This window comes from Streptomyces sp. Mut1, from assembly GCF_030719295.1.
GTDB lineage: Bacteria > Actinomycetota > Actinomycetes > Streptomycetales > Streptomycetaceae > Streptomyces > Streptomyces castrisilvae.
This window is the reverse complement of sequence record NZ_CP120997.1, coordinates 6,303,030-6,416,019: the sequence shown is the minus strand read 5'-3', so window position 1 is coordinate 6,416,019 and position 112,990 is coordinate 6,303,030. Positions and strand designations below refer to the sequence as shown.

Here is a 112,990-nt window from a genome sequence, read left to right as displayed (position 1 = left end):
CTGGTCCAGGGGATATGGCCACCGCTGCCCGCCGACGAGCGCAGACGGCAGGAGGCTCCCGAGACCATCGGCGCCCTCGCGGCAGCGGTCGCGGAGTGCTCCATCGGACCGGCGGGCGTCACGCTCGACTGGCCGCACTACGGGAACGAGGTACCGGTAGCCATGACCTTCGACGCCCTGCACGCACTACGTGAGGCCGGCCACCCGGTGGACCTGCTGGCGGTCGAGCAGCGCTCGGTCCTCTCGGGGCTCAGCGAGCACGAGGTCCGGGTGCTGAACTCCGTCAGGGAGCGGCTGGAAGCGGTGTCCGGTGAGGTGGAGGGACAGGACATCAAGCTCCTGTGAACGGTGGCGCGCGGTGCGGCGGTTGCCGTGCCACGGTGCCGGACGGAGCACGGTTCTGCCCCGAGTGCGGCACACCGGTGGTCGCGGGGGCGCCGTCGTCGGACAGCCGCAGAATCGTCACGGCTCTCTTCATCGACCTCGTCGGCTCGACCGTGCTGGCCGAGACCCTGGACCCCGAGGCGCTGCGGCGCACGATGGACCGGTACTACCGGGCCTGCACCACGGCGGTCACCGAACACGGCGGCGTGGTCGAGAAGTTCATCGGCGACGCCGTGATGGCCGTCTTCGGGGCGTTCGTCACCCATGAGGACGACGCGCTGCACGCGGTCCGGGCGGCGTGCGCCGTACGCGAGTCCGTGGCGGCCATCGCGACCGGTCCCGGGGTGCGGCTGGACATCCACTGCGGGATCGCCTCGGGAGAGGCCGTGGTGGCGGGGGTGCTCGGCGGCGCGGCCAGGGTGGTCGGGGATGTCGTGCACACGGCCGCCCGCCTCCAGTCGCACGCCGATCCGCACGAGATCCTGATCGGTGAGGAGACGGCCGGGCTGGTGGGCGGCCGGGTCCGTATGGAGGCCGTCGCCCCGCTGCGGGTGAAGGGCAAGCGCGAACCGGTCGCCGCCCGGCGGGTGTTGTCCGTCCTCGACGCGGCGAGCCGCGAGGACCTGGTGCCGCTCGTCGGGCGCGAAGGCGAACTGCGCGTCCTGTGGGCCGAGTTCGCGGAGGCCCGGGACGAGCGCCGTAGCCGCCCGGTGACGGTCGCCGGTCCCCCGGGCATCGGGAAGTCGCGCCTGGTGCGGGAGTTCCTGGACCGCGTCGGGGAGGACGCCGTCGTCCTGCGGGCCGGCTGCCAGGCGTTCGGTGCCGGGCTCGCCCACCGCCCGCTGGCCGAGGCGGTCTGGTCGCTGCCCGGCGGCTGGGAACAGGCGCAACGGGCACTGGAGACGCTGCGCCCGGGCGCGGACCGCGCTGTCACCGCCCTCGCCGTCGCCCTGGGCGTCCGCACCGGGAGCGGGCTGCCGGTGAGTGTCGACGAGATCGGGTGGGCGTTCCGGCGGCTCCTGGAGGCCCTGGGCCGCGACGCCCCGGTGGTCCTGGTCCTGGAGGACTTCCAGTGGGCGCAGCCGACCCTCTCCGACATGGTCGCCGATCTCGCCGAGGGCGCCCGGGACACCCCCCTGCTGATCATCTGTGTGACGCGCGCCGAGACGGGTGCCGCGGTGCCGGCCGGGGACCTCGCACTGCGCCTCGACGCGCTGCCGCCCGCACAGACCGAGCGGCTGGTGGAACTGCTCGCGGACCGGGCGGAAGTGGCCGCGCAGGAGGCGGTCGCCACCGACGACCTGGCCCGGGTGGTGCGGGAGTGCGACGGCAATCCGCTGTTCGCCGAACTGCTCCTGGAGAACCTGGCCGGCCACCGGGCCGTGGACCAGGGCGTTCCCACGTCGATCCGGGTCCTGCTGACGGCCTGGCTGGACCGGCTGCCGGCCACCGACCGGGCCGTGCTGGAGCGCTCCGCGGGGGTGGGCGGGTCGTTCACCGCCGAGGAGGTGCGCGCGCTCGCCGAGGACGAGCCGGCGCTGGCGGACGGGGTCCTCGATGACGCCCTGGGCCGGCTGCTGCGCTCCCGGGTGATCCATCCGTACGGCCCGCCCGGCACCTACCGGTTCACCCGGGCGCTGGCCCGGGACACCTTGTACGAGATGACCTCCAAGGCCCGGCGCGCCACCTGGCACACCGTGCTCGCGGACCGGCTCGAAGGCGGGGCGCCGGGCCCGGCCGCGGAGGGGGACGCCGCCCACCACCTGGAGTCCGCGTGCCGGCTGCGGTCCGAGGCCGATCCGGGCGACCCCGGGCTGCCCGCGCTGACCGGGCGTGCGGCCCGCGCCCTGGTGACCACGGGGTACGGGGCGCTGCACCGCCGCGACCTGCCCGCCGCCGTCTCGCTGATGGAACGCGGGCGCGCCCTCACCCCGGACGGCGACCCCCAGCACCGGGTGCTCGCCGCCCGCATCACCGACGCGTATGCCGCGCTGGGCCGTTGGGACAGCGCGCGGCGGGCCGTGGCGGAAGCGGAGCGCAGGAACGGGGGCGACGCCCCGACCCGGGACACCTGCGCCATCCTGCGCCGGCTGATCGCCCTGCGCTCGGGCGGACCGGAGCCCGCCGGCGCCCCGTACGCCCCCGGCGGCGGGCCGGCCGTGCCCGGGCCGGCGGACGACCTGAGCTGGTGCAGGCTGCACCAGCTGTCCTCGCTGCGGAGCTTCGCGGAGGGCCGGGTCGGCGCGGCGGAGGGCTCCATGCGCGACGCGCTCTCCCGGGCGCGCGGGCTCGGCGACACCTACGAGGGCAACCGCATCCTCGCGTCGATCTGTGAGCTGACGCAGTGGTCGCCGACCCCGCTCACCCAGGCGATCGTGCTCTGCGAGGAGTTGGTCCGGCGGTTCGACGGCGACCGGAGCCTGCTCGTGCCGGTGCTCCTGACCCGGGCCCGGCATCTGGCCCTGTCGGACCGGGTGGACGCGGCCCGTGAGGACATCGCGCTGGTCCGTGTCCACTGCGACGACCTGGCGCTGGCCCTCGGCACGCTCGCGGCCGACCAGACGGCGGGGTTCGTCGAGTCCCTGGCCGGGGCGCACCTGACGGCCGCCGGCCATTACGGGGCGGCGGCGGACGGGCTCGCCGCCCTGGGGCAGACGCGGACCGCGGCCACCTTGCGCCTGTACGCGGCCCGGGAGCGGTTCTGCACCGGGCACGGCCCCGGTCCGGACGCGGCCGAGCTGGCCGACCCGCCCGCGGACCAGCCGGAGGAGACCCGTACCCGGGCCGTCCGGCTGGCGCTGCGGGCACGGGCGCGGGCGCGGGCCGGGGCGTACGGGGACGCGGTCGGGGACGCCGGGCGGGCCGTCGCCGCCCTGGACGGCACCGACGACCCGTGCCTCATCGGTGACGTCTGGTTCGAGGCGGCGCGGGTGCTGGACGCCGCCGGTGAACCGGAGCGGGCCCGGCACGCCGCCGGGCGGGCGCTGGACGCCCTGACGGCGAAGGAGGCGGTGCTCCCCGCCCGGACGGTACGGGCCTGGAGCACGGCGGGACCGGAGGAGGACCGATGAGCGATCCACCCTGGAGACGGCCCTCGCGGCCCTACACGCCGGGCGTGCCGGCCTGGGGCGCGACGAGGGCGCAGGCTCGTGAGGGGTTCGCTTCCATCCCCATGGACTCGGTCTCGCCTCAGTGGGCGTGGGGCGGGGCCGACGGCTCCGGGGTCCGGGTGTGCGTCGTGGACAGCGGGGTCGAGGGCGGCCATCCGATGGCCGGCCCGGTCGACCTCGCCGTGACGGCCGTCCCGGACGAGGACGGCGAGGTGGAGATGGTGCCGTGCGAACCCACCGACCGCGCCGGACACGGCACCGCCTGCGCCGGGGTGATCCGGTCCGTCGCACCGGGGGTCTCGGTCTCGTCCGCCCAGGTGCTGACCGACGGCAAGACGGGCAGCGGCCCGGCCCTGATCGCCGGGCTCTCCTGGGCCATCGAGCAGAACTTCGACGTCATCAACCTGAGCCTGGCGACGACCCGGCCCGCGCTGACCGCCCAGCTCCACGAGCTCGCCGACCGGGCCTACTTCCGCCGGTGCGCGCTCGTCGTCTCCGCGCACAACCGGCCGGTGCCCAGCTATCCCTGGTCGTTCTCCTCGGTGATCTCCGTCGCGAGCCACGACGAGGACGACCCGATGACGTACTACTACAACCCCGCGCCGCCCGTGGAGTTCCACGCGCGCGGTGTACGCGTGCCCGTGGCGTGGCCGGGGGGCGGGACCATCCGCTCGACCGGCAACAGTTTCGCCGCGCCGCACATCTCGGGCCTGTGCGCGCTGATCCTCGGCAAGCACCCCTGGCTCACGCCGTTCCAGCTGAAGACGGTGCTGTTCCTCTGCGCCGGGAACACCACCGGTCGACTTGGAGGTGCGCATGACGAAACCTGTTGACGCCGCGACGCCCGTGGGGCGCCGCCTGCTGCAGTCCATCGTGGAAGTCGCGCGCCATGTCTTCGGCGCGGCGGCCTCCTCGATCTTCCTGATCGACCCGGCGACCGGCGACCTCGTCTTCGAGGCCGTGGCCGGTGAGGGTGACGGGCAGCTCGTCGGTACGCGGTTCCCGGCGGGGACCGGCATCGCGGGCTGGGTCGCCGCGTCCGGTCAGTCGATGCTCGTCGACGACCTGCGCGAGTCGCGGCACTTCTCGGGCGAGGCCGCCGCCTCCACCGGGTACGTGCCCGACAGCATCATGGCCGCGCCGCTGTTCGGCGACGACGAGTGCGTCGGCGTCCTGGAGGTGCTGGACCGGGGCGCCGACGGCGTACGGGAGATGGCGGACGTCGAACTCCTCGGGCTGCTGGCCGACCAGGCCGCCATCGGCCTCGAACTGCTCACCCGGCTGCGCGCCGCCGAGCCCAGCAACCGTTCCGACAAGGCCCTGCGGCTCCTGGAGATGGCGGAGTCGCTGCTGGCCCCGACCCATGGCTGAGCGGTGCGTCCTGCTGCTCACCAGGCAGGGCGACGGGGAGGCGACCGAGGCGTCGGAGCTGCTGCGCCGGATCGGGGTGCCCGTGCACCGGCTCGACGCGGACCACCTGGCGGAGGTCCGGGCGGTGCGCGGGCCGGACGGTGTACTGGCCCTGGACGGGCACCGGTTCGCCCCGACGGTGACCTGGCTGCGGCACTTCTCGCTGCGCGCCGCGCTCCCGGCCGGCCCGGCCGGCGGGCGGATGGTGTACCGGGACGCGTGGACCGCGCTGGTCCGGCAGCTGGCCGCCGCCTCCCCGGCCGCCATCGGCGCCGCCGATCCGGGGCAGCTGGTGCAGCTGGACCTGGCCCGGGCGCTCGGGGTGCGCGTACCGCGCGGACTGGTCACCACCGACCCGGCGGACGCGGCCGGGCTCCTCCCGGCCGAGCGGTACGTGCTCAAGGTCCTCGACCGGCATTACGTGGAGCCGGAGCCGGGCCGGCTCGACTGGCACCTGCCGCGGGTCGTCGACCGGGTCCGGCTCGCCGGACTGCCCGGCCTGCCGCGCGGCACACCGGTGGTGCTCCAGGAGTACGTGGAGCACGACACCGAGTACCGGGTCTACCTCGCCGGGGACGAGCTGCACGCCTTCGAGGTGGCCAAGGAGCGCCCCGAGGACATCTGGACGCGCCCGGACGAGGTGGGGGTCCGTCAGGTCCGGCCCCCGGCCGCCGTGGCCTCGGCCGCACGCGCCATCGCCCGGAAGACCGGTGCCGTCTACGGGGCGTTCGACTTCCTGCGGGGGCGGGACCGGGGCGAGCCGGTCTTCCTGGAGATGAACGCCCACGGCGACTGGCGCTGGTTCGAACGGAAGGCCGGCGTCGACGTGGTGACCCGGGCCGTGGTGCGGACCGTGCGGGACCTGCACCGGTCCGCGGTCGGTGACACGCGCCCGGCGGCGGTCAGTCTGCTCGCCTTCCTCGGCGCCGGCCGGGACGGGTGACGGGGCCGGCCGGCGTGGGCAGCGCCCGCTCCGCGACGGCGAGCACGGCGTGCAGGGCGGCCGAGGGGTTGTCCGTCCGCCAGGCGAGCGCCGCCTGCCGTCTGATCGGCGGTCCGGCGAGCGGGCGGTGGACGAGGCCGCCGAGCTGGATGTGCTGGACGGAGGTGACGGTCAGCGTGACCCCGACGCCCGCCGCGACCAGCGCCAGGATGGTGTACGAGTCCGGCGCCTCCTGCACCACGCGCGGGTTGAATCCGGCCGCCTCGCACGCCTCGACCATCGCGTCGCGCACGGTGGAGCCGGTGTTGGCCGGGAACGCGACGAACGGCTCCCCGGCCAGCGCGTCGAGCGGGATCTCCGGACGGGCGGCGAGCGGATGGTCGACGGGCAGCGCGCAGACCAGCACCTCCTCGTCGATCACCCGGCAGCTCACGCCCGGCTGCGTCACCGGCAGCCGGACGAACCCGAGGTCGAGCGAGCCGTCCGCGACCCGGGCGAGCGCCACGTTGGCGTAGGTCTGGCCGGTCATGACCAGCTCGATTCCCGGGTGGGCGGCCCGCACCGCCCGGGTGAGCAGCGGCAGGGTCTCGTGGCTTGAGGCGCCCGCGAAGCCGATGCGGACCCGCCCGTACGCGCCCTGTCCGGCCGCGCGCGCGGCCCGTACCGCCGTGTCCAGGTCGTCCAGCACGGTCCGCACCGGCTGGAGGAAGGACTCACCCGCGCTGGTGAGCCGCACCGAGCGGGTGTTGCGTTCGAAGAGCTGGACGCCGAGTTCCTTCTCCAGGCGGCGGATCTGCTGGCTCAGCGGCGGCTGCGCCATCTGGAGCCGCTTGGCGGCGCGGCCGAAGTGCAGTTCCTCCGCCACGGCGAGGAACGCGGAGAGGTGGCGCAGCTCCATGCCGTCCCCTCCCCCGGGTCCGCCCGCATCATTGATTCGTCCGGCGTCCGGGTCTGAGCCTAATTCGGTATTGGACGGGGATCAAAGGCCGCTGGAAGCGTCGGCGGTGCGGGCACCCTGCCCGCGCCCCATCGAGAGGACCGTGACCCGCATGCGTATCAGGATCGTCGGCGCCGGAGCCATGGGCCGCGGCATCGCCCAGTGGGCGGCCGCGGCCGGACACACCGTGGAGCTGTGCGACGTACGCACCGAGGCGGTGACGGACGCGGTCGCCTTCGTGGGGTCCATGCTGGAGCGGGCCGTGGCCAAGGGCCGGATGGCCGCCGGGGACGCGGCGGCCGCGCTGGAGCGGCTGGTCCCGCTGGATGACCCGTGGGCGGCGGGCCCGGACGTCGGCCTGGTGATCGAGGCCGTGCGCGAGGACCTGGACACCAAGGCCGAGGTCTTCGGCCGCCTGGAGCGGGCGCTGCCCGCCTCCGCCGTCTTCGCGACCAACACCTCCTCGCTGTCCGTGACCCGGATCGCCGCCACGCTGAAGGACCCGGCGCGCCTGGCCGGGCTGCACTTCTTCAACCCGGTGCCGCTGATGCGCATCGTGGAGGTGGTGCCCGGCGCCGCCACCCGGCCGGACATCCCGCCGCTGCTGACCTCGCTCGTGGAGAGCTGCGGCCACCGCGCGGTGACCGTCGCCGACACCCCCGGCTTCCTCGTCAACCACGCCGGGCGCGGGCTGGTGACGGAGGCGCTGGCGTTGCTGGAGGAGACCGTCGGCGAGCCGGCGGACATCGACCGGATCGCCCGGGACGTGCTGGGGCTGCGGATGGGCCCGTTCGAGCTGATGGACCTCACCGGGCTCGATGTGACCGCCGCCGTCATCGACTCGATCTGGACGGGCTTCCGCCACGAGGACCGGCTGCGTCCCTCCTACCTGACCCCGAACCGGGTGGCGGCCGGCCTGCACGGCCGCAAGACCGGGCGCGGCTGGTACGCGTACGGCCCCGAGGCCGCCGGCCCCGCGCCCGAGCCGCCGGTCACCGGGGACGCGGACCGCCCGGTGCACGTCTTCGCCCCGGACCCCGCGCAGGAGGCCGACGCCGCCGCGCTCCGCGAGGCGCTGGCCGCGGCGGGCGCGAGGGTCGGGAGCGGGGCGCGGCCCGCGGGCGACGCGCTGGTCCTGGTCCCGGTCTGGGGCACCACGGTCGCTTCGGCGGTGGCCGCGCACGGGCTGCCCGCCGCCCGCACCTTCGGCGTGGACCCGCTGCCGGCGGCCGGGCGGCGCCGGGTGCTCGCGGTGACCCCGGCGGCGGACCCGGCGGCGGCCGGGGACGCCCGCGCGGTGCTGGCCCGGCCGGCGGACGGCGGCGAGCCGTTCGCGGTGTCGGTGGTCCGGGACACGGCGGGGTCGGTCGCGCAGCGGCTGCTCGCCTCGATCGTGTCGGTCGCGGCGTCCATCGCGGAGCGCGCCCTCGCCGCCCCGGCCGACATCGACGTGGCGGTGACAACCGGGCTCGGCTATCCGGTGGGCCCGCTGGCCTGGGGCGAGCGGATCGGGGCGGCCCGCGTGCTCCGGCTGCACCGGGCGCTGCACGCCACGACCGGCGACCCGCGCCACCGCCCCACCCGCTGGGTCACCGAGCGCGCCGCGCTGGGCCTGGCGCTGACGGACCCGGGCACCTCGCCCGCGGACGTGGACCGCGTTCCTCGCGACGGGGCATGACCGATTCGTTCAAGACCGTGGGCCGGGGCCCGGCCTACGGTCGGGGCATGACTCCACGACTCGACGCGATCGGCATCACCACCGCCGATCTGCCCGCATCGCTCGCCTTCTACCGCCGGCTCGGCCTCGGCATCCCGGCCGGCGCGGAATCCGCGCCCCATGTCGAGGTGACCCTGCCGGGCGGCGGGCGCCTGCTGTGGGACACCGAGGACACCGTCCGCTCGTTCGACCCCGGCTGGTCCCCGCCGTCCGGCGGGGACCGGCTCGGGCTCGCCTTCCTGTGCGACAGCCCGGCGGAGGTGGACGCGGTCTACGCGGAGCTGACCGGCGCCGGATACCGGGGGCACCTGAAGCCGTGGGACGCCGTGTGGGGGCAGCGGTACGCCGTCGTCCTCGACCCGGACGGCTGCGCGGTCTCGCTGTTCGCCGCCGCCGGCTGAGCCCCCGGCTCCTCAGGCGCGGCCGAAGTAGGCGGTCAGGGTGGTGCCGGCCAGGTCGCGCATGTCCCGGGCGAGGTGTGCCTGGTCGGCGCAGCCCGCCGCGAGCGCCGCGTCCGCGTACGGCAGCCCGGAGCGCACGAGGGCCAGTGCCCGCTGGAGCCGCAGCACCCGGGCGAGCGTCTTGGGCCCGTAGCCGAAGGCGGCCAGGGAGCGGCGGTGCAGCTGGCGGGCGCCGAGGCCGGCGGTCCCGGCCGCATCGGCGACGGTGGCTCCGGCCTCCAGCCGTGCGGCGACGGAGCGCATCACCGGGTCGGGCGGCCCGGTGCCGGCCGCCCGGTCCAGGGCGATGTCCTCCAGGGCCGTGGCCGGGTCGTCCGCCTCGGCGACCCGCTCGGTGAGTTCGCGGACCGGGGCGCCGGGCCACAGGGCGGCCAGCGGAACCCGGCGGTCGCGCAGTTCGTGGGCGGGCACGCCCAGCAGGGCGGGCGCGGTGCCGGGGGCGAAGCGGACGCCCGCCCAGGCGCCCCCGGTCCCCGCGGGCGGCTCGGCGTGGGTGTCCGGTCCCGCGACGAGCAGCCGGTCGCCGCTCCAGAGCAGGTCCATGCAGCCGTCGGGCAGCACCGGATGGGCCGTGCCCGGCGGGACGGTCACGGTCCACACCTTCGCGCCGTCCAGTCGCGACGCGCGCTCTTCGTAGCTGACGCCCATGGCACTAGTCTCGTGCACGGACACGACCACGTGCGTAATCGGCTACCCGGGGGCGGTCATGGCGTCACTGATGGAGTTCACCACGGACAGCGGGGCGACGGTGACGGTGGAGGTCGACCGTCACGCGCCCGGTGCGCAGTTGGTGGCGCGCGACGGGCACCACGCCCTGGCGCGGGCCGGGCGCACCTTCGACAGCGCGCTTGAGGGCATCAGGTCGGCCGCCGAGTCGGCGCTCAACGTGTTCCGGGACGGGGCGCTGAAGCCGGACGGGGTGGAGCTGGAGTTCGGCGTGAAGATCACCTCGGAGGCCGGAGCGGTGATCGCGAAGAGCGCCCTGGAGGGGCATCTGACGGTGAAGCTGTCCTGGTCGCCGGGGGCGCCGGACCGGGCGGCCGGCTGAGCCTCACTCGTCGTGCGGGTGCGGCTTGTCCGCGTCCTTGTCGCGGCCGGGCTGGAGCCGGGACTTCACGTCGTCCGGCGGCAGGAACCGCGACCAGCGCTCGGGGAACTCGGACGGCATGTACGGGCTGTCGCCCACATCGCCCTCCTCGTCGTCCTCCTCCTCGTCGTCCTCGTCGTAGTCCTGCGGTCCGCCGTGCCAGCTCTCCGCCTGGGTGCGGGCCACGAACTCGGCGGCCTGGGCGGCGCGCACCCGGTCGTTCGCGGCGCGGGCGGCGGCCGTCGCGACCGAGGGCCAGACCCGGTCGATGGCCGCGTTCACCGCGGCGCCCACCAGGACCGCGAACGCGGAGACGCCGATCCACAGCAGCACGGCGATGGGGGCGGCGAGCGATCCGTAGATCGTGGGGCCCTCGACCGTACTGGTGAGGTAGATCCGCAGCAGGAAGCTGCCGACCACCCACATCGCGAGCGCCACCAGGGCGCCCGGCATGTCCTCGATCCACGGCGAACGCACCGGCACGGACACGTGGTAGAGGGTGGTGAGGAAGGCGACCGACAGCAGTATCACCAGGGGCCAGTACAGGACGGCGATGACCTCGGTGCCCCACGGTATGAGCTCGACGACCCGGTCGGGACCGACCACGAGCAGCGGCAGGACCACCGCGCCGAGCAGCAGCGCCACCACGTACAGCAGGAAGGCGAGCATCCGGGTCTTGACGATGCCGCGCTGCCCGTCGAGGCCGTACATCACGGTGATCGTGTCGATGAAGACGTTGACCGCGCGGGAGCCGGACCACAGGGCGATGGCGAAGCCGATGGAGATGACGTCCGGCCGGGCGCCGGTGGTGACGTCCGACAGGAGCGGTTTGGCGAAGTCGTTGACGCCGCGCTCGGAGAGCACGGTGTGCGCGGCGCTGAGGATGTTGCGCTCGATGGAGGCGACGGTGGTGGTGCTGGTCCACTCGTCGACGTAGCCCAACAGGCCGATCAGGCCGAGGAGCAGCGGAGGCAGGGACAGCAGGGTGAAGAACGCCGCCTCGGCGGCGAGTCCCAGGATGCGGTACTCCATGCACGAGTTGACCGTGTCCTTGAGCAACTGCCAGGCGAGCTGCCGCTTGGATACGTTGCGGTAGAGCACTCGGGCCCGGTGGAGCCGGCCCGGTGGCCGCTCGGGTGTTTCGTTTGCTGCCTGCACGTCCTTACCGTATCGGCATGGCAGCCACCACCCACACCGTGTCCAACCAGCCCCCTCCCCTCCTCGGCTACGACGTCTTCGGCGCGGACCGGGTGCTCGGCGAGGCCGTGGAACGCCACCTTCCGGCCGAGGTGCTGGACGAGGCCAGACAGGGGCTGGCCCGGCTCGGGCGCTCCGCGGGCTCGGCCCAGGCGGCGTCCTGGGGGGCGCAGGCGAACGAGAACCCGCCGGTCCTGCGCACGCACGACCGGTACGGACACCGCGTCGACGAGGTGGAGTTCCACCCCGCCTGGCACCGGCTGCTGGGCCATGGCGTCGGCGCGGGTCTGACCGCTGCCTGGGACCGGCCGGGCGGGCATGTGCGCCGGGCGGCGGGCTTCCTGGTGTGGACGCAGGCCGAGGCGGGGCACGGCTGCCCGCTGTCGATGACGCACGCCGCGGTGCCGGCCCTGCGCGCCGAGCCCGAGGTGGCCGCCGAGTGGGAGCCGCTGCTGACCTCGCGGGCCTACGAGCAGGGGCTGCGGCCGGCCGGGCGGAAGGCAGGGGCGCTGCTGGGCATGGCGATGACGGAGAAGCAGGGCGGCTCCGACGTACGGGCGGGTACGACGCGCGCCGAGCCGCTGGCCGGCGAGGGCGAGTATCTGCTGACCGGGCACAAGTGGTTCTGCTCGGCTCCGATGTCCGACGGTTTCCTGGTGCTGGCGCGGGCCCCGGACGGGCCGACCTGCTTCCTGCTGCCCCGGGTGCTGCCGGACGGCACGCGCAATCCGTTCGCGATCCAGCGGCTCAAGGACAAGCTGGGCAACCGGTCGAACGCCTCGGCCGAGGTCGAGTTCGACGGGACGTGGGCGCGCCGGATCGGTGCGGAGGGGCGCGGGGTACGCACCATCATCGGCATGGTGGCGGCGACCCGGCTGGACTGTGTGACGGGTTCGGCGGCGCTGATGCGGCAGGCGGTGGCGCAGGCGGTGCACCACACGACGTACCGCTCCGCGTTCGGCGGGCCGCTCGTGGAGAAGCCGCTGATGCGCAATGTGCTGGCCGATCTGGCGCTGGAGTCGGAGGCGGCGACCGTGCTGGCGATGCGGCTCGCGGCGGCGTACGACGACGGGGGCGAGAGCGAGTCGGCGTTCCTGCGGATCGCGGTGCCGGCGGCGAAGTTCTGGGTGACCAAGCGGTGCGCGTCCGTGGTGGGTGAGGCGCTGGAGTGCCTGGGCGGCAACGGCTACGTGGAGGAGTCGGGCATGCCCCGGCTGCTGCGCGAGGCGCCGCTCAACTCGATCTGGGAGGGTTCGGGGAACGTCCAGGCGCTGGACGTGCTGCGGGCGTTGCGGCGTGAGCCGCTCGCGCTGAACGCGTTCCTCCAAGAGGTGGGGCGGGCCCGGGGCGCCGATCACCGGCTCGACGCGGCGATCAGGGACCTGCTGACGGAGCTGGCCGATCTGGCGGGGATCGAGGCGCGGGCCCGCCGGGTGGTGGAGCGCGTCGCGCTGGTGCTCCAGGGCTCGCTGCTGGTGCGCTGGGCGCCGCCGGAGGTGGCGGACGCGTTCTGCGCTTCGCGCCTGGGCGGGGACGGGGGCGCCGCGTTCGGGACGCTGCCGCACACCCTGGATCTGGCGTCGGTGGTGGAGCGGGCCCGGCCGGTGGAGCACTGACCCGGGACAGCGACGGGGGGTGATGCTGCGCCGACACGGCACCACCCCCCATGCTGTACACACCGGACTTGGGGGCCGGAGCCCCGCCGTGCGGTGTACCGCCACTCTTGTACGGGCCCGGGGCCCTCGCCAGAGTTGCAGAGGGTTGCAACCATTGTGTGGAGTTGCGGTATCGGGGGTCCTGTGACGGCAGGATGAGGGCGCGGCCCCGCGAACGGGCCGGGCACGGGTGTGAGGGGGAACCGGCGTGGAGACGACTCCGGTCGATGTGGTGCGGCTGACCGCTCAGGAGACCGCGCAGACCAGGCGCCTGGCGCACCGGGCCCGGGAGGCGCGGATGGCGGGCGACCGGATGCCCGCGACGCCCCGGGCCGAGATCGGGGCGTCCTGGGACCGGGTGCTGCGCAGCGGCATCGATCCCGAGCAGACGACGCAGAGCCGGCTGCTGGAGGCGGACGAGATCGAGCACCGGCGCCGCAGTTCGGCGCTGGGCGAGGTGATGCCGCTGCTCAGCGACGGGCTGGCGAGCATCGCGGACGCCTCGCAGCAGATCATGGTGGTCACCGATGTGGAGGGCCGGGTGCTGTGGCGCCAGGGCAACACGGGGGTGCTGCGCCGGGCCGACGGCATCTGTCTCGCGGAGGGCGCCGCGTGGTCGGAGGAGAGCACCGGGACCAACGCGATCGGTACGGCGCTGGCCTCGCGCGCCCCGGTGCGGGTGCACTCGGCGGAGCACTTCGTGCGCAGTCTGCACGGCTGGACGTGCGCCGCCGCACCGGTCCGTGATCCGCGGGACGGGCGGCTGATGGGGATCGTCGACATCAGCGGCCCCGCCTCCACGTTCCACCCGGCGACGCTGGCCCTGGTGGGTTCGGTGGCCCGGCTGGCCGAGAGCGAGATCCGGGTGCGGCATCTGGAGGCGATCGACCGGCTGCGTTCGGTGGCCGCGCCGGTCCTGTGCCGGCTGGGCGGGCGGGCGCTGGCGGTGGACGCCCACGGCTGGACGGCGGCGGTGACGGGGATGCCTCCGGTGGACCGGCTGCCGTTGCCGAAGTCGCTGGAGCCGGGGCGGGTGTGGCTGCCGTCGCTCGGGATGTGCCGGGTGGAGCCGCTGGCGGGCGGCTGGCTGGTGCAGGTGGCGGACGGGGCGATGGACAGCCCGCCGCGCCGGGTGGTGCTCGATCTGAGCCGGCCGCGCACGCTGGCGGTGAATGTGGTGAGCCCGGTGGGGACGTGGACGCAGCGGCTCTCCCCGCGCCACGCCGAGCTGCTGTACGCGCTGGCGGTGCGGCGCGAGGGCCGTACGGCGTCGGAGCTGGCGCAGGACCTCTTCGGTGACGCGACCAGGACGGTGACGGTGCGGGCGGAGATCTCGCGGCTGCGGCGCCATCTCGCCGAGGTGCTGGCGCACCGCCCGTACCGGTTCGGCGAGGGCGTCGAGGTGGAGGTGATCCATCCGGAGGACCCGGCGGATCTGCTGCCGCGTTCGAAGGCCCCGGTGGTCGTGGCGGGGCGCGGCAACCCCTGAGCGGGGGTGGTGTCCGCGCAGGTCCCGGGCGCCGGCGGCGGTGCGGGACCCGGCTTGGGCGCGGGCGGCGGGGCATGGTTGTCTGGCAGCCATGAGCAATCCCGTACGCCCCGCAGGCCCCGCCGTCGACGAGGTGACCATCTGGTCGCTGGAGCAGACCTCGCCCGGGGATCTGCGGCCGTCAGCCGTGCCGGACGCGGACGTCCGGATCGTACGGTCCGGGGTGCCGCTGCCCGAGTTCAGCCGTTTCCTGTACACGGCGGTCGGCGGTGACGTCCGGTGGACGGACCGGCTGTCGATGTCGTACGCGCAGTGGCAGGAGGTCCTGGACCGGCCGGGTGCGGAGACCTGGGTGGCGTACGCGGACGGGACCCCGGCCGGCTACATCGAGCTGGACCCGCAGGACGACGGCGTGGTCGAGATCATGTACTTCGGGCTGATCCCGGCCTTCCGGGGCCGGCGGATCGGCGGTCATCTGCTGTCGTACGGCACGGCCCGCGCCTGGGACCTGGCCGAGCGGTGGCCGGGGCGGCCCGCGACGAAGCGGGTGTGGCTGCACACCTGCTCGAAGGACGGTCCACACGCGATGGACAACTATCTGCGGCGCGGCTTCCGGCTCTTCGACACCCGCACGGAACTGGAGGAACCGGTGACGACGCCCGGCCCCTGGCCCGGCTCGGGCCGCGAGCCGCTTCCGTAGCAATTCCCCGTGCTTGTCCGGTTTTACGCTCCGCCCCGGCGCCCGTCACTCGCGTGACGGGCGCCACATCGTCTCACCCACCGGGACAGTCTCGTCCACATCATGGATAGTGGTGGACTGCCCAGAGATCCCCATGACACGCTTCCGTCATGTCCGGAACTGGAATTGCCTTGGTGAGTCGACGCCACGTCGACCTCGGCCGCATGTCCAGCGCCATCTGTCCGGTGAGCTGAGAGTCCCAGCACCGCCGAGATCCCCCTTTGCTTCAGTTCAGCCCTGCGCACCGCCGCGCCAGACGCGAGTGTGCAGTTCAGAGCCGCCCTCCTGCAGTCCCGAAGGACGTATTTGCCATGGCCTCCAGCCCGGAGAAAACCGCTACCGCGACGCCCCGCCGCAAGGTCGGGCGCCATCGTGGTGAGGGCCAGTGGGCCATGGGACACCACACGCCTCTCAACGGGAACGAGCAGCTCAAGAAGGACGACGACAGTCTCAATGTGCGGACACGCATTGAGACGATCTACTCCAAGCGCGGGTTCGACTCGATCGACCCCAACGACCTGCGCGGACGCATGCGCTGGTGGGGGCTGTACACCCAGCGCAAGCCCGGGATCGACGGCGGCAAGACCGGGGCCCTGGAGCCGGAGGAGCTCGAGGACAAGTTCTTCATGATGCGCACCCGCATCGACGGCGGCCGTCTGACCACCGCTCAGCTGCGCGCCATCGGTGAGGTGTCACAGCAGTACGCCCGTGGCTCCGCCGACATCACCGACCGGCAGAACGTGCAGATGCACTGGGTGCGGATCGAGGACGTGCCCGCGATCTGGGAGAAGCTGGAGGCCGTCGGGCTCTCCACCACCGAGGCGTGCGGCGACTGCCCGCGCACGATGATCGGTTCGCCGGTGGCAGGGATCGCCGCCGACGAGATCATCGACGGCACCCCGGCCCTGGAGGAGATCCACGCCCGCCACATCGGCAGCAAGGAATTCTCCAACCTGCCCCGCAAGTTCAAGACCGCCATCTCCGGCTCCCCCGTGCAGGACGTCGTCCACGAGATCAACGACATCTCGTTCGTCGGTGTCGTGCACCCCGAGCACGGCCCCGGCTTCGACCTCTGGGTCGGCGGCGGGCTCTCCACCAATCCCCGGCTGGCCGAACGCCTGGGCGCCTGGGTGCCGTTGGACGAGGTCCCCGACGTCTGGGCGGCGGTCACCAGCCTCTTCCGCGACTACGGCTACCGGCGGCTGCGCAACCGCGCCCGGCTGAAGTTCCTGGTCGCCGACTGGGGTGTCGCCAAGTTCCGCCAGGTGCTGGAGGACGAGTTCCTGCGGCGCCCGCTGCTCGACGGCCCCGCCCCCGAGGAGCCGGTCTCGCGCTGGCGCGACCACGTGGGGGTGCACCCGCAGCGGGACGGCCGGTTCTACGTGGGCTTCGCCCCCCGTGTCGGCCGGCTGGACGGCACCGCCCTCACCAAGATCGCCGAGCTGGCCGAGGAGCACGGCTCCCACCGGGTGCGGACCACGGTGGAGCAGAAGATGATCATCCTCGACGTGGAGCAGGACCGCGTCGACTCGCTCTCCGCCGGCCTGGAGGCGCTGGGTCTCCAGGTGAAGCCCTCGACGTTCCGGCGGGGCACGATGGCCTGCACCGGCATCGAGTTCTGCAAGCTGGCGATCGTCGACACCAAGGGCCGCGGCGCCTCCCTCATCGAGGAACTGGAGCGCAGGCTCCCGGACTTCGACGAGCCGCTCACCATCAACATCAACGGCTGCCCCAACGCCTGCGCCCGCATCCAGACGGCGGACATCGGCCTCAAGGGCCAGCTCATGCTCGACGCCGACGGAAACTCGGTCGAGGGCTTCCAGGTGCACCTCGGCGGGGCGCTCGGGCTGGACGCCGGGTTCGGCCGCAAGGTGCGCGGACTGAAGGTCACGTCCGAGGAGCTGCCCGACTACGTCGAGCGGGTCATCGGCCACTACCTGGAGGAGCGCGAGGAGAACGAGCGCTTCGCCACCTGGGCGGCCCGCGCCAGTGCGGAGTCCCTGTCATGAGCGAGCGCGCCGCGCCCTTCCACTGCCCCTACTGCGGTGACGAGGACCTGCGCCCGCACGAGGCGGGGCACGGGGCATGGGAATGCGCCTCCTGCAACCGGGCGTTCCAGCTGAAGTTCCTGGGGCTGCTGAGCCGGGGACTGAAGTCCAACGACGCGGGAGGGGACGGAATATGACGGTCGATCAGGAGATCGGCGCGCTCACCGACGAGAGCCTGAGGGAGCTCGCCGAGCAGGCCGGACGCGAGCTGGAGGACGCCTCCGCGTCCGACATCCTCCGGTGGGCGACCGAGACGTTCGGGACCCGGTTCTGCGTCACCTCCTCCATGGAGGACGCGGTCGTCGCCCACCTCGCCTCCCGGGTGCGGCCCGGGGTCGACGTGGTGTTCCTCGACACCGGCTACCACTTCGAGGAGACCATCGGGACCCGGGACGCGGTGGACGCCGTGATGGACGTCAACGTCATCACGCTGACCCCGCGCCGGACCGTGGCCGAGCAGGACGCCGAGTACGGGCCGAAGCTGCACGACCGCGACCCCGACCTCTGCTGCAAGCTGCGCAAGGTCCAGCCGCTGGAGGAGGGCCTGACCTCGTACACGGCCTGGGCGACCGGGCTGCGCCGCGACGAGTCCCCCACCCGGGCGAACACCCCCGTCGTCGGCTGGGACGAGAAGCGGCGCAAGGTGAAGGTCTCGCCGATCGCCCGCTGGACCCAGGACGACGTCGACGCGTACGTCGCCGAGCACGGTGTGCTCACCAACCCGCTGCTGATGGACGGTTACGCCTCCGTGGGCTGCGCGCCCTGCACCCGGCGGGTGCTGGAGGGCGAGGACGCGCGGGCCGGACGCTGGGCCGGGCGCGGCAAGACCGAGTGCGGGCTGCACGGCTGATGACGACTGATCAGGAGACTTCGATGAGCGTGACGGAGACGGGAGCCACCGTCTGGCTGACCGGTCTGCCGAGCGCCGGCAAGACCACCATCGCCTACGAACTCGCCGGGCGGCTGCGCGGCGAGGGCCACCGGGTGGAGGTGCTCGACGGCGACGAGATCCGCGAGTTCCTCTCGGCGGGCCTCGGCTTCTCGCGCGAGGACCGGCACACCAACGTCCAGCGGATCGGCTTCGTCGCCGAACTGCTGGCGGCCAACGGCGTGAAGGTGCTGGTCCCGGTCATCGCCCCGTACGCGGACAGCCGCGACGCGGTCCGCGGACGCCACCGGGCCGAGGGCACCGCGTATCTGGAGGTGCACGTCGCCACTCCGGTCGAGGTGTGCTCGGAGCGCGATGTGAAGGGGCTGTACGCCAAGCAGGCGGCGGGCGAGATCAGCGGGCTCACCGGGGTGGACGACCCCTACGAGGCGCCCGAGTCGCCCGATCTGCGGATCGAGTCGCACCGGCAGACCGTGCAGGAGTCCGCAGCGGAGCTTTACGCGCTGCTGAGCGAGAGGGGTGCAGCGTGACGACCGTCGCGACTGTGTCGGAAGACACCGGCTATCCGTACGCACTCAGCCACCTGGACTCGCTGGAGTCCGAGGCGGTGCACATCTTCCGCGAGGTGGCGGGCGAGTTCGAGCGGCCGGTGATCCTCTTCTCCGGCGGCAAGGACTCGATCCTGATGCTGCACCTGGCGCTCAAGGCGTTCGCGCCCGCGCCGGTGCCGTTCGCCCTGCTGCACGTGGACACCGGGCACAACTTCCCCGAGGTCCTGGAGTACCGCGACCGCACGGTCGCCGAGCACGGGCTGCGGCTGCACGTCGCCTCCGTCCAGGAGTACATCGACGCCGGAAAGCTCCGCGAGCGCCCCGACGGCACCCGCAACCCCTTGCAGACCGTGCCGCTGACCGAGGCGATCCAGCAGCACCGCTTCGACGCGGTGTTCGGCGGCGGGCGGCGCGACGAGGAGAAGGCGCGCGCCAAGGAGCGGGTCTTCTCGCTGCGCGACGAGTTCTCCCAGTGGGACCCGCGCCGCCAGCGCCCCGAGCTGTGGCAGCTGTACAACGGCCGGCACGCCCCCGGTGAGCACGTCCGGGTCTTCCCGATCTCCAACTGGACCGAGCTGGACGTCTGGCAGTACATCCAGCGCGAGCGGATCGAGCTCCCGGCGATCTACTTCGCCCACGAGCGCGAGGTCTTCAACCGCTCCGGCATGTGGCTGACCGCCGGCGACTGGGGCGGCCCCAAGGAGCACGAGAGCACCGAGACCCGTCAGGTGCGCTACCGCACGGTCGGCGACATGTCCTGCACGGGCGCCGTCGACTCCGACGCCACCACGCTGGACGCCGTGATCACCGAGATCGCCGCTTCCCGGCTCACCGAACGGGGTGCCACCCGCGCCGACGACAAGATGTCCGAGGCCGCGATGGAAGACCGCAAGCGCGAGGGGTACTTCTAAGATGACCACGTCCACCCAGTCGGCCGAGCTGCTCGCGGCCACCACCCTGCTGCGGTTCGCCACCGCGGGGTCGGTCGACGACGGCAAGTCCACCCTCGTGGGACGCCTGCTGCACGACTCCAAGTCGGTCCTCACCGACCAGCTGGAGGCCGTCGAGCACGCCTCGCGCAACCGCGGCCAGGAGGCGCCGGACCTGGCGCTGCTGACCGACGGGCTGCGCGCCGAGCGCGAGCAGGGCATCACCATCGACGTCGCCTACCGCTACTTCGCGACGCCCCGGCGCCGGTTCATCCTCGCCGACACCCCCGGCCATGTGCAGTACACCCGCAACATGGTCACCGGCGCCTCCACGGCCGAGCTGGCCGTCGTCCTGGTCGACGCCCGCAACGGGGTGGTCGAGCAGACCCGCCGGCACGCCGCGGTCGCCGCCCTGCTGCGCGTCCCGCACGTGGTGCTGGCCGTCAACAAGATGGACCTGGTGGACTACGCGGAGCCGGTGTTCGCCGCGATAGCCGAGGAGTTCACCGCGTACGCGGCCTCCCTCGGCGTCCCCGAGATCACCACGATCCCGATCTCCGCGCTGGCCGGCGACAACGTCGTGGAACCCTCCGCGCACATGGACTGGTACGGCGGTCCGACCGTCCTCGAACACCTGGAGACGGTCCCGGTCAGCCACGACCTCACCGGCTGCCACGCCCGCTTCCCCGTCCAGTACGTGATCCGGCCGCAGACCGCCGAGCACCCGGACTACCGGGGCTACGCGGGCCAGATCGCCGCCGGCGTCTTCCGGGTCGGCGAGCCCGTCACCGTACTGCCCTCGGGCCGCACCTCCACGATCGCGGGCATCGACCTGCTCGGGGACAGTGTGGACATCGCCTGGGCGCCCCAGTCGGTGACCCTGCGGCTGGCCGACGACATCGACGTCTCGCGCGGCGACCTCATCGCCCCGGTGGGCGACGCCCCGGCCGTCACGCAGGACGTCGAGGCGACCGTCTGCCACGTCGCGGACCAGCCGCTCACCGTGGGCCGGCGGGTACTGCTCAAGCACACCACCCGCACGGTCAAGGCGATCGTCAAGGACATCCCCTCGCGGCTGACCCTGGACGACCTCTCGCAGCACCCGGCCCCGGGACAGCTCGTCGCCAACGACATCGGCCGGGTCGTGGTCCGTACCGCCGAGCCGCTCGCGCTCGACGCCTACGCCGACTCGCGCCGCACCGGCTCGTTCCTCCTGATCGACCCGGCGGACGGCACCACGCTGTCGGCGGGCATGGCGGGCGCCTCGTTCGCCGCGGCCGAGGAACCGCCCGCGGCGGACGACGACGCCGAATGGGACTTCTGATGGGTATCGACATCTTCTCGACCTTCGCGAAGGAGGGCGGCCGCGTCGGCAGCGGCGCCCTCGGCAGCGGGCAGGGCGGGGTGGCGCGATGTGCGCGATGACGTACGCGCACTGCCTGCGCGCCCGGCAGCACCACCAGCACCGCCAGCACCGCCCGTTCAGACGAAGACCTGCCGACTGCCCGGCCGTGCCCCCGTTCCGGGGGACGTGAGCACCGGGCCAACGAGGGGAAAGCCTCCCGTGCCTGCCACCCGTACCACCCTGCGCCGCAGCATCGCCGCCGTCGCCGCCCTGCCCCTGCTGGCCGTGGCCCTGACGGCCTGCGGCTACGGATCCGAGTCCACGGACGACGACGCCAAGAAGGCGAACACCGCCACCGACGGGAAGAAGCTCTCCGTCGACACCGTGCGCGTCGGGTACTTCCCGAACCTCACGCACGCCACCGCGCTCGTGGGCGACCAGGAGGGTCTGTTCCAGAAGGAACTGGGCGGCACCCAGCTCAAGACCGCCACCTTCAACGCCGGTCCGTCCGAGATCGAGGCGCTGAACGCCAACTCGATCGACATCGGCTTCATCGGCCCCTCGCCGTCCATCAACGGCTACACGAAGTCCAAGGGCAAGAACCTGCGGATCATCGGCGGTTCGGCCTCCGGTGGCGTCAAGCTCGTCGTGAACCCGAAGAAGATCAAGACCCTGGACGACCTCAAGGGCAAGAAGATCGCCACCCCCCAGCTCGGCAACACCCAGGACGTGGCCTTCCTCAACTGGATCTCCGAGAAGGGCTGGAAGGTCGACGCCCAGAGCGGCAAGGGTGACGTCTCCGTCGTCCGTACGGACAACAAGGTGACCCCGGACGCCTACAAGTCCGGTTCCATCGACGGCGCCTGGGTCCCCGAGCCGACCGCGTCCAAGCTGGTCGCCGACGGTGCGAAGGAACTGCTCGACGAGTCGACGCTGTGGCCGGACGACAAGTTCGTGATCACCAACATCATCGTGTCGCAGAAGTTCCTCAAGGAGCACCCGGACGTCGTCGAGGCCGTGCTGCGCGGCTCGGTCACCACCAACGCGTGGATCAACGCCAACCCGGACAAGGCGAAGGAGTCCGCCAACGCCGCGCTGAAGAAGCTCACCGGCAAGGAGCTTCCGGCCGAGGTGATCGACCCGGCGTGGAAGTCGATCCTGATCACCGACGACCCGCTGGCCGCCACGCTCGACGCGCAGGCCCAGCACGCGGTGAAGGCCGGTCTGCTGGAGGAGCCCGACCTCAAGGGCATCTACGACCTGAAGCCCCTGAACAAGATCCTCAAGGCCGCGGGCAAGCCCGAGGCCGACGACGCCGGTCTCGGCGTCAAGTAACCAGCCGCCCGAAGACTCCCAGGAGGTGACGACCATGGCGAACACCCTCACCAAGGCCGAGGACCGTGTCGCGGTCGGGCACGCCGCTCGTCTCGCACATGTCTCGAAGTCCTTCACCGGGCCCGCGGGAGCGCAGCTGGTCCTGGACGACATCACTCTCGATGTCGCCCCGGGCGAGTTCGTCACCCTTCTGGGGGCCTCCGGATGCGGCAAGTCGACGCTGCTCAACCTGGTGGCCGGACTCGACCGGCCGACCGGGGGGACCATCGAGACCCCCGGCGGCCGGCCGGCCCTGATGTTCCAGGAGCACGCCCTCTTCCCGTGGCTGACCGCGGGCAAGAACATCGAACTCGCGCTGCGCCTGCGCGGCGTGCCGAAGCCGCAGCGCCGCCCGGAGGCGGAGCGGCTGCTGGAGCTGGTGCGCCTGGGCGGGGCGTACGGCAAGCGGGTGCACGAGCTCTCCGGCGGTATGCGGCAGCGCGTGGCGATGGCCCGCGCGCTCGCCCAGGACAGCCAACTGCTGCTGATGGACGAGCCGTTCGCCGCGCTCGACGCCATCACCCGCGATGTGCTGCACGACGAGCTGACCCGGATCTGGCGCGAGACCGATGTGTCGGTCCTCTTCGTCACGCACAACGTGCGCGAGGCCGTCCGGCTCGCCGAGCGCGTGGTGCTGCTCTCGTCCCGCCCCGGCCGGATCGCCCGTGAGTGGACGGTCGACATCGAGCAGCCCCGCCGCATCGAGGACACCTCGGTGGCGGAACTGTCCGTCGAGATCACCGAACAACTGCGTGGGGAGATCCGCCGTCATGGCCAGCACTGACATCGAGTCGGACAAGGCGGGGTCCGGCGGGAGCGGGCCCGGTACGGGAAAGCCGGACGACCTGGCCGGTCTTGAGGCCGGTCTCGACGCCCTGGACGCGGTGCAGGTGCAGCGCACCCCGGTGCGCGAGGTCCTGCTGCGCAAGGTCCTGCCGCCGCTGCTGGCGGTGGTCCTGGTCCTGCTCGTGTGGCAGGTGCTGGTCTGGGCCGAGGTGACCGAGGACTACAAGCTGCCCTCGCCGCTGGCGGTCTGGGACAGCGTGGGCGACATGTGGCGGCAGGGGACACTGCTGGAGGTGGTGTGGACCAGCGTCTCGCGCGGTCTGCTGGGCTTCCTGCTCTCCGTCGCCATCGGCACCCCGCTCGGCCTGCTGGTGGCCCGGGTGAAGTTCGTCCGGGCGGCGATCGGCCCGATCCTGTCCGGGCTCCAGTCCCTGCCCTCCGTGGCGTGGGTGGCGCCCGCCGTGATCTGGCTCGGCCTGAACGACTCGATGATGTTCGCGGTCATCCTGCTGGGCGCGGTGCCCTCGATCGCCAACGGGCTGGTCTCCGGCGTCGACCAGGTGCCGCCGCTCTTCCTGCGGGCGGGCCGGACCCTGGGTGCGACCGGGCTGCGCGGCACCTGGCTGATCGTCATGCCGGCCGCCCTGCCTGGCTACCTGGCCGGTCTCAAGCAGGGCTGGGCGTTCTCCTGGCGTTCGCTGATGGCCGCCGAGATCATCGCCTCGTCGCCGGACCTGGGCCTCGGGCTCGGCCAGTTGCTGGAGAACGGCCGCAACAACGCGGACATGCCGGGGATCTTCCTCGCCATCATCCTGATCCTGTTCGTCGGCATCGCGATCGACCTGCTGATCTTCAGTCCGCTGGAGCGGTGGGTGCTGCGCAGCCGCGGTCTCCTCGTCAAGAACTGAGCGCTCATGTCCTCTCCGGTCCTCCTCGTCATCGCCCACGGCAGCCGTGACCCGCGGCACGCCGCGACCGTGCACGCGCTGACCTCGCGGGTACGGGCGCTGCGGCCGGGGCTGCGCGTGGAGACCGGGTTCCTGGACTTCAACGCGCCCTCGGTGCCGCGGGTCCTGGAGCGGCTGACCGCCGAGGGGGCGGACGAGGTGGTCGCGCTGCCGCTGCTGCTCACCCGGGCCTTCCACGCCAAGTCGGACATCCCGGCGGTGCTGCGGGAGGCCCGCGCGGCGCTGCCCCGGCTGCGGGTGCGGCAGGCCGAGGTGCTCGGCCCGTCGCCGCTGCTGAACGCCGCTCTGGAACGGCGGCTGTACGAGGCCGGGGTCCGCCCCGGCGACCGTGGCTCGACCGGGCTCGTCCTGGCCTCGGCGGGCTCATCCGACCCGGAGGCGATCGCAGTGATCGCTGAAATCGCGCGGGAGCTGCGGCACACCGGTTGGTGTTCCGTGCGGCCTGCGTTCGCCTCCGCATCACAGCCCCGTACCGAGGACGCGGTACGGGCCCTGCGGGCCGACGGCGTGCGCCGGGTGGCGGTCGCCCCGTACGTGATCGCGCCCGGCCGTCTCCCGGACCGCATCGCAGCGGGGGCGGCCGAGGCCGGCGCCGATGTGCTGGCCGGGGTGCTGGGGCCGGCGCCCGAGCTGGCCCGGCTGCTGCTGGACCGGTACGACGCGGCCCGTGCGCGGTCCGCGCGCCCGGTCCCGCTCAGCGCCTGAGCTGCCGGGGGGCTCAGCCCACGTCGATGCCGCCCGTGCGGGTGCGCTTGAGCTCGAAGAAGTCCCCGTGTCCGGCGAGCACCCGGAAGCTGTCGAACAGCCGGGCCGCCTCCTCGCCGCGCGGGATCGCCCGCAGCACCGGGCCGAACCAGACCGTCCCGTCCACGTGGATGGTGGGCGTGCCGACGTATCCGCCCGCCTCCGGGTCCTGGCCCGCCTCGTGGCTGCGCCGCACGGCCTCGTCGTACGCCTCGCTGTGCGCGGCCTCCGCGAGCCGTGCGGGCAGGCCCAGTTCGGCGAGGGACTGGGCGACGACCTCGTCGAAGTCCTCGTTCTTCCGCTGGTGGATACGGCTGCCGAGGGCCGTGTACAGGTCGCGCAGGACCTCCTCGCCGTGCTCGTCGGCCGCGGCGGCGGCGACCCGTACGGGGCCGGTCGACCGGTCGACCAGGTCGCGGTACCAGTCGGGGAGTTCGTTGCCGGTGTTGTGCAGGTAGAGGCTCATGACGTGGAAGCGGAGCTCGATGTCGCGGTGCTGCTCGACCTCCAGCATCCAGCGGGAGGTGATCCAGGCGAACGGGCAGGCCGGGTCGAAGTAGAAGTCGACGACGGGCCTGCCCTGTTCCGGGGTGCGGTGGGTGCTCATGGTGGTGAGCCTAGCCAGCCGGTGGCGCACTCCCCCGGGCCATTCGGCACCCCGTGGACTGGGCCACTTTCAGCCCGCGGTCCACTGCGGGTCGCGTCCGCTCAGGGCCAGGGCGCGGGTGAACCCGGTGGCTCCCGGGACCTCCACCTCGTCGGTGAATCCCTCGTAGCGGCGGTAGAGCGCGGCGGTCTTCTCGACGGTCCCCAGCACGTGGGCGGCTGCCTCGTCGGAGAGCCGGAACTCCTGGCCGGTGGCGCGGGCCACGTCCCAGCCGTGCAGGGCAATCTCCTCGATGAGCATGGCCGCGGTGTCGGCGGCCGGGGACGCGGACTCGCCGGTGCCGATGGTGCCCTCCCAGACGGCCGGGTCGGACCAGGCGGCGACGGCCCGCTCCAGCTGGTCGGCGTACCGCTCGGCCCAGTCGGCGTCGGCGGTGAAGTCGCGGGCCACGAGCTCCTCGGGAAGCTCCGTGCGCCGGGCCCGGTGCTCCATGCCGTGCGAGGTGTAGAGGACCCAGTGATTGATGAGCGTGCGGAGATCCCAGTCCGCGCAGGGGGTGGCGGTCGCCTCCAGCTGTCGGGCGCTGACGCCCCGGGCCACACGGGCGGCCTCGGCGGCGCATTCGGTCATGTGGGTGTGCTCGTTCTTCATGCACACCAACGTAGGCGGGCAGGGCCTGGGCGGTATTGAAGAAAGGCGACAGGAGGCGGGCGAGGAGGGTGTACGGGACACGGATAGGCTTTCCGTGCGCAGGAAGGCGCTCGCGCCCGTACGAAGGAGCAGCCGCACGTGACCACCACCGCACCCCTGTCCCCCTCCGTCGCCACGGCCCCGGTGCCGGTCATCCGGGCCGACGGGGTCTCGCTCGTACGCGACGGGAACGTCCTGCTCGACTCGGTCTCGCTCACGGTGCGCGGCGGGGAGCACTGGGCGCTGCTCGGGGCCAACGGAGCCGGCAAGAGCACGCTGCTCGGGCTGCTCGGCGCGGTCACGCATCCGACCCGGGGTTCGGTCGAGGTGCTGGGCCGGACGCTGGGGCGGGTCGATCTGCGGGAGCTGCGGACGCTGCTGGGCCATGTCAATCCGCGTCATCCGCTGCGGTCGCCGCTGACGGTGGCCGAGGTGGTGCTGACGGGCCTGACGAACTCGGTCGAGCCGGTGCCGCGCTGGTCGCCCGGCCCGGGGCAGCGGGAGCGGGCGGAGCGGCTGCTGACGATGCTGGGCATGGGCGGAAAGACAGGGTCGCGCTGGCCGGCACTCTCGCAGGGCGAGCGGGGCCGGACGCTGATCGCGCGTGCGCTGATGCCGCAGCCGCGGCTGCTGCTGCTCGACGAGCCGGCGACCGGGCTCGACCTGGCCGCCAGGGAGCAACTGCTGGACAGTCTGGACGCGTTGCGCGAGGAGCATCCGGAGCTGGCGACGGTGCTGGTCACCCATCATCTGGAGGAGCTGCCCGCGTCGACCACCCATGCGATGCTGCTGCGCGGCGGGCGGTGCCTGGCCTCGGGGGAGGCGGACGAGGTGCTGACCACGGACCGGGTCAGCGAGTGCTTCGGGCACCCGGTGCACATCACCCGGACGGACGGCCGCTGGACGGCCCGTGCCCGGCGCTCGCCCCGTCGCTGACGTCGGGGGCGGCGTCGAAGAGGGTGGCCTGGTGGTAGAAGAGCAGCCAGCCCGCTTCGGTGAGCCGCCACAGCGAACTGCGGTGGGCGCGCCTGCCCCTGGCCTCGGTGTCGAAGGTGAGGTGGACCAGCTCGTCGGCGAGGTGGACGCCGTGCATCCGTGAGGCGGTGAGCTGGCCCGGCCGGGGGGCCCGGCCCGAGGTGAGCGTGTTGATGACCGTGGACCGGTCCCAGAGGCGGCCGGTGGTGTCGACCTCGTGGTAGTCGGGGTGCAGCACCTGGTCGAGGAGGTCGGCGGAGGCCCGGACCGCGGGGTCCAGGAGCCGCAGCTCGCCCTCGATGGCCGCGGCCACGCCCACCGCCGGCTCGGTCATGCCCCGCCCCCGCCCGGTTTCGTCGTCATGCGGCCCAGCGTAGGCGGGCCCGGTCCGGGCATGCGGCCGCCGCGCCCCGTGGGGGAGGGCGCGGTGGCCGCCGGCCGGTGGGGCCGTGTTACTCGACGATCTTCAGGAGCTTGTTCGCGGTGCCCGATGTGGCGTCGCTGATGGCGTCCGGGGTGGCGCCGTCGGTCAGGGCCGTGGCGACCTCGTCCGGGGTGGCGTCCGGGTGCTCGGACAGGTAGACGGCGGCGGCACCGACGACGTGCGGGGTCGCCATGGATGTACCGGAGATGGTGTCCGTGCCGGTGTCGCTGTCGTTCCACGCCGAGGTGATGTCCGAGCCCGGGGCGTAGAGGTCCACGAGCGAGCCGTAGTTGGAGAAGTACGACTGCTCGTCGTCCACGGTCGACGAGGCGACCGTGATGGCCTCCGGGACGCGCGCAGGGGAACTCGTGCTCGCGTCGGCCGACTCGTTGCCGGCGGCGACCCCGTAGGTGACGCCGGAGGCGATGGATTCCTGGACCGCCGCGTCGAGCGCCTCGTCCACGCCGCCGCCGAGGCTCATGTTGGCGACGGACGGGCCCTCGTGGTTCGCGGTGACCCAGTCGATGCCGGCGATGACCTGCTCGGTGGTGCCCGAGCCCGAGTCGTCCAGGACCCGGACGGCCACGATCTTGGCGTTCTTGGCGACGCCGTAGGTCGCACCGGCTATGGTGCCGGCGACGTGGGTGCCGTGGCCGTAGCCGTCGTCGGCGACGTCGTCGTCGTCCACGGCGTCGTAGCCGTAGCTGGCGCGGCCCTCGAACTCCTCGTGCGTGATGCGGACCCCGGTGTCGATGACGTACGCGGTGACACCCTCGCCGGCGCTGTCCGGGTAGGTGTAGGCGTTGTCGCCGGCGGTCTCGGTCTGGTCGATGCGGTCCAGGCCCCAGGACGGCGGGTTGGACTGCGTGGCGTCCACGTGGAACTTCTTGTTCTGGACGACCTTGGAGACGGCCGGGTCGGCGGCGAGCCGCTTGGCCTCGGTCTCGGTGAGGCCGCTGGCGGAGAAGCCGTTGATGGCGGAGCTGTAGTTGCGGTTCAGCTTGCCGCCGTACTCCTTGGCCAGCTCCGCCTTGTCCGCCTTGTGGTCCAGCATCACGATGTAGCTGCCGGAGACCGCGGTCGCCGCGTCGGCGCCGTAGATCTTGCCCATGGCGGGAGCGGGTGCCGCTCCGGCGATGGGGCTGCCCAGCAGGGTGACGCCGGCCGCGGCCGCGACAGCGGTGATGGCGGCGGTCAGCTTGAACCGGCGTGCGCGCTTGTGAATTGCCATGAAGAGGGATCTCCTCGTCATTCTTTGTGGGGGGATTGGCCCTCGGCCGGAAATTCTCCGGGGGTTGGTTCGAAACCTTTACCGATTGACGCGCGCAGATCAAGACCTTCATACGGCTCTGACGCAGTCGTCAAGCTTTCGTCACAAGAAGCCCTCACCTGCGTGCCGATACGCCAACCACCTTTACGTGTAAGGGGCTTCGATCCTCCTTCTCGGGGGCACAACCGGTCCGCAAGACGGAGAAGGGCCGCACCCGGCTCCGCAGAGAGCATGACGAGAAGCCTTTATTCCGCGCCTACCTTCGAAATCGGGAGGCGACGGCGGTGGGCCGGTGCCGGTCACAAGGGGGCAAGCCCGTCATGGGGACAGTGGATTCGGCGCGCACACGGGCGCCACGGGTGCGGGGCGTCGCGGCCCGCGCGGGCGGCTGGAGCGCACGGCACCGCTGGGCGGCGGTGACCATCTGGGTGCTGTTCGTCGTCCTGGCCATGGGGCTCGGCTCCGCGGCGGGCCGGGTCGATGTGAAGGAGAGCGACCAGATGTCCGGCGAGGTGGGCCGGGCCGTGCAGATCATCGAGGACGCGGGGCTCAAGGACCCGGCCGGCGAGACCGTGCTCATCCAGTCCGACGGCAAGGGCGCGGTCGACGCCGACTCGCGGGAGTTCCGGTCGGCCGTGGACGACGTGATCGAGGCCGTGCAGGCCACCGGTGAGGTCACCGCCGTCACCTCTCCGTACACCACCAGGACCATCTCGTCGGACAAGCACAGCGCGCTGGTGCAGTTCGAGATGCGCGGCGACCCGGAGACGGCGAGCGAGCGTGTCGAGCCGGTGCTGAAGGCCGTCGCGAAGGTGGACGGTGCCCACGAGGGGCTGCGGATCGAGGAGATCGGCGGCGCCAGCATGGGCAAGACGTTCGACGACGCCTTCGGCAGCGATTTCCAGCGGGCCGAGTTCTCCGCCGTGCCGGTCGCGCTCGGCATCCTGCTCATCGCCTTCGGCGCGCTGGTCGCCGCCCTGCTCCCGGTCGCCCTGGCCCTCACCGCGATCATGGCGACCATGGGTCTGATGGGCGTGGTGAGCCACTTCCAGCCGATGAGCGACACCGCCAACTCCGTGATGCTGCTGGTCGGTCTGGCCGTCGGCGTCGACTACTGCCTGTTCTATCTGCGCCGGGAGCGCGAGGAGCGGGCCAAGGGGCGGGACGCCAGGACCGCGCTGATGATCGCCGCCGCGACCAGCGGACGCGCCATCGTCGTCTCCGGTGTGACGGTCTGTGTCGCGATGGCGGGCATGCTCTTCACCGGCATCGCCGAGTTCGAGGCGATGGGGCTGGCCTCGCTGATGGTCGTCGCGGTCGCCATGGCCGGCTCCGTCACCGTGCTGCCCGCACTGCTCTCGCTGCTCGGCGAGCGCGTCGAGAAGGGCCGGGTTCCCTTCCTGGCCCGCCTGAAGCGCTCCCGGCGGGACGGCACCGACAACGAGAGCCGGGTCTGGCGCGCGGTGCTCACCGTGGTGCTCCGCCGGCCCTGGACCGCTCTCGTGGTCGCCGCCGGCGCGCTCGCCGCGATCTCGCTGCCCGCGCTCGGCATGCACACCCAGAACCTCACCCTGGACCAGGAGTTCGGCGACTCGCTGCCGATCGTGCGGACCTACGACCGGCTGAACGAGGCGTTCCCCGGTGGCGCCGACCCGGCGCGGGTCGTGGTCAGGGCCGACGACATCGGCGCGGCTCCGGTGCGCCAGGCGCTCGCGGAGTTCCGCCGGCAGGCCGTCGCCTCGGGCGCCTCGAAGGGCCCGGTCGACATCGTGACGCACGACGCGGAGAACATCGCGGTCATCGACGTACCGCTGGTCGGCGGCTCGGACCAGGACCGGGCCGTCAAGAGCCTGGACCTGCTGCGCGACACCGTGCGCCCGGCGACACTCGGCAAGGTCGCGGGGGTCGAGGCGCCGATCACCGGTCAGGTGGCCGGTTCGAAGGACTTCAACGACCAGATCGTCGGCTCGGTCGTGCCGGTCTTCGCCTTCGTGGTCGTCTTCGCCTTCCTCCTGATGCTGCTCTGCTTCCGTTCCCTGACGGTCGCGATCACCTCGATCGTCCTCAACCTGCTCTCGGTGGGCGCCGCCTACGGCATCCTCACCGCGATCTTCCAGCACGGCTGGGGCGCCTCGCTGGTGGGCGCGGAGGGGGTCGGCGCGATCATCTCCTGGCTGCCGCTCTTCCTCTTCGTGATCCTCTTCGGGCTCTCGATGGACTACCACGTGTTCGTGGTCTCCCGGATCCGTGAGGCGCGCCTCCAGGGCCGTACCACCCGGGACGCCATCGCTCACGGCGTGGTCACCACGGCCGGTGTGGTGACCAGCGCGGCCGTCATCATGGTCGCCGTGTTCGCGATCTTCGGCACGCTGTCGATGCAGTCCATGAAGCAGATGGGCGTGGGCCTGGCAGCGGCCGTGCTGATCGACGCGACGATCATCCGCGGGGTTCTGCTGCCGGCCGCGATGGCCCTGCTGGGCGAGCGCAACTGGTACTTCCCGAAGTGGCTGCGGTGGCTGCCGGACATGACCCACGACGAGTCGTACGACGAGGTGCCGAACGCCTCCGAGCCGGTCCGCGGTGGCGGGGAGCCGGAGCGGGTCGGCGTCTGACCCGCCCGGAGCGGGTCGCCCTCCGACCCCGGCCGCGCGCACGCGCCTGCCCTCCTCCCGAGCTCCGGGAGGAGGGCAGGCGCGTTCAGCGCTGGTAGCGGGCCAGGACCCGGTTGCCATCGGCCACCAGACGCTTCTTCAGCTCGGCGGCGTCGATCGCCCCGCTGTAGTACTCCTGGAGCGCGGGGGTGGCGACCTTGTCCTTCCACTCGGGGTAGCCGCGCACGGACTGGGCCGGTGCGGAGCGCAGCGTTCCGGCGAGGGCGGCTCCGGTCGCCCAGCCCCGGTCCGCGGTGTGCAGCGCGGGGTCGGCCAGCGCCTCGGTGCCGGTCGGCAGCATCCAGTCGCCCTTGGCCAGGCGCACCATGTTGGCGGGCCGCAGCAGGAAGTCGATGAACCGGACGGCCTCCTTCTTGTGCGGGCTGTCCTCGGCGACGGACAGGGTCTGCGGGCTCACCCCCTGGGCGAGGCCGTCCCGGCCGGCGGGGGCGGGCAGCACCGTCCACTCGAAGCCCTTCGGGGCCTGCTCGACGACCTGCTGGCGGTAGGAGAAGCCGAGCGGCACCATCGCGTACTTGCCGCCGAAGAAGCCGGGCAGGGTGTCGCCGCCGCCCATGCCGAGCGCGGTACGGGCCGCGCTGCGGTCGGTGTTGACCTGGTCGTGGATGGTGCCGGGAACCACCTGGTCGCCCTCCCCCATCGCGATCGTCACCTTCCCGTCGGCGTCCCGGTGGAAGAGTTCGCCGCCCGCCGAGAGGCCCAGGTTGAGGGTGACGGAGACCGGCTCCTTGAGCGGCCAGGCGACCCCGTAGCGGCCCTCACCGGTCAGCTCCTCGGTCACCTCCCGGAACTCCGGCCAGCTCCAGGGCTTCTCGGGGGTCGGGATTCGGACCCCCGACTCCTTGAGGATTCTGGTGTTGGCGATCAGGACCCGGGGCTCCTGGAGGAAGGGCACCCCGTAGACCCCGCCGTCGAAGGTGGCGGTCCGCCAGCTCTGCCGGGGGATGTCCCGGGTCAGCCGGTCCGGCAGGAGCGCGCGCAGGTCGGCGAGGTAGCCGCCGTACGCGAAGTCGGCGAGGTCGTCGGACGCGTCGTGGATGACGTCGGGCGCCTCGCCGCCCTCGAAGGAGGTCAGGAGCTGGTCGTGGACGCTGTCCCAGCTGCCCTGGACGTACTGCACCTGGATGTCGGGGTGGGCCGCGTTCCACTCCCCGACCAGCTGCTTGTTGATGTCGACGGACTCCTTCTGCCAGGCCAGCGACTGGAAGCGGAGCCGGATCTTCCCGTCCGTGCCGCCGTCGCCGCCCGTGCCGCAGCCGGTGAGCAGCAGGGCCAGCGCGGTGGCCGCCGCCGCTGCCGTGCGTACCAGTGCGCGCATCAGCTCTTCACCGCCCCGGCCAGCATGCCTCCGGTGATCCGGCGCTGGATGACGGCGAACAGGACGAGCGAGGGGAGGGTCGCGAGGAACGCGGCGGCGGCGAGCGGGCCGAGGTCGCTGGCGCCCTCCGCGCCGAGGAAGTGTGTCAGTACGACCGGCAAGGTCTGCTTCTCCGGTGTCTTGAGGAGGACCAGGGCGAAGAAGAACTCGTTCCACGCGGTGATGAACGCGAAGAGGGCCGTGGCGACGATGCCGGGGGCCAGCAGCGGGGCGGTGACCGAGACCAGCGTGCGCAGCCGGCCCGCCCCGTCGACCGCCGCCGCCTCCTCCAGTTCGGGCGGCACGGCCCGTACGTAGCCGACGAGCATCCACAGCGCGAAGGGCAGCGCCCACACCACGTACACCATGATCAGCCCCCACAGCGTGTTGATCAGGTGCAGGTGCTTGAGGACCAGGAAGAGCGGAATGATCAGCAGGACGAAGGGGAACGCCTGGCTGACCACGACCCAGCCGGTGGCCGCCGTGGCGAGCCGGGTGCGGTGGCGGGCCATCACATAGGCCATCGGGGTGGCGATGACGACGGCGATGGCCCCGGCCGAGAGCGCGGCTATCAGCGAGTTGGCGGCGGCCCGCAGCAGCGGCTGCTCGTCGAATGCCTGCCGGAAGTTGTCCAGCGTCGGGTGCTGGGGAATCCAGGTCGGGTGCAGCGACCCCAGCTCCGGCGCGGGTTTGAAGGCGGTCGAGATCAGCCACAGGAACGGGAACGCCAGGAAGACCAGGTAGCACAGCAGCGCCAGGTACTGCCCGGCGCGCACGGACCGCTTGGTGCGCATGCTCATCGGTCCTCCCCTCCCCTGAGCCGGCCAGCGAGGTACACGGCGAGGATCACGGAGATCACCGCGACCATCACACAGCCCATCGCGGCGGCGTAGCCGAACTGCCCGTAGCGGAACGCCTCCTCGTACGCGAAGAGCATGGGCAGCCGGGTGCGGCCGCCGGGACCGCCGTTGGTCAGGACGTAGACCAGGGCGAAGGAGTTGAAGTTCCAGATGAAGTTGAGCGCGGTGATGGAGAGCGCGACCGGTCTGAGGGCGGGCCAGGTGACGGTCCTGAACCGGCGCCAGGCACCCGCCCCGTCCAGGGCCGCGGCCTCGTGGAGTTCCTGCGGGGTGTTCTGGAGGCCGGCCAGCAGGGCGACCGTGGTCTGCGGCATGCCGGCCCAGACGCCGACGAGGATCACCGCGGGCAGGGCGGTGGCGAGCCCGGTCAGCCAGTCCCGGCCGTCACCGAGGCCCAGGTCGCGGATGGTCTCGTTGAGGATTCCGGCGTCCGGGTTGTAGACGAGCCGCCACATGATGCCGACGACGACCTCGGGCATCGCCCACGGGATGATCGCCAGGGCGCGGGCGAGCCAGCGCATCCGCAGGTTCTCGTTGAGCAGCAGGGCGAGGCCGAGCGCGAGTACGAACTGCGGGACGCTCACTCCGACCGCCCACACCAGGCCGATCCGGAACGACTCCCAGAACAGCCCGTCGTGCAGCAGGTCCTGGAAGTTCAGCGCGCCGACCCACTGGGTGGACCGGGTGCGGCCCGACTGGGAGTCGGTGAAGGCCAGCGCGATGCCGTAGAGCAGCGGGCCGACGCTCAGGACCAGGATGGGGATGAGGGCGGGCAGCACCAGGAACCAGGTGCCGGGGCCCCGGCCGGGGCGCGCGGACCGCCCGGTGCCACGCCCGCGCGGCGGACCGTCCCGGCCGGACCGCACGGTTGCACTCGCCAACGCCATGAATGCGCCCCCTTTGCGTCATTCGACCGGCTTCACACCGTTCTGGCCGCTCAGGTGGCCTCCGTCATCGTGCTGACGGGCCGCCGGTTCGTCAAGACAACCTGCACGGATGCGAAAATCGGATCCATGAACGAGATGGAAGCGCGCGAGGTGCTCACCGCCGCCGGGTTCTCCGGTGACGCCGAACTGCTCGCGCTCGGCGAGAACGCCGTGTTCGGGGCCGGCGACCTCGTCGTCAAGGTCGGCCGGGACGCGGAGCGCAGCCCCGAGCTGCGGGAGCGGGCCGAGCGCGAGGTGGCCGTCGCCCGGTGGCTCGCCGACCGCGGCGTCCCCGCCGTGCGGGCCGCCGAACCCGGGGCGCGGCTGGTCGGGGGCCACCCGGTGACCCTGTGGCACCGGCTGCCCGAGGCGGTGCGCCCCGCCGAGCCGCGCGATCTGGCCCCGCTGCTCACCGCCGTGCACGCGCTGCCCGCCCCGGCGGACTTCGCCCTGCCCCGCCGGGAGCTGCTGGGGGGCGTCGAGCGCTGGCTGACCCTGGCGGGCGACGCGATCGATCCGGCCGACGCCGACTATCTGCGTGAGCGGCGCGACGGCTTCGCCGCGGCGGCGGCGCGGCTCGTCCCGCATCTGCCCCCGGGCCCGATCCACGGCGACGCGCTGGCGCGCAACGTCCATGTCGGTCCGGAAGGCCCGGTCCTGGTGGACCTGGAGACCTTCGCCTCGGATCTGCGCGAGCACGACCTGGTGGTCCTCGCCCTGTCCCGCGACCGGTACGGCCTGGCGGCCGACGCCTATGACGCGTTCACCCGGGCGTACGGCTGGGACGTGCGCGAGTGGGACGGCTGCGGGGTGCTGCGCGGGGCGCGGGAGACGGCGAGCTGTGCGTGGGTCGCGCAGCATGCCCCGGCCAACGCGGCGGCTCTCACCGAATTCCGCCGGCGTGTGGCGTCCCTGCGGGACGGGGACACGGCGGTGCGGTGGTATCCCTTCTGAGCGTTTCGCCCCTCGCCGGGCGGGGTCGGTCGGGCGGCCGGGCGGGTGTCCTCGAACGCCGGACGGGCTGGATGCGGCCGGGCTCGGCTTCGCCTCAGCCGACGGACGGCATCGTCTCCGCGGCCGGCACCGGCTCGCGGACCGGCCAGCGGCCGTCGATCACCGCGTCGGCGGTGCCCTTGCGGCGCAGGAACCGCTGGAAGTCGGCGGCCCACTCCGCGTACCAGGCGATCTGGCGCTCGTGGAGCCGGCCGGCGTCCAGCTCGGCCACCGAGGGGTGCCGGCCGGCTATCGCGTACGCCACCCGCACCGCGGCCAGCGCGTCCGCCGTCGCGTCGTGCGCCCCGCCGTGGACCACGCCGTACTCGACGCAGACGGCCTCCAGATTCCGCTTGCCCTTGCGGTAGCGGTCGACGGCGCGGTCGATGGTGTACGGGTCGATGACGGGGCCGATGGGGGCGCCGCCGAGCCGGTCGCTGAGCGAGGGCAGCCGGTGGCGGCGCAACTCGGCGGTGAGCAGGGTCAGATCGAAGGCCGCGTTGTACGCGACGACCGGGACGCCCCGGCGCCAGTAGCCGGCCAGGGTGTCGGCGATCTCGTCGGCGACCTCACGGGCCGGCCGGCCCTCCGCCGCGGCCCGCTCGCTGCTGATGCCGTGGATCGCGGACGCCTGGGCGGGGATGCGGATGCCCGGGTCGGCCAGCCAGCTGTGCCGGTCGGCCGGCTCGCCGTCCCGCCCGTCCACGGCGATCACCGCGGCCGTCACGATGCGGGCCTCCAGCGGGTCCGTCCCCGTCGTCTCCAGATCGAAGCCGACCAGCGCATGCCGGTGCCAGCTCATCCCGTACCTCCTTCGTGGTGCTCCCCCGGATGACGACCACCCTCGCACGGGCCACTGACAACGCTCGTTCAGGAGACCGGCCGGGAGTCCGTCCACACGGACTCGAACTCCTCGCGGTAGGTCTCGAACAGCCCGTGCTCGTACCCCTGCCCCGCCCGGACCACCGCACGCCCGCCGCCGCGCAGCACCAGCACCGGCGCCTCCATACCGCGCGCCCGGCGCAGATAGGTCTGCACGACGCCCACGGCGTCGGCCCCGTCGCCGTCCACCAGGTAGGCGGTGAAGCGCGGGGTCTCGTCGAAGACGTGGATCTCGAAGGCGCCCGGGTCGCGGAGCTTGGAGCGGACCCGCCGCATGTGCAGGATGTTCATCTCCACCGACCGGCTGAGTTCGCCCTTCTTGAGGCCCAGCTCCCGCTCGCGGCGCTTGACGGCGCTGCTGGCGGGGTTGATGAACAGCAGCCGTATCCGGCAGCCCGACTCGGCGAGCCGGATCAGCCGGCGGCCGGAGAAGTTCTGTACCAGCAGGTTGAGTCCGATGCCGATCGCGTCGAGCCGGCGGGCGTCGCCGAAGAGGTCCTCGGCGGGCAGCTGGCGCTGGAGGCGGACCCGGTCGGAGTGGACGGAGACGACGTCCGCGTACCGGTCGCCGACCAGGTCCTCGACGGCGTCGACCGGGAGCCGGTCGGACGAGGGCACGGCCGCGCCGCTGCCCAGCATCTCCAGGAGCCGGGCGGAGGCCCGCTCGGCCTGGGCGAGCACCGCTTCGTTGAGCGCGCGGTTGCGGGAGACCACATTGCGCGCGACCTCCAGCTCGTCGAGCGCCAGTTCGACATCGCGGCGGTCGTCGAAGTAGGGCTCGAAGCACGGCCAGTGCTGGACCATCAGCTCGCGCAGCTGCGGCAGCGTGAGGAAGCTCAGGACGTTGTCGTCGGCCGGGTCGAGCAGATAGCCCTTGCGGCGGGAGACCTCGCGCACGGCGACGGCGCGCTGCACCCACTCCTGCCCGGCGGGGCCCGCCGCGGCCACCACCCAGTCCTCGCCGTGGACGGGCTCGTAGATCGGCCGGAGCACCGCCGCGACCACGGCACGCAGTCGCTGTTCGACCAGATTCAGCCAGATATAGGCCCGCCCGGCGCGCTGGGCGCGCGTACGCACCTCGCTCCAGGCGTCGGCGCCCCAGTCCAGTTCCGCGCCGATCTCCAGCGGCTGCGCCAGCGAGACCGCCCCGGGCGGGACATCGGCCACATCCCCCTCGTGACCCGCGTCACCCGGGGGCAGCTCGAACCCTCCCGAGCTCACCCACGCACCGCCTTCCACTCCCCCACCAACGATCAAGGAAGGGTACTCCGGGAGCGGGAGCCGGTGCAGCCGGATGCGCAGGCTCCTTTACCAACTCCCCATGGAATCAAACCTGTTCCCGCTGCCGTGTTCGGCTGGAGTGAGCGGATTCATAGTGATTAAACACCCCAGCAGGGGGCTCAAACCGGACAGAGGCGACCAAGGGAGGGCCGAAGGCCGTTCCCGGGCGACACGGAGAGGCACGAGGTTGACCGGGCCGGGCCCTCGCGCGGCGACTCCGCCCCCGCTTGGCGGCCGGGTCCTAGGTACAAGCCGGACTTTCGGGGAAGATCTGGCCCAGGTGGCCCGCATTCCCCAGGCGACCGCAGCAGAACTGGAAGAGTCGAATCCATGCATGTCTGGCCGGGACAGGCGTACCCCCTCGGTGCCACGTACGACGGCGCCGGGACCAACTTCGCGGTCTTCTCGGAGGCCGCCCACCGAATCGAGTTGTGCCTGCTGCACGACGACGGTTCCGAGACGGCGGTGGAACTGAGAGAGACCGATGCCTTCGTCCGTCACGCGTACCTGCCCGGGGTGATGCCGGGTCAGCGCTACGGATTCAGGGTGCACGGCCCGTACGAACCGCAGCGGGGCACCCGGTGCAACTCCGCCAAGCTGCTCCTGGACCCCTACGCGCGGGCGGTGTCCGGGCAGATCAAATGGGGCGAGGCGGTGTACGGCTACCCCTTCGGCAGGCCCGACGCGCGCAACGACCTGGACTCGGCGCCGCACACCATGAGCTCGGTCGTGGTCAACCCGTACTTCGACTGGGGCGACGACCGGCGGCCCCGTACGGACTACCACCGCACGGTGATCTACGAGGCCCATGTGAAGGGTCTGACGATGCTCCACCCGGGGCTGCCGAAGGAGCTGCGCGGCACGTACGCGGGGCTGGCGCATCCGGAGATCATCGCCCATCTGACGGAGCTGGGCGTCACGGCCATCGAACTGATGCCGGTGCACCAGTTCGTCCAGGACCACCGGCTGGCCGACGCGGGGCTCGCCAACTACTGGGGCTACAACACGATCGGCTTCTTCGCCCCGCACAACGCCTACGCCTCCTGGGGCGACCGGGGCGAACAGGTGCTGGAGTTCAAGCAGGCCGTGCGCGCCCTGCACCAGGCGGGCATCGAGGTCATCCTCGACGTGGTCTACAACCACACGGCCGAGGGCAACCATCTGGGCCCCACGCTCTCCTTCCGGGGCCTGGACAACGCCTCGTACTACCGGCTGACCGACGACCAGCGCTACTACATGGACACCACGGGGACCGGGAACTCCCTGCTCATGCGCTCGCCGCACGTGCTCCAGATGATCATGGACTCGTTGCGGTACTGGGTGACCGAGATGCATGTGGACGGCTTCCGCTTCGACCTGGCGGCCACGCTGGCCCGTCAGTTCCACGAGGTGGACCGGCTGTCGTCGTTCTTCGACCTGGTGCAGCAGGACCCGGTGGTCAGCCAGGTGAAGCTGATCGCCGAGCCGTGGGACGTGGGTGAGGGCGGCTACCAGGTGGGGAACTTCCCGCCGCTGTGGACCGAGTGGAACGGCAAGTACCGGGACACGGTCCGCGATCTGTGGCGCGGTGAGCCCAGGACCCTGGCGGAGTTCGCCGGGCGGCTGACCGGGTCCTCCGACCTGTACCAGGACGACGGGCGGCGCCCGCTGGCCTCGATCAACTTCACCACCTGCCACGACGGTTTCACCCTCCACGACCTGGTCTCGTACAACGACAAGCGCAACGAGGCCAACGGCGAGGGCAACCGGGACGGCGAGAGCCACAACCGGTCCTGGAACTGCGGCGCCGAGGGCGAGACGGACCGGGCCGATGTGCTGGAACTGCGCGAGCGCCAGATGCGCAACTTCATCGCCACGCTGATGCTGTCGCAGGGCGTGCCCATGCTCAGCCACGGCGACGAGTTCGGCCGTACCCAGCGCGGCAACAACAACGCCTACTGCCAGGACAACGAGCTGTCGTGGGTGCACTGGCCGGTGCCGGCCGGGGCCCGGGACGGCGACGACGAGGCGGCGGACGGGGAACAGGACGGCGACACGCCGGGCAGCAGTCTGCTGGAGTTCACCCGGGCCATGGTGTGGCTGCGCCGCGACCACCCGGTCTTCCGGCGCCGCAGGTTCTTCCACGGCCGCCCGGTGGAGGGCACCCACGACGAACTGTCCGACATCGCCTGGTTCACCCCCGAGGGCCAGGAGATGACGCAGCGGGACTGGCAGGCGGCGCACGCCAAGGCACTGACGGTCTTCCTGAACGGGCACGCCATCTCGGAGCCCGGCCCGCGCGGGGAGCGGATCTCCGACGACTCCTTCCTGCTGATGTTCAACGCGAGCGCCGAGACCCTGGAATTCGCCGTGCCGGTCAACCACGGGCGGCAGTGGCACGCCGTCGTGGACACCGCCCGCCCGGCCGGGGTACTGACCGGGGCGGGCCCGAAGGTGGCGGCGGGCGATCGGGTGACGCTGGTGGGGCGGAGCATGGTGGTGCTGCAACGGCCCGCGTGAGCGGCCGCCGGGACCTCCGGTGTCACCCCGTCGTGCCCTTGTGCCCGACGGGGTGACACAGGCGGCCCGGATGTGGGTACGAAGGTTCCCATGACGCCTACCGCCACCTACCGGCTCCAGCTCCAGCCGGAGTTCCCGTTCTCGGCCGCCGAGGACGCCGTGCCGTATCTCGCCGCGCTCGGCGTCTCCCATCTGCACCTGTCACCGGTCCTCGAAGCCGTGCCCGGCTCCCGGCACGGCTACGACGTCACCGACCACGGCCGGGTCCGCGCCGAGCTGGGCGGCGAGGACGGGCTGCGGAGGCTGGCGCGCACCGCGCGGGAGCACGGGCTCGGCCTGGTCCTGGACATCGTGCCGAACCACATGGCGGCCGACGCCCGGCACAACCACGCCCTGCGTGAGGTGCTGCGCGAGGGCCCGGAATCCCGGTACGCCCGCTGGTTCGACATCGACTGGGCGGCGGGCGGGGGCCGGGTGCTGCTGCCGGTGCTGGCCGGGCGGGTCGGCGACGAGATGGCGCGGATGCGGGTCGAGGGGGAGGTGCTGCGCTACGGCGAACAGGATTTCCCCCTCCGGGCCGGGACCGCCCACCTCGATCTGCCCGAGCTGCTGGACGCCCAGCACTACCGGCTCGGCTGGTGGCGGCTGGCCCGCACCGAGCTGAACTACCGGCGGTTCTTCACCATCTCGGACCTGATCGGGGTGCGGGTGGAGGACCCGGAGGTCTTCGACGCCACCCACGCCAAAATCCTCGAACTGGTGCGGGAAGGGGTCGTGGACGGTCTGCGGATCGACCACCCGGACGGCCTCGCCGACCCGGCCGGCTATCTGGAGCGGCTCTCCGGGGCGAGCGGCGGGGTGTGGACGGCGGTGGAGAAGATCCTCACCGGGTCCGAGCCGCTGCCGGCCGGCTGGGCCGTGGCCGGGACGACGGGGTACGACGCGCTGTACCGGATCGACGGCCTCTTCACCGACCCGGAGGGCGCGGCGGAGCTGCTGGGCCACTACCGCGAGTCCGCCTCACCGGAAGGCGACCGGGGCGGCTACTGGACGGCGACCGTGCGCCGGGCCGCGTACCGCGTGGTCACCCATGAACTGGCGGCCGAGACCGAGGCGCTGACCCGGCTGGCGTCCCGCGTCTGCGCCGAGGACCCCGCGCTGCGCGACCACGCCCCCTGGGCGCTGCACACCGCGGTGCGCGAGCTGCTGGTCCGCGTCCCGGTCTACCGCCCGTACGTGACAGCGGGCGGCCCGTGCTCCGAGACGGCGGGAGCGACATTCGACGCGACGGCGGTGAGCGACGCGAAGGCGGTGTTCGCGGTACGTGAGGAGGCGTCGGCCGTCGACGTGGTGCGGGACCTGGCGCTCGGGCGGCTCGGCGGGGGCGGGGACCGGGCGGCGTTCTGCGCGCGGTTCGCCCAGACGGCGTCCGCGCTGCGCGCCAAGGCGGTCGAGGACACGGCGTACTACCGGTACACGCCACTGATCTCGGCGAACGAGGTGGGCGGCGATCCGGGGCACCCGGCGGTGGAGCCGGCGGACTTCCACGCCTTCTGCACCCGGCTCGCCCGCGACTGGCCCGCCACCGGGACGGCGCTGACCACGCACGACACCAAGCGCAGCGCCGACGTACGGGCGGGCATCGCGGTGCTGTCGCAGTGTCCGGGCCGGTTCGCGGGGCTGGTGGCCGGGGCCGCGCGCTCGGCTCCGGCCGCGCCCGATCCGCAGCTGGCCTGGCAGGCCTGGCAGACCGCGATCGGCTGCGCCGGGATTCCGGCCGGCGAGCGCGCGGCACGGCTGGAGCCCGCCCTCCTGAAGGCGGTGCGCGAGTCGGGCCTGTTCACCAGCTGGACGGAGCCCGATCCGGTGTACGAGCGGCTGGCCTCGGACTACGTCGCCGCCGGGCCGGCCGCGGACACCGGCCCCGGTCTGGCTCTCGTGGAGGAGTTCGCCGCCCCGCTCGCCCCGCATGTGCGGGCCCAGGTGCTGGGGGCCGCGCTGGTGCACCTGACGATGCCGGGGGTGCCGGACCTCTACCAGGGCACCGAGCGCGTGTATCCGGCGCTGGTCGACCCGGACAACCGGCGGCCGTTCCGGCAGCCGCCACCGGACGCGCCCGCCGACGAGAAGGCGGAGCTGACGGCGGCGGCGCTGCGGCTGCGTCGCGAGCGGCCGGGGGTGTTCGGCGAGTCGGGTACGTACGCCCCGCTGGGCGCGTCGGGTCCGGCGGCGGCGCACTGTCTGGCGTTCTGCCGTTCGGGCCGGACCGTGACGGCGGTGACCCGGCTGTCGCTGCGGCTCGCGGAGTCGGGCGGCTGGCGCGGGACGCGGCTGGCGCTGCCGGACGACGGGGTGTGGCGGGACCTGCTGGCCCCGGGGCGGGAGTTCTCGGGCGGCACGGTCGCGGTGGCCGAGCTGTTCGCGGAGCGTCCGGTGGCGCTGCTCGTACGCGCCTGACGGGCCCGGTCCGCGAACCGCCCTGCCGCGCCGCTCAGCCGGGCCTGACGAGCAGCGAGCGGGGCCCCCGGGTGAGGAGTCCGGTGGCGGCGGGCCGGAAGCCCTCCGCCCAGCGGAGCCGGGGCATCGCGTCGAGCAGGGCGCGCACCCCCTGCTCGGCCTCCAGCCGGCCGAGCGCCACGGCGGGGCAGCCCGGGGGCCCGGTCAGCGCACGGTCCTGGTCGGGGCGGAAGGGATCGAACACGTCCGGGGCGGCGAACCGTTGCGGATCGCGGGCCGCAGCGCCGATGAGGCAGGCGACGGGCGCCCGCGCGGGGAGGGTGCCGCCGCTGAGGGTGACCTCGGCGACGGTGCGGCGCAGCACGACCTGGACGGGCGGGTCGCGGCGCAGGGTCTCGGTCCAGGCCCGGCCGGCGAGCGCGGGTTCGATGCGCAGGGCGGCCAGCAGGTCGGGGTCGTCCAGCAGGTTGGCGAGGAAGGAGGCGAGCGCGGTCTCGCGCAGGGCGGTGTCCCGGACGCAGAGCGCGTCGCCTGTGGGCGCGGCGGTCTTCCCCTGCGGGGCCCCGTTCATGTCACGGCCCAGCCCGGCGGGCAGCCAGCGGCAGAACTCCTCCACGAGGTCGGCGCGGGGGCGGCGGGCGATGCGCCGGGCCAGCACGTAGGCGGTGCGCTCCACGCGTTCGGCGTGGCCGGCGGGGACGGTGCCGGTCACCACGGTGTAGCGGTCGGTGGGCAGGCAGCGCGCGCTGCCGTGGCACAGGCCGAGGGGCGCGGGGCCGCCCCGGGGCGCCCCGTCGTGCGGGAAGCCGGTGAACCGGGGGTCGGTGAGGGCGGCGGTCACGTCGTCGTACCGGCTGATCAGCCAGGCGCCGAGCGGGGCGTCGTAGCTGAGCGGGTACTGCTCGCGCAGCATCCGGTAGAAGCGGTACGGGTCGTGGGCCGCGCCGCGCGCCAGGAGGCTGGGGCCTGTGCGGGTCCGCCCGGAGCGGCCGGCGGGGGTGCGGGGTTCGGGCGAGGTGGTCGGGGCCGGTATGTCTCGGGGCGCGTCGGCCTGCATGGCGTTCCCCCGGGGCGAGTCGGTGCGCCGGTGCGCGGCGCGGGTCCTCTCAGGGCATCACCTGAACGGGCCCGTCGCAGTCGGCGCGCGGCCGTTCGGGTGACGTGGCGGGTGGGGTGACGTGGCCGGTGGGGTGATGTGGCGGGTGCGGTGACGTGGCCGGTGGGGTGACGTAGCCGGTGTCGGCCGGATGGGGCAGGTCGCCGGGGGCGCTGGTGTCAACGGGTGCGGGCGGGCCACGGGGCGGGGGGCCACGGGCCGGGGTGGATGTGACATGTCACCGGGCGGCTCGCACGGTGACATGTCACATCCACCGACCGCGCGCGTCCGCGGCGGCAAGGCCGGTGTGTGACATGTCATCGTTCAGTTCTGCACGGTGACATGTCACCGCAGGGGGCTGCGCGGTGACATGTCACCGCGGGGCGCCGGGCGGTGACATGTCACACGCCGCCCCAAGGCGGCCGCTCAGCCGATGTCGTCGAGCACCGGCCGCCGGCCCGCGCGGCGGCGTACGAATCCGCGCAGGCCCGCCAGGAGGGTGACGCACGTCCAGCCGGCGGCGCCCATCACCAGCATGCCGAGGCGGTCGCCCGGGTCGACGTCGGACGCGGCCTCCAGCGGGACGACGCCCTTCGGGTCGCTGATGACCTCGATCCGGTCGCCCACCTTCCAGTCCGGGTCGTCCCCGTCGTAGTTCAGGGTCTCGTCCAGTTCACCCCTCGGGCCCTCCAGGGTGAAGCGGTGGTTGGACCGGCCGGTCCCGGCGGCGCTGTCGGCCGTGACGCGGACGGTCTCCCGCACGCCCCGGCTGTCGAGCGCGGCCTCCGGCGCGTACTGGACCGAGCCGACGAGCACCAGCAGCGCGGGCAGCACGGAGAGGGCGGCGAGCCACCAGGCGTGGTGGAGGAAACGCAGGACGATCACGAGGGCGAGGCAGCCGATGAGGCCGGTGACGATGGGGACGGCGTCCATGCCCAGGGCGAGGTAGGAGATGCCCGTGTTGACCGCGGCGACGACCCAGCCGAGCACCACCACGGCGAGGGTGATCAGGAAGTACCGCCCCCGGTCCACGGTCGGACGCGGCGCCTTCTGCATGTCCACGGCAGTCATCGGGGCAGCATAGACAACCGCCCCGCCACCGCCCCCGGCCGGTCCCGGTCAGTGTCCCGGCGGCGGTCCGGGCGGCCAGGAGGCGTCCAGCAGTTCGGTGAACGCGGCGGCCGCTCCGGTCAGTTCCACGCGGGAGAAGACCGCGAGCACGCGGGTCCACGGCGGGTCGACGGTGAGCACCGCGCAGTCCTCGCCGACGGCTCCCCGCACGACGTGCGCGGGTGCGGTCGCGATCCCGACCCCGGCCGCCGCCATCCGTACCGCGGTCGACGTGTGCTCCGTGCGGACCGCCGTACGGGGGACGAAGCCGGCCTCGGCGCAGGCCCAGTCCAGGAACGGCCGTCCGTGCACGACGGCCTCCATCGCGCACCGCACCCAGGGGCGGTCGGCGAGTTCCTGGAGGCGGACGGAGGCGCGTCCGGCGAGCCGGTCGTCGAAGGGGACGACCAGGACGATCTCCTCCTCGCCGATCGGGACGACCGGCCCCGGCCAGCCGGGGGGCGGCGGGCCGACGGCGAGGTCGGCGGTGCCCCGTTCGATCTGCTCCTCCAGGGCCTGCGTGGTGGCGTACTCGTGGAGCACGAGGCCGACCCCGGGGTGCGCGGAGCGCCAGCGGGCGAAGACCTCGGGGAGGATACCGACCGCGATGGCGTGCACGGTGGCGATGTGCAGTTCACCGCCCTCGGCGCCCGCCGCCGCCCGCGCGGCGCGCCGCGCCTGGGCGGCGCTGCGCACGGACCGTTCGGCGTGCGGCAGGAAGGCGCGGCCCATCGGGGTCAGCCGCACACCGCGCGGCAGCCGTTCGAGCAGCGGGCCGCCGACGGTCCGCTCCAGGGCCTTGATCTGGTGGGACAGCGCCGGCTGGGTGACGTGGAGGAGTTCGGCGGCCCGGGTGAAGGAGGACTCCTCGACCACCGTGAGGAAGTACTCCATCTGCCGAAGGCTCATCGCGCCGCCCCTCCCCCATCACCCGGTCCCGGCCGGCACGCGACATAAACGCTGTGCATCGGGTCCACACAAACATTGCCTTGGACTCATGGCAAGGGCCCGGCGGAGGGTGGGGACATGACACAGACGCAGGATGTGAACGAGGCCGATGTCGTGGTCATCGGCGGCGGTACCGGCGGCTACTCGACCGCGCTGCGGGCGGCGGCGCTCGGGTTGCGGGTGGTCCTCGCCGAACGCGACAAGGTGGGTGGCACCTGCCTGCACCGCGGCTGTATCCCGAGCAAGGCGATGCTGCACGCGGCCGAACTGGTCGACGGTATCGCGGAGGCCCGTGAACGCTGGGGGGTGAAGGCGGTGCTGGAGTCGGTCGACTGGCCGGCCCTGGTCGCCACCCGCGACGACATCGTGACCCGCAACCACCGGGGCGTCCAGGCCCATCTGGCCCACGCCGGCGTCGAGGTGGTGTCGGGGAGCGCGGAGTTGACGGGCCCGCGCGGTGTCCGGATCGAGGGGTACGGGGAGGTCGTCGCCCGGCGCGGCATCGTGCTGGCGACGGGGTCGCGGCCCCGGACGCTGCCGGGTCCGGTGACGGACGGGCGGCGGGTGGTGACCAGCGACGACGCGCTGTTCGCGCCCGGTCTGCCGGATTCGGTGCTGGTGCTGGGCGGCGGGGCGATCGGGGTGGAGTACGCCTCGCTGCACCGGTCGATGGGGGCGCGGGTGACGCTGGTGGAGGCCGCCGACCGGCTGGTGCCGCTGGAGGACGCCGAGGTGTCGCGCCATCTGACGCGAGGTCTGAAGAGGCGTGGCATCGACGTGTTGACGGGCACGCGCCTGCTGGACGCCGCCGTCCTCGATGACGGGGTCCGGGCCACGCTGCGCACCCCGCGCGGCGAGACCCGGACGGTGCGAGCGCGGCGGCTGCTGGTCGCGGTGGGCCGGGTCCCGGTGACGGACGGCCTGGGGCTCGTGGCGGCGGGCCTGGCCGCCGATGACCGGGGGTATGTGGCTCCGGCGGACTGGTCACGGCTGGAGACCGCGGTGCCCGGCATCCATGTGGTGGGCGATCTGCTGCCGCCGCCGTCCCCGGGCCTGGCCCACGCCTCGTTCGCCGAGGGGCTGCTGGTGGCGGAGACCCTGGCGGGGCTGCGGCCGGCCCCGGTGGACTACGACGCGGTGCCCCGGGTCACCTACTCGGCGCCCCAGACCGCGGCGGTGGGCCTGACCGAGGCGGGTGCGCGCGACGCGGGGCACGACGTCGTGGTCAACACGATGCCGCTGACCGCCGTGGCCAAGGGCATGGTGCACGGGCAGGGCGGCATGGTGAAGGTGGTCGCGGAGCGCGGGGGCCGGGTCCTCGGGGTGCACCTGGTCGGGCCGCACGTCTCGGAGATGGTCGCCGAGAGCCAGCTGATCGTCGGCTGGGACGCGGAACCCTTCGACGTGGCCCAGCACATCCACCCGCATCCGACGCTCTCGGAGGCCGTCGGCGAGTCCTTCCTCACCCTCGCAGGACGGGGGCTTCACCAGCAGGCGTGAGGCGGTGGCGTCAGGCGGGCGGCCGGAGCGCGGGGGCGGAGAGCCGGAACATCATCCGGCCGAAGCTGACCTGGTCCCCTTCGCGCACCGGGACCGTGCCGGTGACGCGCTGGCCGTTGACGCAGGTGCCGTTGGTCGAGCCGAGGTCGCGCAGCAGCCAGCGGTCGCCCTGCGCGGTCAGTTCGGCGTGCGTCCGGGAGACCGTCTCGTGGCTGAGGCGCAGTCCGTTGCCCGGGTCGCGGCCGATGCGCAGGGGGTGCGGGCTGGGGGCCGGCAGCAGCAGCTTCGGCAGCCGCTCCGCCCGCCACGCCCGGCGGATGCGCTCCGGGAAGCCGGAGACCCCGCCCACGACCCGCAGCAGTCCGCGCGACCAACGGCCCCCGTGCTCCAGGTCCCTGGTGAGGGCTTCCAGCTCCTCGGGGCGGCTCGTCGTCAGGGCCACCTCCATGCGCCGCATAAAGGTGTCCTGGGAAAGCCTGCCCTGGGCCGCGCCCTCTCTGAGCACACCCAGAACACGGTCGCGCTGGGCGTCCGACAGCCGCGCGGGATACGTGTGGGACTCGAAGGAGGACGTCACGTCTCCAATTGTCGGTCCGACGGCCCCGGGGTGTCCAGAACAACCCCGCTTTCCGCCCTCCTGACCTGCGCGGGCCGCACCCGGATTATCCGGGGGCGGCCGGCCGGGAGCGTTGCTAGGGTCGGCGGCCGTGCCTCCGGCGACCGCCGTGACGCACCCGCTCACCCGTGGGGGATTTGTGCCCGACGCACCACTCGGCCTGACCGTCCGACCGCTCAGCGGACCGGAGGAGCTGGACCTCTTCCGTCAACTGCCCTACGTCCTGGACCACGAGCTGGCGGACGATCTCGCCACGGGCCGCCGCCGCCCGGAGTGGATGTGGGTGGCGCTGCGCGGCGGGCGGGTCGTGGCGCGGATCGCGTGGTGGAGCAGGGACGGCGGTACGCCGCTGCTGCTCGACTTCTTCGACCTGGACGACGCCCTGCCGGTCCCCAAGCGCGAGGAGGCCGGGCTGCGGCTGGTCGAGGAGGCGACGGCCGCCGTCGTACCGGCCGGGACGCCCCGCCCCGAGTACGGGCGCTACGTGCCGGCCGACTGGCGCGAGGACCCGGCGGTCCGCGAAGCCGTCGAGGCCCGTATCCGGGTCATGGAGCGCACCGGGGCCCGGATGCTCGTGGAGCGGCTGCGCCTGGAGTGGCGGCGGGGCACGCCCGTCCCGGCCGGCAGCGGCCGGCTGCGGTTCCGCCCGGTCGACGGGCGCGAGGACCTGCTCGCCCTGATGACGCCGGTCATGGAGGGCACGCTCGACGCCCACGGCCGGGCGGACCTGGCGTCCGGACTCTCTTGGCGGCAGGCCGCGGAGAAGCATTACGACGAGGAGCTGGCCGGCTACGCGACGCCCCGGGAGTGGTGGCGGGTGGCCGAGCTGCCGGACGGTGAGCCGGTCGGTTTCGTGATCCCGGCCCGCAACAACTACAACCCGGTCATCGCGTACATCGGGGTGGTGCCCGCCCATCGCGGGCGCGGCTACATCGACGACATCCTGGCCGAGGGGACCCGGGTGCTCGCCGCGCAGCAGGACGTGGAGCGCGTCCGGGCGGCGACGGACCTCGGCAACCTGCCGATGGCGAAGGCGTTCGAGCGTCTGGGTTACGTCAACTTCGAGCGCGCCTTCGACATGGTGTGGGACGGCTGACCGCCCGTCACCGCCCGTCGGCGCGCTGAGCCTTGATGAGGTCGCGGTACCAGGCGTAGGAGTCCTTCGGGGTGCGGCGCAGCGTGTCGTAGTCGATGTGGACGAGGCCGAAGCGCTTGCAGGCCCCCTCGGTCCACTCGATGTTGTCGGTGAGGGACCAGGTGAAGTAGCCGCGTACGTCGACGCCCGCGTCGATCGCCTCGTGCAGGGCCCTGAGGTGGCCGTCGAGGAAGGCGATCCTGCGGGTGTCCTCGGCCGGTTCGTCCACGGCGCAGCCGTTCTCCGTGATGTAGAGCGGCGGGAGCCGGTCGCCGTAGCGCTCCCGCAGCTGTACGAGGGTGTCGCGCAGGCCCTCGGGGACGACGGGCCAGCCGAAGTCGGTCTTCTCGTAGCCCTCTATCTCACGGATGCCGAAGGGCAGGCCCTCGGGCATGCCGAAGCCGGCGAAGCTGTCGAGCGCGTCGGGTGTGGGGGCGCCGACGAGGGTCGGGTTGTAGTAGTTGACGCCGTACCAGTCCAGCCGGGTGGAGATCGTGCGCAGGTCGTCCTCGACGGGGCCGGGCATCAGGGCCGCGAAGTTCTCGTCGGGGTAGCGGCCGGTGAGGAGCGGGTCGGAGAACAGCCGGTTGGTGAGGGTGTCGTACAGCTCGGCGGCGAATCGGTCCTCGTCCGAATCGCCGGCCGTCCAGACCGGCGAGTGCGATACGGCGATGCCGATGTTCCCGGCGCCCGCCGCGCGCAGCGCGCGTACGGCCAGGCCGTGGGCGAGGAGCTGGTGGTGGGCGGCGGGCAGCGCGTCGAAGAGGAGGGTGCGGCCGGGGGCGTGCTCACCGAGTGCGTAACCCAGCAGGGTGACTTCGGCGGGTTCGTTGACCGTGATCCACATGGGGACGCGGTCGGCGAGGCGTTCGGCGACGATCCCGGCGTACTCGGCGAACCGGTAGGCGGTGTCCCGGTTCAGCCAGCCGCCCGCCTCGTCCAGCGGGAGCGGGGTGTCCCAGTGGTAGAGGGTGGGGGCCGGGGTGATGCCGTGGGCGCAGAGCTCGTCCACGAGGCGGTCGTAGAAGTCGAGGCCCTTCGGGTTGACGGGGCCGCTGCCGCCGGGGACGACGCGCGGCCAGCTCACCGAGAACCGGAAGGCGTCGGCGCCGAGTCCGGCCAGCAGCGCGACGTCCTCGCGGTAGTGCCGGTGGAAGCCGGTGCCCCGGCTCGTGTCGGTGCCGTCCTTGATGCGTCCGGGCTGCGCGGCGAAGGCGTCCCAGCCGGAGGGGCCCTTGCCGTCGGCGTCGGCGGCGCCCTCGGTCTGGAAGGCGGACGCGGAGGCTCCCCAGAGGAATCCGGGCGGGAAAGACGGCACGGTCATCGCGGCCTCCACAGCCGTAAGAGGGAGTGCGTAGGGCAGAACCTGGCAGGGCAGTGATCAGATTCAGACCTTAATCGCCAGTATCGAACTCGATCCAGTGTCGGGGCGCCGAAGATCGTGCTCGCTGCCGACCATGGGCCGGGGCGAACGGGCCCCGGAAGCGAGGGAGCGCCGCATGTTGTTCGAGGTATGGGCACCGGACGCGGGATCGGCCGGTCTGCGGCTGGCGGGCGAGCCGATGCCGATGGAGCCCGATCCGGACCGGCCCGGCTGGTGGACCGCCGAGGCCGAGGCCGCGGACGGCGACCGGTACGGCTTCGTGCTGGACGACGGACCGGTGCGCCCCGATCCCCGCTCGCGCCGCCAGCCGGACGGCCCTGACGGCGAGTCCGCGGTGGTCGACCACGACGCGTACACCTGGCGGTCCGACTGGGCGGGGCGCGGGCTGCCGGGCGCTGTCCTGTACGAGCTGCACATCGGCACGTACACCGACGAGGGCACCTTCGACGCGGCGGCGGCCCGGCTCGGGCACCTCGCGGAGCTGGGCATCACCCACGTCTCGCTGATGCCGGTCTGCCCCTTCCCCGGGGTGCACGGCTGGGGGTACGAGGGGGTGTCGCTGTGGGCCGTCCACGAACCGTACGGCGGCCCCGAGGGGCTGAAGCGCTTTGTCGACACGGCGCACGGTCTCGGGCTCGCCGTCGTCCTGGACGTGGTCCACAACCACCTGGGCCCCTCCGGCAACTACCTCCCGCTCTTCGGCCCGTACTTCACCGAGACGCACCACACGCCGTGGGGCGCCGCCGTCAATCTGGACGCGCCGGGCTCCGACGAGGTGCGGGCGTTCCTGCTGGGCAGCGCGCTGGCCTGGCTGCGGGACTACCGGCTGGACGGGCTGCGGCTCGACGCGGTGCACGCGCTGGCCGACACCCGGGCGCTGACGTTCCTGGAGGAGCTGTCCGCCGCCACCGACGCGCTCGCGGCGGAGCTGGGCCGCCCGCTCCCGCTGATCGCCGAGTCCGACCTGTGCGACCCGCGCACCACGACGCCGCGCGAGGAGGGCGGGCTCGGGCTGCACGCCCAGTGGAACGACGACTTCCACCACTGTCTGCACACCGCGCTGACCGGTGAGACGCAGGGGTACTACGCGGACTTCGCGGCGGCCCCGCTGGCCGGTCTCGCCAAGACGATGACGAGCGCCTTCTTCCACAACGGCACGTACTCCAGCTTCCGCGGCCGTACGCACGGACGCCCCGTCGACCCCGGCCGCACCGCCGCGCACCGCTTCGTCGGGTACGCCCAGACCCACGACCAGATCGGCAACCGGGCCCTCGGCGACCGGCTCTCCGCGTCCCTCTCCCCCGGGCTGCTGGCCTGCGCGGCGGCCCTCGTGCTGACGGGGCCCTTCACCCCGATGCTGTTCATGGGCGAGGAGTGGGGCGCCCGTACGCCGTGGCAGTTCTTCACCGACCACACGGACCCGGAGCTGGCCGAGGCGGTACGCACCGGCAGGCGGCGGGAGTTCGGGGCGCATGGCTGGGCCCAGGAGGACATTCCGGACCCGCAGGACCCCGCCACCCGGGCCCGCTCCTGCCTGGACTGGGACGAGCCCCGTCGCGAGCCGCACGCCCGGCTGCTCGCCTGGTACCGCGAGCTGATCGCGCTGCGGCGCGCCCTGCCCGACCTCGGCGACCCGGATCTGGCGTCGGTGAGGACGGCGTACGACGACGGGGCGCGCCGGCTGGCGGTGCGCCGGGGCGATCTGCGGATCGCGGTCAACCTCGACGCGAAGCCGGCCGCGATCCCGCTGGGCAACGGACGCCACCGGGCCGGGCCCGGCCGGGTGCTGGCGGCGTGGCTGCCCGTGGACCCGCCGGGCCCGGACGGGATGCTGCACCTGCCGGCGGAGTCCTGTGTGGTGCTCGCCGACGGCTGACCGGGGCTATTCCACGACGGCGAGTTCGCGGGCGGTGGCGTTCAGGCGGCGCCCGCCGTCCTCGGTGACGGTCACGATGTCCTCGATCCGGACGCCGAACCGGCCCGGCAGATAGATGCCGGGCTCCACCGAGAAGCACATGCCGGGCACCAGCGGCTGCTCCTCGCCCTCGATCATGTACGGGGGTTCGTGCGTGGTGACACCGATGCCGTGGCCGGTGCGGTGGATGAAGCGTTCGCCGTAGCCGAATTCGGTGATGACGGCGCGGGCGGCCCGGTCGATCTCCTGGCAGGCGACGCCGGGGCGCACCGCCGCGCAGCCCGCCTGCTGCGCCTCGCGCACGATGTCGTGGACCCGCTGCTCCTCGGCGGTGGGCTCGCCGACGTGGACGGTGCGGGAGGTGTCGGAGCCGTAGCCGTGTTTGAGCCCGCCGAAGTCCAGGACGACCATGTCGCCGCGCTCGATGGTGCGCTCGCCGGCCTCGTGGTGCGGGTTGGCGCCGTTGGGGCCGGAGCCGACCACGGTGAAGTCGACCTGGGAGTGCCCGTGCTCGGTGAGCAGCCGGGCCAGGTCGGCGGCGACCTCGGTCTCCCTGCGGCCGGAGAAGCGGACCCCCAGGATCTCCTCGTACGCGGCGTCGGCCGCGGCCCCGGCGGCGGCGATCCGCGCCAGCTCGTGGGCGTCCTTCACGGCGCGCAGCATCGGCAGCGCCTGGGTGAGGGAGGCGTAGGAGGTGTCGGGCAGGAGCTGCTGGAGGCCGAGCAGATGCATCGCCCAGGCGTTGTCGCTGATCCCGAACCGGCCCCGGGCGTCGAGCAGCGGGGCGGTGACGGCGTACGGGTCCTTGCCGTCCGTCCAGTCCCGCAGGGTCATGGCGGGGGCGCCGACGGCCTTCGCCGCGTCCGGGGCCTCCAGCGTCGGCACGACGAGGACGGGGTCCTGGCCGGCCGCGAGGACGAGGAGGGTGAGGCGTTCGGTGTCCGCGGGCGGCGCATAGCCCGTCAGGTACACCATGTCGGGTCCCGGCGCGACCAGTACGCCCGCGAGCCCGGCCGCCGCGGCGCTCTCGGCGGCCCGTGCCATCCGGGACCGGTAGTCGTCGGCGGTGAACGGCACGGGCTGGTTCGGGCTGGGCATCCGGGGCCTCCTGACGGTGCGGAACGGCTCTCCCATCCTGCCCGCCCGGCGCCGGGCGCGCGAGGGGTCAGGGGCGCGGGCCGCCCGCGTCCCGCACGACGAGGTCGGCGCGGTCGCGGCCGGGGGCGACGAGGCGTGCGTTGGCCTCGTCGGACCGGGCCACCCAGCGCTCGGCCTCGGCTCGCGACCTCCCGTACCGCACATGCCGGTCGACCAGCCCGCGCACGCGCACCTCGTCGTCCGGTGCGAGGAACCACGCCTCGTCCAGCAGCCCGCGCACCGGGGCCCAGGGCCCTTCCCCGTACAGCAGGTAGTTGCCCTCGGTGACGACGAGCGGGACGTCCGGCGGTACGGGGACCGCGCCCGCGACCGGCTCCTCCAGGGACCGGTCGAAGGCGGGGGCGTACACGACGGTCCCGGGCTCGGGGGCCCGCAGCCGCCTCAGCAGGGCCACGTATCCGGCGGCGTCGAAGGTGTCGGGCGCGCCTTTGCGGCCGGCCCGGCCGAGGCGTTCCAGTTCGGACTGGGCGAGGTGGAAGCCGTCCATGGGGACGAGGACGGCGAGCGGCCCGAGCGCGTCGACGAGCCGCTTCGCCAGGGTGGACTTGCCGGCGCCCGGCGGGCCGGCGATGCCGAGGAGGCGGCGGTCCCCGGCGAGGGCGAGGCGGCGGGCGCGGGCGGTGAGGCCGGTGAGGTCCATGCCGGATAGTGTCCCGTCACGGGCCCGGCGGCCCCGCGCTCCCCCCTCTCCCTCTCCCGCTTCCCCTCCCTTCTCCCCCTCCCCCTCCCCCTCCCGTGAGGAATCCCATGTCCCATATCGCCCTGGTCACCCTGGTCGTCCGCGAGTACGACGAGGCGCTCGCCTTCTACACCGGCGCCCTCGGCTTCGAGCTGGTGGAGGACACCGACCGGGGCGACGGCTCCCGCTGGGTCGTGGTGCGGCCCCGTGGCACCGAGGGCACGGGGCTGCTGCTGGCCAGGGCCAAGGACGAGCGGCAGGCGGCCGGTGTCGGGGCACAGACCGGCGGGCGGGTCGGCTTCTTCCTGCACACCGGGGACTTCGCCGGCGACCACGCGCGCATGCTGGCGGCCGGGGTCCGCTTCCTGGAGGAGCCCCGGCACGAGGTCTACGGCTCGGTCGCGGTCTTCGAGGACCTGTACGGCAATCGCTGGGACCTGCTCCAGCCCGCGTGAGGACGGTGGCCGTCCCCTGCCCGGTCCGCCCGGTCAGCGCGGGCCGTTGCCCTCCAGATAGGCGAGGACCGCGAGGACCCTGCGGTGGACCGAGCCGTCGTCCGCTTCGAGGCCGAGCTTGGCGAAGATGGAGCCGATGTGCTTGCTCACCGCCCGTTCGGTGACGACGAGTTCGGCGGCGATCGTGCCGTTGGCCTTGCCCTGGGCCATCAGTTCCAGCACCTCCCGCTCGCGCGGGGTGAGGCTCAGCAGGGGCTTCGCGGACGCCTTGCGGGTGAGGAGCTGGCTGACCACCTCGGGGTCGAGCGCGGTGCCGCCGCCCGCCACCCGGTCCAGCGCCTGGAGGAACTGGTCGACCCGGCCCACCCGGTCCTTGAGCAGGTAGCCGATGCCCTGCGCGCCCCGGGCCAGCAGCTCGGCGGCGTACGTCTCCTCGACGTACTGGGACAGCACGAGGATCGGCAGCTCCGGCATCTCCTCGCGGGCGGCGATGGCGGCGCGCAGCCCCTCGTCGCGGAAGGTCGGCGGCAGCCGTACGTCCAGGACGGCGGCGTCCGGGCGGTGCTCCAGCAGGGCGGGCAGCACCTCGGGGCCGGCCGCCGCGTCGGCCACCACCTCGTGGCCCGAGCTGGTGAGCAGCAGGATCAGGCCCTCCCGCAACAGGGCGTTGTCCTCGGCGATCACGATCCGCACGGCAGCTCCACCTCGATGTCCGTCGGCCCCCCGAGGGGGCTGCTCACGCGGGTGGTGCCGTCCAGAGCGGCGATACGCCGCCTGATCCCGACCAGCCCGCTGCCGCCGCGTTCGTCCGCGCCGCCGTGCCCATCGTCGCCGATGGCCACGAGCAGGGTGCCGGGGGCCCGGTCGATGCGGACGCTCGCGGCCGTCGCGCCGCTGTGCTTGCCGATGTTGGTGAGCGCCTCGGCGACCACGAAGTAGGCGGCCGCCTCGACGGCGGCCGGCAGCCGGCGCCCGTCGTCGACCGCGTCGAGTTCCACGGTGACGGGGACGGCGCAGTCCGCGGCCAGCGCCCGCACCGCGCCGGCGAGTCCGCGGTCGGTGAGGACCGGTGGGTGGATGCCCCGCACCACGTGCCGCAGCTCGGCGAGCGCGGCGTCGACGCCGTCCTGGGCCTCGTCCAGGCGCTGCCGGGCGGCGGCCGGGTCCTGGTCCAGCAGCCGCTTGGCCAGGCCGATGCGCATCGACAGGGCGACGATGCGGGCCTGCGCGCCGTCGTGCAGGTCGCGTTCGATACGGCGGAGTTCGGCGCCGTGCGCCTCGACGGCGCCGGCCCGGCTCTCGGTCAGCTGGGCCACCCGTTCGGCGAGTTCGGCGGCGGGCGGGGCCTCGAGCAGGGAGCTCGTCCACTCCGCCGAGAGCCGGGCGAGCACGGGGTGCCAGCGCAGGACCAGGCCGTGCCGTTCGGGCAGCGGCGTGCCGTACTCGTCGGCGGCCCGCCGGTCCAGCAGCCGCGTCACCGGCAGCGCGATCCCGTCCACCAGCAGCCCGACCGGCCACAGCACCATCGTGACGTAGCCGACGGCGTTGCCCGCGACCGCCTGGACGGGCAGCCACAGGGCCTCGCGCCGGGCGACGGGATCGGAGAGCACCAGCCGGACCCGTTGCCCGAGCTCCCCTCTGTCGTACGGCAGTTGCGGCATCGGCCGGTACGGGACGCCGAGGAGGGCCGCCGCCCTGCGCCGCTCGAACTCGGCGAACCGGTGCAGCGCCTTCGCCGCCTCGGGCAGCGCGGGCAGCCCGATGACCACGACGGCGAACAGCAGCGCCGCCACCACCAGGAAGGCGGCCACATAGGCCAGCAGCGCGACCGGGATGCCGATGAGGAGGTACTGCGAGGCGTGCCAGGAGCGGCGGATCGCGGTCGTCAGCGGGGCGGGGGCGGCGGTGCTCATGCCGCACCACGTTACGGGGGCGGGCCCGTACCCGGAGTGCGGCCGGCCCCCCGGGCCGTGGTGGAGCAGGCTGTACCCCCGCCCGGGAGCGCGCACCCTCCCCCGGCCGCCTCGCCGCTCCTACCGTTTATGCAGGTCAGGCGGTACGGGTAAACGAGCGAGGGGTTCACGGTGGAGACAACCACGACGGTGCGCGCGGCGGCGCTGGAGCTGGAGGCGGTGAGCCGGCACCACGGGCGGCGCGGCAGCGGCCGGGAGACCGTCGCCCTGGACGCGGTGAGCTGTGCGGTGCCGGAGGGGAGCTTCACCGCGGTCGTCGGGCCCTCCGGATCGGGCAAGAGCACCTTCCTCCAGTGCGCGGCGGGCCTGGACCGGCCGACGTCGGGAACGGTACGGATCGCGGGGACCGACCTCGGCCGGCTCTCCGAGGCGGCGCTGACCCGGCTGCGGCGGGACCGGATCGGGTTCGTCTTCCAGTCCCACGCGCTGAACCTGGTGCCGTCGCTGAGCATCGTGGAGAACGTCGTACTGCCGCTGGTCCTGGCCGGCGCCGACCCGCGGGGCGCGGGCGTGCTGGACCGGGGGCGGCTGCTGCTGGACCGGGTGGGCCTGGCCGGCCGGGGCGACGACCGGCCCGGCACCCTGTCCGGCGGCCAGCAGCAACGGGTCGCGGTCGCACGGGCGCTGGTCAACCACCCCGATGTGCTCTTCGCGGACGAGCCGACGGCCTCCCTCGACCCGGAGTCGGCGGCGCTGGTGCTCGGCCTGCTGCGGGACGCGGTACGGCTGGACGGCCGTACGGTCGTGATGGTCACCCATGACCCGGTGGCGGCGAGCTGGGCGGACACCGTGCTGACCATGGACGGGGGCCGGCTGCGATGACTTCCACCCCAAGCGGGACGGCCCTGCGGGCCGGGAGCCGGCGCGCCTCGGCGTTCCTGGCCCGCCGCTCGCTCACGGCCCACCGCCGCGCCTGGACCGCGGTGTTCGCGGCGGCGGCCGCCGCGGCGGCGCTGCTCGGCGCCTTCGCCCTGGTGCTCGGCTCGCTGCTGCTGGCGAAGCCCCCGGTGGAGCGCTACACCGGGGCCGACGCGGTCGTGGTGGCCGATCAGCGGGTCACGTACACGGCGAAGCCCTGGGGCAGTGAGCCGCAGACGGCCACCGCGTATCTGCCGGAACGGGTCCGGCTGGACCGCTCCGTGGTCGCGCGGGCGGCAGCGGCGGACGGTGTGGCGCTGGCCGTCGCGGACGACTCCGTCCCGGTGACCGTGGGTGAGGGGGCGCCGGCGGTGGGCCGCTCGTGGCCGTCCGCGGTGCTCACCGCGTACGAACTGTCCGAGGGGCGCGCGCCGAGGTCCGCGTCCGAGGTGGTCGTGGACGCGGCGCTGGCGGAGGCGGGCGGGCACATCACGCTGCAAGTGGGCGGCGCCGCACGGCAGTACACCGTCAGCGGGGTGGCGGCCACCGGCCACCGGGGCGGCGCGCCCGCCGTGTTCTTCACCGAGGCACGGCTCACCGCACTGGGCGGCCACCCCGGCACGGTGGACGCCATCGGTGTCATGGCCGAACCGGGCGTTTCCGCCGACGCGTTGCGGGCGTCGGTGGGCGAGGCCGTGGCGGGGCGGGCCGGAGGTGAGCGCGGTCCGCGCGTACTGACGGGTGCCGAGCGCGGCGAGGCGGAGCACGTCGACGCGCTCGGCGGACGCGGTGATCTGCTGGCGATGCTGGCTTCGGTCGCCGGAACAGTGGTCATGGTGGCGCTGCTGGTGATCGCCACCACGGTCTCCCAGGCCGTCCACCAGCGTTCCGGCGAACTGGCGCTGCTGCGGGCGGTCGGGGCGACGCCCCGGCAGCTCAGGTCGGCGGTCGGCCGGGAGGCGGGCCGGGTCGCGGACGTCGCCGCGGTGCTGGGCGCGGTCGGGTCGGTGCCGTTGGGGCTGCTGATGCGGTCGCTGCTGACCACCGGCCCGCTGCCGCTGCCCGTCCCGGTGTGGCTCCCGGTCGCGGCGGGCGTCGCGGGTGCGCTGGTCGTGGCACTGGCCGCCCGGCCGGTGGCGCTGCTCGCGGCGCGGACGGTGACCCGGACGCGGCCCGCGGTCGCCCTGAGCGCGGCGCGGGCGCCGGAGCCGGGCGAGCCGGGGCGGCTTCGCACGGGCGCGGGTGTGCTGCTGGCGGTCGCGGGGCTGGGTTCGGCCGGGACGGCGGCCACGCAGAGCGGTCAGGCCGCGGCGCTCGCGGCGTCGGGGGCGGCGACGTCGCTGATCATCGCGGTGGCGCTGCTCGGTCCGTGGATCGCCCGGGTGTCGATGCGGGTCCTCGGCGCACCGGTCCGGCGGGCGGGCGGGGTCTCCGGATTCCTGGCCGCCCGGTCCGCCGCCGCGCACAACCGCCGGCTGGGTGCGGCGCTCACCCCGATCGTGCTGGTCGTCGCGTTCGTGTGCGTCCAGCTGGCGGCCGGGACGACGCTGGAGCGGGCCGCCGGCCGGCAGGCGTCCGACGCGGTGCGGGCGGACCTGGTGGTGACGGGCCCCGCGTCGGGCATCCCCGGGGGCGCGGCCGAGGCCGTGCGCCGGGCGCCCGGGGTGGCGGCCGCGACGGGCCTGCTGCGGTCGGCCGTCGTCCTCGCCCATCGCGAGGCCGGTGATCCGGCGCTGGACCGCTTCCCGGTGCTGGGCGTCACGGCGGACCAGTTGTCCGGCACGCTCGACGCCCGGGTCACGGCGGGCGACCTGTCCGGTCTCACCGGCCCGGACACGGTCGCCGTCGGCAAGGACCGGGCCGACGACCTGGGCGTCGGCGTCGGGGACACGGTGGAGCTGCGTCTCGGTGACGGTACGCGGGTGCGGCCCAAGGTGGTGGCACTCTACGAACGGTCCCTGGGGCTCGGTGAGTTCATGCTGCCCCGCGAGGCACTGGCCGGCCATGTCTCGGCTGCCCGCGACCAGCAGATCCTGGTGCGCTCGGCGGATGACCGGGACGCCACGTCCGCCGTACGGCGTGCGCTGGCCCCGTACAAGGGACTCGATGTCCGGCCGGCGACGGCGGACGACGTGCGGATCAGCCCGTCGTCCTCGGACCAGGACGACGCCCTGATCGTCATCGGCGTCGGCGTGATCGGCGGCTTCGCGCTGCTCGCCGTGGTCAGCACCCTCGCGCTGATCTCGGCCGGCCGCCGCCCGGAGTTCCACCTGCTGCGGCTCGTCGGCACGGGGCGCGGTCAGCTGCTGCGGATGCGGGTGCTGGAGACGGGCCTGGTGACGGTGGCGGGCCTGGCCATCGGAACGGTGGTCGCGGCGATCCCCCTGCTCGCGTTCGCGCTCCCGGCGACGGGCGGCCTGCCGTATCTGCCTCCGGCGCGGTACGGGGTGCTGGCGGCGGCCGTGACGGCGGCGGCTGCTGTGGGCACGCTGGTGCCCGGCGGGCGGGGTGGCCGGCATCAGGAAGCGGGCACCCGTCAGTGACCCTTCGCGGCCTGCCCCGAGCCGGGTCAACAGCTCGCGTGGGGCAGGCTAAGGGCTGTCCTCCGTTTCGGTTGCCTGAACGTCGAACTCCTTGTGCGGAAATGCCTGCTTGAGGGACAGGCGCCAGGCGCGGGCGATCTCCCGGGCGAGGTCGAGGGCATTGAACCGGGAATCCGTGTCCCCGCTGATGTCCAGAACCTTGCCGCTGTCCTTGCCGTCGCCCACGCGTTCTGCCTCCCCCGGTGCCGACTACGACCCGCCACACTGCCGTTGCTGGATCACTGGTCTTCGGGCGGTTCGTCGTCGGGGGCCGGCCCCCGTCAGGCCCGGACGTCCGGACGTGCCACGCCACCCGCCGCCCCCGCCAGCGCCTCCAGCACCGGCTCGATCAGCGGGTGGGTCTCGGCGCCCCGGCGTACCGCCGCGAAGACCCGGCGGGTGGGGGCGGTGCCCCGGACCGGGCGGACCACCACGCCGGTCAGGGCCATGCCCCGCAGCGCGGAGCGCGGGACGAGGGCCACTCCGGCGTTCGCGCCGGCGAGTGCGACCACCGCGTGGAAGTCGTCGGATGAGTGTTCGAGGTTCGGGGCGAAGCCTGCGTACTCGCAGGCCAGGACCACCACGTCGTGGCACGGGTTGCCCGGGTACGGGCCGATCCAGGCGTCCTTGGCCAGGTCGGCGACGGCCACCTGCTCCTGGTCCGCCAGGCGGTGGCCCACCGGGAGCACCGCGTCGAACGGCTCCGAGTACAGGGGGACGCGGGTCAGGCGGCGGTCGTCCTCGCCGGGGGCGCCCCGGTATTCGACGGCGACGGCGACATCGACCTGCCGGTCCAGGACCATCGGGACGCTCGCGTCGCCCTCCGCGTCCTGGACGCGGACCTTGATGCCGGGTGCGATGCGGCTGAGGGCGGCGATGGCGGGGGCCAGGACCAGGCCTATGCCGGTGGCGAACGCGGCGACCGTGACCGTACCGGCGTCGCCCGAGCCGTAGGCGGCGAGCTCGGCCTCGGCGCGCTCCAGCTGGGCCAGCACCACGTTGGTGTGGGTGAGCAGGATCTCGCCGGCGGGCGTGAGGCGGGCGCCGCGCGAGCCGCGTTCGACCAGCCGGTGGCCGGTCTCCTGTTCGAGGGCGGCGAGCTGCTGGGAGACGGCGGAGGGGGTCAGGTACAGCGCGGCAGCCGCGGCGGTCACCGTGCGGTGGTCCGCCACGGCTCGCAGGACGCGGAGCCGCCGTGCATCGATCATGTGCCCCATTGTCCCAGGTCGCGGGGGCGCCCTGACCGCCCCCGCGACCGCCCGGGGTCAGCCCTCCAGTACGGCGCGGGCGGCGACGAACGCGTCCACGGCGCGGTTCACGTCGGCCGTGGAGTGCGCCGCGGAGAGCTGGACGCGGATACGGGCCGCGCCCTGCGGGACGACCGGGTACGAGAACCCGATCACGTACACACCGCGCTCCAGGAGCAGCTCCGCCATCCGGCCTGCCTTCGCCGCGTCCCCGATCATCACGGGGGCGATGGCGTGGTCGCCGGGCAGGATGTCGAAGCCCTCCTCGGTCATCCGGGTACGGAAGAGCGCGGTGTTGGCGTTGAGCCGCTCGCGCAGGTCGCCCGCGGACTCCAGCAGGTCGATGACCTTGAGGGAGGCGGCGGCGATGACCGGGGCGAGCGAGTTGGAGAAGAGGTACGGGCGCGAGCGCTGGCGCAGCAGGGCGACGATCTCGGCGCGGGCCGCGACGTAACCGCCGGAGGCCCCGCCGAGCGCCTTGCCGAGGGTGCCGGTGATGATGTCGACGCGGTCCATCACGTCGTGCAGCTCCGGCGTGCCGCGGCCGCCCGCGCCGACGAAGCCGACGGCGTGCGAGTCGTCGACCATGACCATGGCGTCGTAGCGCTCGGCGAGGTCGCAGATCTCGCGCAGCGGCGCGACGTACCCGTCCATGGAGAAGACACCGTCGGTGACGACGAGGCGGCGCCGGGCGCCGGACGCCTCCTTGAGCTGCTGCTCCAGGTCGGCCATGTCGCGGTTGGCGTAGCGGAAGCGCTTGGCCTTGGACAGGCGGATGCCGTCGATGATCGAGGCGTGGTTGAGGGCGTCGGAGATGACCGCGTCCTCCGGGCCGAGGATCGTCTCGAACACGCCGCCGTTGGCGTCGAAGCAGGAGGAGTAGAGGATCGTGTCCTCCTGGCCCAGGAAGGCGGAGAGCCGCTGCTCCAGCTCCTTGTGGACCTCCTGGGTGCCGCAGATGAAGCGGACGGACGCCATGCCGTAGCCCCAGCGGTCCAGCGCCTCGTGCGCGGCGGCGATCACATCGGGGTGGTCGGCGAGGCCCAGGTAGTTGTTGGCGCAGAAGTTCAGCACCTCGCCCGGACGGCCGCCCGCGGTGACGGCGACGGTCGCGGACTGCGGGGTGCCGATGACGCGCTCGGGCTTGTGCAGACCGGCCGCCTCGATCTCTTCGAGGGTGGTGCGCAGGTCGTCGCGTACGGAGTCGAACATGCCGGTTCCTTAGAGGTGAAGAGGTCAGACGGTCCAGTCGAGGATGACCTTGCCGCCGCGTCCGCTCGCCGCGTCGTCGAAGGCCGCCTCGAAGTCGCGGTAGCCGTACCGGCCGGTGATCACGGGGGCGAGGTCGAGGCCGCCCTCCAGCAGGACGGACATGGCGTACCAGGTCTCGTACATCTCGCGGCCGTAGATGCCCTTGACCGTGATCATGGAGGTGACGATCCGGGCCCAGTCGACGGCGAACTCCTCGGAGGGGAGTCCGAGCATGGCGATCCGGCCGCCGTGCGTCATGTTCGCGATCATGTCGCGCATCGCCTCGGGGCGGCCGGACATCTCCAGGCCGATGTCGAAGCCCTCGCGCAGTCCCAGCTTCTGCTGGCCGTCGGCGATGGTGTGCTCGCCGACGTTGAGCGCCAGGCTGACGCCGACCTCGCGGGCGAGGTCCAGGCGGGCCTCGCTGACGTCGGTGATCATGATGTTGCGGGCGCCGGCGTGCCGGGCGACGGCGGCGGCCATGATGCCGATGGGGCCGGCGCCTGTGATCAGGACGTCCTCGCCGACCAGCGGGAAGGACAGCGCGGTGTGCACGGCGTTGCCGAACGGATCGAAGATCGCGGCGACGTCGAGGTCGACGGGGACCCGGTGCACCCACACGTTGGACGCGGGCAGGGCGACGTACTCGGCGAAGGCGCCGTCGCGGCCGACGCCGAGGCCGAGCGTGGAGCGGCAGAGGTGACGGCGTCCGGCCAGGCAGTTGCGGCACTTGCCGCAGACGAGGTGGCCCTCGCCGCTGACCAGGTCGCCCACGGCGATGTCGACGACGTCGGAGCCGGTCGCGGCGACCTCGCCGACGAACTCGTGCCCGAGGACGAGCGGCGTGCTGATGGCCTGCTGCGCCCAGCCGTCGTAGTTGCGGATGTGCAGGTCGGTCCCGCAGATGCCGGTGCGCAGGACCTTGATCAGGACGTCCGATGGGCCGGTCTCGGGCTCGGGTACGTCCATCAGCCAGAGTCCGGGCTCGGCCTTCTGCTTCACGAGTGCCTTCACGGCTGCGGCTCCCTGTACCTGGTGCGGCGTTGATCTCCCCGGGCCGGGGGCGTGCCTGAGGAAGCCTGCGGCCCGGGGAAGGATGAGAGGGACGGCATGGCAGCGCGCTCGCACCGGCTGCCGCGCACCATCCTCCGCCGTCACGGAGAAATCTGCCGTACCCCGCGCCCCAGGTCCATCGAGGTTTTCTTAAACGGGGCCGCAGCTCCGCTTCACGCCGTGCCGTACGGGTCCGGTTCCTGCTCCGTTCGGCGGACCGGCGGGCTCACACCGAGGTGTGGAGCCCGAGGAAGCGGGCCCGTCCCCCGTCGACCCGGTGGAGGAAGATGCCCGTCTGGGGCTTCACCTGGTGTCTGCTGTAGAAGGACAGCCGCCGGGTGATGCCCCGGTATTCGGTGCTCAGGATTCTCCCGGCCACCCCGTCGCGCGGCGCGTCGACGGCGCTCGTGGTGCGGCCGGCCCGCGCGATCAGGCCCACCGCGTCGTACGCCTCGGCGGCCCAGGTGCCGGGCGCCGAGCCGAACCGTTCGCGGTGCGCGGCGGTGAACGCCTTGGCCGCGGGCAGGGCCGTCGGGTCGGTGTACGCCTCGCCGAAGACCCAGCCCTCGGCGGCCTTGCCCGCGTCCCGGAGGAAGGCCGGGGCGAGGACGGGGCCGAGCGACATTCCGGTGCCGGTGAAGCCGGCGGCGGCCAGGTCCTTGGCGCAGCGGGCGCCCCGGGCGGCGGACGATCCGGCGTAGACGACCGCGCCCGCCCCGGCGCCGACCGCGGCGCGGGCGGCGGGGGCGAAGGTGCGGGCGGTGGCCGCGACGGTCTCCGTGGTGTACCTGACCCCGTCGACCGGGGCTCTCGGCAGGTGGTCCCTGATCGCCCAGCTGCTCTGCGCGTCCGCGCGGTCCTCGATGATGACGACGTGGTCGGTCGGCCGGACCCGGGCCAGGTAGGAGATCAGCCCGATGGCCAGCGCCGGGTCGGACGGCCGCAGTACGCACAGGGAACCGGGGCCCGCCCCGGCGACGGTGGTGGAGCCCGCCGCGACGACGACCTGGGCGAGGCGTGCCTTCTCGTAGTGGGTCGCGACCTTGCCGTCGATGACTTGCGCGGTGGGGCCGATGACGGCGAGCACCCGGGAGTCGGCGGTGATCCGGTCGGCGGCACCGAGGGCGCGGGTGGCGTCCCCGGCGTCGTCCTCGGTGCGCAGCGTGAGCGTGAAGGTCTTGTCCGTACGGGAGTTGTGGGCGTCGATCGCGAGGAGGGCCCCGCGCTGGTGGGCGAGGCCGACGGATCTGCCCGCTCCGGTCAGGTCCGCGTGCAGGGCGACGCGGTACGCGGGAAGGGGGGCGGGTGGCTTTCCCGTGCCGCCGCGCCGGGTGGCGGCCACCCAGGCGGCGGTTCCGCCGCCCGCGAGGGCGACGGCGCCGGCCGCTCCTGCGGCCAGGAGGCGTCGCCGGGTCGGGCGCGGTGGTTCCGGGACCCCGGTGGCGGGGGTCGGTTCGGGGTCGGGGAGGGCGAGAGCGGCGGCCGAGCGGGCGGCGACCGTGGCGGCCAGGCCGGGCACCTCCCAGTCGGCGGGGCTTCCCGCGAGGGTCCGGGCGATCTCCCCGGTGCCCGGCCGGTCGGCCGGGTCCTTGGCCAGGCAGGCCGTGACCAGGGGCAGCAGCACGGCCGGCACCCCGTGCAGGTCCGGCTCCTCGTGCACCGTGCGGAAGAGGACCCCGGCCGGTGTTCCCGTCCCGAGCGGGCGCCGTCCGGTCGCCGCGTACACGAGGACGCAGCCCAGGGAGAACACGTCGCAGCCCGGTCCGAGCGGCCCCGCCACGGCCTGTTCGGGGGCCAGGTAGCCGGGGGTGCCGATCACCGCGTCGGTGGCGGTGAGCGCGGTGGCGCCCTCGTGGCGGGCGATGCCGAAGTCGATGAGGCGGGGCCCGTCGAGCGCGAGGAGGACGTTGCCGGGCTTGACGTCGCGGTGCAGGAGGCCCGCTCCGTGCACCGCGAGGAGCGCTTCGGCCAGCCGCGAGCCGAGTGCCCGGACCGTGTCGGCGGGCAGCGGTCCCCGGGTCCCGACGACTTCCGCGAGGGAGGGTCCCGGCACGAACGCGGTGGCCAGCCAGGGCTCCGGGGCCTCGGTGTCGGCCCCGGTCACCGGGACGACCCAGGGACCGGTGATCCGGGCCGCGGCCTCTGCCTCGCGCCGGAACCGGGCCCGGAATCCGGGGTCCGTGGCGTGCTCGGCGTGGATCACCTTCACGGCGGCGAGCGAGCCGCCGGACGTGCGTGCCAGGTAGACGACGCCCATGCCGCCCGCGCCGAGGCGGACAAGGGTGCGGTACGCGCCGATGGTGCGCGGATCGTCCGAGGTGAGCGGCCGCATGCGGGATCAGGCCGTGGCCTTCGGCGCGGCACCGAGGTAGACGTAGCGTCCGTCCCGCACCCCGTAGAGGTAGGCGTCGTCGCCCTTGATCCGGTGATCGTCGTCGAAGACGTACGTACGGGAGACGCCCTCGTACGTGGATGCGGCGATCTTCGCGACGAGCGCGCCGCGCGACGGGCGCTTCGGCCCGCCGGCCTTCGTCCCGGCGAGGGCGGTGACGGCGGCTATCGCGATCCCGGCCGCGTCGTACGCCTCGGCGGCCCAGTGCGCGGGGGCGGCGTCGAAGGCGGTGCGGTGGGCCGCGGCGAACTTCTTGGCCGCGGGCGCCGCCGGGTCGGTGAAGGGCGCGGTGAACTCCCAGTCCTCGGCGGCCTGTCCGGCGTCCTTGAGGAAGCGCGCGTCCATGGCGGTGTGCATGGCCATCCGGGGCCCCTTGAAGGAGGTGGCGGCGAGGGCGCGTGCGGTGCGGGCGGCTCCGGCCGCGTCACCCGCGTAGAAGAGGGCGTCGCTGGCGTGCGCGAGCATGTCCTCGACCACGGGGGCCAGGTCCTGTGTGCCGGCCGGGACGACGCGCGGGTAGGTGGTGCCGGTGGTGATCTGGCCGGTCAGCATGTTGGTCAGGTAGCCGGCCTGGTAGGCGGACTGCCCGCCGACCCGGTCGAGCAGGACCCCGAGCCGCTCGACATCGGGCCGCAGCACCAGGCGCCGGATGATCGGCTGGGCCAGTACGCCGTCGGAGGGGGCGGCCTGGAAGAAGGACTTCCTGGCGCGGGCGGCGTAGGTGAGCTGGAGCGAGGACACGGTGAGGACGGGCAGCATCGCCTCGTCGTAGGCGCCGAGCACGGCCTCGGTCGCGGCGTCACCGGTCGGGCCGACGACGGCGAGCACGTCACGGTCGCGGGCGAACCGGTCGGCGGCCTGCACCGCGCGGGCGGTGTCGCCCCCGTCGTCGCGGACCTTGACGGTGAGCGTGAAGGGCTTGTCCGCGCGGGCGTTGAACTGCTGGACGGCGATCCTGACCCCGCGCTCCTGGGCCCGCCCGGCGGCGCTCCGGGGGCCGGACAGATCGGCCTGCACCCCGATGATCCAGGCCCGTTCGCCGGAGGCGGCCGCATCGGAGCCGCTGTCGTCGCGCAGCCACTCCCGTACGGCGAACCCGCCGCCGGCCGCGACCACGAGACCGGCGCCGGCGAACAGCAGGGCCTTGCGCCGGCCCGGTGCGGGCGGGGCGGTGTCATCGGTGACCGTCGGGTCGATGCCGGGCAGGTCGAGCACGGCGGCGGAGCGTTCGGCCACAAGTGCCGCCATGTCCGGGGGCAGCCAGTCGGTGGAGCCGTCGGGCGCGTCCTCGGCGATCAGGGTGTCGAGTCCGGCGGCGGTGGGGCGCGCTCCGGGCTCCTTGGCCAGCAGGGTGGCCAGCAGGGCGCGGAGTTCGGGGTCGTCGATCCCCGCGAGGTCGGGCTCGTCGTGGACGGTCCGGTAGAGCAGCGCGTCGACGGCCCCGCTGCCGAACGGCGGACGCCCGGTCGCCGCGTACGCCAGGAGGCAGCCGAGGGAGAAGAGGTCGCTCGCGGGGTCCGCTTCGGTGCCGTCTCCGGTGGCCTGTTCCGGGGAGAGGAAGCCCGGGGTCCCGACCACCAGGCCGGTGGCGGTGAGCGCGGTGGCGTCGGCGGACCGCGCGATGCCGAAGTCGATCAGGCGCGGTCCGTCGACCGTGAGCAGGACGTTGCCCGGTTTGACGTCGCGGTGGACAAGGCCCGCAGCGTGTACGGCGGCCAGCGCTCGGGCGAGCAGCCGGCCGAGCACCCGGACGCCGCGGGCCGGCAGCGGCCCGCACCGGGCGACGGCCTCCGACAGCGCGGGGCCCGGCACGAACGCGGTGGCCAGCCAGGGCCGTTCACCCTCCGTGTCCGCGCCGGTCACCGGGACGGCCCAGGGGCTCTCCACCCGGCGGGCGGCCTCGGCCTCGCGCCGGAAGCGGGTCCGGAAGTCGTCGTCGGTGGCGTATTCGGGCAGGATCACCTTGATCGCGGCCAGGGCGCCGGCGTCCGTACGGCCGAGGTAGACGACCCCCATGCCGCCGGCGCCGAGCCGTCCGAGCAGCCGGTGCCCGCCGATCCGTGCGGGGTCGGAGGGGCGCAGCTTCTCCATCACGCTCTCCCTCTCTCAGCTCTGCTTCTCGACTGCGGTCTCAAGGTCCTGCAACATGGCGGAGTGGGCCTGGTTCGTCAGCGCGTCGATCTCCGCGTCGCTCCAGCCCTTGGCCCCCTTGCCGGTCACGGCCACGGTGAACTGGAGGGTCTGCGACAGGTACCAGGAGTAGGGGTACGGGCCGCCGCCGAGTTCCTCGTTCTGGTACTGCCCGGCCTCGAACAGCGCGTCCTCGGCGCTCTCCTGGGACTCCCCCCGGGCCAGTGAGGACGCGATCATCGACCCGATGAACTCGCCCTGGCTCAGTTGCTGCGTGGGGCAGCGCATCGTCTCCTCCACGGACTCGGCCATCTCCCACCGGGCGTCGTCCCGGGTGCGGTGCACGGTCACGACGGCGGAGAGCCGCAGCGGTCCCTTGCCGCCCGCCGCCGGCACCTCGAAATAGCGGCTCAGGGTGGCGAGGACATGGGCCTGTGGCTTCTTCTGCTGCCAGACGCAGTCGGTGCCCAGGACGGGCCAGGTCGCCGGATCGCTCTCGTACGGGCGGCGTTCGACCACTCCGGGGCCGAAGGTGGCGGGATTCGCGATGATCCGGCGGATGAGGCCGAGCGCTTCCTTGCGGGTCCCCGGCAGCCTGGCCGGGTCCGCGTCGATGACGCCGGTGTCCGCGGGCCCGGGACCGGGGGCGGCGCCGCCCGTCGCGGAGGCAGTCGCGGAGGCGCTCGCGGAGGGCCCCGCGCCGGGGCCGCCACCGCTGACACAGGCCACCAGCACCAGTGGCGCCAGCAGCAGCGCCCCGTATCCCCGCAATCCGCGTATCGCCCTTGCGCACGCCACGATCGGCCACCCCGTCTCCCCGAAGACCGCCCCGATCCTATGAGCGCGGCCCGTTCGGAGGCGGGGGACGCCAAAACTGTTGCGCCATCAAGACGTTGGGGCTGCCGCCGCCGGGCCGCCACCACCGATTTCGTTGACATGAACAGGTCTTGACCACTGACACCGCAGCTCTCTAATGTGAGCAGGCGTCAGACGTCTGCTGTCCGTTTTCAGCCAATGGAGTTGTTCCATGCCCGGAAGACGAACCCTGCTCCTCTCGACCCTGTCGCTCCCGCTGGCCACCCTTCTGGCCGCGGCCCCCACCACCGCGGCGCGGGCCGCCGCACCGGCCTCGCAGGCCTTCTACGTCGACTGCGGCGCCACCGCCGCGGGGGACGGCAGCGCGGGCTCACCGTGGAACGCGCTGGCCCCGGTGAACGCCCACACGTTCCAGCCGGGCGACTCGGTCCTGCTCAGGCGCGGCTCCACCTGTACCGGCCAGCAGCTCTTCCCGAAGGGCTCGGGCGCGGCCGGGTCGCCGATCGTGATCGACGCGTACGGCACGGGCGCCAAGCCCGCACTGGCCGGAGCGGGCCAGGTCACCGATGTCGTACGGCTCGCGGACCAGCAGTACTGGGAGATCCGCAACCTGGACATCTCCAACCGGGGCACGGCGGCCGACACCCGGCGCGGCGTCCATGTCACCCGTACGGATTCGGGCACCGGCACCTACTACCGGATCGCGGGCCTGGACATCCACGACGTCAACGGGAACCAGACCCGGAAGGACGACGACGCCAGCGCCGGCATCTTCTTCGAGGTGCTGGGCAACACGACGCCCACGAGGTTCGACGACGTCGCGATCACGGACAACACCGTGCGGACCGTCGACCGCTACGGCATCCACTTCTGGACCCGCTGGATGCAGCGTCCCGAGCTGAACAACCCCAACTGCGGTTCCGCCTGCGGAGCGTGGACCCCGCAGACCCGGGTGGTCATCCGGGGCAACACGGTCTCGGACATCGGCGGCGACGCGATCGTGCCGCATCACACCGAGGGCGCGCTGATCGAGTACAACAAGGTCGACGGCTTCCGCGAGCGCGAGCCCGCGCACTGCGCGGCCGGCCTCTGGGGCTGGAACACGCAGGACGCGGTGTACCAGTTCAACGAGGTCAGCGGCGGGAAGAGCGACTGCGACGGGCAGGGACTCGACCTGGACGAGGCCAATATCCGCACGATCTACCAGTACAACTACAGCCACGACAACGAGGGTGGCTTCATCCTCCTGTGCAACGGCGCCGGCTCGACGACCGACGGCAACATCGTCCGGTACAACATCAGCCAGAACGACGGCGGCCAGCTCTTCGACATGGTCTGCGCGAAGACGACCAACACGCAGATCTACAACAACACCTTCTATCTGGCCGATCCGGTCCAGATCATCAACAACGCCAACGGCTCGGCGGCGGCGAACGCCACGTTCACCAACAACGTCTTCCAGGTGGCGACGGCCGAGGCGAGCTACGTGAACGCGGCCGGTCTCGGCTTCGACTCGAACGTCTTCCACGGCACCCACCCGGCCGGTGAGCCGGCCGACGCCCACAAGGTGACGGCCGACCCGAAGCTGGCGGCCCCCGGCACGGCCACCTCCCGCACGGACGCGGACGGCTACCTGCTCGGGGCCGGGTCCTCCGCCCTCGCCAACGGGGCGGTCGTGGCGGACGCGGGCGCGCGCGACTACTTCGGCAACCCGGTCGCGGCCGGCTGCGTACCCGACCGCGGCGCCCACCAGTCGTCCACGGGCTGCGTCCGGCCGGCCGGCCCGTCGGCCGGGGTCAACCGGATCTCCGCCGGCACCCAGGCCATCGACGTACCGGCGCACTCCACGGCCCCGGGCACCCAGCTCAACGGCTGGGCCTGGAACGGCGGCGACAACCAGAAGTGGGACGTGACGGCCAACGCGGACGGCACGTACACGCTCAGGAACGTGGAGAGCGGCCTGTGCGCCGAGGTCTACAAGAACTCCAGGGCCGCGGGCGCCGCCATCGACCAGTGGACGTGCAGCGGTGACGCGAACCAGCGGTGGACCGCCACGCCCACGACCGGCGGCCACACCCTGACGAGCAAGTCCAGCGGACTGCTCCTGACCGCACCCTCCCCCGCGAATGGGGCCCTGCTCACCCAGGAGGCGGCCTCCGCCACCGCGGTCCAGGCATGGGCCTTCACCAAGCTGTCCTGACCGGGGCGCCCTCCCGGCTCAGTCGCGCGGCCAGGGCCGCCCGTCGAGGCGCTCGATGTCCCGGTTGAGCCGGGCGAGGTCGTCCGCGAAGCGGGCGGCCTCCTGCGGCGACCAGTCGGCCAGGACGCGCTGAAGGCCCTCCCGGTTCTCGGCCCGGTCCTTGTCCAGCCGGCGTTCGCCCTCGTCCGTGATGACGAACTTCCGGGCGATCCCGCCGTCCGGGTCGGCGATACGCTCGACCACACCCGCACGGAGCATGGCCGCGGTCTGCCGGTTGAGCGTGGAGGTGTCCAGGCCGAAGGCGTCGCGCAACTGGCCGATGGACATCGGCCCCTGGACGCGGATACGGCTGAGCAGGATGTAGGCGCTGCGGTCGAGTCGCCCGTCGCCCCGCGAGGTCAGCAGACTCATGTGCCGGCCAAGCAGCATCGTCTCGAACTCGATCCGGTCCACGGGCATGTCCACGCGAGGCTTCCTTCAGTTGCCGGGCTCGCCTCCTGGCGGGGCGGGCTACCTCTTTTGTACATATATACCATAGATATGTACTATGCATTAATTATGCATAGTACATTGCTCATGCATGATACATATCAAAAGTGGCCGACGAGCGCCTCACGGACGGGTTTCCCGTCCCCCGAGGGGTGGAACTACGCGCCATCGCCCCGAACCTGCCACCGCCCCGACCGTAGACTCGCCGGATGGCGAAGTATTTCGACGTACATCCCGAAAACCCCCAGCGGCGCACCATCACCAACGTGGCCGAGAGCATCCACTCCGGGGCGCTCGTCGCGTATCCGACGGACTCCTGCTACGCGCTCGGGTGTCAGCTCGGCAGCCGCGACGGCATCTCCCGCATCCGCGCGATCCGCAATCTCGACGACCGGCATCACTTCACGCTCATGTGCCAGAACTTCGCCCAGCTCGGGCAGTTCGCGCAGATCGACAACGATGTGTTCCGCGCGGTCAAGGCGGCGACGCCCGGCCAGTACACCTTCATCCTTCCGGCGACGAAGGAGGTGCCGCGCCAGCTGCTGCACCCGAAGAAGAAGACCGTGGGCGTACGCATCCCCCAGCACACCGTCGTCCAGGCACTGCTGGAGGAACTCGGCGAGCCGCTGCTCTCCAGCACCCTGCTCCTGCCCGACGAGGCGGAGCCGATGACCCAGGGCTGGGAGATCAAGGAGCGCCTGGACCACGAGGTGGACATCGTCCTCGACTCCGGCGACGCCGGTACGCAACTCACCACCGTCATCGACTACTCCAGCGGCGAGCCGGAGATCGTACGACGCGGAGCGGGCGACCCCTCCCGCTTCGAGTGACCCGGCGCGGGGGCCGATGAACCGCGAGCGCCGCCGCCGGCGAGGTTCCACCGGCGGCGGCGCGTGGCCCGCGCTGTGCGTACGGGTCAGTGGAAGGTCAGGGAGGCCGAACCCGGGTCGGCGGTGATCGAGCCGGGGCAGAGGAAGCTGCCGGAGCTCTTCGACGCGGTGAACGCCTCGTTGAGGTAGGTACGGGTGGAGCCGTCGCGGGTCCAGCCGACACCGGTCGCCTGATAGCTGCACGTGACGATCGACTGCTTCACCGTGATGTCGATGAGGTCGGACGCCGCGGTGCCCGCCGCGTCGTCGAAGGTGAGCGTCGGGCTGTTGTTGAGGGTCGCGCTCGCGCCGCCGGTACAGCTCAGGCTGCTGTTGACGGTCCCGTTGTCGATGGTCAGGGCGGCGGGCGGGTCCGCGTCGGCGGCGGCGCCGGTCCAGGTGCAGGTGGAGCCGGCGGCCGTGATGACGCCGTCGACGAGCTGCGAGGCCGCGGGGCCCGCGCTCGCCGCGGTGGACGCACCCGCGGTGACCAGGGCGGCCAGGGCGGTGACGCACAAGAGTTTCGGTGTGAGCCTCATGTCACTCCTTCTTGTCACGCACGTGTGGGGGTACGGCCCGGCCGCGCCCCGTGGGGGTGGTCCGCGCTTCCGGGCGTGTCATGGACGGTCCCACAGAAACTGACGTCATGTCAGGTGCACGTCAAGACCTGGCCGGATCGCGCCCCTCGAAAGTGTCGGCCTGCTGCGGACATCGCGCCGCGGGCCCGCCAGAATCAGCGGGGAACGGTTTTGATCCGTGGGAGCCGAACCCGAAACCCCGCAGACCGGCCCCCACATCTGATAAGCAGCATCACTCAGCCCGCTCAAGCGAAAGCCGCAACAGTTGAAGACCCTCGCGCAGTTGCACTACACCTCCGCGACGGACGGGGACGAGCCCGCATCCGGCGGGGCAGAACCGATACCGGCGCGTTTCACCGCGGTCGACACCGCGATACCCGCGTCCGTGCTCACCGAGGCCGGACCGCTGCTGGCCTACGAGCCGCCGGCCGGCACCGAACCCGGGCTCCCCGACGCCGCGTTGCGCGCTCTGCCCGAGTCCCTCAGCTACAGCGTGCTCTCCGACGGCGGTCATCTGCTGGCCCGGACGGTCGCGTCCCGCTCCGGGCGGGCCTCCCGGGTGGGCTTCCACGCGCACGCGGTCCACCTCCCGCCCGGCGGCCGGCTCCCGGGCGGCGCGCTCCCGATCACCGCCTGCCGGGCCGCCCGTTGGGCCGCGGCGACCCCCGGGCGCCCGCTGCCCGACCCGCTCGCCACGCTGCCCGGCGCCACCGGCCACCACGCCCGGGAGCGCGAGGGGCTGAACGACTTCGCCGTCTCGCGCGGCCCCTGGCTCGCGGGAGTGCTGGCCGATCTGCGCGGGCTGTGCGAACCGGACGCGGCCGGCCGCGTCGTCCTCGTCGAGGCACAGAGCGCGGACGTGGCCCGGTGGATCGCGCTCGCCTGCGTCGCCCTGCCCGACGAGCTCGCCGAGCGGCTGACGTTCACCACCTACACCCGCCGTCCGCTGCGGGCCCCGCAGCGGATCGTCGGCGTGCTGCCCGAGGACGCCGGGGAGTTGACGGGCCCGGACGTGCGCGTGCACCGCTGCGCGGGGGCCCGCCCGGAAGAGGCCGTGGACGACGCCTGGGCGGAGACGGCCGCGCGGATCTGGCGCAACCGCGCACCCGAGCTGTTCCGGGAGGCCGCCGAACTGCCGGGGGAGCCGTTCGCCCCCGGGCCGGTGGCGGTGACCGCGCTGTGCGCGGGCATCGCGCTGGGGACGGGCGGGCGCGCGGCCGGCGCGGAGTGGGCCGCCGAACGCCCGTACGCACTGGACGCGAAGCGGACCCGGCAGCTGGTCGACGCGCTGACCGCCCCTGGCGTGGACGAGCGCTCGGGCCCGGAATTCGACGCCGCGGGACGGCTGTTCGCCGCGCTGGACGGCCGCTCCCCCACGACGACCACGGCCCCGCTGGCCGCGATGCTGGTGACGGAGGCGGTACGCGGCGGCAACGGCTCCCTCGAACTGCCGGGCCGCACCGCCTTCAGCGGGCCCGAGGGCGCGGCCGTCGCCGGGGTGCTCGGGCCGGAGATCCTGACCGAGCTGGGCAGCGCGGGCGTCGGCCTCGACGTGGCCCGCACGGTGCAACTCCTGCGGGTGGCACGGCTGCTGGAGGTGGACTGCGCCGAGCTGCTGCCCTCCGTCCTGGACCGGCTCGCGCCCGCCCTGCTGGCGGGCGGCGAGGACGGGAGCGCCCCGGACTGGGCGCCCGCGCTGCTGGAGCTGATGGACGAGCAGTTCGACGTGCGTACGGCCCTGCTGGGCGCGCTCGACCGGATCGCGCCGGACAGCCCGGCCGGGGTGGAGCGGCTGCTGCTCCGGGTGCCGCTGCCGTTCACCGGCACGCAGTCGCTGCCGCATCTGCGGATGTGCGCGGGGGCGCCGGAGGCCAAGGCCGGCTGCGGCGACGACCGGGTGGCGGCGTTGCAGCGGGTTCTGCGGGCCGGCGGGATGTCGCCGTTCGCGGAGCCGCTGGTGCTGCGGACGGCCGTGGGCCTGGTGTGGGAGGCGGCCGCCCCGACGGCGGCCGAGGCGCGGCTGCTGCTGGAGGCCGCGACCTCGGACGCGCACCGGGCGGCCGGCACCTGGTCGCATCTGGTGGCCGCCGCGCTCGCGTCCGGTCCCGGGGACGGCGAGGCTCCCGAGCTGGCCCATGACCTGCTGCGCGGCTTCCCGCAGGAGACCGGGGGCCGGGTGCGGGCGGCGCTGCTGCTGCTCGATTTCGCCCGCGAGGTGGGCTCGGGGGCCGCTGAGCCGGAGTGGGCCGAGCGGGTGCGGGCGCTGCGGGCGGAGGCCGAGCCGGTGGAGCCCGGGGTGCTCGGGCAGGCGTGCGACGCGGTGGCCGGGCGGCTGCTGGCGCCGGAGCGGCCCGAGGCGGAGCTGTACGCCCTGGTGCACAGCGGCGACGCGGACCTGATCGCCGCCTACGACCGGGCCGCGCGCGGTGACAGCGTCCGGGCCCGGCTGGCGGCCGACTCCGCGTACGCCGCCGACTGCTTCACCGTCTGGACGGCCCATCCGCACGCCGGCCCCGCCTGGAGCGGGGTCGCCGGGGCGCTGCTGGAGGAGGTGCTGCGCCCGGTGGTGCGGGGGCTGCCCGCCGACCGGGTCGCGGCGGTCGAGGAGGCCGTCGGCCGCTCGGGCAGCAGTGGCCGGGCGGAGGCCTTCCGGGACTGGAACCGCCGGGAGCGCCGCGGCCTGAGCCGGCTGGGCCGGCGCATCGCGGGCCGGGTGCGGCGGTCCTGAGCGTGGCGCGGGGGCGCCCGCGCGTCGCGGTACCGTGGTGGTCACCGATCTCGTGCGCCCTCCTGGCGGGCTGCGTGGACCCCAGGAGGAGCAGCACATGACGACGAACCGCGGCCGCAAGGACGTCATCCGGGACCGGATGGCGGGGACCGGTGAGTCGTACAACGTGGCCGCCCGCAATCTCAAGGCGATGAAGGACATGGGCGCCACGCGGGAGGCCGTCCTCACCCAGCGCTGGCGGCCGGCCGACTCCCTGGACGTGCCCTGCCCCTGCGGCGGCACCTGCGAGCCGGGCGAGCGGTGCGCGCGCTGTCACGCGCCGCACCGCCACGTGGCGCGCTACCCGGGCAGCACGACCGAGGTGGAGACCTGGGTGGACCGGTACGAGTGCCTGGGCTGCCCGGCCTCGTACACCCTGACCGTCGTCCTGCCCGGCCGCCCGTGGGGTGTCGCGGAGACCGTGGTCCAGGGCGGCGCGGCGGAGCCGGTGGTGCGGGCGCGGGTCTTCCCCGGCGTCGCGCACCCGCTGCTGCGGCAGGAGGAGCCGTACGGGGACTGACGCGGCGCGCCGGTCCCCGTACGGGCCGGATCAGTCCTGCGGGGTCAGCCGCAGGGAGATCGAGTTGATGCAGTACCGCTGGTCGGTCGGGGTGGGGTAGCCCTCGCCCTCGAAGACATGCCCCAGGTGCGAGCCGCAGCGGGCGCAGCGGACCTCGGTGCGGGCCATGCCGTGGCTGCGGTCCTGGATCAGTTCGACCGCGTCGGTGTCCTTCGGGTCGTAGAAGGACGGCCAGCCGCAGTGCGACTCGAATTTCGTGTCGGAGCGGAACAGCTCCGCGCCGCACGCCCGGCAGGAGTAGACGCCGGCGGTTTTGGTGTCGGTGTACTCGCCGACGAAGGCGGGCTCGGTGCCCGCCTTGCGCAGCACCGCGTACTCGGCGGCGGTGAGCTCCTCGCGCCACTGCTCGTCCGGCTTCTCGACGTCGTACGCCACGGGTGGCTCCTTCAGCTCGACAGGTGGTCCAGGATCTGCGGGCCGAGGTCGGTGACGTCGCCCGCTCCCATGGTGAGAACGAGGTCGCCGGGCTTCGCCATTCCCGCGACGGCCTCGGGGACCTCCGCCTTGTCGTGGACGGCGGTGACGTCGGCGCCGGCGGCCCGCGCGGCGTCGATGATCAGGGCGCTGGTGACGCCGGGGACCGGGTCCTCGCGGGCCGGGTAGATGTCCAGGACCACGGAGGCGTCGGCGAGGGCGAGGGCCTGGCCCATCTCGGTGCCCAGCTCCTGGGTGCGGGAGAACAGGTGGGGCTGGAAGACGACGAGGAGCCGGGCGTCGGAGGCGGCGCCGCGCATGGCCTCCAGGTCGGCGGCCATCTCGGTGGGGTGGTGGGCGTAGCTGTCGATGACCTGGACGCCGGCCGCCTCGCCCTTGAGCTGGAGGCGGCGCTTGACCCCGGTGTACTTGCCGAGGGCCGAGGCGAGGTTGTGGGCGGGGATGCCGAGGGCGATGCCCGACGCGAGGGCGGCGACGGCGTTGAGGGCGTAGTGGCGGCCGGGGACCGAGACCGTGAAGGTGAGGAACTTGCCGCCCAGGACCACCGTGACCTCGCTGGTCAGGCCGCGCGGGGTGATCTTGTGGACGCGTACGTCGGCGGCCTCGGACTCGCCGTAGGTGACGACCGTGAGCGCGGGCAGGGCGGCGCGCACCCGGCGGGTCAGTTCGACGGCGCCCGACTGGTCGGCGGAGACGACCAGGGTGCCGCCGGGGACGATCTTGCCGGCGAAGGTCTCGAAGGACTCGTGGATCTCGTCCATCGAGGCGTAGTTCGCGTGGTGGTCCAGCTCGGCGTTGAGGACGATCGCGACGTCGGGGTCGTACTTGTGGAAGCTGCGGTCGCTCTCGTCGGCCTCGGCGACGAAGATGTCGCCCTCGCCGTGCGTGGCGTTGGTGCCGGGGCCCGCCAGGTCGCCGCCGATCGCGTACGAGGGGTCGAGGCCCAGCTCGCTCAGGGCGACGGCCAGCATCGACGTGGTCGTCGTCTTGCCATGGGTGCCCGCGACGGCGATGGAGCGCAGTCCGTGCATCAGGGAGGCCAGCGCGTCGGAGCGGTGCACGACGGGGACCGACAGCTCCCCGGCGCGCACCAGCTCCGGGTTGTCGGCGCGGATGGCGCTGGAGACGACCACGCAGGTGGCGTCGTCGGCCAGGTGTCCGGCGGCGTGCCCGATGTGGACGGTCGCCCCCAGCGCGCGCAGCGCCTCGGCGGTCGGTGACTCCTTGGCGTCGCTGCCCGCGACCTTCGCGCCGCGCTGGGCGAGGATCTTCGCGATGCCCGACATTCCGGCGCCGCCGATGCCGATGAAGTGCGGTCGTTCCATGGCGGCGGGAATGCCGGGTGCCATCTGTGCTCCTCAGGGTCCTTGGGTCTGCGGGCCGGTGCCACTCCGGGGCCGCCGCCCCAGCCTATTCGCTGTGCGCGAAGAGCTTGAGCACCGGGACGCCGACCTTGTGCCGGGCGCGGGAGGCCCAGTCGCGGTGGAAGAACTCCTCGACGTAGTGGGGCGCGGTCAGCACGATGACCTCGTCGGCCTCGGACTCCTCGACCACGGTGGTGAGCTTGTCCAGGGGGTGGTTCTCGATCACCTGTCCGACGGCCTCGGAGCCCGCCTGGCGCAGGGCCTCCAGGGACACCTGGAGGGCGAGCTCGGCGGATTCCCTGGCGTTCTTGCCCTCGGGCTCCTCGCTCTCGCGGGCCGCTTCCTTCAGTTCGCCCATCGCGAGGTCGTCAATGGCCCGCAGGAGCACATCCGCCTGGTCGCCGCGCGGCTGCATGAGGACGACGAAGGACGTCGAATCGTCGCCGTGCAGGGTGGTGACGAATTCGACGTCCCCGGACGTGAGGGCCTTCTCGATCATCAAAACGCTGGTGAACACCACAGGAGCCCTTCTCTTCAGCAACCGTCGCCGGTCGCTGCTGAAACCATCCTTCCCCGTGCTCGCACGGGGTCTGCGAGATCCATTCTGCCCACGGATCGCTAACCGGAACGGGATATTCCGCTGATTGACGCCCGCCGGGGCGGTACGGGAGAGCCGCGCGCCGCCCCCGGCGGCCATTCGGGGGCGGCCGTGCGTCAGCTCCGGCGGTACCGGGAGAAGAGGAAACCGTCCTCCTCCAGCAGGGAAGCCAAGGCGAATCGTTTCGGCACGGTGACGGCGGGCCCGCCCGCGATCCGCTGGGCGTCACCGGCCGTGAGCAGGGGCGCGACGGTCAGGCACAGCTCGTCCAGCACCCCCGCCGCCACGAACTGCCCGAGCAGCCGGGGCCCGCCCTCCGTCAGCAGCCTGCGCAGCCCCCGGCCGGCCAGCTCCCGCACGGCCCTGGCGGGTTCCACGCGCGAGCCCTCCCCCGCGATCACCACGTCGGCGCCGGCCTTCCGGGCCGCCGCGATCCGGTCGGGCGGGGCGCCCGCACCGGTCAGCACGAGCGTCGGGACGAGCGGGGAGACGAACAGCGGGAGCGAGAAGTCCAGGTCCAGGCTGCCGCTCACCACGGCGACGGCCGGGGCGGGGCCCTGGCCGGCCGCCGCCCGCCGCGCCGCGAAGGCCTCCCGGGCGCGGGCCGGCCGGTAGCCCTCCTGGCGTACGGTCTCCGCGCCCGCGATCACCACGTCGGCCAGACCGCGCAGGGTGCCGAAGATCCGCATGTCGCTCTCGCAGGAGATCGGCTGGGAGCGGCCGTCGTGCTGGGCGGCCCCGTCGAGGGTCGACACCATGTTGGCGCGCAGCCAGGGGCCCTCCGTGCCGGGATAGGCGTAGGCGTCGGCGAGGTCGTCCAGGCTCCACGCGCGCGGGGCGTCGGCCGCTGTCAGGTCGGTCACAGGGAACAGGCGTCGCATGTGCGGCAGTCTGACACGGCCGTAAGCTTGACGGTTGTGTCGTCCTCCCACGCCGTGCCGGGGTCAAGCCCCATAGCCGAAACGGCCCCGCTGTCCCTGTGCGCCCGCGAGCCGCACGTCCCCGCCGACCGTCTGGTCGCGGAGATGGTGCCACCGCCGCGCTTCGACTCGGTACGTTTCGATACGTACGTACCCGACCCCAACCAGCCCAGCCAGACCGAGGCGGTCCGGGTCCTGAGCGACTTCGCCGCCGGGCTCGGCGGAGCGCACGCCTCCGGGTCCGGCAGATCCGGAAGGGCCCGAAGCGCGTCCCGTGAGGGGCGGTGGCGGGCGACGGGCGGGCTGTTCGGGCGCAAGGCGGTCCAGGCCTCCGGTCCGCGCGGGGTGTATCTCGACGGCGGGTACGGGGTCGGCAAGACCCATCTGCTCGCCTCGCTCTGGCACGCCGCACCGGCCGCGCCCTCGCTGAAGGCGTTCGGGACGTTCGTGGAGCTGACGAACCTGGTGGGCGCGCTCGGCTTCCAGCAGACCGTGCGGACGCTGAGCGAGCACCGGCTGCTGTGCATCGACGAGTTCGAGCTGGACGACCCGGGCGACACCGTGCTGGTGTCCTCGCTGCTGAGCCGGCTGGTCGAGGCGGGGGTGGCGCTCGCCGCGACCTCCAACACGCTGCCCGGCAAGCTCGGCGAGGGCCGGTTCGCGGCGGCCGACTTCCTGCGGGAGATCCAGGGGCTCTCCGCGCACTTCCGCCCCCTGCGCATCGACGGCGAGGACTACCGCCACCGCGGTCTGCCCGACGCCCCGCCGCCGTTCTCGGACGAGCAGGTCACCAAGGCGGCGTACGCCACCGACGGCGCCAGCCTGGACGACTTCCCCGCGCTGCTCGACCATCTGGCCCGGGTCCACCCGAGCCGGTACGGCGCGCTGGCGGACGGGCTGCGGGCGGTGTGCCTGACCGAGGTGCGGCCGGTGCCCGACCAGTCGACCGCGCTGCGGCTGGTGGTGCTCGCCGACCGGCTGTACGACCGGGAGGTGCCGGTGCTCGCGTCCGGACTGCCGTTCGACCGGCTGTTCAGTGAGGAGATGCTGAACGGCGGGTACCGGAAGAAGTACTTCCGGGCGATCTCCCGGCTGACCGCGCTGGCGCGGGACGCGAAGGGGCTGGTGGAGCAGTAGGTTCGGGGGCGTAGGACGTACCACCGGCCGGGCACGACGGTGTGCCCGCCGTTCTTCGTACCACCGCGCATTCCGTTTGAAGGGAACCAGCATGGCTACCACGCGTCAGGCGCACACGGTCTGGGAAGGCAACCTCCTTGAGGGCAAGGGCGTCGTCACGTTCGACTCCTCCGGGATCGGTGACTACCCGGTCTCCTGGCCTGCCCGCGCCGAGCAGGCGAACGGGAAGACCAGCCCGGAGGAGCTGATCGCCGCGGCCCACTCCAGCTGCTTCTCGATGGCCCTCTCCAACGGTCTCGCCTCGGCCGGCACCCCGCCGACCCGGCTGGACACCAAGGCCGAGGTCACGTTCCAGCCGGGCACCGGCATCACGGGCATCCACCTCACCGTGGAGGGCGAGGTGCCCGGTCTCGACGAGGCCGGCTTCGCCGAGGCGGCCGAGGAAGCGAAGGCGAACTGCCCGGTCAGCCAGGCCCTGTCGGGCACCACGATCACGCTGAGCGCCACGCTCGCCTGATCCTCTCCCCCGTGTCCCCGGGCGGGCGCCCCGCGCGCCGGCCCGGGGACACGGCTGTTCCCGGCCCCGCCGTGTTCACCTTCCGGCCATCTTGAATCCTCCTGCAATACACCCGGGTTTCTCATCGCTTCCTCATCCGTCGTTGGTTGCGTATCGCGGGCCGGCCGGTCCGGCACGGACGACGAAGGAGGCGCACGGTGTCGCAACCCGACACGGCTCCGCCCGGAGGGCCCGCCCAGGGGCACCCCACGGGCACGGAGGACCCCCCACCGCTGCATGTGGCGAGCAGGCTGCACGCCTTCAACAGATACGAGCTCAAATACCTGGTCCCCGTGGAGCTGGCCGCGGACCTCCGCGACGAACTCGCGGAGCGGATGGACCGCGACCTGAACAGTCCGGTCGGCGGCTACGGCGTGTGGAGCCTCTACTACGACTCCCCCGAACTGCGGTTCTACTGGGAGAAGATCGAGGGCCTGAAGTTCCGCCGCAAGCTGCGCATCAGGCACTACGGCGATCCGGTCGGGGTCACGGACGACTCCCCGGTCTGCGTCGAGGTCAAACAGCGCGTCAACCGGGTCACCCAGAAGCGCCGCATCACCCTGCCCTACGGCACGGCCCGTCAGCTCTGCGACGAGCGGCGGACGGTGGAGCACGCGCCGAACGAGCGCGCGTTCATCCATGAGGTGCTCGACCTGGTCGTACGGCTCAACCTCCGGCCCACCGCGATGACCGGGTACCAGCGCGAGGCGCTGGTCGGGCGCGCGTCGGACACCGGGCTGCGGGTCACCTTCGACCGGCGCGTCCGGGGCCGCGACCGCGACTTCCACTTCGGGCAGGCCAATCCGGAGAACCGGTTCACCGTCCCGCCGCACATGTCGGTGATGGAGATCAAGGTCAACGAGCGCACCCCGCACTGGATCACCGACCTGGCGGCCCGCCGCAATCTCAGCCTCATCCGGGTCTCCAAGTACGTCCAGTCCATCGAGGCGTTCGGGCTGGCGCCCCGCTCCGTCTTCCATCTCGACGAGGCGGCCTGCCCGCCGCCCGCCACCCCCCTCGACACGCGGCTGCCGGCACAGGAGTCGCCGGTGAAAGCAGGAGCACAGTGAATTTCGATCTGCAGGAACTCAGCGGGACGTTCAGCGTCACCGACGTCGTCGCGGCGATGGTGCTGTCCTTCGTCCTGAGCACGATCATCGGCTACGTCTACCGGTACACCCACCGGAACGTGTCCTACAGCCAGTCCTACGTGCAGACCCTCGTCATCGTCGGCATGATCGTCGCACTGATCATGCTGGTCGTCGGCTCCAACCTGGCACGGGCGTTCTCCCTGGTCGGCGCGTTGTCCGTGGTCCGGTTCCGTAACGCGGTCAAGGAGACCCGGGACGTCGGGTTCATCTTCCTGGCCATGGCGATCGGCATGGCCTGCGGTGCGCGCTTCTACACACTGGCCGCGGTCGGCGCGGTCGTGATCTGCGTGGTCGTCGTCATCATGCACAAGTTCGACTGGTTCGCCCTGAACGTCCAGCGCCAGGTCGTCAAGGTCCAGGTCCCGGCGGGCGAGGACTACACCCCGGGCATCCGTGACGTCCTGATCAAGTACACGACCGAGTTCGAGCTGGTGAGCACGGAGACGATCCGCGGCGGGGCGCTGAACGAGGTGTTCTACACGGTCCGCATGAAGAAGGGCACGGAGCCCGGCGACCTGGTCACCGCGTTGCAGGAGCGCACCTCCGGCCAGCGGGTGACGGTCCTGACCGGTTACGACACCACCGACCTGTGAGCCCCGTCGACGGCACGCCCCGGAGGCGACGGCTGCGCGACCGCGTGCCCGTACGGCTGCGGCACCACTGGAAGCCCGCCGGCGCCCTGTGCGCGGGGCTCGCGGTGATGCTGTACGCGTTCGGCGACGCCCGTATCTCCCCGTACGTCACCTCCTCCTCGCGGGTGGAGGCCGACACGATCACGGAGGACGTCGGCGGCCCGGTCGGGCTGTACGACACCTCCGTGCGGCACTCCGTGCAACTGGAGTACAAGCAGACCGACTTCGACAAGATGATGAAGGAGTTCAAGAAGGACGGGACCAAGGACTCGATCCCGGCGGACCTCACCATCGACGGGGTCTACCTGACCGACGTCGGCATCCGCCTCAAGGGCAACTCGACCCTGATGTCCCTGCGGGGCAACAACCGGGGCAGCGGTGGCGGTATGCCGGCCGGCGGCGCGGGCCGGCGCGGCGGGCAGGGCGACGGCCGGATGCCCGGCGGCGGGGATGCCCCGGGCGGCGCACAGCCGCCGGGCGCCCCGGCGGACGGCGGTGAGGCGACTGGTGGTGGTCAGGCGGCCGGTGGTGGTGAAGCGGCCGGTGATGGCGGGGCCGCTGCCGGTGGGCGGGGCGGGGGTGGCGGGATGACGCAGTACAACCTGTCCGCCGACAAGCCCGAGGAGCTGCCCTGGCTCATCAAGATCGACGAGTACGTGGAGGGCCGCGCCTACCAGGGCGAGCGGGAGATCTCGCTGCGTCCGGGCAGCAACTCCCAGGTCCCGCTCAACGAGGCGCTGGCCCTCTCGCTGATCGACGGGACCGGGGAGCCGGCCGAGCGGTACAGCCTCTCGACCCTGAAGGTCAACAACCGGCCGACGGCCGTGCGGCTGATGGTCGAGAACCCGGACACGGAGTACGCCGAGGCCGTCGAGGGCGAGTCCGTGGTCTACAAGGCCAGGGCGGGCGGGACGTTCGACTACCAGGGGGACGACCCCTCGAAGTACGAGACGTCCTTCCGGCAGCTGAACAAGGTCGGCAGCCAGGACCTCGAACCCGTGATGAAGCTGACCAAGTGGGTGGAGAAGGCCTCCGACAAGGAGTTCGCCGCCGATCTGGACGAGTACGTGGACGTCGACTCGTTCGCCCACTACGTCGCGGCGCAGAACCTGCTGATGAACTTCGACGACATGGCGGGCCCGGGGAAGAACTACCTGCTCGGGTACGACCTGAACTCCAAGAAGTTCTCGGTGCTGGGCTGGGACTACAACCTCACGTTCAGCGGGGACGCCACCGCCGGGCCCGACGACCGGATGAGCATGGGCGGCGGCATGCCCGAGGGCCTGCCGGAAGGGATGCCCGAGCTGCCCGAGGGCGCGGAGATGCCCGACTTCGGCGACATGCCCGACGCGCCGGGCGGTGACGCGGGCAAGGGCGGCGGCGGAGGCGGCGGCATGCGGTCCGGGCACGCGCTGAAGGAACGGTTCCTGAAGCTCGACGCCTTCGACGCGGTGTACAAGAAGGCGTACCAGGACCTGTACGAGAAGTTCTACGCCTCCGGCAAGGCCACGAAGACCCTGGACGACCTCGCGGAGCAGGCGACCAGGGCCGGTGTCCCCGCGAAGGACATCGAGAGCGCGGTCGGCACCCTGCGCACCACGGTCACCCAGCGCACGACGGCGCTGGCGAAGAACAAGGAGGTAACCGGCTGACCTGCGGCGCGCCCCGGACCCCCGCCGGGGCGTGCCCCCGTTCCTGTGAACGCGCACAAGTTCGGCCCGTAGCATCGCGCCGCACGGCGCCGCCCGGGCCGTGTCCGCAGAAGCCGCGAGGTGATCCTTCCGATGGGCGACCGGCCGGCCCGGCACACCGTGCTCGTCGTCGAGGACGACCCGGGCATCCGTACCCTGCTCACCTCGGCCCTGAACGCGGCCGGGTACAGCGTCGTCTCGGCGGCCAACGGGGGCGACGCGGCGGGCGAGGTGGAGCGGGGCCGGCCGGACCTGATCGTGCTGGACGTGATGCTTCCGGACACGGACGGGTTCGCCGTGACGCGCGGGCTGCGGTCCCGCGGCGACTACACCCCGGTGCTGTTCCTGACCGCCCGCACGGACATCGAGGACCGCATCATCGGGCTCAGCTCGGGCGGCGACGACTACGTCACCAAGCCGTTCCACATCCAGGAGATCCTGCTGCGCGTCCGGGCCATCCTGCGCCGCACCGGGGGCGCGCCCCGGCCGCCGGCCGAACAGCCCCCGCTGCGGTACGCGGACCTGAGCGTCGACCGCGAGCGGCACACCGTGCACCGGGCCGGCGCGCCCGTACAGCTGTCGCCGACCGAATTCCGGCTCCTGGTGTGCCTGGCGTCCCAGCCGGAGAAGGTGCTGGAGAAGCAGGACATCCTGCTGGCCGTGTGGCAGTACGGCTTCGCCGGGGACACCCGGATCGTCGACACGTACATCAAGAACCTGCGCCGCAAGATCGACCGCGCCGGGCGGCCGCTGATCCACACCGTGCGCGGCGTCGGCTACTGCCTGCGGCTGCCGCGCGAGGACGCGCCGTGAGACAGCGGGCGCGCCGGCTGCGGCCCCGCTCGGTGCGGACCCGGCTCGTGCTGATCTCCACCGTGCTGGCCACGCTGGCCGTGCTGGTCTCGCAGGCCGCCGGTCTCGCGGTCATGCGGTCCTGGCTGACCGGCCAGATCGACCACCGTCTGACCGACTTCCGGCCGCCTCCCCCGGCCGCGTACGCCCCGGCGCACGGCAGGCGGCCGGACGCTCCCGAGCCCCGCGAGGACGCCCTGCCGTCCGACTACCGGGTCTTCTTCTACACCTCGGACGGCCGGCTCCGCCCCGACTCGCTGGGCAGCGGCAGCGGCCGGCCCCGGCTGCCCTCCACCGTCTCCGCCCTCACGCTGGAGAGCGGGCGTCCCACGACCGTGCCCGCAGCCGACGGGGGCTCGCGCTGGCGGGTGATCGCGGACACCGGCCCGGACGGGCGGCGCGTCGTCGTCGCGCTCCCCCTCGACACCGTCGAGGGGGCCACGTCCAAGCTGCTGTGGTTCAGCCTCGCGATCGGCGCGGTCGTGGCCGCGGGTGTCGGGCTGCTGGGCAGCGCCGCCGTACGGCTGGGGCTGCGCCCGCTGGCCCGGATGGAACGCACGGCCCTGCGCATCACCGGCGGGGAGTCGGCCCTGACCGTCGCCGACACCGATCCGCGTACGGAGACCGGGCGGCTCGGCATCGCCTTCAACACGATGCTCGGCCAGGTCCGGGCGGCCCTGCACCGCAAGGACGCGTCCGAGCAGCGGCTGCGGCGCTTCATGGCGGACGCGGGCCACGAACTGCGCACCCCGCTCACCTCGATCCAGGGTTTCGCCGAACTCCTCGTGGAGCAGCCGCGCCTGCCCGCGGCGCGCCGGCGCGAGGCCCACGAGCTGATCGCCCGGAACGCGGAGCGGATGAGCCGTCTCGTCGACGATCTCTTCCTGCTGGCCAAGCTGGGGTACGCGCCCGTCGCGCACCGCGAGACCGTGGACCTGCTGTCGCTGGCGGCCGACGGGGTCGGCGCGGCGGTCGTCGCGCATCCGGGGCGCGAGGTACGCCTCGCCCCGCTGGGCCGCGGGGGCGGGGACGGTGCGGAGCCCGCGCTCGATGTGGTGGAGGCGCTGGGGGACGCGCACCAGTTGTCCCAGGTGATCGGCAACCTGCTGGCCAACGCCTGCCGGCACACCCCGCCCGGTGCCCGTGTCGAGGTCCGGGTCGGCACCGTACGCACCGGCCCGGACACCGGGGGCACCGACCGGCCGGGCCGCGGCAGCGCGACGGCAGCGCTGCCCGCCGGGGTGCCGGCGTGTGTGGTGGAGGTCGCCGACGACGGGCCGGGTCTCGCGGCGGACGCGGCGCAGCAGGTGTTCGAACGGTTCTACCGGGGGCCCGCGGCCGGCCCGGACGGCGCGGAGCCGGGGTCGGGTCTCGGTCTGTCGATCGCCTCCACCATCGCCGAGGCGCACGACGGGCGGCTCGAAGTCGACACCCGGCCGGGCTACGGCTCCACGTTCCGTCTGCTGCTGCCCCGGAGCGTCGGCGCCGGTCCCGGAGACCTGCCGTGACAACGTCTGCCGGGAGGGCCGACGTTCACCGGAGCACTCGAACGGGCAGACCCTCACCTGACGTCGCCATGTCATCTGTCCTGTCCCCCCGCAGGGAGTTGCCCATGTCAGTCTCACCCCGCCCCCTCGCGACCCGGCGCACCGTCCTGGCCGCGAGCGGAGCCGCCGCCGTGTCGGTCGCCTTCACCGGGGCGTTCACCGAACTCTTCGCCGGAAGCTCCGCCGCGCGCGGGCACAGCGGTTACGGCCCGCTCGTCCCGGACCCGGACGGCCTGCTCGACCTGCCGAAGGGCTTCCGCTACCGGGTGCTGTCCCGGGAGGGCGACCCGCTCCGCTCCGGTGAGGGCCGGGTCCCCAGCCACTGCGACGGCATGGCCGCGTTCGCCGCCCGGGGCGGGCACGTCCGGCTGGTGCGCAACCACGAGAACCGGGTGGACGCCGAGATCCCCGTACCGACGGTCGAGGGGCTCACCTACGATCCGATGGGCAAGGGCGGCTGTACGGCCCTGGAGCTCGACGGCCACAACCGGGTGCTGTCCGAGCGGGTCGCCATCGCCGGTACGGCGGTGAACTGCGCGGGCGGCCGGACCCCCTGGAACACCTGGCTGACCTGCGAGGAGACCGAGGACAGGGCCGGCACCAACGGCTATACCAAGGACCACGGCTACATCTTCGAGGTGGACGGCGCCGACCCGCACCGCACCGGCGCCGTGCCGCTGACCGCGATGGGCCGCTTCCAGCACGAGGCCATCGCGGTCGATCCGCGCGACGGGACGGTCTACGAGACGGAGGACGCGTTCGAGAAGCCGTTCGGACTCTTCTACCGCTTTCTGCCGAAGAAGCCGCTGGGCGGCACGGGTTCGCTGCGGGCGGGCGGCCGGCTGGAGGCCATGCGGGTGCCGGGGGTCCCGGACCTCTCGGCGGTCCAGGAGACCGGGACGGTGTTCGAGGGCGTCGAGTGGGTTCCCGTACCGGACCCGCAGGCCGCCGAAACCCCCATCCGCTTCCAGGACTTCGGTCCGAAGGGCATCACCCACGGCCAGAAGCTGGAGGGCTGCTACTGGGGCGGCTCCTGCGTCTACTTCGTCTCCAGCTTCGCGTACCGCGAGGAGGGTTCGGCGGCGGACCACTACGGACAGGTCTGGCGCTACGACCCCGCCGGGCGCCGGCTGACCCTGGTCGTCGTCTTCGGCCCGGACACCGACCTCCAGCTGCCCGGCGAGTCCCCCGACAACATCACCCTGGCCCCCGACGGCGGCCTGATGGTGTGCGAGGACGGCGGCGGGGCCCAGCACGTGTTCGGCCTGACCCGGCGCGGCGAGGTGTACGCGATGGCGCGCGGCCGGCAGAACATCGGCACGGCCGAGGCTCCGGAGTGGGGCGAGTTCGCGGGTGTCACGTTCGCGCCGGACTACGGGACGATGTACGTGAACGTCTACACCCCGGGCACCACGTTCGCCGTGACGGGCCCCTGGCGCTGACGGGCCGGGCGCCGTCGCCGTCCCCTTGGCCCACTGGGACGGCGGCCCGGCCCGGGTGCCGCCCGGCGTCGATCAACAAGTAGGTTGATCGGTTATTTTCCGGAAATGACACCTTTCGCACGCAGAGTGACAACTTTGGGTGTGCTGGGAGCGGTGCTCGGCGGGGGGCTCGTCGGCTGCGGCCACCCCGTGCCCGGCCCGGCCCCCGCCTCCGGCCCGCCCTCGGCCTCCGGTACCGCCGCCCACGCCCCGGACCGCTCCGCCGACTCCCCCGCTCCCCCGGCCGCCCCGGAGAAGCCCGCCGTCCTGGCACCCGGGCCCGGCGGGCGGACCCCCGTCTTCGAGCGCGGGCCGCAGCGCGCGGCGAAGGTCGTCGCGCTCAGCTTCGACGCCGACATGACGGCCGACGAGGGGCCGCGCGCGGCGGCCGGTGAGCACTTCGACAATCCGGAACTGATCGCCCTGCTGCGCCGGCTGAAGGTGCCGGCGACGGTCTTCATGACCGGGCGGTGGGCCGAGGAGTACCCGGACCAGGCCCGCTCCATCGGCACCGACCCCCTCTTCGAGATCGGCAACCACTCCTACAGCCACTACGCGTTCACGACGCCCTGCTACGGGCTGCCGACCGTGGAGAAGGACGCCGTGCGCGACGAGGTGCGGCGGGCCTTCGGGGCGATCCGCGAGACCGGCGCCCGCAATGTGGTGCCGTACTTCCGCTTCCCCGGCGGCTGCTACGACGACGACACGCTGCGGGCGCTCGGGCCGGAGAAGGTGACCGCCGTCCAGTGGGACGTCGTCAGCGGCGATGCCTTCGCGACGGACGCGGACGCCGTGGCCGAACAGGTGCTGGACGGGGTGCGGTCCGGTTCGCTCGTCGTCATGCACTGCACCCGCAGCGCGGCGCCGGTCACCGCCGATGCGGTCCGCCAGGTCGTGCCGGAGCTGCGGAAGCGGGGCTACCGCTTCGTCAAGGTGTCCGAGCTGATGGCCGGCTGAACCGCCTCAGCCCGAGCAGGCCGTGCGCTGGGCCTCCTGCCACTCGCACACCGGGCACAGCGTGATCCCCTTGACCGACTCGGCGTACTCGGTCGGCTTCCGGCACAGCACGCACTCGGCGTACGGCGGCCCCTCGGCCCGCTCCGGGGCCCCGTCCGGGGCCGTCCCGCAGAAGGACCCGGACTCCGTGTCCGGCCGCTCGTCCACACGCTCGTCCCTGTCCTCACCCATACCCACGAGCCTACTCAGCCGCGTACCGAAGTGAGCCGGCAGGCGAGCGCGAGCGCGGCGGCCGCGACGGCCGCGGCTCCGAGCAGCGGGAGCACCGGCACATGGACCGTGCCCGTGAGCGAACCGGTGACCAGGCCCGTCACCGCGTACTTCGCGGGCGATCCGGTGGTCACCAGCGCCAGCAGCGAGGCGAGCACGGTCGCCACCATCGACCAGCCCCGGCCGTGCAGCAGCGGCCGGGTGCACAGGGCGCCGACCGCCGCGCCCAGCAGCACACAGCAGGCGGTGGCGAGCAGTCCGGCGACGCAGGCCGCCGGCAGCGGTACCCGGACCATGTGGTCGGCACCTGCCGGGTCGCTGATCACCAGCACGACCGCCGTGGCGGCCGTGCCCAGCAGCCCGGCACACCCCAGCGCGGTGAGCAGGGCGGCCAGATGCGCCCGTGGCTGCCCGCCGACCGCGGCCGCGACGACCGCGCGGGCGGCAGGCGGCTCCTGGCCGGCGCACACCCGCACGAGCCACGCGGTGACCGGCAGCAGCCCGGCGGCGGTGTAGCCGAGCGAGTCCAGCACGGGCTGCCCCGCGCGCACACCGACGGCGAGGAAGGCCGCGTACAGCAGCACCGGGGCCGTCCAGCGCTGCGACCGTACGAGCAGGTCGGCCTGGTAGCGGATGAGCGCGGTCATGGCGCCCCGTCCCGGGAGGCCGGGCGGCCGGCCCGAGCACCGGCCGCCGTCACCTGGCTGATGTGCCACGGCGGGCGCGCCGTGAGCAGCGCGCCCAGCAGGGCGTCGGAGTGCGCGGCCGGGACCGTGAGCCGCGCCGTGCCGTCCGGCGCGGCCGTGCCCTCCGGCGCGCCGGGCAGCCGGGCCGGGAGCGGGGTGCCCGGCGCGCACGTCGCCTCGATCAGGATCCGGGGGCCGGGGGCCGCGTCGGGGGCGGCGAGCGGCGCGGGGACCAGGGCCTGCCCCTCGACGCGGTACGCGGCGTCGACCGCGCCCGCCAGCCGGTGCGGGTCGTGGTCGACGTACACGACGGTGGCCCCGGCGGCGACGCGTTCGACGACGGCCAGGTCCAGTTCGCCGCGCGCCTCGGTGTCCAGGCCGGTCCACGCCTCGTCCAGCACCAGCAGCTCCGGCTCGGCGAGCAGCGCCTGGGCGACGGCGACCTTCTGGCTGGTGCCCTTGGAGAGTTCGGCGAGCGGGGTCCCGGCGTGCGCGGCGGCGCCGAACCGGGTCAGCCGGCCGCTCGCCCTCGCCGCCGCGTCCGCCGGCCGCAGCCCGTGGATCCGGCCCAGGTGGGCGAGGTAGCCGGCGGCCGTGAAGGGCAGGGCTGCGGAGAACCGCTCGGGGACGTACGCCGTGCGCGGCCCGCGGCCGGTGATCCGGCCCTCGGACGGGGCGTCGATCCCGGCCAGCAGCCGCAGCAGGGTCGACTTCCCGGTGCCGTTGGCCCCTTCGACGCGGACCAGGGCGCGTGCGGGCAGGTCGAGGTCGACCCCGCGCAGCACCCAGGGCCCGGCGAGGCCGTAGCGCCGCCCCACACCCCGCAGCCGCAGTGCCTCCGTGCCCGGTTTCAGTGGGCCGACGCCTTCTCGGGCTTCAGCTCGCTGGGCCGCACGATCACGAACCCCTGTCCGTCCAGCCGCAGTTGGACGGCCTCGCCGGAGCCGCCCCGGATCATCGAGCCGACGCTCTGCGAACGGTGCAGCGAGGTGTTCAGCTGGGCGCTCCAGCCGACGACCGCGTCGGTGTCGACGCACACCGGCTGCTGGGGCGTGACGGGGATGACGATGGGGTGGCCCTCGCACATCAGGCCGAGCTTGCCGTAGCCGGTGAAGACGCTGTTGAAGAGGCCGCCGCCGGTCATCCCGGCGCCCTTCACCGTCTTGATCTCGTAGGAGATCGTGGCGTCGAAGCACAGGACGTTGCGTCCGTTGATGGTGAGGACGTCGCCCTGCTCCATCTCCACGATGAAGCAGTTGGCCGCCTCGTGCGCGAACCACGCCTCGCCCTGGCCGCGCACCGCCATCAGCGGCAGCCCCTCGCCCGTGACCGCCCGCTTGAGCAGACCGCCTATGCCCTGTCCCTTGCGCTCGAACTGCAGATCACCGCGGAAGGCGACCATCGATCCCTGGCGGGCGTGCATCTCCCCGTTGACCGCGTACTTGATGGATTTGGCGTTCTGCAACGTCATTCCGGGGGCCGTTGCCTGCTCCGCCATGTGCTCGCTGGAAAAGAGGTCGCTCTTCATGCGGAGCATCCTCGCCCGGACTGTTCCATTCCGCCAAGAACTCCACCGGAGGCGGCTGGCAGACTGGTCGGGTGAGCAGCAACGACACCCCCGCGCCCCCGTCCGCCGAACCGGTCACCCTGCCCGTGGACAGCCCGTTCCGGTCCGAGCGGACGGACCGGGACGAAGCACCGCAGTACGTACTGCCGTTGGTGGCGCACATCGAGAAGACGGCGCCTCCGGCCCGCACCGACGCCCTGCGCACGGCCGCCCGCGCGGTGCTCGTGATGCTCTCGGACGAGCGGTCGGTGGGCGAGGGCGCCTGGGCGGAGGTGATGCGGGACTGGCAGGACGCCCGTATCCGCAAGGTGGTGCGGCGGGCCCGTGGCGCCGAGTGGCGCAAGGCGGCCGCGCTGCCCGGGATCACGGTCACGGGCGACGAGGCCGAGGTGCGGGTCTTCCCGCCGGTCCCCCTGGACGGCTGGCCGAAGGAGCTGGCCAAGCTCCAGGTCTCGGGGACGGACCTGGACGACCCGGAACCGCCGGCCGCGCCCGACCTCGCGCTTCCGGTGCTCTGGCTCAACCCGGAGCTGGGCATGTCGGCCGGCAAGGAGATGGCGCAGGTCGGGCACGGGGCGCAGCTCGCCTGGTGGGAGCTGTCGGAGACCGAGCGCAAGGCGTGGCGCGAGGCGGGCTTCCCCCTCTCGGTCGCCACCCCGGGGGCCGAGCGCTGGCGGGAGCTGACGGTGAGCGGGCTGCCGGTCGTGCGGGACGCCGGATTCACCGAGATCGCCCCGGGCTCGTGCACCGTGGTGGCCGACCATCCGGCCCTGCGCCGCCGCCGCTGAGACCCGGGCGCCCACAAAACCTCACCTGCTGAGATCCGGGCGCCCCGGAACCTCAAATGAAGCTCTGAACGTCCTCCCTCCCGGATTCACCGCCGTGCCGCGGGGTCATCACCCCCGCACGGAACAGAGGGGGACGGCATGGAACTGGGTATCGGGATCGGCTGGCGGCCGGAGATCGCCGACGAGGTGGAGGCGATGCCGGGGATCGACTGGGTGGAGGCGGTCGCGGAGAACCTCTGCGCCGGCCATCTGCCCGCCTCCCTGGTACGGCTGAGGGAGCGCGGGGTCACCGTCGTGCCGCACGGGGTCTCGCTGGGCCTCGGCGGGGCCGAACGCCCCGACCCGGGCCGCCTCGCCGCCCTCGCCGCCCGGGTGTCGCTGCTGGACGCCCCGCTGGTGACCGAGCACATCGCGTTCGTACGGGCGGGCGGGGCGCGCACCGGGTCGCCGGGGCTGGAGGCGGGGCACCTGCTGCCCGTGGAGCGCACCCGGGCGGCGCTGGACGTGCTGTGCGAGAACGTGCGGATCGCGCAGGACGCGCTGCCGGTGCCGCTGGCCCTGGAGAACATCGCGGCGCTGATCTCCTGGCCCGGCGAGGAGCTGACCGAGGGGCAGTTCCTGGCGGAGCTGGTGGAGCGTACGGGGGTGCGGCTGCTGATCGACGTGGCCAATCTGCACACCAACCACGTGAACCTGGGCCAGGACCCGGCGACCGCCCTGGACGAGCTGCCGGTGGAGGCCATCGCGTACGTGCATGTGGCCGGCGGCGTCGAGAAGGACGGCGTCTGGCACGACACGCACGCCCACCCGGTCACCGCCCCGGTGCTCGACGTCCTGGCCGAGCTGCGCTCCCGGGTCGCGCCGCCCGGGGTGCTGCTGGAGCGCGACGGCGCCTTCCCGCCGGCCGCCGAGCTGGCGGGCGAACTGGACGCGATCCGGGCCACGCTGGACGCGGGCGGGGTCGCGGGGGGTGCGGGCCGGGGCGCGGGGGGTGCGGGTCGGGACGCGGGTGCTCCTTCTGTCCCGGGCGCCACAACCGTATCGAGGGCCACGGGCGTATCGGGGGCCACAGCCACATCGGCGGCCACAGGCGTATCGGGTGCCACAGCCGCATCGGGGGCCACAGCCGCGCCGCCCGTCCCGGAGACCGTGCGGGACCGGGTCGCGGTCGCCCAGGCCGCCCTGCTCTCCGCCCTGGTCGCCGGCGCCCCCGCCCCCGAGGGCTTCGACCGGCGCAGGCTCGGCGTGCAGAGCCGGGCCCTGGCCGCGAAGCGCGCCGATGTCGTCGCCGAGGTGGCGCCCGAGCTGCCCGGGATCCTGGGCCGGCGCGGCTACCGGGAGGCGTTCCTCGCGTACGCCGGAGCGCGGCCCATGACGTCGGGCTACCGGCGCGACGCCCTCGACTTCGCCGAGCAGCTGCTCATCGCGGGCCGCCCCGAGGACGACGCGGCGCGCCGCCGGCTGACGTACTGGTGGCAGGACCGGGCCGCCCCGCGACCGCCCGGACGCGCCACCCGGCTGGCGCGGGCCGCCCGCTCCGTGCTGGTGGGGAGGTGACGGGGATGGCCGCGGCGTGTTTCGTCCTGACGCTCGCGGTGGTCCTCTCCTGCGTCCTGCTGATCACCGGCCTCGCGCGCACCCGGCGGGGGCAGGGCGGTCCGCTGCACGATCTGTACGAGGCCGCCTTCCTGAACGGCGGGCCCGGCCGGGTCGTCGACACGGCACTCACCGCCATGCAGGCGGACGGCCGGCTGAACGTCGGCGGGCCGGGCATCGTCGCCGTCCTCCACCCGGTCGCCCACGATCCGGTGGAGCGGGCCGTGCTCCAGGAGCACGCCGCCGCCCCGAACGGGGCCCTGCACACCCTGCGGGTCGCGGCGATGCGGCACCCGGCGGTGCAGGAGACCGGTCACGGGCTGGCCGCGCGCGGGCTGCTGGCCGCGCCCGGTGCGAACGCGAAGTGGCGGGTGTGGGGTCTCGTGCAGACGCTGCTGTGCTTTCTGGCCCTCCCGGTCGCCTTCGGCCTGGCCGTCAGCGGGTTCATGTCCGACAGCGGGGGCCCCGGCTGGCGCGTCCCGTTCTTCGTCGTGGTGGTCCCGGCCGTGGCCGGCGGGTTCGTGACCGGGCTGGTCTGCGCGGCGGCGGCCCGGTCCAGGGTCACCCGGGCCGGGCGCGGGGCGGCGGCGGAGTTCCGGGCCGCACACGCCCACCGCGCCGAACCGGCGCTCCTGGTGGCGGTCCACGGCCTGCGCGCCGTTCCCGATCCCGCGCTGCGGACGCACCTGATCGCGGCGGCCCGCACCCGGCCCGTGCGCCCCTCGCACACCCGGTACACCTCGTACACCTCCACGGACTCCTCGGGCATGCTGCTCGCGCCGTCGGTGTGGTGCGCGGGGTCGAGCCCCGGAGGCGGCTGCGGCAGCTCGCCCGGGAGCAGCTGCGGCGGGGCCAACGGATGCGGATCGGGTTCGAGCTGCGGTTCCTCCGGCTCCAGTTGCGGGGGCGGTTCCAGCTGTGGTTCCTCCGGTTCGAGCTGCGGCGGCGGGTCGAGCTGCGGCAGCAGTTCCTGAGACGGCTGGTCCACCTGTTGGACGAGCTATGGCGCGGCGGACCGCCCTCGCATAGAAATCCCGCATGGTCCCCTTTCTGTTGGTGCTGGTCGCGTGGGGCGCGGCGGGGCTGTCCTGCGTCCGGCTCTGCCTCGCCGGAGCCCGCCTGGCCCGGCAGCCGGCCGGGGCAGCGGCCCAGGGGGCGCGGTTCTCCGCGTACCGGCGGGAACTCACGCTGTACGAGGCGGCTTTCCTGGCCGGCGGACCGCGCCGGGTGGCCGATCTGGCGCTCGTCTCCATGCATCTGCGGCGCCGGCTGCTGCTCGCCCCCACCGGCTGGGCGACGGTGGTCGACCCGGAGGGCCGCGACGAGGTGGAGCGCACGGTGATCCGGGCCATCGGCCCCGAGGGCCAGTCGCCGATACCGCCGGTACGCGCGGCGGCGGCCGCCGCGGACGCCGTACGCGCCGTGGCCGACCGGCTGGTCGCCGCGGGCCTCGCGGTGCCGCGCGGGGCGGACATGGCGTCGGCGGTGCGGGCGGTGCGCGGGACGGCTGGGCTGGTGGCCGCGCTGGGCGCCGCCGCCCTGCTCGCACCCGGCGGCCCCGAGACGCGGCTGCTCGTGTGGTTCGGGCTGCCGCTCGCCCTGACCCTGGGGTGCCTGGCCATCGCCCGGCTCGAAGCGCACCCCTACGGCACGTGGGCCTCACCGGCCGGGCAGCGGATGCTGGAGGCGTGCGCGCTGCCGGGCGACGGCGCCACGGGCGACACGCTGGTGGCGGTCGCCGTACGCGGGGTGGGCGCGGTGCGGGACCCCGCGCTACGGGCGGCGCTGGCGGGCCGGGAGGGCGTACGAGGACGCCCGGCCCGGGAATGACGAACGGTGCGGCGCGCCGAGCGCGCCGCACCGTCGGGCCGAACCCGGTGTCGCTGGACCGGCGGACGGCACGAGGTGCCGGATGCCCGCCGTCTGATCTTCCGGGTCGGGGTGGCCGGGAGCCCGTTCGCTACGCGAGCCCTGCCACCAGGTCCGCGACCGACTTGCGCCGGCCGGTGAAGAAGGGGACCTCCTCGCGGACGTGCATCCGCGCCTCGGAGGCCCTGAGGTGACGCATCAGGTCGACGATGCGGTACAGCTCGTCGGCCTCGAAGGCCAGCACCCACTCGTAGTCGCCGAGGGAGAACGAGGCGACCGTGTTGGCGCGCACGTCGGGGTAGCCGCGGGCCATCTTGCCGTGGTCGGCGAGCATGCGGCGGCGGTCCTCGTCGGCCAGCAGGTACCAGTCGTACGAGCGCACGAAGGGGTACACGCTGATGTAGTTGCGCGGCGTCTCGTCGGCGAGGAACGCCGGGACGTGCGACTTGTTGAACTCGGCGGGGCGGTGCAGCGCCATGTTCGACCAGACCGGCTCCAGGTGCTTGCCGAGCCGCGTGCGCCGGAAGAGGTTGTACGCCTCCTGGAGCTCGTCCGCCGTCTCCGCGTGCCACCAGATCATGAGGTCGGCGTCGGCGCGCAGGCCGGAGACGTCGTAGGTGCCGCGAATGGTGACGTCCCGCGCCGCGAGCTTGTCGAACAGCTCCTGGACCTCGCCGGCGACGGCCGCGCGGTCCGTGTCGGCGGGCAGGACGTCGCGCAGCTTGAAGACGGACCACAACGTGTAGCGGATGACGTCGTTGAGGTCCTTGGCCTTCTTGCCGGCGTTCGGAGCCTTGCTTGATGTCTCAGTCTCGGAAGCACTCATACGGCTATTGTCCCGCCTCGCTCCGTGTGCCCTGAACCAGGGTCGGCGTGGCGGTGGTCTGCCCCGTGAGAGCGTCGGCGATCTCGTCGGCGGCGCGCCGGGCGCTCGCGACGCAGGCCGGGATGCCGACCCCCTCGTAGACCGCGCCGCACACCCGCAGCGCGGGCAGCTTGGCGACCTCTTCCCGGATGCGGGCGACCCGGGTGAGGTGGCCCACCGGGTACTGGGGCAGCCCGCCGATCCACCGGGTGACCTCGGTGGCCACGGGCTTCGCGGTCAGCCCGGTCGCGGCGGCGAGGTCGCGCAGGGACACACCGACGAGTTCGCCGTCCTCGCGGTGGAGGTGGTCCTCCTCGCCGTAGCGGCCGACCGAGGTCCGCAGGAGGAACAGGTCGGGCGCGGCGTCGGCGACCCACTGCCACTTGTGGGTGGAGAAGGTGGCGGCCTTGATGGTGTGCCCGTCGACCGGCGGCACGAGGAAGCCGGAACGCCCGGCGAGCGCGGCCGTCCCCGCCACGTCGGAACGCCGGAACGCCATGGTGACCAGGGCCATCGACGCGTACTCGACGCCCGCCAGCCCGGCCGAGGCGGCCGGGGACTCGGCGGCGAGCAGGGTGGAGGCGGACCAGGCGGGGGTGGCGAGGACGATGCCGTCGGCCGCGACGACCCGGGTGTCGGTGCGCACGTCCCAGCCGTCGGCGGTACGGGTCAGGCCCAGCACCGGGGTCTCGGTGAGGATGTCGCCGCCCCCGGCGCGTACGGCGTCCGCGACGGCGCCCGGCAGGCTGCCGATGCCGCCTTCGATGCCCTGGAAGACCGGCCCGGCCTGCTGCCGGGCGGCGGCCTGCTCCTGGATGCGGGTGACCCCGTCGAGCAGCGAGCCCGACCGCCGGGCGACGTCGAAGAGCTGCGGGACGGCGGCGCGCATCGAGATCCGGTAGGCGTCGCCCGCGTAGACCCCGCCGAGCAGCGGCTCCACGAGCCGGTCGACGACCTCGCGGCCCAGCCGGTCGGCCACGTAGGCGCCGACGGCGACGTCGTCACCGACGGCCGTCGGGGTGAGGTCGCGTTCCTGCGCGATACGGGCGAGCCCCTCCGGCGAGAGGACGTCGCCGAGGACGGACGGGTCGCCCGGGACGCCCATCACATGGCCCTTGGGCATGGGGCGCAGCGCGTCGCGCGTCCACAGGGCGGCGGTGGCCGTGGCGGGCGGCTGGAGGCGGTCGCCGAGCCCCACGGAGCGCGCCAGGCCGACCGCCTCCGGGCGGCGGGCGAGCATGGACTCGGCGCCGAGGTCGACCCGGACGCCCGCGACCTCGCCGGTCATGAGCTTGCCGCCGAGCCGGTCGGTCGCCTCCAGGAGGGTGACCCTCAGCCCGGCCCCGACGAGCCGGTGGGCGGCCGCGAGTCCGGCGATGCCGCCGCCGATGACGACGACGTGGCCGGGGGCCCTGTCCGCGCGGTGTGGTGAACGCTGCATGCCTCCACTCTCTCAAACCTCTTCCGCGCCCCCGACGCGGCCGCTTCGAACCGGCCGATGTCAGCGCGCCGGAAGGCGGACTGAGCGGACGTCAGACCGTGACAGGGCCGCTGCCGAGGGCGAGTGGGCACGCCACCGGGGCGCGCGGCGCCGTAGCGTGGGTTCTTTCGGACGGGGCGTCGAAGGGACCGGCATGGCGGCGGAACGACTGGTGATCATCGGCGGGGACGCGGCGGGGATGTCCGCGGCGTCCCAGGCCCGGCGGCTGAAGGGCCCGGACGAGCTGAGCGTCACCGCCTTCGAACGGGGCCACTTCACCTCGTACTCCGCGTGCGGCATCCCGTACTGGGTGAGCGGCGACGTGACCGGGCGGGACCAGCTGATCGCCCGTACGCCCGAGGAACACCGGGCCCGCGACATCGATCTGCGCACCCGTACCGAGGTGACGGAGATCGACGTGGCCGGGCGGCGGGTGCGCGCCCTGGACCGGGAGTCCGGCGAGACGTACTGGACGGGGTTCGACAAGCTGGTCATCGCCACCGGGGCCCGCCCGGTGCGCCCGGAGCTGCCCGGCATGGACGCGGCCGGGGTGCACGGGGTGCAGACCCTGGACGACGGGCAGGCGCTGCTGGAGACCCTGGAGCGGACGACGGGCCGGCGCGCGGTCGTCGTCGGGGCCGGATACATCGGGGTCGAGATGGCGGAGGCGATGCTGAAGCGCGGCTACGAGGTGACCGTGCTCAACCGCGCCGAGCAGCCGATGGCGACGCTCGACCCGGACATGGGGCGCCTGGTCCACGACGCCATGGACGGGCTCGGCATCCACACGGTGAACGGGGCGGAGGTCACCGGCATCACGACCGGGCCGGACGGCCGGGTCACCGGGGTCACCACGGACGGCGCCTCCTATCCGGCGGACGTGGTGGTGCTCGGCATCGGCGTCGAGCCTGAGACGACGCTGGCCCGTGCGGTGGGGCTGCCGCTGGGGCCGCACGGCGGGCTGCTCACCGATCTGTCGATGCGGGTCGTGGGCCACGAGAACATCTGGGCGGGCGGCGACTGCGTGGAGGTCCTTGACCTGGTGGCGGGCCGCACCCGGCACATCGCGCTGGGCACGCACGCCAACAAGCACGGCCAGGTCATCGGCTCCAACGTGGGCGGTGGCTACGGCACGTTCCCCGGGGTGGTGGGTACGGCGGTGAGCAAGGTCTGCGACCTGGAGATCGCCCGCACCGGGCTGCGCGAGAGGGACGCCCGTGCGGTGGGCCTGCGGTTCGTGACGGCGACGATCGAGTCGACGGGCCGGGCCGGTTACTACCCGGGGGCGCGGCCGATGACGGTGAAGATGCTCGCGGAGTACCGCACGGGGCGGCTGCTGGGCGTGCAGATCGTGGGCCGCGACGGCGCGGGCAAGCGGGTGGACGTGGCGGCGGTGGCGCTCACCGCGGGGATGACGGTGGAGCAGATGACGGCCCTGGACCTGGGGTACGCCCCGCCGTTCTCGCCGGTCTGGGACCCGGTCCTGGTGGCGGCCCGCAGGACGGTGTCGGTGCTGCGGAAGGCGGGCACCGCCTGAGCGGCGCCCGCCCCCGGGCGGTCAGCGGGCGGTGCTGGTGTGGACGTACTCGACGAGGCGGGTCAGCGCGTCCGGGTCCATGTTCGGCATCACGCCGTGGCCCAGGTTGAAGATGTGGCCCTCCAGGCCCGCGGCCGCGTCCAGGACCTCCTGGGTCTTGGCCTCCACCGCGGCGGTCGGGGCGAACAGCACGGCCGGGTCGAGGTTGCCCTGGAGCGCCTTGCCGGGGCCGACGCGGCGCGCGGCCTCGTCCATCGGGACCCGCCAGTCGACGCCGACGACGTCCGCCCCGGCCTCGCCCATCAGGCCGAGCAGTTCACCGGTGCCGACACCGAAGTGGATGCGCGGGACCTCGTAGCGGGCGACGGCGTCGAAGACCTTCGCGGAGGCGGGCAGCACCGAGCGCCGGTAGTCGGCGGGGGCCAGGGCGCCCACCCAGGAGTCGAAGAGCTGCACCGCCGAGGCGCCGGCCTCGATCTGGACCTCCAGGAAGGCGCCGGTGATCTCGGCGAGGCGGTCGAGCAGGTCGGCCCAGAGCTCCGGGTCGCCGTACATCATGGCCTTGGTGTGCTCGTGGTTGCGGGACGGGCCGCCCTCCACGAGGTAGCTCGCGAGGGTGAACGGCGCGCCCGCGAAGCCGATCAGCGGGGTCGCGCCCAGCTCCGCGGTGAGCAGGCCGATGGCCTCGGTGACGTACGGGACGTCCTCGGGGGTGAGGTCGCGCAGCCGGGCCAGGTCGGCGCGGGTGCGGATCGGCTCGGCGACGACCGGGCCGATGCCGGGCTTGATGTCGAGGTCGATGCCGATCGCCTTGAGCGGGACGACGATGTCGCTGAAGTAGATCGCGGCGTCGACCTTGTGGCGGCGGACGGGCTGCATGGTGATCTCGGCGACCAGCTCCGGAATCATGCAGGAGTCGAGCATCGCGATGCCTTCGCGCACCTTCAGGTACTCGGGCAGCGAGCGTCCCGCCTGACGCATGAACCAGACCGGCGTGTGCGGCACGGGCTCGCGCCGGCACGCCTTCAGGAACGCCGAGTCGTGGGTGGCGGAGGTCTTCGTCTGCTGCCCGGAGGGGCGATCGTTGGCACTCACAGAACGAATCTTCGCACGTAAGCGCAACGAGCCCGGCCCCGCACGGGTGTCCTTCCGCACGCGAAGCTCCGGTTCCGCCTACTCTTCCCCGCATGGCTGCGGCTCAGGGACACATCTCCGGTCAATCCGATGGCGCTGACGGCGAGGACGGCGCGGAGGGCGGTGCCGTCCCGCCCGCGTTCCGTGCGGCGGTGGACGCGCTGCGCGCGGCGCGGCTGCGCCCCGAGCTGGAGGTGGATCCGACGCGGCCGCCCAAGAGGCTGGCTCCGCACGCGTACGCGCTGGAGGCCGCGGTCGTGGACGGCGAGGAGGATCTCGCCGACGGGCGGCTCGTCCTGCTCCACGACCCGGCCGGGCACGAGGCCTGGCAGGGCACCTTCCGGCTGGTGACGCTGGTCCGGGCCGAGCTGGAGCCGGAGATGGCCGCCGATCCGCTGCTGCCGGAGGTGTGCTGGTCCTGGCTGACCGGCGCGCTGGAGGCGCGTGGACTGTTCTACGGGGAGGCCGGCGGCACGGTCACCATGGCGGGCTCGCACTACTTCGGCGCGCTGGAGACGCGGCGTCCCGCGACCCAGATCGAGATCCGGGCCTCCTGGACGCCGCGCGAGGGGCGCGGCGGGGTACCGGACACGGCGGCGCACCTGGTGGCGTGGGGGGATCTGCTGTGCCAGATCGCGGGGCTGCCGCCGTCGGGCCCGCAGGACGCGGCGGTGGTGACGCTGCCCCAGCGGCGCGGACCGCAGGTGCCGTAAAGAGGGTCTCGACGGCCCGTACCGCAGGTGCCGCCAGAAGGTCTCGATGGCCCGTGCCGCGATGTCCCCGGGGACGTCGCGGCCGTTCCCGTTTCCTGTGACGCCGCGTCATACGATCACTTTCGGCCATCGCCGCGCTCTTCGTACAATCGATCGCGCGTCCTATTTGCCCGAATTGTTACTCAGCAATCGTGATCTTCCCCTAAAGGAGCAGGGGTCTGCTGCCGAAGGAGTCAATGACCCTTCAAGCACGGTTCGCCCCGGCTTCACCCCCGAGCCGGCCCGTCCCGCCACTCCCCAGGAGGCCTGGTGTCCGTTCTCCTTGAGCAGCCCGCAAGCCTGGTCGCCTACCGCCCGAACAAGCCGACGGCCATGGTCGTCGTGGCCGACCCGCGCGTCCGTTCCACCGTCACCCGCCATCTGTGGGCACTCGGAGTACGTGACGTCATCGAGGCGTCGTCCATCGCGGAGGCCCGCCCCCGCGTCGGCAACCCGCGCGACATCTGCGTTGCCGACGTCCATCTGCCCGACGGTTCCGGGCTGACCCTGCTGTCCGAAACCCGAGCCGCCGGCTGGCCCAACGGTCTCGCCCTGTCCGCCGCCGATGACATCGGCGCCGTGCGCAACGCCCTCGCGGGCGGCGTCAAGGGCTACGTCGTCACCGGCACCCGTACCAATATCGGCCACCCGGCCCGTCCCGGCGTCGCCCCCATCGGCGCCACCGCCGCCCGTATGCACCGCCGGCCCCCCGGCACCCCGAGCCACCCGGGCGGCTACCGCGAACTCTCCGGCCGCGAGGTGGAGGTTCTGCGGCTCGTCGCCGAGGGCCAGTCCAACAAGGCCATCGGCGTCTCCATGGGGCTGTCCGCCCTGACCGTCAAGAGCCACCTCGCCCGCATCGCCCGCAAGCTCGGCACCGGAGACCGCGCAGGAATGGTCGCCGTGGCCCTGCGGACGGGCATCATCCACTGATTCCGCACCCCCGCCGGTGTGCAGAAATGCGGAACCGGCTGGATTACACGCATCGGCGCCCGTCGACGGAACGTTCCGTCGGCGGGCGCCGCGCACACACAGATACCCTTGACACGTGACCGACGCCCAAGAGACCGCAGCAGACAGTTCACTGCGAACCACCGGGGGCGCTCCCCCGGACGACGTCGCCCCGGCGCCGATCCCCTTGCTCGAACCGCGCGAGGGCATTCCACCGGTGGTGGCCTCCGACGATGCCCTGGCCGGGGTGATCGCCGCCTTCGCCGCGGGCTCCGGGCCGGTGGCCGTGGACGCCGAGCGGGCGTCCGGCTACCGCTACGGGCAGCGCGCCTATCTCGTACAGCTGCGCCGTGACGGCGCGGGCAGCGCGCTGGTCGACCCCGTCGGCTGCCCCGACCTGTCCGGGCTCGGCGAGGTGCTGCACGGCACCGAGTGGATTCTGCACGCGGCGACGCAGGACCTGCCGTGCCTGCGCGAGATAGGAATGACGCCGACCGGGCTCTTCGACACCGAGCTGGCCGGGCGGCTGGCCGGGTTCCCGCGGGTCGGCCTCGGCGCGATGGTCGAGAACGTCCTCGGCTACTCCCTGGAGAAGGGCCACTCCGCGGTCGACTGGTCCACCCGCCCGCTGCCCGAGCCCTGGCTGAGGTATGCCGCGCTCGACGTCGAACTGCTCATCGACCTGCGCAACGCCCTGGAGGACGAGCTCGACCGGCAGGGCAAGCTGGAGTGGGCGCAGGAGGAGTTCGCCGCCATCGCGTCGGCGCCGCCGGCTCCCCCGCGCCAGGACCCCTGGCGCCGCACCTCCGGGATGCACAAGGTCCGCCGCCGCCGGCAGATGGCGGTGGTACGGGAACTGTGGACCGCCCGCGACCAGGTCGCCCGGCGCCGGGACGTCTCGCCCGGCAAGGTCCTCGGGGACGCCGCGATCATCGAGGCCGCCCTCGCGCTGCCGCCGAACACCCAGGCACTGACGGCCCTGCCCGGCTTCGGCCCGCGCATGGGGCGGCGTCAGCTGGAGCAGTGGCAGGCCGCCGTCGACCGGGCCAAGGCGCTGCCGGACACGGAGCTGCCGCAGCCCGGCCAGGCCCTCGCCGGTCCGCCGCCGCCGCGCGCCTGGGCCGACAAGGACCCGGCGGCCGCCGCCCGGCTCTCGGCCGCCCGCGCCGCGGTCTCCGCGCTCGCGGAGCGCCTGCACCTGCCGCAGGAGAACCTGATCACGCCGGACACCGTGCGCCGGGTGTGCTGGGAGCCGCCGAAGAATCCGACGCCGGAGACGGTGGAATCGGCGCTGGCCGGGTACGGCGCGCGGCACTGGCAGATCGAGCAGGTGGCCCCGCTGCTGGTCCGCGCGCTCACGCAGCCGGGCTGATCGCGCACGGGACCCTGGAAGCGCATGGGACAGGGGCGTATTCACGCCAGGTTCCGCGCACACTCCCGATGGCCCGGACGGACTCGAATACGAGTCCGTCCGGGCCATTTGCCGTGTACGGCGGTGCCCACGGCGGACACTTTCCCCATGTGACCTTCGCCGCTCCCGCCACAGGGGGTGGGCAGTCTGGTTACCCGCAAGTAGCATGAGCGGAGCGGCGCGCCTCAGGGCGTGCCTCGCAGCAGTGCCATCCCGCACCCTGGAGGAGAGCCATCGTGCCTCGTACCATCCGGGACGTCGTCTTCGTCGACGGCGTCCGCACCCCGTTCGGCAAGGCGGGCCCGAAGGGCATCTACCACGAGACCCGCGCCGACGATCTCGTCGTGAAGGCCATCCGGGAGCTGCTGCGCCGCAACCCGGACCTGGACCCCAAGAAGATCGACGAGGTCGCCATCGCCGCGACCACGCAGATCGGCGACCAGGGCCTCACGCTCGGCCGTACCGCCGGAATCCTCGCCGGGCTGCCGCAGTCCGTCCCCGGTTACTCGATCGACCGCATGTGCGCGGGCGCGCTGACCGCCGTCACCTCGACGGCCGGCTCCATCGCCTTCGGCGCGTACGACGTCGTGGTCGCCGGTGGCGTCGAGCACATGGGCCGCCACCCGATGGGCGAGGGCGTCGACCCGAACCCGCGCTTCGTGTCGGAGAAGCTGGTCGACGAGTCCGCCCTGTTCATGGGCATGACCGCGGAGAACCTGCACGACCGGTACCCCACGATCACCAAGCAGCGCGCCGACGAGTACGCGGTGCGTTCGCAGGAGAAGGCCGCCAAGGCGTACGCCGACGGCAAGATCCAGCAGGACCTGGTGCCGGTCTCCGTACGCCGCACCAACGCGGAGGCCGGTGAGACGGGCTGGGGCCTGGTCACCGCCGACGAGCCGATGCGGCCGGGCACCACGATGGAGTCCCTGGCGAACCTGAAGACCCCGTTCCGCGCCCACGGCCGCGTGACGGCCGGTAACGCCGCGGGTCTCAACGACGGCGCCACCGCCTCGCTGCTCGCCGCCGAGGACGTCGCCCGCGAGTTGGGCCTCCCGGTCAAGATGCGTCTGGTCTCCTACGCCTTCGCGGGCGTCGAGCCCGAGGTCATGGGCTACGGCCCGATCCCGGCCACGGAGAAGGCCCTCGCCAAGGCCGGCCTGTCCATCTCGGACATCGGCCTCTTCGAGATCAACGAGGCGTTCGCCGTACAGGTGCTGGCCTTCCTGGAGCACTACGGCATCGCCGACGACGACGCCCGGGTCAACCAGTACGGCGGCGCGATCGCCTACGGCCACCCGCTCGCCTCCTCCGGCGTCCGGCTGATGACGCAGCTGGCCCGCCAGTTCGAGGAGCGGCCCGAGGTCCGCTACGGCCTGACGACGATGTGCGTCGGCTTCGGCATGGGCGCGACGGTCGTCTGGGAGAACCCGCACTTCGAGAACGCCGGAGGCGACAAGTGAGCACCACCACCGAGCTTCTGAAGGGTGCGGCCGAGCTGTTCCCGGGCGAGGTCGTCACCCAGGCGCACGTACGCCACCTGGACCTGCCGGCCGGCGCCGGGCGCTTCGCCCTCATCACGCTGGACAACGGCCTGGACCACACCAAGCCGACCACCTTCGGACCGCAGTCGCTGGCAAACCTGAACGCCGCCGTCGACCAGGTCGAGAAGGAGGCCGCCGAGGGCTCGATCACCGGCATCGGCATCACCGGCAAGCCGTTCATCTTCGCGGTCGGCGCCGACCTCAAGGGCGTCGAGCTCCTCAAGGACCACAAGGACGCGCTGGCCATCGGCAAGGGCGGCCACGACGTCTTCCGCCGCCTCTCCGGCCTCGCGGTCCCGACGTTCGCGTACTACAACGGCGCGGCCATGGGCGGCGGTGTCGAGGTCGGTCTGCACTGCTCGTACCGCACCGTCTCCAAGGCACTGCCCGCGTTCTCGCTGCCCGAGGTCTTCCTCGGTCTGGTCCCCGGCTGGGGCGGCTGCGCGCTGCTCCCCAACCTGATCGGAGCGGACCGCGCGGTCTCGGTGATCATCGAGAACTCGCTCAACCAGAACCGTCAGCTCAAGGGCAAGCAGGTCTTCGAGCTCGGCATCGCCGACGCGCTCTTCGAGGGCGCGGACTTCCTGGAGCAGTCGCTGCTCTGGACCGCGGACGTGCTGAACGGCACCGTCACGGTGGAGCGCCCCGAGGTCGACCGCGGTGCCGCCTGGGACCAGGCCGTCGCCCGCGGCAGGGCCATCGCCGACTCCAAGGTGCACGGCGCCGCCCCGGCCGCGTACCGCGCGCTGGAGATCATCGCCGCGGCCAAGGACGGCGACCTGTCCGCCGGCTTCGACGCCGAGGACCAGGCCCTCGCGGACCTGATCATGGGCGGCGAGCTGCGCGCCGGGATCTACTCCTTCAACCTGGTCCAGAAGCGCGCCAAGCGCCCGGCCGGTGCCCCGGACAAGAACCTGGCCCGCCCGGTCACCAAGGTCGGCGTGGTGGGCGCGGGCCTGATGGCCAGCCAGCTCGCCCTGCTGTTCCTGCGCCGCCTGGAGGTGCCGGTCGTCCTGACCGACATCGACCAGGAGCGCGTCGACAAGGGTGTCGGCTACGTCCACGCCGAGATCGAGAAGCTGCTCGGCAAGGGCCGCATCAACCAGGACAAGGCCAACCGCCTCAAGGCCCTGGTCTCCGGTGTGCTGGACAAGGCCGAGGGCTTCTCCGACGCCGACTTCATCATCGAGGCGGTCTTCGAGGAGATCGGCGTCAAGCAGCAGGTGTTCGCCGAGGTCGAGGCGGTCGCCCCGGCGCACGCGATCCTCGCCACCAACACCTCGTCCCTCTCGGTCACCGAGATGGCGTCGAAGCTGAAGAACCCGGAGCGGGTCGTCGGCTTCCACTTCTTCAACCCGGTCGCGATCCTCCCGCTCCTGGAGATCGTGCGCGGCGAGCAGACCGACGACGCCTCGCTGGCCACGGCCTTCGGTGTCGCCCGCAAGCTGAAGAAGACCGCGGTCCTGGTGAAGGACGCCCCGGCGTTCGTCGTCAACCGCATCCTCACCCGCTTCATGGGCGAGATCCAGAACGTCATCGACGAGGGCACCCCGGTCGAGGTCGCGGAGAAGGCCATCGACCCGCTCGGCCTGCCGATGTCCCCGCTGGTGCTCCTGGAGCTGGTCGGCCCGGCGATCGGCCTGCACGTCTCGGAGACCCTGAACCGCGCCTTCCCGGAGCGCTTCACCGTCTCGCAGAACCTGGCCGCCGTGGTCAAGGCCGGCAAGCGCGGCTTCTACGTCTATGACTCCGGCAAGCCGGAGCTGGACCCGGAGGTCGCCGCCCTCCTCAAGCAGGGCGACACCGTCCTGTCCGAGGAGCAGGTCCGCGACCGCGTCCTGGACGCGGTGGCGCAGGAGATCGGCCTGATGCTGAACGAGGGCGTCGTCGCCGAGGCCCAGGACATCGACCTCTGCCTGATCACCGGTGCGGGCTGGCCCTTCCACCTGGGCGGCATCACGCCGTACCTGGACCGCGAGGGCGTCTCCGAGCGGGTGAACGGGAAGAAGTTCCTGGCGCGGGGCGTGGCGAGCGTTCCCGCGTAACGCGTTCGGCTTCACGATCGGCGAACGGGCCGTACGGGATTCCCCGTACGGCCCGTTCCCGTGTCCGGGCGGTCAGGACGTGACGCGGCGCGGGACGACGACGAGGGCGTTGGAGACCTTGCGCTGGCGTTCCTCGTCGGTGTCCCCCGCGTCCGACGGGCTGTTGCGGACCTTGTCCCCGACCACCATCGTGCTCGACCCGCCGCCGTCGAGGTTGATCGCGTCCTCGGCGCCGAGCGACACCAGGATGCCGGCCGCCTCGGTGAGGCTGACGCCCTCGCTGACGCCCGGCCGGCGTCCGTCGAACACGACGAGCAGGAGGGTGCCGTCCGGGCGGATGCCGACGACGGTGCGCGGTGAACGGCTGTCGACGGCCCCCTGGGAGACCCCGTTGGCCGCGGCGTTGATCCAGACCCGGCCGGAGCGCACCAGCGCGGGGCCCGCTCCGACGACGGAGGCGCCGGACAGCTCGACCTGCCGGCCGTCGGGGTCGGTCACCCGGGACTCCACGGTGAGGCCGCGGCCCGGCGTCGCGTGCTCGCGGAGCCAGCCGGCCGCGGAACCGATGCCCACGAGCGTACGGCCGCCCGCCGGGACCGTTCCGCCCGAGGGGCTGCGCACCGCGGTCACCGTGCCGTGCGCGTCGACCACCGCCTCGACGCTGTCCCGGTCCGCGCCCGGCGTCGACGCGCCCCACTGCGCGGGGAAGTCGACGAGTTCGTCGGGGTCGTAGCAGACCCGCCCCGGCAGAGGATCCCCGGTCAGCGCCCCGGTGTCGGTGCGCCGGTCGCCTCCCACGCCCCCGCAGCCGACGATCCGCCCCGGCACCCGCCCGGTACCGTCCACGACCGCGCGCGCCCCGTCCGACGAGGTGACATAGGTGGCGGACCGCAGCTCGGTGATCCGGGCCCGCTCCCCCCGCCCCGGCAGAACCAGCGCGGTACGCCCGTTCGTGGCCTCGCTGAGGAGTGCGCCGCCGGAGACGTAGAGGCCGAGGGGGTCGCCCTTGTAGCGCGCGGAATCGGTGTCGAAGTAGGTGCCGTTGACCGCGGCGACCGCCTGGGCCCGGCGGGCCAGGTCGCGGACGGTGTCGGTCGTCGCCACCGCTCCGCCGTGGTCGGTCCGGACGTCGACGGGGGCGTCCGGCGCCACGGCCAGCACGCTGACGCGGACCGGGCTGCCGTCCGCCAGCTTGCGTACCGACTGCCGGAACGAGAGGCCGCGGGGCAGGTTTTCCGCCGTCGGCGAGGCTCCGGCGGACGGTGGGCGGGCGCCCCGGCCGTCGGGGTCCGCGCTGGTCTGCGTGGTGCACGCGGCGGTCAGGAGGGCGAGGCACAGCACCGGTATCCGCACGGCCCGTCGTCCGTTCATGCTCCGCTCCCTCGCCCCCCGGACAACGAACAGGCTCTGTCCGGGTACCGCGCGGGGAATCGCCGTGGATACCAGCCTTATGACGTTCCGGATGCTATCAAGTGCGCACGGGTGTCCCGAATCATTCGTGATGAATTCGGGCTCGACCGGCGGAGTGGTGGCCGGATAGACTCGGACGGCTTCCGCCGGGGGGCGTGTCCGGAATCACACAAGAGCAGGCAGCGTATCTCATGACCACAGCACTTCCTCCTCTCGTACCGAATCGCGCGGCCGTCGACCGACGCCGAGTGGTCACCGAGACGGACACGACTGGCCCTTTCCCCGTCGAGTACCGGTTCCGGCCCGCAGAGGGCGACTCACAGCATCTGATCGTGGTCTTCTCCGGCCTCGCGGCGCCCAATGGATACCACTTCGCCGGTAAGTCCCTGATGGAATTGCGCGCCAATATCCTGTGGATCCGGGACGATTTCGACGGCCATTACAGCTATTACATGTGCCGGAACATGGATTTCTCTATCGAGGCGTCGGTCGCCGGTCTGATCGAGCGCACGCTCGCTCGTCTCGGTCTCGGCCGGGACCGGGTCAGTCTCCTCGGTGTCTCGAAGGGCGGCAGTGCGGCCCTCTATTACGGCCTGCGGTACGGATACCGGAATATTGTCACGGTGGTGCCTCAATTCCTGATCGGCAGCTATGTGCGCGACAGGGCGGTGACGGGCCAGTACATGCTGGGCGAATCGATGCCGCAGCAGAATATCGACGTACTCGACGGCGCCATTCCCGATATGCTCAGAGCGCGTGGCGGCCAGGGGCACAACATCTACCTGTTCACCTCCGAGGCCGACGAGCAGTACGAGACGGAGATCAACCCGCATCTCCAGCTCTTCTGGGCCTGCGAGAACTTCAACTTCATCCGCACCGATTCACCGATGGTGCGTCAGCACGGCGAGGTGTCCGGGTACAACATGCCCCTCATCGCCGGTCTGCTGTCGGCCCTCACGGAGGGGGCGGACCCCCGCCTTGGGTTCGTGGAGAACGGGAAGCAGCAGGTCAATGAGGTTGATCGGCAGTCCTACCTGTACGAGCTGCGGGTATCGGACGCGCTGACGGCCGTGGTGAAGAAACAGGACATCCGCGGGGCGAACATCGTGCTGTCGGGCGATGCCTTCATCCCCGGCGAATCCGCTTACTCGCATTCCATGACGACGAAGAGTCTCATCATGGAGAGCGGCAGCCGCCACTTCGAATTCCCGTTGGCGACCACAGAGGCCAAGTACCTCTACAGCCAGTATTTCGACCGGTTCTCCTGCGACTATCCGTACGGAGGGTTCGAGCCGGAGTCACCGTCGGGTATTTCGATGAAAGGCATCCCCGTCGGCACGTACAACCTCTCCGTCCGGGTGACGAGCCCTGCCGAGGGAATAGACAGGCGCACTGCTCTGGTGGCCCGCCGACCCTTCGACATCAGGCGGCCCGTCGGCGGCAACGAGGCCGTTCTCATCGGGGACAAAAAGCGGGTCCGACTGATACGCAGGCCCATCGTCGGCCAGTTCTCGGCGGAAACTGTTTTCTCGCTGGAATCTACATGGCTGAAGGAGCGAATGCTCCACGTGGAGGGCGTGCTCTTCGTCCATGGCGTCGAAGCTGACGACCGCGGGCACGGACAGTACTACCTGGTGCTTCAGGGCCAGGATTCCACGCATTCCTACCGGCTCGGAATGTCACGCAAGACGGCGGCGATCCGCAAGCACGTCAGGCGGGGCGATTTCGGGAACTACGACTTCGCCTACTTCGCGACCCCCGGTTACAACGGTGTCGATCTACAGAAGGCGGCTCCGGGCGTGTACGAGGTCTACATCTCGCTGAGCACCGGCGGGTCGCTTTTCTCGGCGGCTGCCGGAAGCATCACGCTGGACTGAGGAACGGCACGCGGGAATTCTCCGTCGGCACACACCGGAAACCGACGGAGAATTCCTGCGTGCCGTTCAGCCGTAAAGGGAGCCCGCCCCGCTCACATCCTTACGCCCTCTCACGCTCCTGCTCCTGTGGCCGCCCCATGACGAGCGGGGTGGACATGCGGCCCGGGTCGCCGCCCGCCGTGGCGTCCATCGTGTCGATGACGTCGAAGGCGCGCCGGCAGTTGTTGGTGTCGCGCAGGACGAAGAACTCCTCGGCGCGGCGCCGGTATTCGGGCTCGACCTCGAAGCCGCGGGCGATGGAGGCGATGATCTCGTCCACCGCGCGGTCGACGGTGCCGCAGGCGGGGCCGAAGCCGTCGCGGGCCAGGTCGAAGTAGCCCCGCTTGTAGTGCTTGCTGTAGAACGCCTCGTCGTCGAAGTTCGTGTAGACGATGGGCTTGCCCATGTACGCGACGTCGAAGAACACCGAGGAGTAGTCGGTGACGAGCATGGAGCACTCGCGCATCGCGAGCTGCACGTCCCGGCCGGTGGAGGAGACCGTGATGGACGGGTGGTCGATGCGGAAGTGTTTCAGGTACGGGCGGATCTCGTAGTGCGGCATGAACTCCAGTTCCACGCGGTAGTACTGAAGCGCTTCGAGCAGCCGCTCGTCGCGCAGCAGTGCCGAGAAGAACCGGTAGTACTCGGAGGCGGCGAACGGGATCTCGGGCTTGGCGGCCTTGTTGTACGAGGGGGCCACGATGTCGCGTCGCCAGGTGGGCATGACCAGGACCTTGCGGGGGCCGTCGAGCGGCTTGAGCGCGTCGTAGCGCGGCAGTCCGGTGGCGGCGACCCGGTCGTAGCCGTAGCCGCAGTGCTCCGCGTAGTAGGCGCGCTCGCTGCGGCCCGTGGTGAGGACCATGTCGACGTTGGTGACCTGGGCGTGGATGGACCCGACGACGTCGTTGTAGACGACGCCGTGCTGGAGGAAGACCCGCTGGTAGCGCAGCAGGTCGCCGTAGCCGCGCAGGAAGGCCCGCTTCGACAGGCCGGGGAAGCCGAGGTAGGCCTCCAGGTCGTAGGCGTTGATGAGCCTGGTCGCGTGCAGCAGGTAGGCGCGGTACTTCCAGGAGAGCCGGTCGATGACCTGGCCCAGGTGGTCGATCTTCTCGCGGTCCGGGGAGTCGCCGTTGATCGCGTAGAAGACCTTGCGCCTGGGCTCGTTCTCCCTGATCCACTTGAACAGGTGGTACGAGTTGTCCTGCGCGGTGTCCTCGCGCTCGCCGATGATCCAGATGTCGCGGCCGTGCAGCTTCGGATACATCAGCCAGTACAGCAGCCGGGTGCGCCAGCCGGTGCGGCCGGGCAGGGAGTCGCGTGCCTCCTGGCGCAGGCGGCGCAGCGCGTGGCCGGCCTTGCGGAGGGGGCCGCTGATCCGGCGCAGGGTGACGGACTCGTTGCCGGCGATGGT

The 112,990-nt window shown here is 73.1% G+C and carries 100 protein-coding genes (2 of these 100 only partly in view); 57 read left to right on the top strand and 43 right to left on the bottom strand.

Going from position 1 to position 112,990, the window contains the following annotated elements; translation table 11 throughout:
- The 5 genes in view from P8A18_RS27910 to P8A18_RS27890 are tightly spaced (at most 35 nt apart) and all read left to right on the top strand, a layout consistent with a single transcriptional unit that may run on beyond the window.
- Positions 1–345: the 3' portion of an aroma-sacti cluster domain-containing protein gene (locus P8A18_RS27910; protein WP_306058857.1), read on the top strand. The gene continues 30 nt to the left of window position 1, outside the view; only the last 345 of its 375 coding nucleotides appear in the window; its start codon lies off the left edge, out of view; its stop codon occupies positions 343–345.
- Between the two features lie 35 nt (positions 346–380).
- Positions 381–3,455, top strand: coding sequence for an adenylate/guanylate cyclase domain-containing protein (locus tag P8A18_RS27905; protein WP_306058855.1), 3,075 nt, complete (start codon positions 381–383; stop codon positions 3,453–3,455).
- Positions 3,452–4,327: a S8 family serine peptidase gene (locus P8A18_RS27900; RefSeq protein ID WP_306058853.1), complete on the top strand. Its 876-nt coding sequence runs from the start codon at positions 3,452–3,454 to the stop codon at positions 4,325–4,327. Before P8A18_RS27905 ends, P8A18_RS27900 begins: the two co-directional genes overlap by 4 nt.
- Before the next feature lie 13 nt (positions 4,328–4,340).
- Complete coding sequence (locus P8A18_RS27895) at positions 4,341–4,865, top strand: GAF domain-containing protein (RefSeq protein WP_371933799.1); 525 nt, start codon at positions 4,341–4,343, stop codon at positions 4,863–4,865.
- On the top strand, positions 4,858–5,847 hold the full coding sequence (locus tag P8A18_RS27890; protein WP_306058848.1) for an ATP-grasp domain-containing protein: 990 nt from the start codon (positions 4,858–4,860) through the stop codon (positions 5,845–5,847). Before P8A18_RS27895 ends, P8A18_RS27890 begins: the two co-directional genes overlap by 8 nt.
- Here P8A18_RS27890 and P8A18_RS27885 read toward each other — a convergent pair.
- Positions 5,807–6,745 (bottom strand): LysR family transcriptional regulator, encoded by a 939-nt coding sequence (locus P8A18_RS27885; protein WP_306058846.1) that lies wholly within the window; start codon positions 6,743–6,745, stop codon positions 5,807–5,809. The genes P8A18_RS27890 and P8A18_RS27885 overlap by 41 nt on opposite strands.
- A 151-nt stretch (positions 6,746–6,896) precedes the next feature.
- Here P8A18_RS27885 and P8A18_RS27880 point away from each other — a divergent pair, with 151 nt between their 5' ends.
- Both P8A18_RS27880 and P8A18_RS27875 read left to right on the top strand, forming a co-directional pair.
- A complete protein-coding gene (locus tag P8A18_RS27880; RefSeq protein ID WP_306058844.1) occupies positions 6,897–8,462 on the top strand; it encodes a 3-hydroxyacyl-CoA dehydrogenase in 1,566 nt (521 codons plus the stop codon).
- Positions 8,459–8,902 carry a VOC family protein gene (locus P8A18_RS27875; RefSeq protein WP_306058842.1) on the top strand — a complete coding sequence of 148 codons (444 nt, stop codon included), beginning with the start codon at positions 8,459–8,461 and terminating at the stop codon, positions 8,900–8,902. The genes P8A18_RS27880 and P8A18_RS27875 overlap by 4 nt, the downstream gene beginning before the upstream one ends.
- A gap of 12 nt (positions 8,903–8,914) precedes the next feature.
- On the opposite strand, the gene P8A18_RS27870 is transcribed toward P8A18_RS27875, so the two are convergent.
- The gene (locus P8A18_RS27870) at positions 8,915–9,610 is read right to left on the bottom strand and encodes a helix-turn-helix domain-containing protein (RefSeq protein WP_371933798.1); all 696 of its coding nucleotides are present in this window, start codon (positions 9,608–9,610) and stop codon (positions 8,915–8,917) included.
- Positions 9,611–9,668: 58 nt separating this feature from the next.
- Here P8A18_RS27870 and P8A18_RS27865 point away from each other — a divergent pair, with 58 nt between their 5' ends.
- Positions 9,669–10,010, top strand: coding sequence for a CU044_2847 family protein (locus tag P8A18_RS27865; RefSeq protein WP_306058837.1), 342 nt, complete (start codon positions 9,669–9,671; stop codon positions 10,008–10,010).
- Between the two features lie 3 nt (positions 10,011–10,013).
- Here P8A18_RS27865 and P8A18_RS27860 read toward each other — a convergent pair whose 3' ends face one another.
- The gene (locus tag P8A18_RS27860; RefSeq protein ID WP_306061187.1) at positions 10,014–11,150 is read right to left on the bottom strand and encodes a YihY/virulence factor BrkB family protein; all 1,137 of its coding nucleotides are present in this window, start codon (positions 11,148–11,150) and stop codon (positions 10,014–10,016) included.
- Positions 11,151–11,224: 74 nt separating this feature from the next.
- On the opposite strand from P8A18_RS27860, the gene P8A18_RS27855 reads away from it, so the two are divergent.
- The 14 genes from P8A18_RS27855 to P8A18_RS27795 all read left to right on the top strand — a co-directional run bounded on the left by P8A18_RS27855 (position 11,225) and on the right by P8A18_RS27795 (position 24,724).
- Positions 11,225–12,862, top strand: a complete 1,638-nt coding sequence (locus tag P8A18_RS27855) for an acyl-CoA dehydrogenase family protein (RefSeq protein WP_306058835.1) — start codon at positions 11,225–11,227, stop codon at positions 12,860–12,862.
- Positions 12,863–13,109: 247 nt separating this feature from the next.
- Entirely contained in the window at positions 13,110–14,390 is a 1,281-nt protein-coding gene (locus tag P8A18_RS27850; protein WP_511101556.1) for a GAF domain-containing protein, read from the top strand.
- A 91-nt stretch (positions 14,391–14,481) separates the two neighbouring features.
- Positions 14,482–15,090 carry a GNAT family N-acetyltransferase gene (locus P8A18_RS27845; protein WP_306058833.1) on the top strand — a complete coding sequence of 203 codons (609 nt, stop codon included), beginning with the start codon at positions 14,482–14,484 and terminating at the stop codon, positions 15,088–15,090.
- Positions 15,091–15,239: 149 nt separating this feature from the next.
- A complete protein-coding gene (locus tag P8A18_RS34375; protein ID WP_309474722.1) occupies positions 15,240–15,323 on the top strand; it encodes a putative leader peptide in 84 nt (27 codons plus the stop codon).
- Between the two features lie 117 nt (positions 15,324–15,440).
- The gene (locus P8A18_RS27840) at positions 15,441–17,138 is read left to right on the top strand and encodes a nitrite/sulfite reductase (RefSeq protein ID WP_306058831.1); all 1,698 of its coding nucleotides are present in this window, start codon (positions 15,441–15,443) and stop codon (positions 17,136–17,138) included.
- Entirely contained in the window at positions 17,135–17,314 is a 180-nt protein-coding gene (locus P8A18_RS27835; RefSeq protein ID WP_018554760.1) for a hypothetical protein, read from the top strand. Before P8A18_RS27840 ends, P8A18_RS27835 begins: the two co-directional genes overlap by 4 nt.
- Complete coding sequence (locus P8A18_RS27830) at positions 17,311–18,027, top strand: phosphoadenylyl-sulfate reductase (protein ID WP_306058829.1); 717 nt, start codon at positions 17,311–17,313, stop codon at positions 18,025–18,027. Before P8A18_RS27835 ends, P8A18_RS27830 begins: the two co-directional genes overlap by 4 nt.
- Positions 18,027–18,596 (top strand): adenylyl-sulfate kinase, encoded by a 570-nt coding sequence (cysC, locus tag P8A18_RS27825; RefSeq protein ID WP_078622656.1) that lies wholly within the window; start codon positions 18,027–18,029, stop codon positions 18,594–18,596. The genes P8A18_RS27830 and cysC overlap by 1 nt, the downstream gene beginning before the upstream one ends.
- On the top strand, positions 18,593–19,528 hold the full coding sequence (gene cysD / locus P8A18_RS27820; RefSeq protein ID WP_306058827.1) for a sulfate adenylyltransferase subunit CysD: 936 nt from the start codon (positions 18,593–18,595) through the stop codon (positions 19,526–19,528). The genes cysC and cysD overlap by 4 nt, the downstream gene beginning before the upstream one ends.
- 1 nt (position 19,529) lies before the next feature.
- A complete protein-coding gene (locus P8A18_RS27815) occupies positions 19,530–20,870 on the top strand; it encodes a sulfate adenylyltransferase subunit 1 (protein ID WP_018554764.1) in 1,341 nt (446 codons plus the stop codon).
- A 240-nt stretch (positions 20,871–21,110) separates the two neighbouring features.
- Positions 21,111–22,226: an aliphatic sulfonate ABC transporter substrate-binding protein gene (locus P8A18_RS27810; RefSeq protein ID WP_306058825.1), complete on the top strand. Its 1,116-nt coding sequence runs from the start codon at positions 21,111–21,113 to the stop codon at positions 22,224–22,226.
- Positions 22,227–22,260: 34 nt separating this feature from the next.
- Positions 22,261–23,049: an ABC transporter ATP-binding protein gene (locus tag P8A18_RS27805; protein ID WP_306058823.1), complete on the top strand. Its 789-nt coding sequence runs from the start codon at positions 22,261–22,263 to the stop codon at positions 23,047–23,049.
- Positions 23,036–23,959 carry an ABC transporter permease gene (locus P8A18_RS27800; RefSeq protein ID WP_306058821.1) on the top strand — a complete coding sequence of 308 codons (924 nt, stop codon included), beginning with the start codon at positions 23,036–23,038 and terminating at the stop codon, positions 23,957–23,959. Before P8A18_RS27805 ends, P8A18_RS27800 begins: the two co-directional genes overlap by 14 nt.
- A 6-nt stretch (positions 23,960–23,965) precedes the next feature.
- Entirely contained in the window at positions 23,966–24,724 is a 759-nt protein-coding gene (locus P8A18_RS27795; RefSeq protein WP_306058819.1) for a sirohydrochlorin chelatase, read from the top strand.
- 13 nt (positions 24,725–24,737) lie between these two features.
- Here the strand turns inward: P8A18_RS27795 and P8A18_RS27790 are convergent, their stop codons facing one another.
- Together P8A18_RS27790 and P8A18_RS27785 are read right to left on the bottom strand one after the other, a co-directional pair.
- Positions 24,738–25,370 carry a mycothiol-dependent nitroreductase Rv2466c family protein gene (locus P8A18_RS27790; RefSeq protein ID WP_306058817.1) on the bottom strand — a complete coding sequence of 211 codons (633 nt, stop codon included), beginning with the start codon at positions 25,368–25,370 and terminating at the stop codon, positions 24,738–24,740.
- Positions 25,371–25,439: 69 nt separating this feature from the next.
- Positions 25,440–26,021 carry a TIGR03086 family metal-binding protein gene (locus tag P8A18_RS27785; RefSeq protein WP_306058815.1) on the bottom strand — a complete coding sequence of 194 codons (582 nt, stop codon included), beginning with the start codon at positions 26,019–26,021 and terminating at the stop codon, positions 25,440–25,442.
- 138 nt (positions 26,022–26,159) lie between these two features.
- On the opposite strand from P8A18_RS27785, the gene P8A18_RS27780 reads away from it, so the two are divergent.
- Positions 26,160–26,996, top strand: coding sequence for an ABC transporter ATP-binding protein (locus tag P8A18_RS27780; RefSeq protein WP_018554772.1), 837 nt, complete (start codon positions 26,160–26,162; stop codon positions 26,994–26,996).
- Here the strand turns inward: P8A18_RS27780 and P8A18_RS27775 are convergent.
- Together P8A18_RS27775 and P8A18_RS27770 are read right to left on the bottom strand one after the other, a co-directional pair.
- Positions 26,941–27,369 (bottom strand): nuclear transport factor 2 family protein, encoded by a 429-nt coding sequence (locus P8A18_RS27775; RefSeq protein WP_306058812.1) that lies wholly within the window; start codon positions 27,367–27,369, stop codon positions 26,941–26,943. The two genes, P8A18_RS27780 and P8A18_RS27775, sit on opposite strands and share 56 nt — an antisense overlap.
- A 118-nt stretch (positions 27,370–27,487) precedes the next feature.
- A complete protein-coding gene (locus P8A18_RS27770; protein WP_306058810.1) occupies positions 27,488–28,690 on the bottom strand; it encodes a S8 family peptidase in 1,203 nt (400 codons plus the stop codon).
- 359 nt (positions 28,691–29,049) lie between these two features.
- Here P8A18_RS27770 and P8A18_RS27765 point away from each other — a divergent pair, with 359 nt between their 5' ends.
- Positions 29,050–31,341 carry an MMPL family transporter gene (locus P8A18_RS27765; protein WP_306058808.1) on the top strand — a complete coding sequence of 764 codons (2,292 nt, stop codon included), beginning with the start codon at positions 29,050–29,052 and terminating at the stop codon, positions 31,339–31,341.
- An 85-nt stretch (positions 31,342–31,426) separates the two neighbouring features.
- Here P8A18_RS27765 and P8A18_RS27760 read toward each other — a convergent pair whose 3' ends face one another.
- The 3 genes from P8A18_RS27760 to P8A18_RS27750 are packed head-to-tail and all read right to left on the bottom strand — an operon-like array spanning position 31,427 to position 34,505.
- The gene (locus P8A18_RS27760; protein ID WP_306058806.1) at positions 31,427–32,719 is read right to left on the bottom strand and encodes an ABC transporter substrate-binding protein; all 1,293 of its coding nucleotides are present in this window, start codon (positions 32,717–32,719) and stop codon (positions 31,427–31,429) included.
- On the bottom strand, positions 32,719–33,558 hold the full coding sequence (locus P8A18_RS27755; RefSeq protein ID WP_306058804.1) for a carbohydrate ABC transporter permease: 840 nt from the start codon (positions 33,556–33,558) through the stop codon (positions 32,719–32,721). The genes P8A18_RS27760 and P8A18_RS27755 overlap by 1 nt, the downstream gene beginning before the upstream one ends.
- Positions 33,555–34,505 carry a carbohydrate ABC transporter permease gene (locus tag P8A18_RS27750; RefSeq protein ID WP_306058801.1) on the bottom strand — a complete coding sequence of 317 codons (951 nt, stop codon included), beginning with the start codon at positions 34,503–34,505 and terminating at the stop codon, positions 33,555–33,557. The genes P8A18_RS27755 and P8A18_RS27750 overlap by 4 nt, the downstream gene beginning before the upstream one ends.
- Positions 34,506–34,631: 126 nt before the next feature.
- Here P8A18_RS27750 and P8A18_RS27745 point away from each other — a divergent pair, with 126 nt between their 5' ends.
- Positions 34,632–35,498, top strand: coding sequence for a phosphotransferase enzyme family protein (locus P8A18_RS27745; protein ID WP_306058799.1), 867 nt, complete (start codon positions 34,632–34,634; stop codon positions 35,496–35,498).
- Between the two features lie 94 nt (positions 35,499–35,592).
- On the opposite strand, the gene P8A18_RS27740 is transcribed toward P8A18_RS27745, so the two are convergent.
- Positions 35,593–36,339, bottom strand: a complete 747-nt coding sequence (locus tag P8A18_RS27740) for a 3'-5' exonuclease (RefSeq protein ID WP_306058797.1) — start codon at positions 36,337–36,339, stop codon at positions 35,593–35,595.
- 68 nt (positions 36,340–36,407) lie between these two features.
- Positions 36,408–37,640, bottom strand: coding sequence for a DUF5919 domain-containing protein (locus tag P8A18_RS27735; protein WP_026250217.1), 1,233 nt, complete (start codon positions 37,638–37,640; stop codon positions 36,408–36,410).
- Positions 37,641–38,030: 390 nt separating this feature from the next.
- Between P8A18_RS27735 and glgX the strand changes: the two genes are divergently transcribed.
- Together glgX and treY are read left to right on the top strand one after the other, a co-directional pair.
- Positions 38,031–40,199, top strand: coding sequence for a glycogen debranching protein GlgX (gene glgX, locus P8A18_RS27730; RefSeq protein WP_306058794.1), 2,169 nt, complete (start codon positions 38,031–38,033; stop codon positions 40,197–40,199).
- A 90-nt stretch (positions 40,200–40,289) separates the two neighbouring features.
- Complete coding sequence (gene treY, locus P8A18_RS27725) at positions 40,290–42,656, top strand: malto-oligosyltrehalose synthase (RefSeq protein WP_306058792.1); 2,367 nt, start codon at positions 40,290–40,292, stop codon at positions 42,654–42,656.
- Between the two features lie 34 nt (positions 42,657–42,690).
- On the opposite strand, the gene P8A18_RS27720 is transcribed toward treY, so the two are convergent.
- The 3 genes from P8A18_RS27720 to P8A18_RS27710 form a co-directional block, all read right to left on the bottom strand.
- Positions 42,691–43,713 (bottom strand): cytochrome P450, encoded by a 1,023-nt coding sequence (locus P8A18_RS27720; protein WP_306058790.1) that lies wholly within the window; start codon positions 43,711–43,713, stop codon positions 42,691–42,693.
- 465 nt (positions 43,714–44,178) lie between these two features.
- The gene (locus P8A18_RS27715; protein ID WP_306058789.1) at positions 44,179–44,823 is read right to left on the bottom strand and encodes a hypothetical protein; all 645 of its coding nucleotides are present in this window, start codon (positions 44,821–44,823) and stop codon (positions 44,179–44,181) included.
- Positions 44,824–44,871: 48 nt separating this feature from the next.
- On the bottom strand, positions 44,872–45,771 hold the full coding sequence (locus P8A18_RS27710; RefSeq protein ID WP_306058787.1) for a LysR family transcriptional regulator: 900 nt from the start codon (positions 45,769–45,771) through the stop codon (positions 44,872–44,874).
- A 117-nt stretch (positions 45,772–45,888) separates the two neighbouring features.
- Between P8A18_RS27710 and lpdA the strand changes: the two genes are divergently transcribed.
- Positions 45,889–47,310 (top strand): dihydrolipoyl dehydrogenase, encoded by a 1,422-nt coding sequence (gene lpdA / locus P8A18_RS27705; protein ID WP_306058785.1) that lies wholly within the window; start codon positions 45,889–45,891, stop codon positions 47,308–47,310.
- A gap of 10 nt (positions 47,311–47,320) precedes the next feature.
- On the opposite strand, the gene P8A18_RS27700 is transcribed toward lpdA, so the two are convergent.
- Positions 47,321–47,887, bottom strand: a complete 567-nt coding sequence (locus tag P8A18_RS27700; RefSeq protein ID WP_306058782.1) for an FHA domain-containing protein — start codon at positions 47,885–47,887, stop codon at positions 47,321–47,323.
- 178 nt (positions 47,888–48,065) lie between these two features.
- Here P8A18_RS27700 and P8A18_RS27695 point away from each other — a divergent pair, with 178 nt between their 5' ends.
- Positions 48,066–49,022 (top strand): GNAT family N-acetyltransferase, encoded by a 957-nt coding sequence (locus tag P8A18_RS27695; RefSeq protein WP_306058780.1) that lies wholly within the window; start codon positions 48,066–48,068, stop codon positions 49,020–49,022.
- Positions 49,023–49,029: 7 nt separating this feature from the next.
- Here the strand turns inward: P8A18_RS27695 and P8A18_RS27690 are convergent, their stop codons facing one another.
- Positions 49,030–50,385 (bottom strand): GH1 family beta-glucosidase, encoded by a 1,356-nt coding sequence (locus P8A18_RS27690; protein WP_306058778.1) that lies wholly within the window; start codon positions 50,383–50,385, stop codon positions 49,030–49,032.
- Between the two features lie 175 nt (positions 50,386–50,560).
- Between P8A18_RS27690 and treZ the strand changes: the two genes are divergently transcribed.
- A complete protein-coding gene (gene treZ / locus P8A18_RS27685; protein ID WP_306058776.1) occupies positions 50,561–52,321 on the top strand; it encodes a malto-oligosyltrehalose trehalohydrolase in 1,761 nt (586 codons plus the stop codon).
- Positions 52,322–52,327: 6 nt separating this feature from the next.
- Here the strand turns inward: treZ and P8A18_RS27680 are convergent, their stop codons facing one another.
- Positions 52,328–53,458: an aminopeptidase P family protein gene (locus P8A18_RS27680; RefSeq protein ID WP_306058774.1), complete on the bottom strand. Its 1,131-nt coding sequence runs from the start codon at positions 53,456–53,458 to the stop codon at positions 52,328–52,330.
- A 67-nt stretch (positions 53,459–53,525) separates the two neighbouring features.
- Positions 53,526–54,158, bottom strand: a complete 633-nt coding sequence (locus P8A18_RS27675) for a nucleoside/nucleotide kinase family protein (RefSeq protein ID WP_306058771.1) — start codon at positions 54,156–54,158, stop codon at positions 53,526–53,528.
- A 107-nt stretch (positions 54,159–54,265) separates the two neighbouring features.
- On the opposite strand from P8A18_RS27675, the gene P8A18_RS27670 reads away from it, so the two are divergent.
- Entirely contained in the window at positions 54,266–54,652 is a 387-nt protein-coding gene (locus tag P8A18_RS27670) for a VOC family protein (protein ID WP_306058768.1), read from the top strand.
- Positions 54,653–54,685: 33 nt separating this feature from the next.
- Here P8A18_RS27670 and P8A18_RS27665 read toward each other — a convergent pair whose 3' ends face one another.
- Positions 54,686–55,345, bottom strand: coding sequence for a LuxR C-terminal-related transcriptional regulator (locus tag P8A18_RS27665; protein WP_018554795.1), 660 nt, complete (start codon positions 55,343–55,345; stop codon positions 54,686–54,688).
- A complete protein-coding gene (locus tag P8A18_RS27660; protein ID WP_306058766.1) occupies positions 55,333–56,565 on the bottom strand; it encodes a sensor histidine kinase in 1,233 nt (410 codons plus the stop codon). Before P8A18_RS27660 ends, P8A18_RS27665 begins: the two co-directional genes overlap by 13 nt.
- Before the next feature lie 171 nt (positions 56,566–56,736).
- Here P8A18_RS27660 and P8A18_RS27655 point away from each other — a divergent pair, with 171 nt between their 5' ends.
- Both P8A18_RS27655 and P8A18_RS27650 read left to right on the top strand, forming a co-directional pair.
- Complete coding sequence (locus P8A18_RS27655) at positions 56,737–57,447, top strand: ABC transporter ATP-binding protein (RefSeq protein WP_306058764.1); 711 nt, start codon at positions 56,737–56,739, stop codon at positions 57,445–57,447.
- On the top strand, positions 57,444–60,026 hold the full coding sequence (locus P8A18_RS27650; RefSeq protein WP_306058762.1) for an ABC transporter permease: 2,583 nt from the start codon (positions 57,444–57,446) through the stop codon (positions 60,024–60,026). The genes P8A18_RS27655 and P8A18_RS27650 overlap by 4 nt, the downstream gene beginning before the upstream one ends.
- A gap of 48 nt (positions 60,027–60,074) precedes the next feature.
- Here P8A18_RS27650 and P8A18_RS27645 read toward each other — a convergent pair whose 3' ends face one another.
- The 7 genes from P8A18_RS27645 to P8A18_RS27615 form a co-directional block, all read right to left on the bottom strand.
- Positions 60,075–60,251, bottom strand: a complete 177-nt coding sequence (locus tag P8A18_RS27645) for a hypothetical protein (RefSeq protein ID WP_306058760.1) — start codon at positions 60,249–60,251, stop codon at positions 60,075–60,077.
- Between the two features lie 95 nt (positions 60,252–60,346).
- On the bottom strand, positions 60,347–61,273 hold the full coding sequence (locus tag P8A18_RS27640) for a LysR family transcriptional regulator (RefSeq protein WP_306058758.1): 927 nt from the start codon (positions 61,271–61,273) through the stop codon (positions 60,347–60,349).
- A gap of 57 nt (positions 61,274–61,330) precedes the next feature.
- Complete coding sequence (locus P8A18_RS27635; RefSeq protein ID WP_306058756.1) at positions 61,331–62,524, bottom strand: glycine C-acetyltransferase; 1,194 nt, start codon at positions 62,522–62,524, stop codon at positions 61,331–61,333.
- 24 nt (positions 62,525–62,548) lie between these two features.
- Positions 62,549–63,577: an L-threonine 3-dehydrogenase gene (tdh, locus tag P8A18_RS27630; protein WP_018554801.1), complete on the bottom strand. Its 1,029-nt coding sequence runs from the start codon at positions 63,575–63,577 to the stop codon at positions 62,549–62,551.
- 265 nt (positions 63,578–63,842) lie between these two features.
- A complete protein-coding gene (locus tag P8A18_RS27625; protein ID WP_306058753.1) occupies positions 63,843–65,948 on the bottom strand; it encodes a bifunctional serine/threonine-protein kinase/ABC transporter substrate-binding protein in 2,106 nt (701 codons plus the stop codon).
- 6 nt (positions 65,949–65,954) lie between these two features.
- Positions 65,955–68,099, bottom strand: coding sequence for a bifunctional serine/threonine-protein kinase/ABC transporter substrate-binding protein (locus P8A18_RS27620; RefSeq protein WP_306058751.1), 2,145 nt, complete (start codon positions 68,097–68,099; stop codon positions 65,955–65,957).
- Between the two features lie 15 nt (positions 68,100–68,114).
- Positions 68,115–68,909 (bottom strand): hypothetical protein, encoded by a 795-nt coding sequence (locus tag P8A18_RS27615; RefSeq protein WP_371933797.1) that lies wholly within the window; start codon positions 68,907–68,909, stop codon positions 68,115–68,117.
- Between the two features lie 256 nt (positions 68,910–69,165).
- On the opposite strand from P8A18_RS27615, the gene P8A18_RS27610 reads away from it, so the two are divergent.
- On the top strand, positions 69,166–71,154 hold the full coding sequence (locus tag P8A18_RS27610) for an RICIN domain-containing protein (protein ID WP_306058749.1): 1,989 nt from the start codon (positions 69,166–69,168) through the stop codon (positions 71,152–71,154).
- 18 nt (positions 71,155–71,172) lie between these two features.
- Here P8A18_RS27610 and P8A18_RS27605 read toward each other — a convergent pair whose 3' ends face one another.
- Positions 71,173–71,619, bottom strand: a complete 447-nt coding sequence (locus P8A18_RS27605; protein ID WP_018554805.1) for a MarR family winged helix-turn-helix transcriptional regulator — start codon at positions 71,617–71,619, stop codon at positions 71,173–71,175.
- A gap of 233 nt (positions 71,620–71,852) precedes the next feature.
- Between P8A18_RS27605 and P8A18_RS27600 the strand changes: the two genes are divergently transcribed.
- The gene (locus tag P8A18_RS27600) at positions 71,853–72,473 is read left to right on the top strand and encodes an L-threonylcarbamoyladenylate synthase (RefSeq protein ID WP_306058745.1); all 621 of its coding nucleotides are present in this window, start codon (positions 71,853–71,855) and stop codon (positions 72,471–72,473) included.
- 86 nt (positions 72,474–72,559) lie between these two features.
- Here the strand turns inward: P8A18_RS27600 and P8A18_RS27595 are convergent, their stop codons facing one another.
- The gene (locus P8A18_RS27595; RefSeq protein WP_306058743.1) at positions 72,560–73,051 is read right to left on the bottom strand and encodes a hypothetical protein; all 492 of its coding nucleotides are present in this window, start codon (positions 73,049–73,051) and stop codon (positions 72,560–72,562) included.
- 304 nt (positions 73,052–73,355) lie between these two features.
- Between P8A18_RS27595 and P8A18_RS27590 the strand changes: the two genes are divergently transcribed.
- A complete protein-coding gene (locus tag P8A18_RS27590) occupies positions 73,356–75,818 on the top strand; it encodes a GTPase-associated protein 1-related protein (RefSeq protein ID WP_306058741.1) in 2,463 nt (820 codons plus the stop codon).
- 97 nt (positions 75,819–75,915) lie between these two features.
- The gene (locus P8A18_RS27585; protein WP_306058738.1) at positions 75,916–76,377 is read left to right on the top strand and encodes a hypothetical protein; all 462 of its coding nucleotides are present in this window, start codon (positions 75,916–75,918) and stop codon (positions 76,375–76,377) included.
- Positions 76,378–76,407: 30 nt separating this feature from the next.
- Here P8A18_RS27585 and msrB read toward each other — a convergent pair whose 3' ends face one another.
- The 4 genes from msrB to P8A18_RS27565 all read right to left on the bottom strand — a co-directional run bounded on the left by msrB (position 76,408) and on the right by P8A18_RS27565 (position 79,715).
- The gene (gene msrB / locus P8A18_RS27580; protein ID WP_306058736.1) at positions 76,408–76,812 is read right to left on the bottom strand and encodes a peptide-methionine (R)-S-oxide reductase MsrB; all 405 of its coding nucleotides are present in this window, start codon (positions 76,810–76,812) and stop codon (positions 76,408–76,410) included.
- Positions 76,813–76,823: 11 nt separating this feature from the next.
- On the bottom strand, positions 76,824–78,221 hold the full coding sequence (murC, locus tag P8A18_RS27575; RefSeq protein WP_306058734.1) for a UDP-N-acetylmuramate--L-alanine ligase: 1,398 nt from the start codon (positions 78,219–78,221) through the stop codon (positions 76,824–76,826).
- Positions 78,222–78,282: 61 nt separating this feature from the next.
- A complete protein-coding gene (locus tag P8A18_RS27570; RefSeq protein WP_018554812.1) occupies positions 78,283–78,735 on the bottom strand; it encodes a hypothetical protein in 453 nt (150 codons plus the stop codon).
- 215 nt (positions 78,736–78,950) lie between these two features.
- Positions 78,951–79,715 (bottom strand): pyrimidine reductase family protein, encoded by a 765-nt coding sequence (locus P8A18_RS27565; protein ID WP_306058732.1) that lies wholly within the window; start codon positions 79,713–79,715, stop codon positions 78,951–78,953.
- A 36-nt stretch (positions 79,716–79,751) separates the two neighbouring features.
- On the opposite strand from P8A18_RS27565, the gene zapE reads away from it, so the two are divergent.
- From zapE to P8A18_RS27520, 9 genes are all read left to right on the top strand, one after another.
- On the top strand, positions 79,752–80,891 hold the full coding sequence (gene zapE / locus P8A18_RS27560) for a cell division protein ZapE (protein WP_306058730.1): 1,140 nt from the start codon (positions 79,752–79,754) through the stop codon (positions 80,889–80,891).
- A 91-nt stretch (positions 80,892–80,982) separates the two neighbouring features.
- Positions 80,983–81,408 (top strand): OsmC family peroxiredoxin, encoded by a 426-nt coding sequence (locus P8A18_RS27555; RefSeq protein ID WP_306058728.1) that lies wholly within the window; start codon positions 80,983–80,985, stop codon positions 81,406–81,408.
- Between the two features lie 197 nt (positions 81,409–81,605).
- Positions 81,606–82,517: a polyphosphate polymerase domain-containing protein gene (locus tag P8A18_RS27550; RefSeq protein WP_371933723.1), complete on the top strand. Its 912-nt coding sequence runs from the start codon at positions 81,606–81,608 to the stop codon at positions 82,515–82,517.
- Positions 82,514–83,191 (top strand): DUF4956 domain-containing protein, encoded by a 678-nt coding sequence (locus tag P8A18_RS27545; protein WP_018554817.1) that lies wholly within the window; start codon positions 82,514–82,516, stop codon positions 83,189–83,191. The genes P8A18_RS27550 and P8A18_RS27545 overlap by 4 nt, the downstream gene beginning before the upstream one ends.
- Positions 83,188–84,882, top strand: a complete 1,695-nt coding sequence (locus tag P8A18_RS27540) for a CotH kinase family protein (protein WP_306058726.1) — start codon at positions 83,188–83,190, stop codon at positions 84,880–84,882. The genes P8A18_RS27545 and P8A18_RS27540 overlap by 4 nt, the downstream gene beginning before the upstream one ends.
- 132 nt (positions 84,883–85,014) lie before the next feature.
- Positions 85,015–85,734, top strand: coding sequence for a response regulator transcription factor (locus tag P8A18_RS27535; RefSeq protein ID WP_306058724.1), 720 nt, complete (start codon positions 85,015–85,017; stop codon positions 85,732–85,734).
- A complete protein-coding gene (locus P8A18_RS27530) occupies positions 85,731–87,281 on the top strand; it encodes a sensor histidine kinase (RefSeq protein WP_306058722.1) in 1,551 nt (516 codons plus the stop codon). Before P8A18_RS27535 ends, P8A18_RS27530 begins: the two co-directional genes overlap by 4 nt.
- 104 nt (positions 87,282–87,385) lie before the next feature.
- Positions 87,386–88,762, top strand: a complete 1,377-nt coding sequence (locus P8A18_RS27525; protein ID WP_306058720.1) for an alkaline phosphatase PhoX — start codon at positions 87,386–87,388, stop codon at positions 88,760–88,762.
- A gap of 105 nt (positions 88,763–88,867) precedes the next feature.
- Positions 88,868–89,758, top strand: coding sequence for a polysaccharide deacetylase family protein (locus P8A18_RS27520; protein ID WP_306058718.1), 891 nt, complete (start codon positions 88,868–88,870; stop codon positions 89,756–89,758).
- 6 nt (positions 89,759–89,764) lie between these two features.
- Here P8A18_RS27520 and P8A18_RS27515 read toward each other — a convergent pair whose 3' ends face one another.
- Genes P8A18_RS27515 through P8A18_RS27500 form a run of 4 tightly spaced genes read right to left on the bottom strand, consistent with a single transcriptional unit; the run spans position 89,765 to position 92,242 of the window.
- Positions 89,765–89,989 carry a hypothetical protein gene (locus P8A18_RS27515; protein WP_306058716.1) on the bottom strand — a complete coding sequence of 75 codons (225 nt, stop codon included), beginning with the start codon at positions 89,987–89,989 and terminating at the stop codon, positions 89,765–89,767.
- A 14-nt stretch (positions 89,990–90,003) separates the two neighbouring features.
- Complete coding sequence (locus P8A18_RS27510; protein WP_306058714.1) at positions 90,004–90,675, bottom strand: ABC transporter; 672 nt, start codon at positions 90,673–90,675, stop codon at positions 90,004–90,006.
- The gene (locus P8A18_RS27505) at positions 90,672–91,547 is read right to left on the bottom strand and encodes an ABC transporter ATP-binding protein (protein WP_306061178.1); all 876 of its coding nucleotides are present in this window, start codon (positions 91,545–91,547) and stop codon (positions 90,672–90,674) included. The genes P8A18_RS27510 and P8A18_RS27505 overlap by 4 nt, the downstream gene beginning before the upstream one ends.
- A gap of 17 nt (positions 91,548–91,564) precedes the next feature.
- Positions 91,565–92,242 carry an AIM24 family protein gene (locus P8A18_RS27500; RefSeq protein ID WP_306058712.1) on the bottom strand — a complete coding sequence of 226 codons (678 nt, stop codon included), beginning with the start codon at positions 92,240–92,242 and terminating at the stop codon, positions 91,565–91,567.
- A 71-nt stretch (positions 92,243–92,313) separates the two neighbouring features.
- Between P8A18_RS27500 and P8A18_RS27495 the strand changes: the two genes are divergently transcribed.
- From P8A18_RS27495 to P8A18_RS27480, 4 genes are all read left to right on the top strand, one after another.
- Positions 92,314–93,069: a peptidyl-tRNA hydrolase gene (locus tag P8A18_RS27495; protein WP_306058710.1), complete on the top strand. Its 756-nt coding sequence runs from the start codon at positions 92,314–92,316 to the stop codon at positions 93,067–93,069.
- A 138-nt stretch (positions 93,070–93,207) separates the two neighbouring features.
- A complete protein-coding gene (locus P8A18_RS27490) occupies positions 93,208–94,626 on the top strand; it encodes an MbnB/TglH/ChrH family RiPP precursor modification enzyme (protein ID WP_306058708.1) in 1,419 nt (472 codons plus the stop codon).
- 5 nt (positions 94,627–94,631) lie between these two features.
- A complete protein-coding gene (locus P8A18_RS27485) occupies positions 94,632–95,639 on the top strand; it encodes a TIGR04222 domain-containing membrane protein (protein ID WP_306058706.1) in 1,008 nt (335 codons plus the stop codon).
- A 64-nt stretch (positions 95,640–95,703) separates the two neighbouring features.
- On the top strand, positions 95,704–96,495 hold the full coding sequence (locus P8A18_RS27480; RefSeq protein WP_306058704.1) for a TIGR04222 domain-containing membrane protein: 792 nt from the start codon (positions 95,704–95,706) through the stop codon (positions 96,493–96,495).
- Positions 96,496–96,625: 130 nt separating this feature from the next.
- Here the strand turns inward: P8A18_RS27480 and hemQ are convergent, their stop codons facing one another.
- Both hemQ and hemG read right to left on the bottom strand, forming a co-directional pair.
- Positions 96,626–97,360, bottom strand: coding sequence for a hydrogen peroxide-dependent heme synthase (gene hemQ / locus P8A18_RS27475; RefSeq protein WP_306058702.1), 735 nt, complete (start codon positions 97,358–97,360; stop codon positions 96,626–96,628).
- A 4-nt stretch (positions 97,361–97,364) separates the two neighbouring features.
- Positions 97,365–98,840, bottom strand: coding sequence for a protoporphyrinogen oxidase (gene hemG, locus P8A18_RS27470; protein WP_306058700.1), 1,476 nt, complete (start codon positions 98,838–98,840; stop codon positions 97,365–97,367).
- Between the two features lie 193 nt (positions 98,841–99,033).
- On the opposite strand from hemG, the gene P8A18_RS27465 reads away from it, so the two are divergent.
- Positions 99,034–100,416 carry an FAD-dependent oxidoreductase gene (locus tag P8A18_RS27465; RefSeq protein ID WP_306058698.1) on the top strand — a complete coding sequence of 461 codons (1,383 nt, stop codon included), beginning with the start codon at positions 99,034–99,036 and terminating at the stop codon, positions 100,414–100,416.
- A gap of 21 nt (positions 100,417–100,437) precedes the next feature.
- Here P8A18_RS27465 and hemE read toward each other — a convergent pair whose 3' ends face one another.
- Positions 100,438–101,511 carry a uroporphyrinogen decarboxylase gene (hemE, locus tag P8A18_RS27460; RefSeq protein WP_306058696.1) on the bottom strand — a complete coding sequence of 358 codons (1,074 nt, stop codon included), beginning with the start codon at positions 101,509–101,511 and terminating at the stop codon, positions 100,438–100,440.
- Positions 101,512–101,603: 92 nt separating this feature from the next.
- On the opposite strand from hemE, the gene P8A18_RS27455 reads away from it, so the two are divergent.
- From P8A18_RS27455 to P8A18_RS27435, 5 genes are all read left to right on the top strand, one after another.
- Positions 101,604–102,263 carry a DUF3000 domain-containing protein gene (locus P8A18_RS27455; RefSeq protein ID WP_306058694.1) on the top strand — a complete coding sequence of 220 codons (660 nt, stop codon included), beginning with the start codon at positions 101,604–101,606 and terminating at the stop codon, positions 102,261–102,263.
- 309 nt (positions 102,264–102,572) lie between these two features.
- Positions 102,573–103,235: a helix-turn-helix transcriptional regulator gene (locus P8A18_RS27450; RefSeq protein WP_018100712.1), complete on the top strand. Its 663-nt coding sequence runs from the start codon at positions 102,573–102,575 to the stop codon at positions 103,233–103,235.
- A 115-nt stretch (positions 103,236–103,350) separates the two neighbouring features.
- A complete protein-coding gene (locus tag P8A18_RS27445; protein ID WP_306058690.1) occupies positions 103,351–104,625 on the top strand; it encodes a ribonuclease D in 1,275 nt (424 codons plus the stop codon).
- Positions 104,626–104,900: 275 nt separating this feature from the next.
- On the top strand, positions 104,901–106,127 hold the full coding sequence (locus P8A18_RS27440; RefSeq protein WP_306058687.1) for a thiolase family protein: 1,227 nt from the start codon (positions 104,901–104,903) through the stop codon (positions 106,125–106,127).
- On the top strand, positions 106,124–108,253 hold the full coding sequence (locus P8A18_RS27435; RefSeq protein ID WP_306058685.1) for a 3-hydroxyacyl-CoA dehydrogenase NAD-binding domain-containing protein: 2,130 nt from the start codon (positions 106,124–106,126) through the stop codon (positions 108,251–108,253). The genes P8A18_RS27440 and P8A18_RS27435 overlap by 4 nt, the downstream gene beginning before the upstream one ends.
- Positions 108,254–108,325: 72 nt before the next feature.
- Here the strand turns inward: P8A18_RS27435 and P8A18_RS27430 are convergent, their stop codons facing one another.
- The gene (locus P8A18_RS27430; RefSeq protein WP_306058683.1) at positions 108,326–109,624 is read right to left on the bottom strand and encodes a phosphodiester glycosidase family protein; all 1,299 of its coding nucleotides are present in this window, start codon (positions 109,622–109,624) and stop codon (positions 108,326–108,328) included.
- A 287-nt stretch (positions 109,625–109,911) separates the two neighbouring features.
- On the opposite strand from P8A18_RS27430, the gene P8A18_RS27425 reads away from it, so the two are divergent.
- Positions 109,912–111,540, top strand: coding sequence for a hypothetical protein (locus P8A18_RS27425; RefSeq protein WP_306058681.1), 1,629 nt, complete (start codon positions 109,912–109,914; stop codon positions 111,538–111,540).
- A gap of 100 nt (positions 111,541–111,640) precedes the next feature.
- Here the strand turns inward: P8A18_RS27425 and P8A18_RS27420 are convergent, their stop codons facing one another.
- Positions 111,641–112,990, bottom strand: the final stretch of a protein-coding gene (locus P8A18_RS27420; RefSeq protein ID WP_306058679.1) for a bifunctional glycosyltransferase/CDP-glycerol:glycerophosphate glycerophosphotransferase. It continues 3,117 nt past the right edge of the window; only the last 1,350 of its 4,467 coding nucleotides appear in the window; its start codon lies beyond the right edge, outside the window — the gene reads right to left on this strand; its stop codon occupies positions 111,641–111,643.

Excerpts from the sequence above, each read along its gene's own strand:
- P8A18_RS27600 (WP_306058745.1), top strand. The coding sequence starts at position 71,853 with ATGGCGAAGTATTTCGACGTACATCCCGAAAACCCCCAGCGGCGCACC.
- P8A18_RS27465 (WP_306058698.1), top strand. The coding sequence starts at position 99,034 with ATGGCGGCGGAACGACTGGTGATCATCGGCGGGGACGCGGCGGGGATG.
- P8A18_RS27855 (WP_306058835.1), top strand. The coding sequence starts at position 11,225 with ATGGCAGCCACCACCCACACCGTGTCCAACCAGCCCCCTCCCCTCCTC.
- P8A18_RS27625 (WP_306058753.1), bottom strand. The coding sequence starts at position 65,948 with ATGCGGCCGCTCACCTCGGACGATCCGCGCACCATCGGCGCGTACCGC.
- treZ (WP_306058776.1), top strand. The coding sequence starts at position 50,561 with ATGTTGTTCGAGGTATGGGCACCGGACGCGGGATCGGCCGGTCTGCGG.
- P8A18_RS27595 (WP_306058743.1), bottom strand. The coding sequence starts at position 73,051 with ATGAGGCTCACACCGAAACTCTTGTGCGTCACCGCCCTGGCCGCCCTG.
- lpdA (WP_306058785.1), top strand. The coding sequence starts at position 45,889 with ATGACACAGACGCAGGATGTGAACGAGGCCGATGTCGTGGTCATCGGC.
- P8A18_RS27795 (WP_306058819.1), top strand. The coding sequence starts at position 23,966 with ATGTCCTCTCCGGTCCTCCTCGTCATCGCCCACGGCAGCCGTGACCCG.
- cysC (WP_078622656.1), top strand. The coding sequence starts at position 18,027 with ATGACGACTGATCAGGAGACTTCGATGAGCGTGACGGAGACGGGAGCC.
- P8A18_RS27455 (WP_306058694.1), top strand. The coding sequence starts at position 101,604 with ATGGCTGCGGCTCAGGGACACATCTCCGGTCAATCCGATGGCGCTGAC.
- P8A18_RS27660 (WP_306058766.1), bottom strand. The coding sequence starts at position 56,565 with ATGAGCACCGCCGCCCCCGCCCCGCTGACGACCGCGATCCGCCGCTCC.
- P8A18_RS27760 (WP_306058806.1), bottom strand. The coding sequence starts at position 32,719 with ATGCGCGCACTGGTACGCACGGCAGCGGCGGCGGCCACCGCGCTGGCC.
- P8A18_RS27770 (WP_306058810.1), bottom strand. The coding sequence starts at position 28,690 with ATGGCAATTCACAAGCGCGCACGCCGGTTCAAGCTGACCGCCGCCATC.
- P8A18_RS27890 (WP_306058848.1), top strand. The coding sequence starts at position 4,858 with ATGGCTGAGCGGTGCGTCCTGCTGCTCACCAGGCAGGGCGACGGGGAG.
- P8A18_RS27690 (WP_306058778.1), bottom strand. The coding sequence starts at position 50,385 with ATGACCGTGCCGTCTTTCCCGCCCGGATTCCTCTGGGGAGCCTCCGCG.
- P8A18_RS27640 (WP_306058758.1), bottom strand. The coding sequence starts at position 61,273 with ATGATCGATGCACGGCGGCTCCGCGTCCTGCGAGCCGTGGCGGACCAC.
- P8A18_RS27745 (WP_306058799.1), top strand. The coding sequence starts at position 34,632 with ATGAACGAGATGGAAGCGCGCGAGGTGCTCACCGCCGCCGGGTTCTCC.
- P8A18_RS27790 (WP_306058817.1), bottom strand. The coding sequence starts at position 25,370 with ATGAGCACCCACCGCACCCCGGAACAGGGCAGGCCCGTCGTCGACTTC.
- P8A18_RS27870 (WP_371933798.1), bottom strand. The coding sequence starts at position 9,610 with ATGGGCGTCAGCTACGAAGAGCGCGCGTCGCGACTGGACGGCGCGAAG.
- P8A18_RS27675 (WP_306058771.1), bottom strand. The coding sequence starts at position 54,158 with ATGGACCTCACCGGCCTCACCGCCCGCGCCCGCCGCCTCGCCCTCGCC.
- murC (WP_306058734.1), bottom strand. The coding sequence starts at position 78,221 with ATGGCACCCGGCATTCCCGCCGCCATGGAACGACCGCACTTCATCGGC.
- P8A18_RS27620 (WP_306058751.1), bottom strand. The coding sequence starts at position 68,099 with ATGGAGAAGCTGCGCCCCTCCGACCCCGCACGGATCGGCGGGCACCGG.
- P8A18_RS27535 (WP_306058724.1), top strand. The coding sequence starts at position 85,015 with ATGGGCGACCGGCCGGCCCGGCACACCGTGCTCGTCGTCGAGGACGAC.
- P8A18_RS27715 (WP_306058789.1), bottom strand. The coding sequence starts at position 44,823 with ATGACTGCCGTGGACATGCAGAAGGCGCCGCGTCCGACCGTGGACCGG.
- P8A18_RS27525 (WP_306058720.1), top strand. The coding sequence starts at position 87,386 with ATGTCAGTCTCACCCCGCCCCCTCGCGACCCGGCGCACCGTCCTGGCC.
- P8A18_RS27865 (WP_306058837.1), top strand. The coding sequence starts at position 9,669 with ATGGCGTCACTGATGGAGTTCACCACGGACAGCGGGGCGACGGTGACG.
- hemG (WP_306058700.1), bottom strand. The coding sequence starts at position 98,840 with ATGCAGCGTTCACCACACCGCGCGGACAGGGCCCCCGGCCACGTCGTC.
- P8A18_RS27815 (WP_018554764.1), top strand. The coding sequence starts at position 19,530 with ATGACCACGTCCACCCAGTCGGCCGAGCTGCTCGCGGCCACCACCCTG.
- P8A18_RS27485 (WP_306058706.1), top strand. The coding sequence starts at position 94,632 with ATGGCCGCGGCGTGTTTCGTCCTGACGCTCGCGGTGGTCCTCTCCTGC.
- P8A18_RS27520 (WP_306058718.1), top strand. The coding sequence starts at position 88,868 with ATGACACCTTTCGCACGCAGAGTGACAACTTTGGGTGTGCTGGGAGCG.
- P8A18_RS27720 (WP_306058790.1), bottom strand. The coding sequence starts at position 43,713 with ATGCAGGCCGACGCGCCCCGAGACATACCGGCCCCGACCACCTCGCCC.
- P8A18_RS27840 (WP_306058831.1), top strand. The coding sequence starts at position 15,441 with ATGGCCTCCAGCCCGGAGAAAACCGCTACCGCGACGCCCCGCCGCAAG.
- P8A18_RS27885 (WP_306058846.1), bottom strand. The coding sequence starts at position 6,745 with ATGGAGCTGCGCCACCTCTCCGCGTTCCTCGCCGTGGCGGAGGAACTG.
- P8A18_RS27480 (WP_306058704.1), top strand. The coding sequence starts at position 95,704 with ATGGTCCCCTTTCTGTTGGTGCTGGTCGCGTGGGGCGCGGCGGGGCTG.
- P8A18_RS27775 (WP_306058812.1), bottom strand. The coding sequence starts at position 27,369 with ATGACCGAGCCGGCGGTGGGCGTGGCCGCGGCCATCGAGGGCGAGCTG.
- P8A18_RS27585 (WP_306058738.1), top strand. The coding sequence starts at position 75,916 with ATGACGACGAACCGCGGCCGCAAGGACGTCATCCGGGACCGGATGGCG.
- P8A18_RS27500 (WP_306058712.1), bottom strand. The coding sequence starts at position 92,242 with ATGAAGAGCGACCTCTTTTCCAGCGAGCACATGGCGGAGCAGGCAACG.
- P8A18_RS27570 (WP_018554812.1), bottom strand. The coding sequence starts at position 78,735 with ATGATCGAGAAGGCCCTCACGTCCGGGGACGTCGAATTCGTCACCACC.
- P8A18_RS27650 (WP_306058762.1), top strand. The coding sequence starts at position 57,444 with ATGACTTCCACCCCAAGCGGGACGGCCCTGCGGGCCGGGAGCCGGCGC.
- P8A18_RS27875 (WP_306058842.1), top strand. The coding sequence starts at position 8,459 with ATGACCGATTCGTTCAAGACCGTGGGCCGGGGCCCGGCCTACGGTCGG.
- P8A18_RS27610 (WP_306058749.1), top strand. The coding sequence starts at position 69,166 with ATGCCCGGAAGACGAACCCTGCTCCTCTCGACCCTGTCGCTCCCGCTG.
- P8A18_RS27835 (WP_018554760.1), top strand. The coding sequence starts at position 17,135 with ATGAGCGAGCGCGCCGCGCCCTTCCACTGCCCCTACTGCGGTGACGAG.
- P8A18_RS27670 (WP_306058768.1), top strand. The coding sequence starts at position 54,266 with ATGTCCCATATCGCCCTGGTCACCCTGGTCGTCCGCGAGTACGACGAG.
- P8A18_RS27565 (WP_306058732.1), bottom strand. The coding sequence starts at position 79,715 with ATGCGACGCCTGTTCCCTGTGACCGACCTGACAGCGGCCGACGCCCCG.
- P8A18_RS27635 (WP_306058756.1), bottom strand. The coding sequence starts at position 62,524 with ATGTTCGACTCCGTACGCGACGACCTGCGCACCACCCTCGAAGAGATC.
- P8A18_RS27680 (WP_306058774.1), bottom strand. The coding sequence starts at position 53,458 with ATGCCCAGCCCGAACCAGCCCGTGCCGTTCACCGCCGACGACTACCGG.
- P8A18_RS27785 (WP_306058815.1), bottom strand. The coding sequence starts at position 26,021 with ATGAAGAACGAGCACACCCACATGACCGAATGCGCCGCCGAGGCCGCC.
- P8A18_RS27490 (WP_306058708.1), top strand. The coding sequence starts at position 93,208 with ATGGAACTGGGTATCGGGATCGGCTGGCGGCCGGAGATCGCCGACGAG.
- P8A18_RS34375 (WP_309474722.1), top strand. The coding sequence starts at position 15,240 with ATGTCCGGAACTGGAATTGCCTTGGTGAGTCGACGCCACGTCGACCTC.
- glgX (WP_306058794.1), top strand. The coding sequence starts at position 38,031 with ATGCATGTCTGGCCGGGACAGGCGTACCCCCTCGGTGCCACGTACGAC.
- P8A18_RS27755 (WP_306058804.1), bottom strand. The coding sequence starts at position 33,558 with ATGAGCATGCGCACCAAGCGGTCCGTGCGCGCCGGGCAGTACCTGGCG.
- hemQ (WP_306058702.1), bottom strand. The coding sequence starts at position 97,360 with ATGAGTGCTTCCGAGACTGAGACATCAAGCAAGGCTCCGAACGCCGGC.
- P8A18_RS27765 (WP_306058808.1), top strand. The coding sequence starts at position 29,050 with ATGGGGACAGTGGATTCGGCGCGCACACGGGCGCCACGGGTGCGGGGC.
- P8A18_RS27845 (WP_306058833.1), top strand. The coding sequence starts at position 14,482 with ATGAGCAATCCCGTACGCCCCGCAGGCCCCGCCGTCGACGAGGTGACC.
- P8A18_RS27515 (WP_306058716.1), bottom strand. The coding sequence starts at position 89,989 with ATGGGTGAGGACAGGGACGAGCGTGTGGACGAGCGGCCGGACACGGAG.
- P8A18_RS27830 (WP_306058829.1), top strand. The coding sequence starts at position 17,311 with ATGACGGTCGATCAGGAGATCGGCGCGCTCACCGACGAGAGCCTGAGG.
- treY (WP_306058792.1), top strand. The coding sequence starts at position 40,290 with ATGACGCCTACCGCCACCTACCGGCTCCAGCTCCAGCCGGAGTTCCCG.
- P8A18_RS27555 (WP_306058728.1), top strand. The coding sequence starts at position 80,983 with ATGGCTACCACGCGTCAGGCGCACACGGTCTGGGAAGGCAACCTCCTT.
- P8A18_RS27740 (WP_306058797.1), bottom strand. The coding sequence starts at position 36,339 with ATGAGCTGGCACCGGCATGCGCTGGTCGGCTTCGATCTGGAGACGACG.
- P8A18_RS27880 (WP_306058844.1), top strand. The coding sequence starts at position 6,897 with ATGCGTATCAGGATCGTCGGCGCCGGAGCCATGGGCCGCGGCATCGCC.
- P8A18_RS27430 (WP_306058683.1), bottom strand. The coding sequence starts at position 109,624 with ATGAACGGACGACGGGCCGTGCGGATACCGGTGCTGTGCCTCGCCCTC.
- P8A18_RS27800 (WP_306058821.1), top strand. The coding sequence starts at position 23,036 with ATGGCCAGCACTGACATCGAGTCGGACAAGGCGGGGTCCGGCGGGAGC.
- P8A18_RS27510 (WP_306058714.1), bottom strand. The coding sequence starts at position 90,675 with ATGACCGCGCTCATCCGCTACCAGGCCGACCTGCTCGTACGGTCGCAG.
- P8A18_RS27805 (WP_306058823.1), top strand. The coding sequence starts at position 22,261 with ATGGCGAACACCCTCACCAAGGCCGAGGACCGTGTCGCGGTCGGGCAC.
- P8A18_RS27900 (WP_306058853.1), top strand. The coding sequence starts at position 3,452 with ATGAGCGATCCACCCTGGAGACGGCCCTCGCGGCCCTACACGCCGGGC.
- P8A18_RS27710 (WP_306058787.1), bottom strand. The coding sequence starts at position 45,771 with ATGAGCCTTCGGCAGATGGAGTACTTCCTCACGGTGGTCGAGGAGTCC.
- P8A18_RS27750 (WP_306058801.1), bottom strand. The coding sequence starts at position 34,505 with ATGGCGTTGGCGAGTGCAACCGTGCGGTCCGGCCGGGACGGTCCGCCG.